The following is a 115,343-nucleotide window of genomic DNA, read 5'->3' as shown; positions in this document are numbered from 1 at the left end:
TTGATACTACACATTTTAAAACAAAATTTGCCTGCGAGCTTAAAGGCATTAACGCACAGGATTTTTTTGAAAGAAATGAAGCCAGAAAATACGACCCTTTTACGCAATATGCGTTAATAGCGGTTGAAGAAGCGGTTAAGAATGCAAATATAAATTTTGAAACGCTTAACAGAAACCGGATTGGTGTAATCTGGGGAAGTGGCAATGGTGGTATCCAGACGTTTCAGGAGCAGGTATCTGAATTTGCCAGAGGCAATGGCACACCACGTTTCAATCCATATTTTATTCCAAAAATGATAGTGGATATCGCCTCTGGGGTAATATCTATAAAATACGGTTTGCGGGGGCCTAATTTCACGACAGTTTCTGCCTGTGCCAGTTCTAATACGGCCATTATTGATGCTTTCAATTATATCCGTTGGGGAAAGGCGGATATGATTATTACAGGAGGTTCTGAGGCGCCGATCAATGAGACTTCCATTGGTGGATTCAATGCTTCAAAAGCTTTATCAACTTTTAACGAAGATCCTGCCAAAGCCTCCCGTCCGTTTGATGTAAACCGTGATGGTTTCGTGATGGGTGAAGGAGCAGGAGCACTGGTTTTAGAAAGTTATGAACATGCAATAAGACGGGGCGCACCAATTTTGGGAGAAGTTGTTGGTGGAGGAATGGCTGCTGATGCTTATCATCTTACGGGTACACATCCGGAAGGGGAGGGCGCCTATCTAGGAATTCTGGAAGCACTTTCGGAAGCGAATTTGCAGCCACAGGAAATCGATTATCTTAACGTTCATGCGACCTCGACGCCGATGGGTGATGCCAGTGAATTGAAATCTGTTGAGCGGGTTTTTGGTTTTAATTCCGGCATGAACATTAGTGCAACGAAGTCTATGACGGGTCATTTGCTTGGAGGTGCGGGTGCTGTTGAAGCTATTGCCTGTATCATGGCGACCATCCATGATGTTGTTCCTCCTACAATTAATACGGTGGAAATTGAACCTGAGCTTCAAGGGAAATTTAACCTGACTTTGGGTGTTGCGCAAAAAAGAACCGTTAATTATGCAATGAGCAATACTTTTGGTTTTGGTGGTCATATTGCTACAAGTGTATTTAAGAAATTTGTAGAATAAATTATCCAGGAATTGGATTATGAAATACGGAAATGGATGTCTGATTGAGGAAATTCTTCTCATCCAGCATCCATTTTTTGTTTTAAAATGATCCTGGTGACGTTGAAATAATAGGGTCAAGATCACTTATTTTTCTGTACGACTTTGTTGTTTTGGTTAGTATCATGTCTCACTATTTAATAACGCGAAAACATAGGAATTTCTATTTGGCATAATTTTTTCTGATTTGATTAAAACAATATTTTTTACACTTTCTAATAAAAATCCACATGAAAAAATTATCGTTAACACTGATGATGCTTTGCGCTGTGACTACATTTACTTTTGCTCAGTCGTTCAGTTTCGGTCCGAAAGTCGGGGTAAATGTCAGCAATTATACAGGAGGAAATATTGAATCTGATGCTCTTTTAGGTTTCCATTTGGGTGGAATCTTACAATTTGGAATAGGACAGCATTTTGCGATACAGCCGGAGGTGCTTTTTTCAACACAAGGAGCCAAACTAAATAATGGTAATCTCGATGGAGTAAAATACAAGACCAATTATGTAGGTGTTCCGGTGATGTTCAAATTAAAGACAACAGGAGGATTTTATATTGAAGCTGGTCCGCAGTTCTCATTCCGCACAAGCGAAGATATTCCTAGTCAGACGTTTGACCACTTTGCCAAAAATCTTGATCTTGCAGCAGCAGCTGGTTTGGGTTATCAGTCTCCAATAGGGCTTGGTATTGGTGCACGTTATATCGCTGGTCTTTCTAAGGTTGGTGATTTTTCGGGAAATAACATTGATCCGAATTTTAAAAGCAGCGTGATACAAGTAAGTTTGTTCTGGGCTATCCCGGTTGTGAAGTAATAGTCATTATGTAGTATATAATATTAAGTGGGCATTTTGTCCACTTTTTTTGTTTTTATTCTACAAACTATCGTATTTCCGCGCTGAAAAAAATAGCCGGAAAAATAAAAAGCCTTGATAGTATCAAGGCCCTTTTGCTCATTTTAACCCTCCTCTACACTTGTAAAATAAGTGTTGTAAAAGTAAAACAGGAAATTTGAAAAACAAAGAAATTGTAGAATTAATATTACTATTTTGTAAAATTAATTGTATTTCTTGGTCAAATTATTGGTAAAATATACGGTTGCTAGGCTCCATTAAAAATATAAATTAGCCCTCTATTAACGGCATTGAATGTTTCGTTAAATAAGTTGTCAGTAAATTTTTTTGAAATATGGATTAAAACTTGAATTTTGGTACGGTATTTTCTTTATCGATAATAGTATAAATAAATTCGACGTTAAGAGAACTGTTATAAGGGTTAGAATTACACTATAAAACCTTATATCATGATATTTAATCCTAAGTACATTAAAGACGACTGGGTGAAAAGGAAAGGCAGTAGCCAGTTAATGCAAATTGACGAATATCAAACAGAAATTACAGACGGACTTACTACCAGTTGGGGAATAAAAACCGCACAAAGGAGGTATAACGGCAAGGTATGGTGTACCTGGGTCAATCAAAATAACGCTCTTGTGACCGAACCGTTTTTGGAATCGGATCTGGAACCGGTAAGATGGCCGGAGCCAGCAGCCAGGACCAAATAAAATACCAGAAATTTAATATAATTATATCAGTAAATACTTTAATAAAAGTCGTTTATTGATATAGTTGTATCAAATTTAATAACTGGTCCTATGCGTATATATTTGAGCGTTGCTTTTTGCATGATTTTGCTAGCTAATGTCGTAATGGCACAAGGAGCGAAAACATTGGCTATTGGTTCTGCCGCACCTGATTTTCACCTGAAAGGTGTGGACGACAAAGTTTACTCTTTAAAAAGTTTTGCTGATTCTCCGGTATTGGCTATCGTATTCTCATGCAATCATTGTCCAACTGCACAGGCCTATGAGGACAGGATCAAGACTTTAACCTCTGAATTTAAGGCTAAAAAGGTCGCCATGGTTGTCATCTCTTCAAATGATCCAAAAGCTATAAGGCTGGATGAACTTGGTTACACGGATATGGGTGACACCTTTGATGAAATGAAATTAAGGGCAAAAGACAAGGATTACAATTTTCCTTATCTATATGACGGAGACGACCAGTCAACCGCTATGGCTTATGGGCCTGTTGCTACACCACATATTTTTGTATTTGATAAAGACCGTAAACTTCGCTATAACGGTAGAATTGATGACGTTGAAAAGCCAACGGGAACACCAAAAAATAAGGATGCTTTCAACGCCATTCAGGAATTGGTAAACAATAAACCGGTTAGTGTGCCAACAACCAAGACTTTTGGATGTTCAATGAAGTGGATCACAAAAGAGCATGGTGTGCAGGATGAAGAAGCAGCCTGGGCAAAAGAGCCGGTAAGTATTGAAACGATTGATGAATCGGGATTGAAAGAACTTATTTCAAATAAAACGGACAAACTCAGGCTGATTAATGTGTGGGCTACCTGGTGTGGCCCGTGTGTAACAGAGTTTCCTGATTTTATGCAGATGCATCATATGTACAGAAACCGCGATTTTGAATTTGTTTCAGTAAGTGCAGATAATCCTGATAAAAAGGAAAAAGCCCTGAAATTTTTGCAAGGCAAACATGCTTCTAATAAAAACTACATATTTAATGTTGAAGATAAATACAAATTAATCGAGGCGATTGATCCCAACTGGCAAGGTGCTTTACCCTATACTATTCTGGTTGAACCGGGTGGGAAAATTGTTTACGCAAAACAAGGTCCGATTGACGCTAAAAAAATGAAGAAGGCTATTGTAGAAAATAAATATATAGGCCGTTTTTACTGAAATAATCTAATTTTAATTGATTAAAACGCCGCAGGGAATGCGGCATTTTAGTCGATTAAAATATTGGCCATCATCACGAATGACTACTTAAAATTACACTATCGGATGTCGGTTTTTAGTTGTAGCAATTTGAAGGTTTACAGAGATTTTGAAACTGAAAGATTGCTTGATACCTCAGCTTTCGGTGGGTCAGTTGGGTAAAAATTTGATTCAAGTCTCAGTATGATAGGCGAAAGTTTAAAAACCGATTGCCTGATGCATCAGTTTTGGTAAAAACTATTACTTCAAAAAAATAATTAAAGAATGGTATGATAGGTTAAAGTTACATTCGTATACGAAATTGTTCAAATTGGATGGGGAGCATTTGAAAAATCGTATTAAGGATTTTCATTAAAAGATATTATTTTAAAAGTAGCGCGGCGAATCCAGTTCAAGGGGGAAAGGCTGGGAAAAGGTTTATATTTTCAAGAGTCGAGTGTGGCCCATTTTTACAATACATTTTTCTAGGTATTGTCAGGTATTTTATTGTTAAATAAGTTGGGTAAAGAAAAATATTGAGCAATGTCGTTTTTAGATAAGACATCCCTAAAACTTCGCCTTATGTACAGAAGAACATTTATTAAAAATACCGGATTGATCACTGCACTGGGAATTGTAGGCCCCGAGGCATTTGCCACACCAAAAGCTAAAAACAAATTGCCAAAATGGAAGGGATTTAATTTACTTGATTTTTTCTCTCCGGATCCTAAACCAGACCGCCGTCTTACGGTAGAAGAGCATTTCAAATGGATGCACGACTGGGGTTTTGATTTTGTAAGATTGCCGATGGCTTATCCTTCTTATATTAAATTTGACCGAAGCAAAAATATCACACCTGCTGAGGTTTATAACATTGATGAGCAAGCCGTTGAAAAAATAGAAAAACTGGTTTTTCTGGCTCATAAGTATAATTTGCATGTCAGCCTCAACCTCCACAGGGCACCCGGATATTGTGTCAATGCTGGTTTTCATGAGCCATATAATTTATGGACGGATCAGGAAGCTCTTGACGCTTTTTGTTTTCACTGGAATATGTGGGCCAAACGGTTTAAGACTACTTCTTCAAAGAGAATAAGTTTTGATTTGTTGAACGAGCCAAGTTTGCGAGAAGATATGAATGATCAGCTTTCCAAAAGAAGTTCTGTGCCCGGTGCTATTTACAGGAAGGTTGCGGTTGCGGCTTCGGAAGCTATTAGAAAGGAAAATCCGAAACATTTGATCATTGCAGACGGAAATGATGTTGGATCAAGCGTGATTCCTGAAATCGTGGATCTGGATATTGGGCAGAGTTGTCGCGGATATCATCCGGGAATTATTTCTCACTACAAAGCTCCCTGGGCAAATAAGGATCCGGAACATTTACCTGACCCAAAATGGCCGGGGCAAGTTGGGAATCAATATCTGAGCCGTGAGATGCTTGAAAAATACTACAAACCTTGGATTGCTCTGGTGAATCAGGGCGTAGGGGTGCACTGCGGCGAATGTGGAAGCTGGAATAAAACACCACATGATGTTTTCCTTGCCTGGTTTGGGGATGTGCTCGATATTTTATCGTCAAACGGAATTGGCTTTTCACTTTGGGAATTTATTGGTGATTTCGGTGTTTTAGATTCCAAACGGACGGATGTTGCTTATGAAGATTTTCATGGGCATAAGCTGGATAGGCAATTGTTGAATCTCATGTTGAAATATTAATAAAGGTGTTGGCTGTCTTTTTATAAGCACCTCCTGCGGAGTCTTCAGGTATTACTTTCAACCATTATTTTACCAATATTTTTTTTATAATTCCAACGCACTCTTCCAATTCTTCGGTTGTGGAGGAAGCAAAACCTAATCGGGTTGCATTTCGAATTTCGGTTGCAGAATTGTTTTCTGAGCCGTCTGAAAAATACAAATCATTTTGTAAAGCTTTCGATGTCAATTCTTTCAGTTTAATTTTTTTATCAAATATTGTCCAAATGGCCATTCCGCCGACCGGCTTTTGGAAATGAAGGTGTTCATGCAACTCACTTTTTAAAAGATCACAAAAATAATCTCTCCGTTTATGGTAAGTTCTTAACGATTTCCGGAGATGGCGTTGAATCACACCATTTTGTAAAAGCTCTGCCATCGCATTTTCCAACATGGTGTCACCCTGGCGGTCAATGATTCTGCGGAGCTGAGCGAGATAGCTAATTACATTTTCAGACCCCACCAGATAACCAACCCGAAATGCGGGTGAAATCGCTTTGGTAAAAGAGCCACAGTACAAAACCATTCCCGACCTGTCTGCACCAGCCAATGGGAGTAAAGGTTTACTTAAATAATGAAAGTCGTAGTCATAGTCGTCTTCAAATATTATAAATCCATACTTTTCCGAAAGATGAAGCAATTGTATCCGGCGATCGGCGCGAAGTGCTACCGTTGTGGGGTAGTGGTGATGAGACGTTACGTAAACCATCCTTATCGTTTGTTTCAGGCAGATTTTTTCCAACGCCTCTATACTGATACCAAATTCATCAACAGAAATTTTTAGGATATTAGCACCAGCCTGCAAAAAATTACTGGTTGCAGTGGCCCAGCTTAATTCCCCTAAAACAACAGAATCTCCCTTTTTGAGTAGTCCTGTGCTTGCCAGATAGAGTCCCATGACTGTTCCTCGTATAATTAGAACATTTTCAGGGGAAGTTTGCAGTCCTCTGGTTTCATTTAAGTACTCTGACAATTCCTTTCGTAACCAAAAGGATCCGGCGGTATCACCATAGCCAAGTCTGGCATAAGAATTTCCCGTCAGCAATTGAGTGCGGTATGCCCGTGAAAGTTCTTCCAAAGGAGCAAGTCTTGGATCAGGAAAACCATCGTCCAAATGAAATTTCATGTTATTTTTTATTAACATTCTGTTCAAATGAGGTTTTATATCGAATGTAAAGCCCGACTTTTTACTTGAATCGTTGTATTTTAAAGGTGACGCTAATGAAAATTGCGGTTTTAATTCTGGAAAAGAGGCTGCGATAAAAGTACCCGTTCCAACACGGCTTTCCAGCCAACCCTGGGCCAGCAATTCTTCATAAGCGCGAACAACTGTTTTGCGATGAACATGGATAGAGCCAGCCAATTGTCTGCTGCCGGGCAATTTATAGCCTGTCTTTAAAAGACCTTTTCGGATTAAATCCATCAGTTGATTAGCAATCTGTATGTATACAGGTTGTTTCGAATTTTTGTCAGGGATAATTAATGATGAAAATGGCTGCATGAGTGGACTACTGATTTTATCCAAATTGGATGATTAAAGTAATCCAATGATCCGATAAATTTGTAAAAAAACAAAATATGTCAGTCCCAAAATCAAAGATTATTCCGAGTCGGTCAGCAAAACGTGCGTATTTTGATCCAGAATCAATTTACCCGATTCTCGATGAAGCACTTTTTTGTTCCATTAGTTATGCTGTTGATAATCAGCCGTTTTCAATTCCAACTTCTTTTGTACGGTATGAAAACAAGATTTACATTCATGGATCCGTAGGAAGTCATTTTATCAGGGAAATTGAAAAAGGAATTCCGGTTTGCATAACGGTGATGCTTGTAGACGAACTTGTGGTAGCAAAATCGGCATTTAGTCATTCTGTAAATTACAGATCGGTAGTCATTTTTGCACAAGCAGAAGTAATAGAAGATATGGATATGAAAATAGCATCCTTTGAATGGCTTACAAATAAGATTGTTCCGGGAAGTTGGGGATATCTGCGACCTGTAAAAGTGAATGAAGTAAAGAAAACGACGGCACTGGCTTTTACCTTGGATGAGGCATCTGCCAAGATGAGAACAGGTATGCCAATCGATGAGGAGGAGGACCGCCATCTGCCGATTTGGTCTGGTCTTATTCCCTTAAAAACAAGTCGTTTAGAGCCAGTAGGCGATAGTTCGAGTGAAAACATACCAATACCTGAGCATTTGCTCTAACCAGGATAGCCCAGCCGCAAGCACTATTCGTCTACGTTCATCAGGATCTTACGAGGATCGTGGTGGACGTTTTATTTTGACTGAATACAAATGTTATAATTCTCAGGTTCAAATAGCAAAATTTTAAGTTTTTGTTCTTTCTTTGCTATCTTGTAGAATTGATACGACCCACCATGGACAAATTAGAAAGAGCTTTCATCCTTTTTGACAGTTATAACAAACAATCACCAGAGCATATTATATGGAAGGGAGAAGAGTTTCCCTCCGAATATTTTTATGCATTAAAGTTATACGATTGGGTAAATAAACTTGAACCCGATGCTCCGGAAGCGTTATTACTTGCGTCGAGAAGTCAGCATATCGGGCGGTGGGAAATAGCCAGAAAATCTTATCCTGATGGCCGTCTCGGTTATCTCAAATGGAGAAGTGATCTTGCGAAATTTCATGCAGAGAAGTCGGCGCAACTGATGCTGGAAGCTGGATATGATGATATAGTCATCAATAGGGTAAAGCAAATTATTCTTAAACAAAAAATAAAATCGGATAACGACGTCCAAACAATTGAAAATGCGCTTTGCCTAGTCTTTCTTGAATTTCAGTTTGATGAATTGATTCAAAAGCTTAGTGAAGAAAAAATGATTGACATTTTACAGAAAACCTGGGCCAAAATGAGTGTTCAAGGACAGGAAGCAGCCTTGGCTATGCACCATAGTGAAGAGGGAAATATGCTGTTAAAAAAAGCCTTGAACGCAGGTTAAAACTCCTAAAAACGCAGACGTACTGAGGTTTTATCTAAAAAAATGAAAGCAATTTTTGGCAAGGAATCTTTGGAAATGATTATTTCTGGTATTGATGCCGGAATATGGGATTGGAATTTAGTCAGCGGCCGGCATATATGGTCCGACAGATTTTATACAATTTTAGGATATAAACCGGGAGATTTTGAACCGGGCTATCAAACATTTTTTGACATACTGTGCCATCCTGAAGATCGGGTAATTGTTGAGGCTGGTATTGACAAACTGCTTAAAAATAAGGTTACTTGTAAAGTAGAGATTCGTTTAAAGAACAAATCAAGCGAGTACAGATATTTTCGTTGCTCAGGAACTGCCAGATATGACAATGGGCAAGTTATTAATATAGCAGGTTCAATCCATGACATACAGCAAAGCCGTTGTCTGGAAGAAATGCTCTCCAAAAGTGAGGTGAAAGACCAGAAATTAGCTGATGAAAAGCTTCGGGTTATTTTTCAATATTCCACAGATGCACATTTGCTTTTTGATGAAAACGGAATTATAGATTGTAACGAGGCAGCAATTAAGATGCTGCGCTGCAAGGATAGATCTGATTTAATGTCATATCATCCAGCTGTCTTTTCCCCGGAATTTCAGCCCGACGGCAGGCGGTCAGAAGAGAAATCCAGGGAAATGGACAAGATTGCCTACGAAACCGGATATAATCAGTTTGAATGGATCCACAGTAGAATCGGCGGTGAAGAGTTTCCGGTGGAAGTAACACTTAATCCTGTAATTGTAGCCGATAAACGTGTTTTACTGGTTGTGTGGCATGACATCACAGAAAGAAAACTTGCACAAGATCTAATCCAGAGAAATGAAGCCATGTTGGCGGAATCCCAGGCACTTACACATAGCGGGAGTTGGGAGGTTGATTTATTGACCGGGAAGAATTATTGGTCTGCCGAAACATTCCGGATTTTTGGAATGTCACCTACTAATTCAGCACCGGGGACGATAGAATTTGCAAGGAAATTATACCCGGACGACCGAGATCTTTACAGGACTCAAATTCAAAAAGTCAACAGGGAAAAAATATCGTCAAGTTTTGATTTAAGAATTGTACTGCCTGGCGGACAAGTGAAATATATTCATGTAATAGGAAAAGCCGGAACAGACAAATCAGGAAAAGTTGTAAAACTTTACGGAGCGATTCTTGATATCGACGGGCATAAAAAAGCGGAAAGTGAACTTTTACAGGCAAAAGAAGAGGCGGAACTGGCCGCAGTAGCGAAATCTCAGTTTTTGTCCACAATGAGCCATGAAATCCGGACGCCGATGAATGCGGTCATCGGATTTACGCATTTACTGTTGCAACAGAATCCGCGTCCTGAGCAAATGGAATACCTGAATATTCTGAAATTTTCTGCTGAAAATCTCTTGGTATTAATTAACGATATCCTTGATTTTAGTAAAATAGAGGCCGGAAAGATTGAGTTCGAAGAAGTAGACTTTAACATCCATAATCTGCTAGAGAACATCCGGCTGGGCATGGTTCATAAAGCGAAAGAAAAGGGTATTCAGCTCAAATTGATGATTGATAGTGATTTAAATCGGGCAGTGATTGGAGATCCCGTACGAATGGGGCAAATTTTGACCAATCTTATCAGTAATGCTGTCAAATTTACGAATGATGGAAAAGTTGTAATTTCCGCAACTCAGGCCTTACAGGAAAAGAATCATATCGTTGTTGATTTTGAGATTTCCGATACCGGTATAGGCATAGCGGCTGATGAGATTGATAATATTTTTGAAAGTTTCACACAGGCAAGTTCAGATACGACCAGGAAATTTGGAGGATCCGGATTAGGGTTGACGATCACCAAAAGACTTTTGGAATTACAGGGAAGTAAGATTGAAGTAAAAAGTACAATCGGGAAAGGCTCGGTTTTCTATTTTAGTATGCGCTTCAAAATTAGTTGGAAACAATTAGTTGATCAGGTAAAAGCCAACACACCTAAAATACAAAGTTTAAAAGGTACCAAAGTACTGATCGCGGAGGATAATCAGATCAACGTAATTCTTGCGAAACAGTTTTTCAAACAATGGGATGTGGCTTGTGATGTCGCCGAGAATGGTCTCCTGGCCTACGAACTAGTACAAACAAATGATTATGATCTCGTTTTGATGGATCTCCAGATGCCGGAAATGGATGGATACGAAACTACTGCCAAAATCAGAAGTCTTAGTGGCGCAAAATTTGCAGATTTGCCTATCATTGCACTTACCGCTTCGGCAATGCTTGATATTAAGGATAAGGCATTTGAAGTAGGTATGAATGATTATCTAAGCAAGCCATTCAATCCAAATGAGTTGTATTCGAAAATTGATTTTTACAAAAAATCAAGGAACTGATTTATGGTAAAATTAATTCTGTGATATTTTGTCGAAATACTTGTATTTAAATTACAAATATTATTTCCTCATATTAATTTTCAAACAGTCACATTTATGAAAATAACCAAATAAAGCAAATAAATCAGTAGATTTATTTAACGAACCATGTTATACGTTTATTTTAAAAATGTGCTTTGCATAACTCTAAATGCTATATAAGGGATATTTATAAAATATTATCTGTCGGTTTTTGGTGATTGTAGCTATTGTTCGTATTTTTACTGAGTAAGTTTTCGACAATATTATAATATATTTGGTTACAAATTAGTTACGAAATAGGTTTGTATACGCCTGAACCCAACCCTCTGTACTTTTAACACTTTCATATTTTGACAGCAGCGTTGTGTCAAAATGATTTTTTAAAACTAAACTGGTGATAGCTCAACATTTAAGTTTTCAATGATACTCAGGGCTATACACGCATTACTTAGATTTGACAGTCCCGTATATTCGATTTTACTCAACATATGAACCCACGAAAAACTCTACTGGTAATGGACGATGAACCTAGTATTTGTAAAATACTGGAACATTTTCTTAAAAAAGAATTTAATGTATTTGTTAAGAGTGACGGAGCGGAGGGAATGCTTTGGCTTGAAGAAGGCAACGAAGTTGATCTGATCATTGCAGATCTGCAAATGCCGAACCTCAATGGCAAGGAATTTTTAAAAATCGCCAGAGCCAGTAATCTTTATTCGGACATTCCTGTGATTATTTTATCAGGGTCTGATGAAAGCAGTGAACGCATCCAGTGCCTGAACCTTGGAGCTGATGACTTTATGGTTAAGCCTTTTAACCCGGTCGAAGTTCAGGCCAAGGTCAATGCAATATTGAGACGTAGCAAAAGATATTCCTCATAGTATAAATATTATTTAGCATGATGGAGTGGACAAGCCAGTCTGAGGGAACTTCGATTGATTCGAATGTGCCACCTTCTTCCCAGTTTCGTATTGCCTATTTGAGCAAAGATTTTGAACAATATCTATGGTTTTCAGCCAACTACGGTAATTACTTGCAAATTGAATATTTCGAAGACAAAGATGATCTTCTAAAAGCATTGCAGGAATATTTTCCGGCAGACGCTATCCTGGCACACGTTAAAAGTGGAGCCTGGGAACTTCTTGACCAGGTACGGAGCACTCCGGGCTTTGGTAATATTCCTTTTGTTGTTTTGGTTGAAAATCTCAATCCGGCTGTGATTCGTAATGCCAAAGCAAAAAAAGCGGATGACATATTTGCCACCGATTTTAGTGAAGGAGATCTGCTCACGAGGCTTCGGTATTTCACCAAAAGACAATGGTATGTTGCAAGCAAAGCTTCAAAAAAAATACAATTAGAAGAGAATCATACACCATTTTGGAAAAGAGCTATTGATGTTATTTCAACCGGTGGTGCGGTAATTTTATTATCTCCAATATTTATCCTTGTTGCTATTCTTATCCGGCTTGATTCAAAAGGCCCCGTTTTTTACAAATCCAAAAGGGTAGGGAGTGGATATAAGATTTTTGACCTGTACAAATTCAGAACCATGCGTACAGATGCTGACCAGCTGATCAGAAAAATGGCAGCATTAAACATGTACAATGCTAAACCTGCGGAACAGGATGTGAAAACTGAGAATTCCAATCTTTGCGAAGAATGCAACAGCGGAGGTTTTTGTAATCGTCGTTTATTTTTGGATGGCAAAGAAATATGTGAAAAAGTTTACCAAAGCCAAAAGGAACAAAAAGCGGCATTTATGAAATTTCAAAATGATCCGCGAATTACAAGAATTGGTAATTTTCTAAGAAACACCAGCCTTGACGAACTCCCTCAGCTGATCAATATACTCAAAGGCGATATGTCGCTGGTTGGCAATCGCCCTTTGCCTTTGTACGAAGCCGAAAAGCTGACAACCGACCATGCCATTTTACGTTTCGCAGGACCAGCCGGACTTACAGGCCTCTGGCAGGTAACAAAACGTGGAAAGGGGAAGTCGGACATGTCAGAAGAGGAAAGGACAGAGCTGGATATTACTTACGCAAAAAACTTTTCTTTCAAAATGGATCTTAAAATTATCCTTATGACTTTCCCGGCTCTGTTTCAGTCAGAAAACGTTTGATTTATCGCTAATCAGTTAGTTACCAGCATCATCATTGTACAAATTATGTCAGATGGTTTTAATCCATTTATTTTGCGTCTCATCAAATCTTTTGATCACGCGGGAAGGATTTCCAACGGAGACAGAATAGGGAGGTATATTTTTGGTGACCACGGCACCAGCTGCCACCACAGAATGTTTTCCAATCGTTACGCCAGCTGTAATTACCGTATTGGCACCTATCCAGCAATCATCCTCAATGACTATTGGAGCCACACTTACGCCTTGTTGATGGATAGGTTTTGTAACATCCTGGTAATTATGATTCAGTCCGCTCGCTACAATGTTCTGAGCCAAAATAACATTATTACCAATAGTGACCGGACCAATAATGACGTTTCCCATGCCAATCAGAGAATTATTCCCTATATGAACTTCTCCAACGCCATTATTAATGGTGCAAAAATCTTCAATCGCAGAGTTTTCTCCGATTGAAAAAGAATTGAATGGCACAACATCCATTCTGACACGGCGCCGGATTATAACACCTTTTCCTTTTTTATGATAAAGCGGATTAAGTAATAATCTTACCCAAAGACGTGGACGGGCCTGATTGGTTGGAATTAAAAGCCAGTGAATAAATTTTTTAAGCTTGGGATTACTTTTGATTTGGTCGGAAACAGACATAATGGAAGGTTTATTTGGGAACGTTGAGTTATAAATCATCTGACTAAAAGTAAAAGTAGTTTTTAATAATATATTTTTTTCAAAAATTAATGCAGATGAAATACGCAGTGTTTTTTGTTTTTTTCTTTTTAGTTGTACAAAAGTCGCAGGCGCAGGAATCTCTGAGCAAGGATATTTCTTATGAATACCTTGACAAACTTATCGCAATTTGCAAATCGAATTATCCTAAAAATAAAATATTTGATACCCGGATTTCCATGGCAGAATCCGGTGTGAAAAAGGCAAGAATGTCATATTTTGACATTTTTTCTGCCGGCTATCTATATAGTCCCAACAGTAGCAAAGGAACGGCAGGTGCTGCCAGCTTTTTAGGTGGATATCAATTAGGTTTTTTTGCAAACGTGGGTTCACTTTTACAAAAGCCAAGTGTAATAAAACAGGCAAAAGGAGAGTTGGCTACTGCTGAATTTGAAAAATTGGCAAATGACCTGACTATTGAGGCTGAGGTAAAGAAAAGATATTTTACTTATATACAGAAGATTGCAATATTGAGATTGAGGAATTCGGCATTGCTTGATGTGGAAAGTATGCTAACCAGTGTTAAACATCGATTTGAAAAGGGTGAAGAGACGCTGGAAAAGTATAATGAAGCTCTGCTTGTGTTATCCAATCAATCTCTAAATATCATTATTGCAGAAGGGGAGGTTTTAATTGCAAAAAGCAGCCTTGAAGAATTACTGGGACAAAAACTTGAAAAGATACAATGAATGAATTTTTGCTATTTATAAGACTACTGCAAAGAAATAAAGTGACACTGATTCTTGTCCCTTTAATTACGGTAATCGTTTGTTATTTTCTTGTTCAGGAGCTTCCCGATTCATATAAATCTCATGCAAGAATTGCAACGGGATTGGTAGATAAAACAGATCAGGTAATCACAGAATCAAAAGACGAGCAGGATTCTGAAATCGCCCGCAAATTTGAAAGTCTGATGCAGATGATGCGGCTCAAAAAGATTGTTGACCAGGTTTCCTATCGGTTGATTCTGAACGATCTGAAAAGTGTTAAGGATTCTACATGGCGAAGCCCGGTTAAGCAATTGAAAGAGATGAGCAAAGTTGATAAAGCCAGAGCCATTGCTTTAATTACGAGAAAATATAAGAAGCGGGAAGAGCTTTTTCTATCCAATCCCTATGAAAACAGTATTAATAAGCTGATTGAAGATATGGGGTATGGTTCTGACGCGTTAAAGGAAAAGCTTACTATTTTCAGAACAGGTACCGGTGATTATATCAATCTTGAATACGAAGCTGAAAATGCCAATTTAGCTGCTTTTGTTTTAAATACGCTTTGTCAGGAATTTATCGCTTCCAATTCGTCAAGAATTGTCGAAAACAGTAAAAGAACCATTGATTTCTTACAAAATTTTTTACAGCAAAAGCAGGTAGCGCTCAATGAGCGGATGAATACGCTGAGAAATTTTAAGATTCAGAATCGGGTACTGAATTTGCAGGAAATGGCAAAAAGTATTTATGGTCAGATGGCCGATTTTGAAACACGGCGAGAAGTTGCGGAAAAAGATATAATCGCTTATCAGGCTGCAATTAATAACATTGACAGCAAGTTCAATCCTGCCGACAGGAAATACTATGAAAGTACTTTAATATCTGTTAACAAGGATATAGTCAATAGTAAAATTGCCCTGAAAGAGTTGAATACAAGCTATATTTTGAGCAATTATGATGGTAAAATCAAGAAAAGTGTAGATTCTTTACAAAATAAACTTACAGAACAAATTGCTGACGCATCGGATAAATATATTTACAACCCGATGTCGGCCAAACAAGACCTGGTGACTCAAAAACTGGGAATGGAAATTTCGCTGGATCTCGCAAAAAACAGCGTGAATTCAATACAGGGAGAATTGAACAGGCTGAATAGAAAATTCGACGGACTTGTACCGAATGAGGCGAAAATCCAGGAATTTGAAACCGGAATCGACATTGCCAGTAAGGAATATATTGAAGCGTTACAACGATATAACGACGCCAGTCTTCAATTCAGTTTTCCGGTTTATCTCAATTTAATTGAAAAATCAATGCCCGGCGAAGTTCTTGCGTCAAAAAAAATGGTGCTTGTGGTTTTATCGGGTGTTATAAGTCTTACGTTTTGCGTTTTTGTCTTTTTCATACTGTTTTATCTGGACAAATCAATTCGTTATCCGATTCAACTGGCCAATGCGGTTGACAAGCCGGTTCTGGGATATCTCAATAAGCTTGAAAGTATTTCTAATCTGAGTCTTTCAAGTATGAATTCTTCTAACGAAAAATCATTAATTCTTTATAAAAATCTTATCCGGTCCATCCGGTATGAACTCGACGAAGAATTGAATGATCCAAAATCTATTGCTATATCAAGTTTAACAAGCAATGTCGGGAAGACATCCCTGATATTGACCTTAGCCTGGGCTTTTTCCAAGATTAATAAAACGGTATTAATCATTGACGGAAGTTTTGGACATCCGGCCATTTCTAAATTAAATCCGGACTCGGACCTTTTAGAAAATTTCTTTAACGGAGATACTACGATTAAAGCCTCTTCTGGCCAAATCAGTATTTTAGGAAATTCCGGCGGAGATAATTCTTTGCTCGAAATTGCTGATGAAAAGCAAATAGTAAGAAAGTTTGAATTATTGAAAACACAGTTTGATATCATCCTTATAGAAACAGATTCACTTTCGTACATGAATAAAGCAAAGGAGTGGATCTCTTTTGCGGATCGCGTGGTGACAGTTTTTGCAGCAGGACATTCTATCTCACATGAAGATTTATCTAAAATACAATACTTGAATAGCCTTGATGATAAATTCTCAGGCTGGATTTTGACAAATACGGAGAGTATGCCGGAACAGGCAGGTAAAATTAGAAAAGAGATAGAAGTATGATAGTTCTTGAATATTTCTGGTATCTGATCCAGATCGTAATCGGGTATAACCTTGTCTTTCCGGTTGTTTTATTGTTGATTTATAAACTCAAAGGAAGGAAAACACGGGGATCAAAAGTACAAGCAGAAAAATTGCCAGACTATGGAATCATTGTAACAGCTTATGAACAAACACAGCAGTTATCAGCGGTGGTTGCTTCTTTGTTAAAAGTTAACTATTCCAATTATCACATTTATGTTGTTGCCGATAAATGTGATATATCAAATCTTGATTTCAAGTCAGAAAAAGTAAGCCTGCTTCGTCCGCCAACGGTTCTTGGAAGCAATACCCGTTCCCATTTTTACGCCATTAATAATTTCGAAAGAGCCCATTCTCATTTAACGATTATTGACAGCGATAATCTTACAGATCCTGAATATCTGAATGAGTTAAATGTTTATTTTGCTCAGGGATTTGAGGCTGTTCAAGGTATCCGGGAAGCTAAAAATCTGGATAGTACCTATGCCTGTCTTGATGCAGGGCGAGATATTTATTACCATTTTTACGACGGTAAAATTTTGTTTGGAGCCGGATCTTCGGCAACCCTGGCAGGTTCCGGAATGGCTTTTACAACTTCGTTATACAGAAAATGTCTTGAGCATCTGGATGTTACAGGTGCCGGATTTGATAAGGTACTTCAGGAAGGCATTATCAGTCGTGGTTATCGAATCGCTTTTAGTGAAAATGCTATTGTTTATGACGAAAAAACCAGCGGTACGGATCAGCTTGTAAACCAGCGGGCGAGATGGATAAATACCTGGTTTAAATATTTTGCACTGGGTTTTAAAATATTTTTCAAAGGAATTGTCTCTATGAATTGGAATCAATTCTTATTCGGTCTGGTGTTGCTGCGGCCGCCGCTATTCATTTTCCTCTTATTGTCTCTTTTGTTTTTATTTGTCAATCTGTTCATATCTTTTACTGTTGCAACAATCTGGTTTGCGGGGCTCTGTGTCTTCGTGTCAGGTTTTTACATTGCTTTGAAAAGCTCGGATACGGATCCAAGAATTTATCAGTCACTGATAAATATTCCCAAATTTATTTCCTTCCAGCTGGTTGCACTTTTTAAATCACGCAGAGCTAATCAGATTTCTGTTGCTACTAAGCACGGACAGTCAGGTCAGGAATAATTTATATTGATTATGAAAACATATCCGGTAAAGAAAGAAAAAGCGGAAGAAATTACTTTTAAACATTTGTCACCATTAGAAAAGACGACCAGAAAAGTTGCTTTGGGAATTGCCTTCGTCAGTGTATTTTTCTTTTTCTTTAAAATATTATTTTTATAGGTGGATATTCATTCGACATCTTCAGAGTATCAGGTATCGGGAAGCAAGAAATCTTTGAAAGCAAAGATTCGGGAGATTTTTTGGGATGAAAAACTCACGAATCTTTTTGGAATGTTTTTTCTGCTGACTTTGTCTCTGGGTATTGGAGTTGCTACCACCTTCTATGGTGTCAAAGCCGGATTGGGAATTATTGTCTTTTTGCTTGGAGTTACTGCACTATACTGTATTGTAGTTTATCCAAAATTCGGCATCATATTTTTACTTATCCTCGCGGTTTTCGTTTTCTCTCTCATCCGTCTTGGATTGGATGTTCCCTGGGGTACAGCGGTAGATGTTGTTGAATTTTTACTAATGCTCGGTTTTTTCATATCTCAGAAAAAAAATAAAGACTGGGGAGTTGTGAAAGGACCGATTAGTACCATGATTTTGATCTGGGTATTTTTCAATTTTATCGAAGTTGCAAATCCAACAGCAGAATCCAGATTGGCCTGGGTCTATACGATCCGCGCCGTTGCTATTGTCATGCTGATGTATTTCGTATTTGTTTATCAGATAAATACAATTAGTTTTATCCGCCTTATTCTGAAATTATGGCTGTTGTTGGCTTTGATAGGTGCCTTGTATGGCTTCAAGCAGGAATTTATCGGATTTTCCGCAGCAGAAGATGAATATCTCCACTCGGATCCGATGATAAGCGAGTTGCTTTTTATAGCAGGTCACTGGCGTAAATTTTCTATCTTTTCCGACCCTGTTTCCTTCTCATATCACATGGTTGTAAGCAGTATGTTATGTATAGGATTGATGACGGGCCCTTTTAAAACCTGGAAGAAAGTAATATTGGGAATTCTGGTGATCCTGTTCATATCAGCAATGCTTTTTTCCGGAACCAGAGGTGCATATGTCTTAGTACCTGCCAGTTTAGGGTTTTTGTTTATATTGAAGTTCAGCAGGAAAATGCTTTTCATAGGCTCTGCGGCGTTGCTGATCATGGTATTTTTAATTTTCATACCCACCGGAAATCAGACTTTGGTGAGATTTCAATCTGCTTTTAAGCCTTCGGACGATGCTTCCTTCAACGTCAGGAAAAACAACCAGAAAAGAATTCAACCCTATATTTTGTCTCATCCTATTGGGGGAGGACTTGGTGCGGTTGGAACTTGGGGAGTGCGTTTCGCACCCAATTCTTATCTGGCGAAATTTCCACCGGATAGCGGTTATGTCAGGGTTGCGGTGGAGTTAGGCTGGGTTGGTCTGTTTATTTTTTGTTGTCTGATGTTTACGATTATGAGAGTGGGTATCAATAATTATTATTCCATTCAAAATCCGGAATTAAAAGTCTATTGTCTCTGCCTTCTTTTAATGATTTTTGCCTATAATATCGGGAATTATCCACAGGAAGCCCTGGTTCAGTTTCCAGCTAATATATACTTTTCAGTATGCATGGCTCTGATAAACGTGGTTGGAATATTAGATAGAAAAGAAATTGCCAAAAAGAAAAAGCAACTACATTTATTAAATGTATGACGTCTTGTTGCTCATTAAGAGGATTTAGAATACTATTTTGAAAATGTCAATCCGGAATTTCTTTTCCATTACAGTATTTCGAATTAGTTTATCGGAATTTGTAATATTTCTTCTAAATTTCAATTCTAAATTTGGTTATTATCAGTAGCTTTAAAGTATGGATATAGTTATTACCGGTCAACAAGCGTGGGATGTAGAAATTGGAAGTAATTGCAAGAACATTGCTCTGGAATTTAGTAAGAATAACAGAGTTTTGTATGTCAATTCTCCTCTGGACAGCATTAGCTTATGGCGCCGTAAAAACGATCCAAAAGTCACAAAACGTCGTGATGTAATTAACAAAAAGCAGAATGGTCTGGAGAAAATCCAGGAGAATCTGTGGGTCTTTTATCCCGACAAATTGATTGAGTCAATAAACTGGATTCCGTCAGACTTTATTTTTGATATACTCAACAAATGGAATAACAGGACATTTGCCAAAAGTATTCAAACAGCATTAAGCCAACTTGATTTTCAAGACTTTATTCATTTTAATGACAATGATATCTTTCGGAGTTTTTATCTGAAAGATTTTTTAATGCCCAAACTTTCTATTTATTATTCACGCGACTATATGCTAGCGGTGGATTACTGGAAAAGACATGGGAAAATCTTTGAGCCCATATTAATTTCTAAAAGTGACGTATGTGTTGCAAATTCTACCTATCTGGCAGATTATTGCAAAAAATATAATGCTCAATCATATTACGTAGGCCAGGGATGCGACCTTGATATTTTTCTGGAAGGTATAAATTCGAGGGTTCCCAAAGATATGGTTTCTGTTAAAGGGCCAAGAATTGGTTATGTTGGTGCCTTACAAAGTCTGAGACTGGATCTGGATTTATTACATCACATCGCTGTTACGAGACCTGATTGGACAATTGTACTGGTCGGCCCGGAGGACAAGGAATTTCTGAAAAGTGATTTACACAAGTTGTCTAATGTGATTTTTACCGGATCAAGAAATCTTGAAGAATTACCGGCTTATATCAATTCATTTGATGTTTGTATAAATCCTCAGCTTTTAAATGAGGTTACAATCGGGAACTATCCCCGAAAAATCGATGAATATCTTGCAGTAGGAAAACCAACCGTAGCGACAAAAACGGATGCAATGAATGTTTTTTCGGAACATGTCTATCTTGGAAAAACCAAAGAAGAATATATCGCACTCATTGAGCTTGCTTTGAAAGAAAACTCAGATAAAAAGACACAAGAGCGACGTGATTTTGCAAGTTCCCATACATGGGAAAATAGCGTAAATGAAATAAATAAGGCTATTTACACGTTTTTATAGTCGTAAACTCGCTCAGATTATTTCAAAAAATCAATATTGAATTTTAAGTGACGGTATAAATGTCTCATTTGAGAAATTACAAAATTATCGCTTTCACGCCATATATTCCTTTTCATTGTACTAGGTTCAGCCTCTGAGTTTTTTTGGATAAACAGGCCTGTGAAATCTTTATAAAACAAGGCCTTCCCTTTATTTTTAAGAAAAGACATCATCATGCCATATTCCGTAACATCACCTTTTTGTCCTTCAATATAACGACCGAATTTTTCAAAAAAATTGGTTCTTCTCAAATGTGGATGATCACTATATACATAGAATTTTTTGTAACCAGGCTTCCATAATTTGAAGTCCATTTCATAAAAACCATCCTCTGGATTTTTTAAATAGGGATATTCAAAATATGCATAAAACCGTATAACATCCAGTTCTTTTTTCTTAGTAATCAGCTTCACACATTTTTCAAAACGCTCAGGAAAGATTGCGGTAGGAGTGAAGTCTTCCTGAACGTATAAAGTTAGAGGTGTTGTAACTATATCCTGGCCCTTATTAATGTTATTACCGAGGCCTTTGTTTCTGGTGGTTGTAACGAGACGAAAATTATAATTCTGCTGTAACGATTTTAAGACATCAAGATGCTCTTCCTTACTTCCGTCGTCAGAAACAACTATTTCTTCAAAATTACAATTCAGATCTCTAAATGATTTTAAAAGTTGCTCTAATGATTGGCTTCTGTTATAATGCGTAACAAGTAGTGTGACCTGCTTAAAAAAATATTTATTTTTCATAGTGTATCAAAGCCATTCTATTTCGCTAATGCCAGATCTAAAGTGTTTTTTAACCATCGGAAACGCAGATAAAAAATTCTTGAAATAACTACCAATGGATTTTTACTTAATTTCCAATCTGGCCTTTCGAAAGTGCTAGGTTCATCTGGTGAATTTTTTTGATAAAATAATGTTGTAAACTCGTTATAAAACAGGCCTTTACCTTTTTTTTTCAAGAAACTAATTGCCATTTTATACTCCGTAACGTTTACATCTAATCCCTCAGGATATCTACCAAATTTATCTAAAAAATTGCTGCGCCGTAAATGTGGATGATCGCTGTAATAATAAAATTTAATATGATTCATGTCCCATTTTGAAAATATCATTTCTGAAAAACCTTTTTTGAAAGGTTTTAAATTTGGATAAATAAAGTACGCATAAAATCTTATTATATCCAGATTTGAATCATTATGCATAAAGGTGAGAGCATTTTCAAAATGAATTGGAAAAATATCTGACGGTTGAAAATCCTCTTGAACATACAAGGTATAGAGTGACCGTACCATGTCCTGCCCTTTATTAATATTATTACCAAGTCCTTTATTAATTGGCGTAGTTACTAAGTTAAACTTAAAACGATCTTTCATAGCAACAACTTTATTTAAATGTTCTGGGCGACTGCCATCATCTGAAACTACAATTTCGTAAAATTTGCAGTTTAGACTTTCAAAGGTTGACAACAAGCGTTCCAGCGATCCGCTTCTGTTGTAGTGCGTTATAAGCAAAGTAGTATCTGGAAAAATATAATCCATGGGTTAATTTAGTTATTTGGATAGGTAGTTACGTATTGCCTTTAATTGCCTTTTTACCCGATTTATAAAGGCATTTGTAATACTGCCATCATCCAGCAGGCGCCTTGGTGATGTATATACAGTAGCTTTGGAACTTGTCACCATTTTCAAATTTCCTGCTTTTTTAAGATTTAATGCCATGCGGCCGTCCTCTGCTTCATTTTCATAGTCACTGCCCACAATGTTGGCGTAAATTCTCGATCCGCTCACTTTAAAACCTCCTGTTGTCCGGCCAACTTCGGTAATAAAACCCATATTAAATCCATAAACATTAAGATACTCTCTATTTTTTTTACGGATTTCAATCATAACCCGTGCCATTTTTTCATATACCCAAAGACCAAAGCGCCCATTTTCCTGCGGAGGAATAAATGCATAATTGCCATAAACTCCGGTAATACCTTCATTTTTGACCATGGGTTCTACCATGCAATCAATCCAGTCAGGGGGATAAAAAGTGTCGGAATCAGCACATAGATGATATTTGCCTTTGGCAAGGTCCAAACCCATCTGTCTGGCGAAAGGAGTTCCCTGCTCGCGCTGCATATAATTAATAACTCCCAGATTGTCAAGTACATTTTGAGTGCCGTCCGTAGAATTATTGTTTATTACAACAAGCTCAACCTTGTATTTTGTCGAACTGGCCGAAATAGAAGAGAGCGTTCTGTATATATTATTTTCTTCATTCCAGGCGGGTATCACAACAGATACATCCGGAGTTTCTTCTTTGAAAAAGCTGATTGAATTTTTTAGTGCAGAGATTTCCTGACTGGTTAAATCCTGAAATTTCTTATTCTTAAAAAGATGGGGCGCAATCCATTTAGGTAAACCAAATAAACTCATATCGGGAAAAATAATGCTGACGTTGAGAAAATAATATAAGTTTTTACTGAGTGGTAAATCTTTTAGACATATGTTGACTAATTAATAGCGTAAAATAACTTCTTTTGTAGCAGTTATTCTAAATCACATTGCAAAATAGTTAATCTTATCGTGTAATTTATTTTTGGTTAACATTTATAGTAAAAAAACGTTTTTTGACGTACCTTTCCCTCACTTATTACATAAGTCTTACTCAGCGTTAAATGGCATTTGAACTTTTACAAAAACTTAAAAATAAACATTTTCTTTCTTTGGCCGGTAATGGAGTAATGTCAGTATTGGGCATGCTGAACATGATTATTCTTTACAGAGCTTTGCCGGTAGCGAGTATAGGAATGTGGGTGTTTTTTCTTTCAATTCTTCTGTTGGTCGATACGTTTCGATCAGGATTTTTGACCACAGCTTTTATCAAATTTTATGCCGGATCTTCCGAAAACAGAAAATTGGAAATCACAGGATCAGCATGGTTTGTCGGAGGAGCTATTACTTTGATATTGGTTATTCTTAACGTACCTGCCTATTTTCTTCTGCCTTATTTGAAAAATCCTTCGCTTGCGCTTTTTGTTGAATGGTTCGGCATTATCTATGTGGCTTCGTTACCCTCTTTTCTGGCTTCATGTGTTGTACAGGCCGAACAGCGCTTTGATCAGTTGCTTTGTATCCGTTTTTTGAGTCAGGGAATTTTTATAGTATTGGTGATCATTATGGCCTTCACCCAAACCGCAAATCTTCAAAATATAATTTACGCATATCTTGCCGGGGCAGCTTTAACAAGTTTATTTACCATCCTGATAGGTTGGTCGAAAATTTCTTGGTTTCGGAAGAGAACAAAGGCAGGAATCAGGGAAATTTATGACTTTGGAAAGTTTAGCGTTGGTACTACATTAAGTTCAAATCTTTTTGGTACTTCCAATACCATGATTATAAATTTTATGCTTGGGCCGGCCGCATTGGCAATATTTAATTTGGGTCAACGGTTGATGGAAATTGTTGAAATACCCTTACGCAGTTTTGCCGCAACCGGGATGCCCGAACTTTCTGCCGCATACAATGCCGGTGATAAAAAGACGGTAATTGATATTATGAAAAAATACACAGGCTTGATAACCATTGTACTTATTCCGGCATGCATAGCAGTGGTTATTCTTGCTGATGTTGCCATTTTGATAATCGGCGGAAGCAAATATGTAAATACCGAAGCCGCAAATATAATGAGGTTATTCATGACATTCGCCCTTTTATATCCCCTGGACAGATTTTTTGGATTAACACTTGACGTAATTCACCAGCCTAAAATTAATTTCATTAAGGTTCTCTTTATGCTCGCGGGAAGTGTTTCGGCTTCTTTTTTAGGTATTTTTCTAACTGGAAATATTTATGGAGTTGCTACCGCCGGTGTGGTACCTACGCTCATTGGAGTACTCGTTGGTTATTGGGGACTAAACCGATTTTATCCTTTTAAAATCAGAGATGTATTGGTGACGGGATACGTTGAAGCTATACAAATGGTTAAATTCTACTGGATGAAATTTGTACAATAGTCGGAATGTGCTGAGTAAAATCAAGTTGCCGGGACAATTTATTGTTTATGATCTAATGGCATTTATTTATTTTATATATTACAAATTAATTCTACAATTTATTAAGAATAATAGCTCTTTTTAGGAAGGCGATTCGGAACGTTGTTATATTGATGTTGTGTCGATGATAGAAAAATTACTAAATAAGTTTTTAAGCCTTGTTGTATTGGTTAGGCACGGGCAATTTACAATTGATGTCAGATATTATTACCGCCATACGTATTATTGCAAACTGGTGCAGTTGAAATATCTTTTCAAAGATTATATAGCTAAAATTAAATACAAAGATTTGTCATTTCATGGGGAATTCGCTCCTGAATTGCAGTTTGTACTGCCTTTTGCCTATTGGCATTATAAAAACGGAACGTTAAAAAGTACATCTTCATCGAAATATACAAAGGAGTTGTATTTCTTTTCTCCAGATCATAAGGAAGTTTTTGAGACCAGATCAAATGAAGGAAATTATAACTTCGAAATGCCGAGGATCTTGTACAGCCAGGATTATGATATGAAAAAATGGCTTCCCGTACCATTAAAAGAAATATACAAAAACGATGTTTATGTATACTATAAACCAATTCTCATTATAGCAAATCGATATAATATGGAGTGGGATGGGCCGCCAGTCAGTTTTTACAGTGTCGAGGTGCTGGCGTATATGATTGAAAAATTAAAGGATAGCTATACTATAATATACAACCGTCCAAAACCACAAAATATCACAATGGATAATAGTGATATTTATGATATGGACGAATACGCATGGCTTGAAAAAGAGCATCCAGACGTTATTCTAATGGAAAATCTTTTTAAGGAAAATAAAGCTGGAGCAAATAACTTTAATCATATGCAATTGATGGTTTATGCCAATGCCAGTATGTTTATTTCCATTCACGGAGGTACCGCCACATTGGCCAGCTATTTTGGTGGCACCAATCTCATTTTATCGAAAAAAGGTCCTGAACACCATTTTGACTGTTTCCATAAATTATATCCCCAATTTTCCGGAGCCAGGATATTACATGCAAAGTCGGATGAGGAAGTGATAAAATATATTAATGAAGATATGGTTAAGGTTTTTCAGGAATAATGGAAGATAAAAAAAAGGATCATTACTGGATAAAATCCGGCTTCATCAATATCATTCAAAATTTTTCCGGAGTATTTTTTGGCTTTGCCAGTTTTTACGTGCTGGTTAGAGTACTATCAAAAAATGATTTTGGTGTGTGGACTCTTTTTATGTCCACCTTTACGATTCTTGAGGCGATAAGAAGCGGACTGATTCAGAATGCTCTGATCAAATTTATTTCGTCGTCTGATAAGGAACATCATAAGGATATTACCACTGCATCCTTTGCAATAAGTGGTGTGGTTTCATTAATTTCAGTTGCAGCAATATTTATTTTTGCGCCCTTTTTGAGCAAATTGTGGAACTCGCCTCAGCTTACTTCTTTACTCTATTTTTATACTGTAATCTATTTATTCTCCGGTGCACAGGCTCAGTTTAACGCCGTTGAGCAAGCCAATCTTCGTTATAACGGGATTTTTATAGCTGGTTTAATCAAACAGGCATCTTTCTTTTGCTTTATTCTAATTTGCTACATTTTTTCGTTTGAGGTAAAATTAATATATCTGGTCTGGGTTCAAATGTTTAGTGCACTTGTAGCCATGCTTATAGCTTTCAGCTTCGTACGTCACAACTTAGCTCTGTCTATTCAACTAAGCAGAAGCTGGGTTAATAAATTATTTGGCTATGGTAAATATGCTTTTGGAACCTTGATCAGCTCATTGTTATCCAATACCATTGACCAGATGATGCTTGGTGCGATGTTGTCCCCGGCCGCGTCGGGCGCATTTAATATCGCAGTACGTATAACGAACCTAATCGATATTCCGGGAAATGCGATTGCGACTATTGTTTTCCCTCAAAGTGCTAAAAGGATGGAGGTGGATGGGACTTCTGCGGTGAAATATTTATATGAAAAATCTGTCGGAACCACCTTGGCTCTGGTCTTGCCCGTAGTAATTTTTCTATACTTATTCTCGGGTATTGTTATAACTACCATTGCCGGGGAAAAATACAATGACTCCATTCCTCTTTTGCAGGTTACGCTACTTTATTGCTTACTAATACCGTATGGCCGTCAGTTCGGTAATATTCTTGATTCTATTGGAAAAACGCGTTTAACTTTTCTGGTAGTTCTCGGAACAGCGTCCCTAAATTTGATTTTGAATTACTTTTTCATAGGCAGACTAGGTGTAATGGGCGCAGCCTATGCTACTTTATGCTCTAATCTTATTGGCTTTACAGTCGCTCAGATTATTTTGAAAAGGGAGATAAATGTCAATCTGCTGAACACATTTGTATATGCCTATAAATTCTATCCTGAGTTTTTAAACAAGTATATCAAGCCCTACTGGGAGAAAAAATCACTTAGAAATTAATCTGTAAATATTATTCATATGGTAGGAGTGAATTTTACTGGAAGGCTTGGTAATCAGTTGTTTCAATATTATTTTCTGCAATATCTTAAAACAAAGAATAGGAAGAACATTTACTTTTTTCCTAATCCACATCATGCTTATCTGGTAAAATATTTTGATTTTGGTCCTTATGAAAACTTTACTCAGAGTTCAAAATTGTATTCGGTCTTTACCCGCTCTATCCCTAAAATCTTCAAGTTTAAGCAAGTTTACGTCCAAAATTTTTTTGGCCCAAAGGAATTTAATCCTGAAAACCTGACCATGTATAACGGATTTTTCCAATCCGATTTTTACATAAAACATCTCCCTGATAATACAAAGCCAAAGCTGAGAAAGAAATATCAAGAAGAATTTATTTCGAAATTCGGAGATATATTTAAACAGAATAAAACCATTGTTGTTCACATCAGGCGAACCGATTACCTTACCTATGGAAAGAGGGATATTTCACTTCCAATTGAATACTTTCAAAAACACCTGAACTCAATAGAAAATCTGGACTCTTACAAGGTTTTTTTTGTTAGTGATGATATGGATTTTGTAAAGCTTGCATTCCCGGCAAAAGAAAACTTTATATTTTCACAAAATTCAGAAATATTGGACTTTCAGTTGATTATGAATGCGGATGTTTCAATTATCTCAAATAGTACTTTTGCGTGGTGGGCTGCTTATTTATGTAAAAAAAATAACAGGGTTATAGCACCCAAGAACTGGTTCGGATTCAGGCTTGGGCGTGAACACCCCAAAGGAATAATGACAGAGAAATTTGAATGGGTGGATGTTCTCGATCACTAAAAATAATACTATAACAGTATTTGAGCATTAGAAAACTTACTATTACTGATTTAGAAAAGATTAATATAAATTGCACGATAAATTATCGTTGGATACAAGCTATATTTAGGTGCTATTCTTTGATTATTGAATGCATTGTTATCGTGAACCTCAGGCAAGACTGCTTAAATTCGTTGGAGATTTTATAAATGAAACTTAAAGGACATCAGATTATTATATTTGGCTTGCCGCGGTTTGACTCACTTATTGAATCTACGAACTATACGACTGCCAAATTACTTGCAAGAGAAAACGAGGTTTATTATGTTGAGAATCCGTTTACTATAAAAGATTATTTTCTTCTTAGAAAGTCTAATGAATACAAAATCAGAAAAGATCACATTTCATTATGGGATACTTCTCTGGTTGAGACTGATGTCCCGAATTTAAAAGTTATTATTCCCCCAATACTTTTTTCTATTAATTTTTTACCGGAAGGCGCGTTATTTCGTATAGCCCTAAAGCTTAATGAAAAGCTTATAAGGATGAAGTTGAAAGCAATAATTGCAAGATACAACATCAAGGATTTTATATTCATTAACTCTTTTAATTTTCATTATCCCGATATTGCTGAAAAGCTGAATCCAATGCTAACTATATACCATTGCCTTGATCCAATGGTTCTTACGTTTAACAGAAAGCACGGTGTAGTTTCAGAAGATAGGCTGGTTAAGACGAGCGATTTAGTCATATGCAGCAGCAGACAATTGTATGTTGAAAAGAAAAGGGATAATCCAAATTCTTATTTTATTGCCAATGCAGCAAACTTGGAGCATAGCAGCAAAGCGCTTGACCCGGATCTTTCGGTTATGCCATCTATTGCCAAATTAAAAAAGCCTGTTATTGGATATTTCGGAGCAATCGAACGGCGGATAGACTATGATTTGCTTGAAAAAGTCATAAAAAAAAATACTGATAAAAGTTTTGTATTTGTTGGTCCGGAGGATAAGCAATTCATTCCAAAATGGTACTATGAGGCTGAAAATGTATATTTTATAGGCTCGGTTGCATATGAACATATGCCTTCTGTAATCAAAGGTTTTGATGTTGCGATTATTCCTTTCAAAAAGGATGATGTAAGTAATAGTATTTTTCCCCTAAAACTTTTTGAATATCTTGGAGCAGGGAAACCTGTTGTGGCTATTGATTTTAATCCGGATTTGATTGAATTTACAAAGGGAAGTGTTGCTTTTTGCTCTGATGCAAAAAGTTTTTCCCAAGCTATTGAAGCCGCAATAAATAATGACAATTCATCCCTGATAGCTGAGCGAGTGAAAATTGCCGCTGAAAATACCTGGGAGAGCAGGATTGATGAGATGGCAGACATTATTTCGAATCAGTTTGATATTAAAGAAAAAAGCAACCTTGGTAATCATTAAAGATTCTTGTTCAGGTTTCCTTTATAATCAAATCGAATACTAAATATATTTTTCCCACTTTTTTTTTCGTACATATAAGTGAAATGCTCCGAGGATTTTGCAATGATCATTAACCCAAAGTGGTCACTGGTGTTGACAAGCAAAAGGGGCATTTCTTCGTCTTCAACTTCTTCGAGAATGAAAATGGCACTATTCTCTGAGGCGGTGAAAACGCGAAGAGAATCCATTCCATTTCTGTAAACTTCAAAATGTTGATTTACAAGGTTTTCAAGTAATGGCCAGGTTAGTTTACTCTCACCTGCATCTACTATTAATTCAAGTGAATTTCCGAAATCTTCCTTTTCAATAGTGAGATCGCTCTCTGAAAATTTAAGATTAAGCCGACTTTTTGCAGAGCCGGAGTGTTTAGCTCCGTTGATGAGTAATTCGGTAATCGCCCATTGTATTTTTGAATGAATAGCCACAGGTACACCCAAGAATTCATTTTGCTCTTTAATATATTCTACACATTTTCTCACAACCGAAGCTAACCCTTCTGCCTTATTATGAAATATGTATGACTTCTTGTGACTGTATTTTTTCATTACAAATGGAATGTTTCCATGGCCTTATCATAACTGGTGAAAATTTTGAAAACTTTATCCATCCTTATCAGAGTAAGCAAATTTCTGACATCTGGCTTTAATGCTACCAGGTAAATATCTGTTTTTCTGGGCATTGCATATTTTAATGCCACTACCAGACTTCCGAGAAATGAGCTATCTATATAGTTCACATTCTCAAAACTTACCATAATGAGCTTAGCGCCCTCGGCAATGAGCGTTATCATTTCTTCTTTGAACAAGTCGGCGTTAGCAAGACTTGCTTCTTCGGGCAAAATGGTTGCCTGTACAATATTTTCGATTTGGTTAACTTGAAGTATCATGAGGGTTATTGTTTTTCTATGAAAATGATGCTGGCGTCGTCCATTTGATTGGTGTCGTCAATTCTTTCTAAAACGTTAGATTTTATTAATTCAAAACTATTTGGATCACCTAAAAACGGACTTATTTTCTCAACAAAAAATGGATAATCGCTTTTCTTAGAGCCGTTGGAGGGAATATCGATCATCCCATCTGTGAATATCACCAGCTGTTCGCCGGTTTTCATGTTGATAATTTGTTTATCATACATGCCGTCTTCAAGCAGGCCGAGTAGCAAACCGGAAGAAAGCAGCGTTTTGGGGATTAGATCGGCAGGTTTGAAATAAATTAAGGGAAGATCACCGGCACCTGTATAATGAACTTCACCGGTTTCGCTGTCGAGCAATATGAGCGACAGGCTGGATAGGATATTCTGAAGGCTTTCGTCCAGATAAACAAGTTTGTTGATTTTGGTAACAATCGAATCCAGTTTAAAATCATTATCCAAAACACAAAACCGTATGGCAGCTCGTATATAGCTTAAAAAGCCAAAAGTAAAAAACCAGGCTTTCCATTTTTTACCCATGATATCTCCCAAAAATGCAAAGCAATAACGCTGGTCAACCTGAACAAAATCTATAAAATCGCCTCCCGGGTATCCACGATAACCTTTATGCCAAAAATAAACTTTGAAGCCGCTGGTTATAGGACTCGCAGTTGGAATGGACTTTACATTGAGTGTTTCTGCGGCAATGCGTAATTCCCTGATGGATCTGATATGCTCGTTTTCAAGCGATTTTATGATGTTATTTAACTTGGAAATGATGACCGGCAAATGGGTTTCTTTGTTGATATAATCCAATGCATTCATATTCAGGCCCTCCAGTATCAGAGAATTGTCGGTGAACGAAGTCAGGAACACAAAGGGAATATCACGAATGTTTGGATTGAGTAAAACTGCCTGACGAAAGTCAAAACCATTTATTTCAGGCATATCGTAATCCGATAATATCAGATCAGGTGTTTCGGTTTGCAATAAATGCAAGGCTGCCGATGCTGAATCACATAACATGCAGGTATAACCCGCTTTTTTTAAGGACGCCTCCATTACCTTTCTGAAAAGGAGGTTATCTTCTACCAGAAGTATTTTTTTTACAGATTTTGGAGGTTCGGGCATGGTTATCATTTTTTGTTAAAATTTAGAATGAACACAAGTACCCCACCAAAAATAATGAGCAAAGAAACCAGATCCATAACGGTCACCCCATCATTTGCATTAAAATAAAATACAGTAAAAATTTCAAAACTTGGCGGAGCAGGCATAATGATCATGGCGAATCCAACCACAATAAGCAAAATGGCCAGGATGAACATCACTCCCTTTTGTAAGGTATTTTTGCGCAGATATGTTTTGCTTACCTCGCTGTCAAATGTGTTTTCGGATAGTAGTTTTTCCAATCCTTCCAGCAGTTCTTCTCTGGACAAATTGTTATCCTGATCCAGTTCTTTAAATGGGGCCAACTCCTTAGGAGTCAGCATCGATTTCTGAAAAGCATCAGCAATTCTTTTTTGATATAGTTTAGAACTTTGGCTGTTAATATTAGAAACTTCAATAGCGCCTATGAGTTCCTGAATCTTTTTTTCAAGCAATTGATTTTCCCGATCTACCTGTTGAGGTTCGGTTGCATTTATTTCAGAAATTCTATTCGAATCAGGTAGCCGGGGAATTTTCACTTTATCTTTGATAAATTATATTTTAACTTTTTGCCAGGGATTTGAGAATGAATTTGAAATGAAAATTTTCTCCAATTTTTATAATTTGTTTAAAGCTATATTTTTATTGTTAATTTTGAAATAATTCTACAAAATCATTAAAATAAATTCTCTTTTTTACTGTAAAATTACTCTTCCTATTTGTGATGAAAAAAGTTTCAGTTATTACAGTAAATTTTAATCAACCCAAAATTACAGAAGATCTGCTCAGGTCGTTAAAGGATATAAATACATATCAGAATCTTGAAATCATTGTAGTTGACAATGGGAGTAAGGAGAATCCCGTGCCGGAATGGAGAGTTAAATATCCTGATATTATTTTTATTCGCTCTGATGCCAATACTGGTTTCGCTGGCGGTAATAACATAGGTATAAAACAAGCGACTGGTGATTACTGTTTTCTGATAAACAACGATACGGAAGTTACTGAATCTCTAATAGCTTTGCTTGTTAAAACAATGGATGAAAATCCTGTAATCGGCATTGTTTCTCCCAAAATACATTATTTTGATCAGCCGGGTATGCTGCAATATGCAGGTTATACGCCAATGAATTATTACACCGCCAGAAATGCCTGTGTCGGTCAGTTTGAAGCAGATCATGGCCAATATGATTCCCTTTCCGGGCCAACCGGCTATGCGCACGGTGCAGCCATGATGATCAGAAAGGAAGCAATAGAGAAAGCAGGATTAATGGCGGAAAACTATTTTCTGTATTTTGAAGAACTTGACTGGTGTGAGCGGATCCGGAAAGCAGGCTACGAAATCCATGTCGACCTTAGGGCTCTTATTTTTCATAAAGAATCAGTCTCCGTCGGAAAAAGATCTGCGTTAAAAGAATTTTTTATGACACGCAACAGAATTCTATTTATTCGTAAAAATACTTCGACAGCAACTTTTGTTATATTTTGGTGCTACTTCATGGCAACTGTGTTTCCAAGAAATATCATTCATTATCTCATCAATAAAGAATTTAATTTTATTCCAGTATTTATCAGTGCTATCACCTGGCATTTCTCAAACAACACAGACAGCAAAAATCTAGGCTTTACCCTCAAACCTTAATCTATGGAAGTTCTTTTCTGGATCAGTTTATTTATTGTTTTTTACACTTTCCTGGGTTATGGAATTGTGCTTTATATTTTGGTACGAATCCGGAGAATAATCAAAGGAAAGCGAATTTATCCGAGTCTCGACCAGGATTTCCCCACTTTAACGCTGGTTGTAGCGGCCTACAATGAGGAATCATTGATTGAAGAAAAAATAAGAAATACAATAGATCTTAAATATCCACAGGGTAAATTAAATCTACTTTTTGTTACAGATGGCTCAACAGACCGCACGCCTGATTTAATTACTCGTCATCCTGAAATCAAATTGATGCATTCTGCTGCCAGAAGCGGAAAAATCATGGCCATCCACAGGGCGATGCATGAGGTAAATACCGATGTAGTTGTTTACACCGATGCCAATACTTTTCTGAATAAAGATGCATTGTTGCTCATCGCACGTCATTATGCTGATCCGACCGTGGGGGCCGTTTCGGGAGAAAAAAGGGTTATGCAGGACGATGTTTCCGATGCAACAGCAGGGGAGGGATTCTATTGGAAATATGAGTCTATGCTCAAAAAATGGGATTCCGAGTTGTATTCAGTTGTTGGTGCAGCGGGTGAATTGTTCAGCGTCCGACGATCTCTTTATAAGGAAGTTGAACCAGATACAATTCTGGATGATTTCATGATTTCCATGCTTATCGCCCAACAGGGATATAGAATTATTTATGAGCCCGATGCCTATGCGTCTGAGCTTTCGTCTGATAATATTACGGAAGAATTAAAAAGAAAAGTCCGTATTGCAGCAGGTGGTATTCAATCGATTTTACGTCTCAAAAAACTGATGACGCCTTTTGAAAATCCGCTGCTTTGGTTTCAATATGTTAGTCATCGTGTTTTGCGCTGGACGGTGACACCTTTTCTGATGATTCTTGTATTTATTTTGAATTTTGTGATTTGCCTGAGATCTGTGAATTTCGTTTATATTATTATTCTCTTTGGCCAGGTATTGTTTTATGGTGCATCTCTTGCCGGATGGCTGCTTGAAAGGCGTAAGATTAAGGTTAAGGCTTTGTTTATTCCGTACTATTTCTGTGTAATGAATTATGCGGTTATCGCCGGGATCGACAGGTATTTTAGAGGCAGCCAAAGCGCGGCGTGGGAGAAATCGAAAAGAAAGACTGCCTGACGTTTCCTGCAAGTTGTACTAACAAAAAAGACCGCATAATCTCATTTCTGGAATTATACGGTCTTTTTATATCGAATTATATTTTAAAGTTTCCCCAACCGCTCAGCTTCCTGTTCCAAAATTGGTGTTATCGAATATACATCCTTGCTGATTCTGTGATAATGCGCAATTAGATCCTGAATTTCTGTTTCGGCATGAATGGCTTTTTCAAGTTCATCAACTTTTGGTCTTATGCTGGTAAGACCTGCCATCGTAAAAGAAGGTTTAATTCCGTGAACGATACTTGCAGCCTCCGTCAGATTTTCGTTTTCCAAAACTGTTTGCAAACCCTGCCAGCGGGGCAAAGAGTCAGACAAGAATGCCTCGAAAATGATTTGAACAATTGACGCGTCATCACCATATACCTGATTAAGATAGTTAACGTCGAGTGCAGGATTAAGTTGCAGTGCCATTCAGAGATTGTTATGGGTTAAAATAAGAGTTAATTAATACTTCAATGGGTGAACCATTGCTGGTCTTTCCCGTAATTTTAAAGTCATTACCAAATACAAATTTATATGGAGTTCTTTTATTAATTTGTAGTATAGGTTAATTTATCTATTATTTCTTAAAAATTAGCCCTGATTGGCATGTCAGTTGCAAAAATTATTTAAACATTACTATTTAACGGATCCTGTATCAGCCTTCATCTCTTGCTTTTTCATTTCATCTTCTTGTTTGGCTTTATTCTTGTCCTGTTTTTTGAAATATCTTCGGAATAGAAAATTTGAGCGTAAAGCGACCATATTTTCATCCAGTTTTGATGTGCTCGTTTCCAGATTCAGGATTGTGCTCTTGAGATTGGTTGCGGTAACTTCATCATGAAGCAATACACCGATAGGGCTCTTGGAATTAGAATTAATATCAGCACTGGCAGTTTTCAGATTATTCACCATTTCATTAGCAGAACTAACGGTTTTATCAAGGCGTGCCATTGTACCACGTACACTATGCATAATTAAAGTGTCAGTTGCAAGATCATTCGCAAGTCCGCCTTTCTGATTCAATTTGGCTGTATAAGTAGAAAGTGAGGCGGTAAGTGCTTGTGCGTTCGAAGACGCTTTGTTTAAACCTGTTAAGGTTGATTCTACATCACGATACAACTTTTCATCATTCAGTAACATACCCACAGTTCCTCTTCCTTCCAGAATATTTTTACTGATTTTTTTAAATGCATCTGTGATTGACAAAAGGTTTTTGTTGTTTTCTGAAAGTACACTTAGCATTTCATCCGTGCTTTCTACCTTAGCAACTGCCAGCTGGTCACCATCCTCTATGGAAGGTACCTTTTGTGTTCCTCCATAAATAACGATGATTTTATTACCAATCAAACCGTCCGTACCCACTTTGGCCAGGGCATTTTTTCTGACAAATTCCTGTGATTTTTCTTCAATGTTCATCATCACTTCCACCTGAGAATTAGGAAGGAAACGAAGTGATTTTACAGTCCCTATTTTCACACCCGAATACCAGATGTTGTTACCCGCTTTGAGACCGTTTACATCTTCAAAAATTGTTTTGACTGTTATATTGGATGAAAAAACTTTTTTCATACTTCCTATCGTGAGTATCCCAACGAGTAAAATAACTAATCCTAATACCACGAAAAGACCTACTACGATGGAGCGTTTTCTAGTGCTTGTTTCCATTATTGAATAAAATTATAATCGTAAAAACTTTTAACTCTTTCTTCTTTCGAAGCAAATACCTCTTCAAATGTACCTGTTTGTTGAAATTGTCCATCGAGCAACATTGCCACCCGATCTCCGGTCTGTCTTGCGCAGGTCAAATCGTGTGTAATAATGATGGATGTTGTTTTATATTTTTCCTTAACCTCATTGATGAGTTCATTGATTTCAATACATGTTATCGGATCCAGACCTGCCGTGGGTTCATCGTACAGCATAATTTCAGGCTGCAAAATTAGCGTCCTTGCGATTCCAATCCGTTTTCTTTGTCCTCCCGAAAGTTGTGAAGGAACCTGGTTAATCGTTTGTGACAATCCAACAGAATCAAGAACAGATTCTACCTGTTCCTTAACTTCGGCTTTGGTTAAGCCAGCTACATTTCTTACAAGTGGAAATTCCAGATTCTCACGGACAGTCATACTATCATACAAAGCGCTGTTCTGGAATGAAAAACCTATTTTCCGGCGAAGGTCGTTAAGTTCTTTTTCAGTCAGTTGGGATACTTCTTTACCCAATACATTGACACTGCCCTTATCCTGTTGTAATAAACCAACTATAATCTTGATCAAAACAGATTTTCCTGTACCGGACCTCCCAAGTACAACAACGTTTTCTCCACTGTAAACTTCAAGATTTACTCCATTTAAAACCTTAAGTTCGCCAAAGGCCTTATACACTTCCTTTATTGAAATTATTGGATCTCCTTTTTCTTTATCGTTTTGCATATACCTAAGCCCTGAAATAATTAGATACTTGTACAATGATAACTTCTTCAATAAAAATCAGGAACATGGACAAAACCACTGAGGTATTGGCAGCTTTTCCAACACCTTCCGTTCCTTTTGTTGCATTATAACCCTGATAGCTACCCACAATTCCGATTGTAAAACCATAAGCAACCGCCTTGGCTACTGACGTTCCAAGATCAAGAAATGTGATTTGCTCAAATGCCTTTTCAATAAACAATCTGAAACTTGTACCCTCATTAAGATATACGTTTAGAAACGCCCCCATTAAACCAACAAGCGTACAATAGAACATTAAAAGTGGAATTGTGATCGTAGAAGCTAAAACACGGGTTACTACCAAAAATTTGAAAGGGTTGATCGCGGAAACTTCCATTGCGTCGATTTGTTCTGTAACGCGCATAGAACCAAGTTCAGCGCCTATGCTCGAACCCACTTTTCCAGCGCTGATCAATGCAGTAACCAATGCCGCAAGCGCACGAACGATCGCGATGGAAACCAATGACGGGAGCCAGGAAGTAGCACCAAATTCAGCAAGTGATGGCCTGGACTGTTTAGTAAATACCATTCCGGTAATGAAGCCGGTCATGCCTATCAGTAACAAAGACTTGTAACCGATAGCGTAACATTGTTTGACAAGTTCCTGGAATTCCATACGGCCGCGGAAAGCCTCTTTGAAAAATCGGATAAAAAATTTATAGCCATTGAATACGGATAGAAGGGCATGGTCTATATTTTTCGTGAAAACATGATCTTTTTGTTTCGTGCTCATTAAAAATTATTACAAAGTTTAAATGATCTATTTTTATAAATGTTTCGACTTTTCTGCGGTTTCACTTCTTACTTCATTAATAAACATCTTTTCCCCGATTTATTCTTTGTCGAATTGTCATAGCAAAAAGCATTCCATGGAGAGGAGATAAGCGGAGATTTTGTGAAAATAAGGGAATAAAAAGAATTTGTTGTCAATAAAACGTATATTCTTAACAACAAGCAAAAAGATTAAATGTTCCAAAGAACTTCATTCCGGAATGTTAAATTTTTTCAAGAAAAGAAAAGTGAAATAATATGCCTGTAGATTTTTCTGGAGTTCGGCAAAAGACTTTTACAAGAACTTAATAGATCATTCTTGAAAATACAAACGTAAAAAGTAACTTGGATTGAAAAACTTATATAGGACGCAATCGAAGATTGCGTCCTATATAAAACTTAATCTATTTTAAAAGCTGTGCTTTTACACCTTCATTCGTCATGATTACAGGGTTGATCATACCTGTGTCGTCAAACGTCATTTGATCTATACAGGTAACACGATGATTCCCATCTGTTTCTGTGAGCGGGCGACGATGATAAACGATATACCATTGATCTTTTCCAGGAACCTGAATTACCGAATGGTGTCCGGCTCCTGTACCTATTTTCGGGTCTTGCTGTAATATTTTACCAACTCTTTTGAAAGGTCCGAACGGAGAATCTGCTACGGCGTAAGCTACTGAATAGTTTGGTCCTGTCCAGCCACCTTCTGACCACATGAAATAATATTTTCCATTACGAATAAACATAAACGGACCTTCAACATAACTGTCCGGTGTGATTTCTTTAAAAATCTTTCCGTCTTCAAAAGGGATAAATCCTGTAAAATCTTTTTTCAGTTTTGCCACATTGCAGTGTTTCCAGCCGCCATAATAAAGATAATACTGTCCGTCTTTATCCTTAAATACAAATTGATCGATTGGCTGGGCGCCATTGTGGAATTTATCAATCAGTGGTTTCCCCAAATAATCTTTGAAAGGTCCTTCCGGTTTATCAGAAACGGCTACGCCAATACCTCCGGCTTCTTTATCGTTTTGGATATCGTTCGCCCCAAAAAACATATAATATTTTTTATCTTTTTCTATAATGGATGGAGCCCATAGTGCTTTTTTTGCCCATTTGACATTTAAAGTGTCCAAAACTTTTGAGTGTTTTGTCCAGTTTATAAGATCTTTGGACGAAAATGCATCCATAAAGACCTGGTCTTTATAAGGAGCCGAAAAGGTTGGATATATCCAGTATTGACTACCCTGTGGTTTTGAATTGAAAATAATTCCCTCAGGATCAGCATACCAACCTGGAAAAACTGGGTTTCCGGAAGTTGTCTTTGTATTTTGTGCGTAGGCACTCGCGGTTGATACTAGTATAGAAAATAGAAGAAGCTTTTTTTTCATAAACACGTTTTTATTTGCAAGTTAAGCGGAGAAGGAGGGAAATCAAATTCCTGGCTTGTCAATATGAATTTCCAGCGCCACCGCCACCAAAATCGCCGCCACCAAAATGTAATTGATCTCCTGCGGGCGCTTGCCCAAACTGATGCGCGATAAGCATTGCTTCCAGATTAGCGGTGCTTTGGCTTTCATCCTTTTGATCAGAAATACCAAATCGGGGAGTTTTAAGATATTTAATGCACAATACTGAAAGAATTATCACTACGGATCCGGCTATTACCAATATCAAGTCCATGGGTATGATGTCAAAATAATATCGGTAAGTAAAGACAGAAAATGCAGTTGTTAATAATCCTGTGATAAATAGAATCCGATCCTTGTTTTGTAGTCCGAAATAGATATAAATGACAGGAATAGCCATAGTCAATATATAAAATAATCCAGAGAATGGAATTTGCGGAGCAATGGGCGTTAGTAAATCGGAAAGTAACGCATTTCCTTCTCTGACAACATAGTAATTACCTCCCAGATAAAAAATTACCAGTGCTACTATTTTTATAACAATTTGACAATTAGTGTAATAAACTCCATAATTGATTCGGTTGAGTGAATATATTATTGCAGAAATCAACATCAGGCAAAAGGGCAAAAACGGCTTCAATTGCGGAGTAGCGACAATAACATTGGCAAACATCACGTACAATGCGCCGACACTAATAAATGCAATAAGGATATCAGCATATCGAGCCAGAAGAAAACTGTTTACGATCAGTATAATCAAACAATACTGCCAGATTTTCAAATGATCAAAGGATAAGAATAAAGGAATCAGCGCCGCAACGGCTGCCATGTACAGCAGTGCATTATCAATACCTGAATGATAAAGTTTTCGGTCTTTAATCATGTATTCCAAAGTAAAGAAGTAAGAGATGGAACACACAATGCTGAGTACAGTGAAAATTTTGTCAGTACTATTTTCAAGAAAGAACAAAGAAATAAAACCCGAAAAAAAACATCCGGCCAAAAGTGTAAAGAGGAAAAGTCCGGTTTTTACAAATATTCCAGGCTTGTAAAATGACTCGGGAAATTCCAGTATAATTTTTTCAAATTGTTTCGGGGTTATCAAATTCCTTTTAAACCATGACTGACTGATATTTTGAATATGGAGATTGTTGATCCAGGTTTCGTTATATGGCTTTTTCATTTTTTTAATCTGAGGATTTTTTTAACATTCAATAGGAAGAATAATACGCCGAGGCTGGTGAAGAGAAAGTAGAAAATACTTAAACCGGCTAAGATAGAATCGGGCAGGAACACAAATGCTGCGTAAGTTATAGCGATATATCCATAAATTACACCCATAAGTAAAAATAGAAGAGATTGGTTTTTTCTGGCATTTTGGATTAAATATGCACATAATGCCGCCGTTATAACGAAGTAAAGTATTTTTGGATCATTTCTGAATAGTCCCGCTAAACCTGAAATTGCAGCCAGATTTCCCCCTAAAAGGATGTATGTAAATCCGAAGTGGCTTTTCATTTCCTTCTTTTCCGAAAGCCAGCTAAATGCTACTAACGCGATACCGAGAATAATACCTGTAATTATTATTCCTGGTGCGGTGAAATCATTTTTCTCCAAAACGGACAGGGGAGAAATAGTCAAACCCAGCCAGGAAGCAAGTCCCGTTATGGCCATGGAAAGTACAGGGCGGTTATCAAATCTGTATGCACAGAAAAAGAAAAGTACGGTTGGAATGAATATTGCAATACCATATCGGGTACCAAAAAATTGGTATTGATATTGTAAATAGCCTTCCAGTATCAGAAATAAAGTACAGGCAAGAATGAGTACATATTGCGAAAATTGATCAGAATTTGTTACAATTCCACGACTGAAAGGTTGTCTGTTTTTGAAAAGATAATAGGAGCAAGCCAGGATTGATCCCGCAATCAATACAATAATTGCCTGATGCCCAATGGTATCGATATTTTTATAAATCAGAATTCCTAGTCCGGTCGTAAGAAGCGTTATACCAACATAGAGGATTGCGCGAAGTTCTCGGTGGATGGAAAATGATTTGGTACGTTCATATTCGGTGATCAGTGTGGCCTGTTGTTCCGGTATAATTCCATTATTAATGAAACTTTCCAGAATTGATTTTGTAGTCATTGATGTCACAAATGAGAGAAATTTGTATAAATAATTTTTAAAGATAATTGATTCTTGGAATCTGTATATTGCCAGTTAATAAGTAGTAAAATATGAAGTTATTTAAATGCAGTAGTTGCGGCCATGCCGTTTATTTTGAAAATATTTATTGCCAGCATTGCCACTCCTCCCTGGGTTTCGAAACGCGAGAGCTAAAACTTTATGCGTTGAAACCAGAAAACAATAAATCCTTTAAACTTATCAATCAAAACGGAAACCAGAGTTCATATAAATATTGCCAGAATCACAATCATAACGTTTGCAACTGGCTGGTACCAACGGGCAGTTATTCTCCTTTTTGTGTAGCTTGTGAATTAAACAGGACAATTCCTTATTTAGGGCAAAAGGACGATTATGATAAATGGTACCGGGTTGAAACAGCAAAACGCCGACTTATACATTCCTTACTGAGATTTGGGCTTGAAGTTAAAAGTAAAAATGCTTTTGGGCCGGGAGGAATCATGTTTGATTTTTTATCTGACAGAAATTCCACCAATGGTAACAGAATTCTTACGGGCCATGATAATGGATTGATAACCATCAATATAGCCGAAGCTGATGATATTTATCGGGAGATGTCCAGAAATCAGATGAATGAGGTTTATAGAACTTTGCTGGGGCATTTCCGGCATGAGATCGGCCATTATTATTGGGATATTTTAATTGGCAGAACAGATAAATTGTTCCTTTTCAGAAATCTGTTTGGCGATGAAAGAGCTGATTATGGCTATGCACTACAATTGTATTATTCCAATAATTCCTCCAAGATCTGGAAGAAACAGTTTATTAGTAAATATGCCAGCGCGCATCCCTGGGAGGACTGGGCGGAAACCTGGGCCCATTATATGCACATTGTTGATACACTGGAAACAGCGGATTCTTTTGGATTGAATGTCAAACCACGTGTTGTCAGGCCGGAAGATGATATGAATACTTCCTTCGTCGATCCATACACCGTTACTAATTTCGATGAAATTATTGACATGTGGCTACCGTTAACCTTTGCTATGAACAGTCTGAACCGTAGTATGGGTTTGCGGGATTTATATCCGTTTGTGATAAGCCGTACCATTAAAGAAAAGTTACGATTTATTCATGAAATTGTAAGAGAGGCAGGTGTAAGAAAACAATTCAACTAGAATTTTTTCTATCAAAATCTCAACACAAAATCTTCTTTAACCTGTTCTTTTCGGAAAAATACCAATCCGATCCAGAATAGGTCAACGGTAAGTGTTACCTGTGGATGCGCCTTAATATATTCCCAGGCCTGGGTCATTTCCTCTGACCAATAAATATCATCAAAAATAAAAACAGAATCGTTTTTGGCATAAGGCAAACAATCCTCAAAATATCTGACGGTTGGCTCGTATCGATGATTGGCGTCGAAATAGGCGTAATCAAGGCCGTCAGTAAATTTTTTCAGATTTTCGGGTAATGTTTTATCAATGTTGCCAAGGATTATTTCTATATTTTTTGCATTTGATTTTTTGAAGTTGCGAAGAGCTATTTTTGCGGTTTCCGGACAACCTTCAAAAGATATAATCTGTGAATCTGGTTTTGCTTTCGCCATGTAAAGCGTAGTGAGCCCAAGCGATGTACCTAACTCCAACAAGCTTTCAGGCTGAAAATGCCGAATCAAACGATGAAAAAGTTTTCCGAACTTTTCCGGTTTTTCTGCATTTTTTGCAATCGTTTTTATTTTGCGCAGATTGGATTTATTGATACGGGATCCAGCGCCCAAATCCAGAATTTCAATTTCCTCATTGGAAGCCAGCAGCTCTTTTCTCAATACCTGTAAGGCAGAATAATCGTCATGTTTCTCGTCCTTATCTTTTATAACCTGGGTATATAAATCGAAAAGAAAAGGAGAGTGAATGGAATGTTCATTTCCTGAACGCAAGAGATACTTAAAATAAGCAGTAATCAATTGAAGAAATTTTAATAAAATAGAAACAGTAAAAGATACTGGATTAATTAAGATTTGTCAGTTTAAGCGGTACGGAACCACCAGAGCGAAAGCAGGAATAATGACCCGAAATTGGCGTCCGTCCAAAACTCGTTCCATCAAATAAGTACCGGCCATTTTGCCGAGATCCGTACGCAAATTGCATCCTGAAACATAGTCATGAATATCGCCAGGCTCTAAAACGGGCTGTAAGCCCACAATTCCTTCGCCTTCGACTTCACGTACGGTTCCGTTTGCGTCGTAGATAAGCCAATGTCTGCGCAACAACTTTACGGTATGTTCACTGTGGTTTTCAATAAGAATCTTGTAGGTAAACACATAGTGATCCTGCCTTGGATTGGAGTAATCAGGCTGATATTCTGTCAATACTGTGACTTTTACGCCATCTGTCACTTTCGAAACCATACGGATTGAGGATAGTGTTGAAGATCTTGATCAACAAAAATGTTGGTATGTCTTTTGTTAAACTTCAATATAAACGAAAATAGTCATCATTTACTGATAAAAGCAAATCAAAAATCAATTAATTTGGATTTAAATTAATAATAAAAGTATGGATGTTAAAATAGAAGAGTCGTGGAAAAAGCGACTGGCGGCAGAATTCGAAAAACCATATTTTTCAGTGGTCACTGATTTTGTCAAAAGTGAGTATGCGACTAAACAAATATTTCCCCCGGCCAAACAAATTTTCAATGCTTTTAACTATTGCAGTTTTGACGATTGTAAAGTGGTGATTTTGGGACAGGATCCTTATCATGGTTTGGGGCAGGCGAACGGACTATGTTTTTCTGTAAATGATGGTGTAAGGATGCCGCCGTCACTGCTCAATATTTTTAAAGAAATAAAAGGTGATCTTGGAAAACCAATTCCAGCAACAGGAAATCTTGAACGATGGGCTTCACAAGGCGTTTTATTGCTTAATTCAACTTTAACCGTTGAAGCTGGTAAAGCAGGTTCGCATCAAGGGAGAGGTTGGGAGCAATTTACAGATGCAGTTATTAAATGCGTGTCTGATGAAAAGGAAAATGTGGTTTTTTTGCTCTGGGGTAAATATGCACAGGATAAGGGGAAGGTTATTGATGAAAGCAAACATTACGTTTTGAAAGCAAAACATCCTTCTCCAATGGCGGCAAATTATGGTGGCTGGTTTGAAACGAAACATTTCAGTAAGGCAAATACCTATCTTGAAAAGCAAGGCCTAGAACTCATAAACTGGTAGTGATACAAGAAAAAAAGAGTCGGGAAGCCCGACTCTTTTTAATAATTTTCACTCCTATTACTATTAAATAATTACTTTTCGATATCGGAATTCATTTCCAATACTTTATCCCAGTGGGACTCATTACTTTTAACGAAGTCATTGCGATATGCATTAGAAGCATATTGTTTCGCAGCTTCATCTGTACGGAAAGTCAAATAATGAATTACATCGTATTCACTTTTGTTTCCATCAGTTTTTTGAACTTTTCCAGCTGAATAAGCAACTACGTCTTTCACATTGTTTTTCAAAACTGCGAAATCACGCATTTCTTTTTCCATTTCTTCACTTGTTGTACCCGCTTTAAATTTGATACAAACGATGCGCTGTGTTTCCGCTGGTTTGTGAGGAACATATGCTCCATAAATGATAAGCATAAAAACGCTTAGCATAAAAACCGGTACTAAATATCCTATTGTTTTATTTTTAGTTCTCATCTTTTGGGGGACTTAATAACAGTCATATCTTATTGTTAAACAAATGTAAAACAATTATTTTAAATTGTATTATTTCTGTAAATAATGTCATTAATATTGTTTTTAAGGTGTTTTTTGAAATATTTATAAGGTTAAGTCCTGAATTGCAGTATTTTATTTGGAGGTGTTTTTGAGGTAATATTTAATCAAATGAGATTATGAGTATTCAAAAACTGCTGATTTGATAAAAAAACTGATAAAACTGAAAAAATGAGTTTATTATAAATATAGACAGGTTACTTTTTTTGATTAATTCAGTATAAACGGTTTTAAAAGGCTGTTATTTATTTCCCAAATTATCTATGGAAATCTATCCTGAATTCTTTGAAATATTTTTGAAAAAAAACCACTTTTTTTTCAAAAAAGAGCTGATTTTCTTTCTGTTGACTTTTTTTTTAGGACAAGAAAAGGGATTTTCTTCAACCTGGGGATTTTGGGCGCACAAGCGGATCAACAGATTAGCCGTGCATCGCCTGCCCGTTGAGATGCAATATTTCTACAAAAAGCATATTGATTACCTGACTGAGAATGCAGTAAATCCGGATCGTCGCAGGTATGCTGTTGTTGGCGAAGCAGAAAGGCATTTTATTGATCTTGATGTTTATGGTGACAGTGCGCTCCAAAAACTTCCACATTACTGGCCGGCAGCAATAAAAAAAATAGGAGAGGATAGTTTGAGAAAACATGGCATTGTTCCGTGGTATGTCCAAACGGCTGCATTTCAACTTACGGAAGCGTTCAAAGATAAGGATGCAAGACGGATTCTAAGAATCTCTGCGGATCTGGGTCACTACGTGGCAGATTCCAATGTTCCTTTGCACACAACGAGAAATTACAATGGACAACTTACCAAACAGGAAGGAATTCATGGATTTTGGGAATCCAGATTACCCGAGCTTTATGCGAAGGATTATGACTTGTGGATTGGTGAAGCGAAATATATTGAAAACCTGGCGGATCAGATTTGGTTTTCGGTGAATCGGGCACATATGGCCAGTGATTCTGTTTTTCTATTTGAGAAGGAGTTGACGGAATCTTTTGAAGCAGACAAGAAATTCAGTTATGAACTGAGAAATAATTTGCTGGTAAGAACTTATTCAGAAGAATTTTCAAAACAATATCATTTAAAATTGAAAGGCCAGGTGGAAAGGCAGATGAAGAATTCTATCGAAATGGTTAGTGATTTATGGTTTACGTGCTGGATTAATGCAGGTCAGCCGGATTTAAAAGTAATCGCAAATTTCTCTTTTGATAATAACGATAAAAAAACAGAAGCCGCCGAAAAGCAAAGCTGGTGGCGGCGACTTCTGAATATCAGATCGGAAAGTGATCAGTAAAGGATTATGCTTTGAAAACGAGTTTTTTCATGTACTCAGCATCATTGCTGATACTTGTCAAAACTGGTCCTGGATATTCTTCCTGTTCAACAATGAATTGTGTCACACCAGTATCAGAAGCCACTTGCAAAAGACTGGCAAAATCAATTTCTCCTTTTCCCAAATCCGTTGAATGATTTTCAGGCTTGCTTACCAGGTCCTTGATATGGCAAAGGTCGTAACGGCCTGCGTATTTTTTCAAGTGTGCGGCTGCATCCGCTTTTGCAGCAACAATCCACATCAAATCCAGTTCATAGTGAACAAGAGATTTGTCGGTTCCATCCAAAAGAATTTCCTGAGGGATTTTTCCATCCAGGTCTTTGAATGAGTAGTCATGGTTATGATATCCAAATTTGATACCTACCTTATTACAAATCTCTCCGCGTTTATTGAATTCATCCGCACGTTTTTTCCATTCGTCCAGCGATTTTTGCGGACCAATATAAGGTTGTAAAATATAAGACAAACCGGCTTCTTTTGCCTCATTAGCAATTTTTTCAAGATCTTTGGTCGTATCGGCGTGTGTACTCACCGTAACAATACCCAATTCGTCCATGTAGGATTTGTATTCTTTTGGCGTCATTCCCCACAAGAAACCTTTATCACCAGCATAACTTTCAATTTTTTTGTATCCAAAACCTGCAATTTGTTTCAGAATTCCTTTTGGATCAGCACCGATCACATCGCGGACACTATATAGTTGTAGTCCAAAATCGGGAATTGATGGCGTGCCTGCGCCCATGGATGCAACACCAGTAGAGTCAGTGCTTTCGGAAGATTTTTCTTTTGATCCACCACAAGATGCTAATGTCAAAACCAATGAGCCAGCCGCTGCGGCTCCTGCTGATTTCAAAAATAACCGACGGTTAAAAGTCATAAATGCTGTTTTTAGTATGAAAAGGTAATATTATTCAATTTTTTAACTCGGAAATACGTCCTTTTATTTCACTTTTTGAAAAGTAGTCCGGAAATATTTAACACTTTCTGCTACCTCGGGGCCATTATTCTCCCAATGATATTCGTATTCTGCTGAAATTGGTCCTTTAAATTTCTGATGTTTTAGTTCATGAATAACAGCATCAACCTTGCTATCACCTTTTCCCCAAACCACGTCATGATATTTTCCGTCTGGCGTATCCTTGACGACATCTTTAAAATGTAATCCAAGAACGTGACCGTTTAATTGTTTCAGACACGCAACCGGATCAAGACCAGAGCGAACCCAGTGACCGATATCCGAGCAAGAGCCGATAAATTTACTCTTTGCAGCATATTTCAAAACAGAATCGGGAGACCAATAATGTGAAGGTTTGGGATGATTGTGAAGGGCTACATTAATTTTATACTTATCCGCAAGTGGCGCGATATAGGCGAATTGTTCAGGTTTTGGCTCAGTATCAATATTCAGGATTCCCATATCTTTTGCAAATTCAAAAAGTGTTTTCCACTCTTCTTCATTCGTTGCATTGACAACACCAAAGGCAGTCATCGTAATGCCATATTTTTTCAAAAGCGCTTTTACTTCCCGGCGTTTTGCTGCGTCCATTTTAAAATCCATAGTACCTTCTACACCACCACCGAGTTTTTGGCCAGGAAATGCTTCAACGTATTTTAAACCGCAGCTGTCAATTTTTTTCAACGCTTCGGCAAACGTAAAAAGGCGGAATGTGTAGGATTGTGAGCCAAGTTTCCATCCGGATTTATCTTCTGGCCCATTTTGTGCCAAAGATGATAATCCGTATGCTGAGAGCAAAAAGAAAAGTAAGGAAGATTTTAAGAATTGCATATGATTTGTATTGGTTCAGAAATAAACACACTTAAAAAAGATAATGTGCAATACGAACTACTCGATAATACAATTAATGATCTGAGAAACTTTTGGAAACATAGGTTTTAACTTTTAATTTTTTTATCAAATTCGGCTTCCAGAAATTTCATGGTGACTAACAATTGTCCCACATGGCGCATCGTATGTTCTGCCGCATGGAATATTAATCCCAAATGTGTTGAAGGAATTTGCGCCCGGCCAACCATCCTGACTTCCAAAAGTGTGGATGAATCTGTTTGTTCAATTTGAGAAATTGAAATAGCAAACTGACGGTTCAGAATTTCTAATAAATCGTTAAAGTTACAATCCGGAAAAGGGGAATTACCTTCTTGTTTTAAATAGTTCAGTTGTTCGATGGAAAGAGATTCTTGGCGGGCATAGGTTAGAAGCCTGTCCAATACGCCTGCCAGATGCTGCATGTGAAAACCTACGGAAGCTAATCCGGCAGGTTTGGTCCATAACATTTCCGAAGGAAAGTTATGGCGTAATCTGTTAACTTCTTCCTTTGCCTGCAAAAGCGCATGGGCAGCAGGCTGCAAAAGGGGAGGTATGTTGGGAAGTGGTCCACGAAGCCAGACTTCCAATTTTTCATTATTTTCCATACCGAAAAGTAACAAAAAAAGGGACTCTTTTACAAGTCCCTTTCTATTCATATATGGTGTCAGAAATCAGAATGATTATTTTGCAATATCAATCTGTACTGCTTTTCCTTTAATAGTGTTACCATCCATGGCACGTAGTACTGTGCGCGCATCACGATCTGGAACATCAACAAAAGTGAATTTATCATAGATATCAATCGCACCGATTGTTTTACCAGGAATGTTTGCTTCACCAGCAATCGCTCCAACGATATCACGAGGCATGATATGATCTTTACGTCCAAGGCTTAGGAACAAACGAGTCATACCTGCTTCCGGTGCCGCTGTACGTTTTGCCTCGCCATCACGTTCACGTGGAGCACGTGATTCGCTGCTGCTGCTGCGTTCTCTTGGAAAACGATCACCGCCACTGCTAGGTCCACGACGATCTCCTTCACGGCTACCGCCATCACGAGAACCTCTGTCAAAACGTCCGCCAGTTGATCCGCCAGATGAACGACGTTCGAAACGATCGCTTCCACCTTCACGACGACCTTCTCCGCCACGTCTTTCTTCCCATGCCAAATTAGTATCTGCGTATTCGTTTTTCTGAACACCCATAATTTGTTTGGCAAGCGCTGCTACAATTTGTTCCGTTGTAAACCCGCTGTGACGTAACATTTCCAACACATCCTGGTAAAGATCTGTATCGCCTTCCTGAATAGAAGCAGAAATACTTTCTACGAAACGAGCTTTACGAACACCAACGATATCTTCATAAGAAGGTATAACGCCTTTTTCGATTTTTACTTTTGTATAGTTTTCAATGGTCTTTAAACGGAATTTTTCGTCACGTGCAACCAGTGAGAATGCTTTTCCGGACATACCGGCACGGCCTGTACGGCCAATACGGTGTACGTAATATTCTTCGTCCAAAGGAATGTCGTAGTTAATTACGCCATCAAGTCCGCTCACGTCAATACCACGTGCAGCAACGTCAGTCGCAACAAGGATGGTTGTAACACCCGCCTTGAATTTGCTCATTACATTGCTACGCTGTTGCTGGCGCAAGTCACCATGGATACCTTCTGATGCGTAACCACGAAGCTGTAATTCTTCAACGATTTCGTCCACTTTGCGTTTTGTATTACAAAATACAAGCAGTGATTTCAAATGGTACATATCAATCAAACGAGTCATTACTTCAACTTTCGCCTGAGGTTTTACTTCAAAACAAACCTGTTCGATGTTAACATTAGTAAGCTCATTACGAACTACTTTAATCAACACAGGATCGTTAAGGAATCTTTTTGTGATCGACATAATCGGCTTCGACATTGTTGCCGAGAAAAGGATTGTCTGGCGATCTTCCGGCATGTCAGCCAAAATGCTTTCAATGTCTTCACGGAAACCCATGTCCAACATTTCATCCGCTTCATCAAGAACCATCATGCGCACTTCGTCAAATTTCAATGTACGACGCTGCATGTGATCCATCACACGACCAGGAGTTCCTACAACAATATGAACCCCTTTTTTCAATGAACGTATCTGGCGATCAATAGAATCGCCACCGTAAATAGCTTCAATTTTAATTCCACGCTGAAATTTAGCAAGTCTTCCGATTTCCTCAGAAACCTGCACAGCTAATTCTCTTGTAGGGCAAAGTATAAGTGCCTGAACAGCATTGCTAGATGTGTCAATACGTTCAAGTACAGGTATTCCAAATGCAGCAGTTTTTCCGGTTCCCGTTTGAGCCTGGCCAATTACGTCAGATCCTTGCATAACAGCAGGGATACCTTGCGCTTGTATTGGAGAGGGTTTTGTGAACCCCATTTCAGTTAAGGCTTTAAGGATGTTTTCTGAGAGTCCTAAATCAGCGAAGGTCTCAAAATCTTCAATTGTCTCAATTGTTTCAGTAGTCATCTATCTTGTTATTATTAAAATTCTTTAAAAATTATTTTATAAGAATTAGAAGTCAGTAGGTTGCCATCAATATCAATCGGATATCCTTCATGACGAATATCAAATACAATATTGAAAACCTGCACAATTTGAAATCATGTCTGATTGTTAAGGTAAACCGCGAAAAACCGGTTTGATACAACAACGCTGATGACTTTCAGTAATTTAAATTTAAGGGATTGCGCTAAGCCCACCACAAGACATCCGTGGGGCTCTGCATGACGAAACGGGTAAAAACCAACCAGGCGTTTTAAAGGTTGGTGGCGCTAAAAATAATCGCCGAACCGTGTATGAAGCAGAGAAGCGAACGGATGTTCGTTCTAATTTTTTTACAAAAGTACAAATAATATTTAAACAATCAATAGTTAGGTGAAAAATAATTGTAATATTTTCAGAAATAAAATTTGGCAGGTTTCTGAAAGTAAATGAAATAGTATCCCTGGTAGTCTCAGAATGCTTTCTGCCTCAATTTTCGAATAGTTACTTTTTTGTATTTAGCCCGTATCAAGAGGAAAATCACCAGGGTTGGTGACAGGAAATTTCACAACTATATACATTCTATCATGAAAAAAGTAGTTTTAAGTATGATGTTCACACTTGCAGGCATTGCTGCGCAAGCTCAAAGTAATTCAATTCTAGTTTATGGAGGCCTGGGAATTAATAGTTCGAAATCTTCTGCGGATATTAAAACAAACAGTTTTTCTTTCACGCCAGCCGTAGGATATCAATGGAACGATCATTGGACGGGGGGAGTGAATCTTAAAACGACATCTTCTAAAACGGGTTCACCTGAAATCAAAACGACATCTTTCGGTGCGGGACCGTTTATTCGTTATGCCTATCCATTATCGGATATCTTCGCCGTTTATGGGCAACTAAATACTAATTTTTTATCTGGTAAAACTGCGGGGGTTAAAATGAACGGTTTTGAATCGACCATATTCCCAGCGATCGGCGTAAACCTTAAAAATGGTTTTGCATTGAACTTCAATTTCGGTAGTCTTGGATTTGCTACCAATAAAGTAAAAGGACAAAATAAAAGCAGCAGTTTTGGTCTTAATTTTGGCAGCGGTGCAGGATTTGGAATCTCGAAAAATTTCGGATTGTAAATTTGATATAAAAAAGGAAGCCGGATCGAGAATTTCGATCCGGCTTCCTGACTCAAATGTTATATTAAAGTACTTCGCTTACTTCGGTATAAGGAAGGTTCCAGGCATCAGAAACACCTTTAAACACGATTTTTCCGTTAACAACGTTAAGGCCTTTTTTCAATTCTTCATTGCTTGCACAGGCTTCTTTCCATCCTTTATTTGCCAATAACAAAGCGTAAGGAAGGGTAGCATTTGTAAGCGCAAGTGTGGAAGTATAAGGAACTGCACCTGGCATATTCGCTACGCAATAATGAACAACGCCATCCACTTCATAAATAGGATCTTCATGCGTAGTGGCATGAGATGTTTCAAAACATCCACCCTGATCAATTGCCACGTCAACCATCACAGTACCAGGTTTCATCAATTTCAACATATCACGTGTAATTAATGAAGGAGCTTTCGCGCCAGGAATAAGCACACCGCCAATAATAAGGATAGAGCTTTTTACAAGATCACGGATGTTGTATTCATTTGACATCACAGTATCAACATTCGCAGGCATAATATCTTCAAGGTAACGAAGACGGGCAAGGCTGATATCTACGATGGTAACGTTGGCACCTAAACCAGCCGCCATTTTCGCAGCCTGAGTTCCAACAATTCCACCACCTAAAACCAAAACGTTTGCAGGTTTAACACCCGCAACACCGCCAAGCAAAATTCCGAATCCACCCATTGGTTTTTCCAGATATTTTGCGCCTTCCTGTACTGCCATACGTCCGGCCACTTCGCTCATTGGGATAAGCAGCGGTAAACTTCTGTCTGTCCGTTCTACTGTTTCGTAAGCCAGACAAACAGCCTTGCGTTCGATCATTGCATTGGTAAGTGGCTCTGACGATGCAAAGTGAAAATAAGTAAATAACAGCTGATCTTCTTTGATCAAAGCATATTCACTTTCAATCGGCTCTTTTACTTTAATGATCATTTCAGCAATAGCGTATACTTCTTCGATAGTCGAAAGTATCGTTGCGCCTGCTTCGGCATATTGTTCGTCCGAAAATCCACTTCCTTTGCCCGCTTCCGTCTGCACATAAATGGTGTGTCCATGTTTGCGGAATTCGGTAATCCCGGCAGGTGTCACAGCCACACGGTTTTCATTATTTTTAATTTCTTTCGGAACGCCAATGATCATAGTAATAGGAGTTTGATTTGAAAACCAGTTGTTTTGTAATTTCTTTTTGTAAAAATACCATATAAGGGAAAAAGATTCTTTTCCTAAGATTAAATACAGAAAAAAAAACTGTTTAAGGGTTTTGCGATAGAAATAAATCCTTTCATTTGTAATGTAATATTCACTTTCAATAAAAAATTACTTTTCATGCAACTTGACCTTACCGATAAACGGATACTGGAACTGCTTCAGGAAAATTCTCAGTTCACGATGAAGGAAATTGCCAGCCGGATTAATTTGTCGGTAACGCCAGTACATGACCGTATCAGAAAGCTTGAACGTGAAGGGTTTATAGATAAATATGTCTGTTTGTTAAATCGAAGAAAGATTGGGAAATCTTTACTTGTATATTGTAATATTACCCTTGACAAGCAAAAAAGGGAAAGTTTCGAAGATTTTAATCAGGCCATTGTCAATATGCCGGAAGTTTTGGAATGTTCGGTAGTCTCTGGTAACTTCGATTATATGCTTAAAGTGGTAGTGGAAGATGGCGAAGCATACAACCAATTTTATCAGCATAAACTTTCTGCGCTGAAAAGTGTTTTACACATTAGCAGCTATTTTGTTATTTCAGAAATAAAGTACTCTACCGGTATTTCAGTTCGTTAGAAATTACAAGATGGTATGTCGGAAATATTCTTACAGTTATTAAGCCGTCAATTTTTTAATTTCGACGGCCAAAAATCAACAAAATGAATAAAAATTTTAAAGATGGTTTGAACCTGATGTCGAAGGTAACGCCAAGACGTGCCTGGAATGCCATTCAGATATTAAGCAGTTATTTTTACTCAAAAACCACAGGGCAGCCCGTTCACTGGGGAATGCCCATTGCGATTTCTTTCGAACCTACCACTTCCTGCAATTTACGGTGTCCGGAATGTCCGAGTGGCCTACGATCATTCACCCGACCAACGGGTATGATGGAAGAAAAACTTTACAAGAAAACCATCGACGAATTAGCAGATACTTTACTATACCTCATATTTTATTTTCAGGGAGAGCCTTACCTCCATCCGAAGTTTTTTGAGCTTGTCAACTATGCGCATGAAAAGGGGATTTACACCGCGACTTCCACCAATGCACATTATCTCAATGATGAAAAAGCCCGTAAAACCGTAGAGTCAGGTTTGGATCGTTTGATCATTTCCATTGACGGAACCACCCAGGAAACTTACGAGCAATATAGAATTGGTGGCAATCTGGAAAAAGTTTTGGAAGGTACCCGTAATATCATCAAGTGGAAAAAAGAACTTAAATCAAGTACGCCGCATGTGATCTTCCAGTTTCTGGTGGTTAAGCCTAATGAGCATCAGATCGAAGATGTCAAAAGGCTTGCCGAAGAAATGGGTGTTGATGAGGTTGGATTAAAAACGGCCCAGATATATGATTATGAAGAGGGTTCGGATCTGATCCCAACCATTGATAAATACTCGCGTTACAAAAAGAACGAAAGTGGTCGTTTTTCGATCAAAAACAAGTTTGTTGACCATTGCTGGAAAATGTGGCATTCCTGTGTGATCACCTGGGATGGCGGCGTAGTACCTTGTTGTTTTGATAAGGATGCTGAATACCAATTGGGCGATATGAAGAAGACCAGTTTCCGTCAATTGTGGCGTGGCAAGAAATATAACGACTTTCGGGCGTCCTTGATCCGGTCTCGTTCCGAGATCGAAATGTGCAAAAATTGCACAGAGGGAACGGAGGTTTGGGCGTGAAACATTCGCTTTTTGTGCCTTAATTTCAAATTTTAACAAATATTAATATAAGTTAATTGTTTGATATTGAGCATTTAAATACTTTTTATTTAAACTCCGTGGAACATTTTTTGGTGGTTTGCTCTGAATAATTGAAATTTGGCATTGGTAATTCAAAAATTCATGGGCAAAGTAATTGCAATTGCAAACCAAAAAGGCGGAGTAGGTAAGACTACCACCGCAATTAATCTTGCTGCAAGTTTGGCAGCATTAGAGTTTCGTACACTTATTATTGATGCAGATCCTCAGGCAAATTCCACATCCGGGCTTGGATTTAATCCACAGGAAATGGAAAACAGTATCTATGAGTGCATGGTTGAGGATGTGAGGACGGGTGAGGTGATTCTGGAAACAGATTTCCCAAACCTTAATCTGTTGCCTTCTCACATTGACCTTGTAGGAGCGGAGATTGAAATGATCAACCTTAAAAACCGTGAGCATCGGATGAAAGATGCGATTGCGGAAGTTAAGGATGATTATGATTTCATTATTATTGACTGTTCACCTTCCTTGGGTTTAATAACGATCAATAGTTTAACAGCGGCAGATTCTGTGATTGTACCCGTTCAGTGCGAATATTTCGCTTTGGAAGGTTTAGGTAAACTTCTTAATACAATCACGATCATCCAGTCCCGGTTAAATACAAATCTTGCAATTGAAGGTATTTTATTAACCATGTATGACCTGCGTTTACGTTTGTCAAATCAGGTTGTTAATGAAGTCACCAGTCACTTCGAATCTCTGGTTTTTAATACCATTATCCCCCGCAATATACGTTTAAGTGAATCGCCAAGTTACGGGATACCTGTTCTGGCACAGGATGCAGACAGCAAAGGTGCTATTAGTTATCTGAATCTGGCAAGAGAAATTCTTACCAAAAACGGATTGCTTTCAACAGATACACATCAGGGAGTAAATTGATTCATTGTATTTTAGGGGAGATCATAGCGCAGAATGGAAACAACCAATAAAAATAAAAAAATGACGGGTCTTGGTCGCGGTCTGGGAGCTTTGCTTCAGGATTCGGACAAGGGAAGTAACTCGCGTCCCAGTACGCGGCCTTCTTCCGTTGATGCGGTCGGCTCGATGAATGAAATTGATCTGGATCAGATTGAGGCCAATCCTTATCAGCCACGGACAAAATTTGACCAGGAAGCACTTCAGGAACTTGCAGATTCTATCCGTGTTCAGGGTATTATCCAGCCTATTACCGTTAGACAACTGGGGCAGGATCAGTATCAGCTGATTTCTGGAGAAAGACGTCTTCAGGCATCCCGTTCTCTTGGAATGGTGCGTATTCCAGCTTACGTGCGTACAGCCAATGATCAGCAAATGCTGGAAATGGCCCTTATTGAAAACATCCAGCGGGAAAATCTTAACTCAATAGAAATTGCCCTGAGTTATCAGCGCCTGATTCTGGAATGTAATCTGAAACAGGAAGAACTTGGCGTACGTGTTGGTAAAAACAGGACTACCGTTAATAATTATATCCGTCTGCTGAAATTACCGCCGGTCATCCAGGCTGCCTTGCGTGATAATCGCATCAGCATGGGACACGCCAGGGCGATTATTACCATCAACAGTGACCAGATCCAGTTAAAGATTTTTAATAAAATTATTGAAGAAGGATGGTCTGTTCGGAAAGTGGAAGAAGAAGTGCGGAAGCTTGGGATGATGAGCAGTATTTCTTTTGAAACCAAGAAACCTGTCACATTGAATCAGGAAATAAAATCGTTGCAATTCCAGTTGTCTTCCTTTTTTGGTGCGAAGGTTTCTGTGAAAAGCAGTGATGATCACAAAGGGGAAATCAAAATTCCGTTTGGATCACAGGACGAGTTGAAAAAGATTTTAGAAACATTGAAATTCGACGGTAAAGCTTGAAAAAGTGGTTTTGGATTGGGATGTTTATTCTTATCGCAGGTAAGATAAGTGCCCAGAAGACAGGAAAGGATGAGGAGAAACAAAGGAAAAAACCTGAAAAAACGGTTGTTTTTGACAGCACCGCTTTTATACAGGGAGATTCTGTAAAACCACAGATAGCCGTAGGAAAAAAGAAATTTATTCCAAATCCTGGAAGGGCAACCAAACTTGCAGCATTAATTCCCGGGTCCGGTCAAATTTACAATCGTGATTACTGGAAAGTTCCTTTGGTATACGCGGCTTTTGCAGGAGGCACCTGGACGGCAATCTACTGGAATGTGCGTTATCATGATTTTTTAAAGGGGTATAAAACTTTTTACGATTTATCAGACCCTACAAGTAAAACATATGGAACGATTAAAAAGGGTTTGACGGCTGACTCGCGGTTGCCGATATTTTATCGGGGTGGTGTTTTGAATGGAAAACAGGTTGATTCTTTGATGTTAACCATAGACCAGGTAAAGCGGGAAAAAAATACATACCGGCGGTATAAAGAAACGGCAATTGTATTTACAGTCGCATTGTATGCGCTTTCAATTATTGAAGCGAACGTGGCGGCGCATTTAAAAACATTTGATTTGTCGGAGGATATCAGTATGAAAGTAGCTCCGAAAATTCAGCAGCCTAATATGACGCTTCCAACGCCAGGTGTTAGTTTGGTTTTTAACCTGCACAGGCGGAAACCATAAGAGTTAAGTTTAAATATAGATTGAAATTTAAGTTTTTAGAATGAAGATATTGTTGCTGGGTTACGGCAAAATGGGGAAAACAATCGAAAAGATTGCCCTGGAAAGAGGACATAGCATTGTTGGAAAAATAGATCTCAGCAATCGCGGTGAAATGGATGAGCTTGGAAAAGCGGATGTTGACGTTGCCATCGAATTCAGTGCTCCTGAATCTGCTTATGAAAATATTACTTACTGTCTGAAAAAAGGTTGGCCCATTGTTTGCGGAACCACTGGCTGGCTTGAACATCGCTCAGAAATTGAGGCATTGTGTCAATCAGAAAAAGGTGCATTTTTCTATGCTTCCAATTATAGTATAGGTGTCAATCTGTTTCTCCGTCTCAACCGTCATTTGGCACATTTAATGAATGGACACGGTTACAAGGCTTCGATGACGGAAATCCATCATATACACAAACTCGATGCGCCAAGCGGAACTGCTATAACACTTGCCGAGGGACTTATTGCCGAGGACAGTAGTATAAAAGGATGGACTCTCGCACCTGAAAATGAAGGAGGTTTGATTCAGATCAAAGCGGAAAGAGAAGGTGAAGTACCAGGCACACACATCATCCGTTACGAATCGGAAGTTGATAAAATTGAAATTGCACATACAGCACATAGTAGAGCAGGTTTTGCGCTGGGTGCTGTAATTTCTGCTGAATGGCTTCCTGGTAAACAAGGGGTTTTTGGAATGGACGACCTTTTGAAAATTTAGACTGATTTTACTGTAACTCTCAATTAAAATAAAATATGGCTTTTAATCAGGGGAATAACCCTAGTTCTTCAAAGAAAAAATCTGCTGTTCGTGAATGGTTTGACTCTGTTCTTTTTGCGGTAATTGCAGCGACATTGATACGCTGGTTGTTTTTTGAAGCCTTCACAATCCCAACTCCATCCATGGAGAATAGTCTTTTGGTTGGTGATTTTTTGTTTGTTAGTAAACTTCATTACGGTACTCGTACGCCTAAAACACCAATCCAGGTTCCGTTGACACACCAGACAATCTGGGGAACCAATATTCCTTCTTATACCGACGCAGTTCAGTTGCCGTCTTTTCGTCTTCCGGGTTTTAGTGATGTAAAACGCGGTGATGTGGTTGTATTTAATTACCCGCCGGAATTGCAGCACCCGGTTGATTTAAAGACAAATTATATCAAAAGATGTATGGGGCTTCCTGGTGATAAGCTGGAAGTTCGGGATCTCCAGGTATTTGCCAATGGAAAAGCTGTTGAAAATCCGGTAAGGATGGAAAATGAATATTTTGTTGCTACTTCTACAAGTGTGAATGAAGCAAAAGTATTTAAGGATAACGGTATTTCGGAATTCAATTCGTACGTAGAAACGTACAATGATACAATAGCGACAAATGACCAGCCTGGATATCTGATTTTTACAACCGTTGAGATAGCGGCAAAATTAAAGCAATACGATTTTGTAAAGGGGGTAACGGTGGTTAAGGCTTCGAAAGAAATCAGCGAGCCGATGTTATATCCTAATTCTCCTTTGTTCAAATGGAACCGTGATAATTACGGACCAATCACTATTCCTGCAAAAGGAATGACCGTGCAACTAACGCCGGAAAATGTGGCTTTGTACAGTACTGTTATCAAAAGCTACGAAGGAAATGATAAAGTAGAGATCGATAATAATACCATTAAAGTGGATGGTAAAGTAATAACAAGCTATACTTTTGGCCAGGATTATTATTTCATGATGGGCGATAACCGTCACAATTCTGCGGATTCACGTTATTGGGGTTTTGTTCCAAAAGATCACATTGTTGGAAAAGCGGTATTTGTCTGGATGTCAATTGATCCGGCTCCTACAAGCTTCTTTGGTAAGATTCGTTGGAGCAGATTGTTCCGCATTATTAATTAAGTATAGAAATTTTTATTTTAAGAGGAAAAGAGTAGGCACTGAGCCAATTCTTTTCCTCTTTTTTTTGGAGAGAAAATTTGTAATTAAATATATAGTAAAATTATATATAGTTGTTTGTTTATTATTAATTTATGATGCAATATTGTATTGTAAATTATTGTTAGTCATGATAACGCCCGTTCAAAAAGAAGTAGTAAACGTCCCACAAATTTCAAAGAAAAAATCAGCTATTCGTGAATGGTTCGATTCTGTTTTATTTGCAGTAATAGCCGCTACACTTATTCGTTGGTTCTTTTTCGAAGCCTTTGTTATTCCATCTTCTTCGATGGAGCACACGCTATTGGTTGGTGATTATCTTTTTGTGAGCAAATTGCATTACGGCACCCGCACCCCGGCAACACCTCTGCAAATACCTTTGACGCATCAGAAAATATGGAATACCGAAATTCCGTCTTTTCTTGACTGGATCGCATTGCCTCAATTTCGGTTACCTGGTTTTTCAGAGGTTAAAAGGGGAGATGTTGTTGTCTTTAATCTGCCAGTTGAACATCCTGATCTATATAAAAATTACGAAGCCGTTTTACCAAATTTAAAACCTTATCCTGTTGATTTAAGGACCAACTATATCAAAAGATGCGTAGCCGAAGCGGGTGACCGGCTTGAGATTAAAAGTGGCCAGGTTTATGTAAACGGTGTAAAAAGTACAGATCCGTCTGACATGCAGAATGAGTATTTTATAGCTGTAAAAACGGCTATAAATGAAACTAATATTTTCAAGAAGAATGGGATTACTGAATTTTCACCCTACACAGAAACCTATGACGACACATTGACGGCTAACGATGAAACTGGGTATATTGTAAAAGCAACAGCGGAAATGGCTTTGAAATTGAAAGGATATGACTTTGTAAAACATGTTGATAAGCTGGTTTTAGGAAAAGGAATGCGGGAATCACATCTGTATCCAAATTCTGATTTATTGAATTGGAATAAAGATAATTACGGCCCTGTATTAATTCCCAAAAAAGGAATGACCGTAAAACTAACGACCGGAAATGCTGCTCTTTATGGTGAGGTAATTCGAAATTATGAAGGCAATGAAAATTTGATTTTAAAAGAGGGTAAAATATTCCAGAATAGGAAAGAGCTCAACAGCTATACTTTCAAACAGGATTATTATTTTATGATGGGTGATAATCGCCATAATTCAGCAGATTCAAGATATTGGGGATTTGTTCCCAAAGATCATATTGTTGGAAAAGCGGTATTTGTATGGATGTCTATTGATCCTGATCCAGCGGGTTTTATTAGTAAAATCCGCTGGGATCGGTTATTCAGTATCATTAAATAAATAAAGGCTTCCTTTCGGAAAGCCTTTATTTATTGTCACCTACTATTTTTCAGGTTTAATCTTCCTGAGAATAAATCAAGGCAGTGTATGGGGGAATTTGTAGTGAAGCAAACTGATGCAGACCATCAAATTCTCCTTGCATGGTTTCAATATCAAAAACACCCAAATGTGAAAAATCAGGATCGTAATCTCCTTTGTCGCTGTTGAAGCGAAGTTTCCATGATCCTTCTCTCGGAAAGCCTACTTTGTAATCGTCGAAAGTTTCTGTTGAAAGATTAAGAACAACAACTACGCTATCTTTTGGTCCACCGTTTTTATAACGATGCATAACAATTACTTTCTTTTCATTATCTGCACGGATAATCTGAACATCCTGTCCCTGCAGACCTTCTGTAACTCCGAACCAGTTTCTGCGTAAATGAATCAGATCCCGATGAAGATTGGCAAAACCTTGAAATTTTTCAAGTCTTGACCAGTCGATTGGATCGCTGTCTGAAAACCACTTATCTTCCAAAAGTGGTTGTCCCTGAAAAATCATTGGAATTCCGGGCGAAGTCATAACCAATGCAACGCCCAACGCAGCACGCTTTTTGGAATACCAGTTATTCACATCTCCGTTAGCAATTTCTTCCGCAACACGCGCCTGCCCATTGGAAACTTCATCATGAGATTCTGTGTAAATAATCCGTTGGAATGAATCAGTGTTATACTTGCTAGTGATTGAACTGACGACCGATGGGATATCTCTGTCCTGGTCATTAGCAGTAATTATGGCTTCGCGAACCGAGTGTACAAATTCAGCATCCCACTGAGAACCATATCCCATCCCTCCATTTTCGACAGTATTCGTCACAAAGTCAAGCGAATGCATATCTTCAGCAATCGTGATCTTATTGGGAAATTGTTCGTTAATATCTTTATTAATCCATTGCATTAAGGAAATCCCTTCCTGGATATCATTTCCCGGGTTACCATCCGCCTTCACATTTCTAATGTAGACGACCATATCCATCCTAAGTCCGTCGATACGATAATCTCTAAGCCACATTAAAGCGTTGTCGTGAATATATTGCCGGACTTCACCTCTGCCAAAATCAGGTCTTGTACCACCCCAAGGCGTTTCTGATTTCCAATCGTTATAGAAATAAATACCTCCGGTACCATTTTCAGACCAGCCATCAAATTGCCACAGATCAAGATCTGACGGCCCAAAGTGATTATAGACGACATCGAGAATAACGGCAATTCCATGTTCGTGTGCAGCTTTCACAAAAGCTTTCAGGCCTTCTGGTCCGCCGTAATCGGATTCAATGGCAAAAGGATTGGAAGGGTTATATCCCCAGGAACGATCACCTGGAAATTCAGAACTTGGCATAAGCTCAATGGCATTAATACCAAGGCCCTGAAGGTAATCCAGCTTTTCTATGGCCGTATAAAAATTACCAACTTGATTTTTCTCTTTAACGTTAAATGTACCAATATGAAGTTCATAAATAACAACTTCATTCCAGCTTGGCATCTGATAGTTAGAATCTTGCCAGTCGAAAGACGCATGATCATATACTACACCGTTTCCTGCCGAATTTGTAACTTTTAAAGCGTAAGGATCATTGCGCATCAAAATTCCGTTAGCAGTTTTGATAGCGAATTTATATTCGTCTCCTTCCTTTGAATTTTCTACTAACAAGCTCCAATTTCCGTTTGCTTCGGATTGCATCGGACTAGCCTGATCGTTCCAGTCGTTAAATGTTCCAACGACCGAAACACTTTGGGCATTTGGCGCCCAAACTCTATAATGTACTCCTTCCGGGTGACAAGTTGCACCCATACCTTCAAAATTTTGTAAAGTAGCGGTGTCTTCAGTATTTATATTTTCCATATAGGAGTTGAGGTTTTAATTTGTACTTTTTCCAAGAAGAGCAAATTTTGTGCCACGACTATACGAAGCGAAGATATTGGTCGAAAAAAAGAACAATGTCAAGCATTATTTTTTTAATTTGCGTACTCATAACACACTATAAACATTATGTCAGAAAACCCCGAAAGTGAAAAGCTTTGCACGCTTGCTCTGGTCAATACCCCAGGAATTGGTTCAGTTACTATCCGTCAACTCATAAGCTATTGCGGCAGCTCTGAAAAAGTTTTTAGCTCCGATTACAAAAAACTCATTAAAATTCCCGGAGTAGGTGATAAAGTGGCACGTTCTATTCTCAGAAAAGAGGGTCTGGCCGAAGCTGAAAAGGAATGGCAAAATTGTTTAAAAAGTGGCGCAAAACTTCATTTTTTCTCAGACACTACATATCCAAACCGTCTCAAATCACTTTATGACGCACCCGTGGTCCTGTATTCCAAAGGTAATTTTGACTACAACAGTTATAGAACTGTCGGTATTGTAGGAACGAGGCAGGTGACGGAATATGGAAAAAGTGTTACAGAAAATATTATCAAAGATCTCACTCCGTATAATCCGCTTGTCATCAGCGGTCTTGCTTATGGCGTGGATATTACTGCGCACAGAGCTTGCCTTAAAAATGACCTGTCAACAATTGGTGTGATGGCAAGTGGATTGAATGTTATTTATCCGGCCGTTCATCAAAAAACGGCCTCTGAAATGTTGGAAAAAGGTGGATTAGTTACTGAAAATGCTTTGGCTACAAAACCTGATTTCATGCGATTTCCTGCCAGAAACCGTATTATTGCTGGATTAAGTGATGTTACGATTGTTGTAGAATCTGCAAAAAAAGGTGGGAGCCTGATTACAGTAGATTTTGCTCAGAATTATCATCGGGAAGTTTTTGCAGTACCTGGGAATATTTCAAATCCTCAGTCAGAAGGGTGTAATCAACTTGTTCGGGATAATAAAGCCTGTATTTTTATCTCCGTTCAGGATATGGCGGACTCAATTGGATGGAATTTGCAGAACAAACCTACAAGTTTGGATGTTACAGGTAAAGACGACAAGAACGATTCAACTTTTATTTTTGATGGATTCACTCAGGATGAAGGCCAGGTTTTGTCTCTTTTAAAACGACAGGGGAATATGCAAGTGGATGAATTGTCCTGGCAAAGTGGTTTACATTTAAATAAATTGGCCACCTTACTGCTCAATCTGGAATTTCAGGGAATGGTGAGGTCGTTGCCTGGTAAAAAATATGGTTTAATTTAAATGATGATCAAAAGCACAATACAGTTAATTAAACAAGGTGAGGGGTTGACGATAGAGTTTAAAAGAACTATTGATAATCCATATAAAATTGCAAAAACGTTGGCTTCTTTCGCCAATACTTCTGGTGGGGTTTTGTTGATTGGTGTTGCCGATAACAGGGAAGTGATGGGGATAACTTCTGAACTTGGCGAGCTTGAAAAACTAGAAAAAGCGTGTACGGAATTAGTAGACAAAGCTTTATCAATCCGGTTTAAATCTGAGAAACTTGATAACCGGGTTTTACTTCGGGTTGAAATCGATGAAAGCCAGGAAAGGCCGCATTATGCAATTAATGAGAAAGGACAGCGAATGATTTACATTCGTGTCAAAGATAAGAGTGTCCCGACGTTAAGATTATTTATAGAAGGTCAAAGTGATTTTGATACGAAAACGCTCCTGCAATCCCGGCATGTCCGGTCTCTTATTCAATATTTGAAAGAATACGATTCTGTTACTGCAAAAGTATTTTCCCGGATCATCAATATTTCAGAAAAAAGAGCTGAACGCTTGTTAAATGACCTGTCGGATAAGCAAGTTTTACTAAAATTACAAAAGGGAAAACCTGAAATGTTTAGTCTTAAATGGGTTGAATAATTGTACTGGAAAAAGAAAAACCGGCTGAGATCATTATGATCTAAGCCGGTTTTTCTTACAAATCTATTTTATTCGATACCTACAAGTTCCAATTCAAAGATCAGATCCTGACCAGCCAATGGATGGTTGGCATCAAGAATTACAAATTCCTCAGTAACTTCTTTCACGATAACAGGAATTACCTGTCCGTTTCCGTCCTGATGCATATTCAAAGTTATTCCAACTTCCAAAGGAACGTCGGCCGGTATTTGGCTGCGCTCAAAGTTGACGATCATTTCTTCATTGATCGGCCCGTAAGCCTCTTCATTTGGAATATGAACCGTTTTTTTATCTCCAACTGCCATGCCGGTAACACCGTCATCAAAGCCTTTGATCACCTGGCCGCTTCCCAGTTGAAAAGACAATGGCTCACGTCCTGCTGAAGAATCAAACAGTTGGCCATCTGGAAGAGTGCCTGTGTAGTGTACCTGTACAGTATCACCTGCTTGTGCTTGTTTCATTTTATTAGAATCTATTGGTAAAAAAATAAGTTTAAGATAATGGTCATCAAATTATGAGCCGACATCAATATGCTCTCGCGAATAGAACTCTTCTTTTGGATGGTTTGCCCGAATAAATGCAAACGCCTTGTTCTTCCACAGAATCCAAAGGAACACAACGTATCGTTGCTTTAGTTTCCTCTTTAATTTTTTCTTCCGTTTCGGAAGTGCCGTCCCAATGTGCCAGAATGAAACCACCTTTCGTATCCAGAACGCGGATAAATTCTTCAAAAGTATCAACTTTCATCGTGTTTTCTTCCCTGAAAGTTAATGCTTTGTTATAGATTGAAACCTGAATATCATCTAATAACGTGCCAATAAATTGAGCGATTCCATCTAGCGAAACCGTCTCTTTAGTTTTGGTATCACGTCTTGCCACTTCGACTGTATTATTTTCCAGGTCACGCGCACCCATGGCCAAACGTACAGGGACACCTTTAAGCTCATATTCTGCAAATTTGTAACCTGGCTTATATGCGTCATTATTGTCAAACTTAACACTGATTCCCATTTTACGAAGCTCTTTAGTGATCGCCGCAGCTTTCTCGGATATCAAGGTCAATTGTTCTTCGTTTTTATAAATAGGAATAATAACAACCTGGATCGGAGCAAGTTTTGGTGGTAATACTAAACCCGCATCGTCCGAATGTGCCATGATAAGCGCACCCATCAAACGTGTACTTACTCCCCAGGAAGTTCCCCAGACATATTCCAGTTTTCCTTCTTTGTCCTGAAACTTAACATCAAAGGCTGTTGCAAAATTCTGACCGAGAAAATGTGAAGTTCCTGCCTGCAAAGCTTTTCCATCCTGCATTAATGCTTCTATGCAGTAGGTATCAACAGCACCAGCAAATCTTTCATTTGCTGTTTTTACTCCTTTTACTACGGGTAAAGCCATCCATTCCTCTGCAAACTGAGCGTAAATTTCCAGCATTTGTTTTGTTTCTGCCACTGCTTCTGCCGAGGTTGAATGCGCTGTGTGGCCTTCCTGCCACAGAAACTCCGTCGTTCTCAAAAATAATCGGGTACGCATTTCCCATCGTACCACATTTGCCCATTGATTGATCAGCAAAGGAAGGTCGCGGTATGACTGGATCCAGTTCTTGTAAGTACTCCAGATAACCGTTTCAGACGTCGGACGAACGATAAGTTCTTCTTCCAGTTTGGCATCCGGATCCACAATTACACCATTGCCATTGGGGTCAGCTTTTAATCTATAATGCGTTACTACCGCACACTCTTTTGCGAAACCCTCAACATGTGAAGCTTCCTTGCTAAGATATGATTTTGGGATAAATAAGGGGAAATAAGCATTCTGATGGCCTGTTTCTTTAAACATATCATCCAATGCACGCTGCATTTTCTCCCAGATAGAATAGCCGTAAGGTTTAATCACCATACAGCCTCTGACAGCAGAAGTTTCCGCCAAATCGGCTCTTTTTACAAGTTCATTGTACCATTCGGAGTAATTTTCACTGCGGGTTGGTAAGGCTTTACTCATTCTACAAAAATATTATGTAATGGAAAGGAGTATGACGGTTTGTCACTTCGCTTTTTAATCAAGTTGCAAAGATAGTTTTTTATGTTAACTTTGGAATTAATGTCATAGTAATGATGTTTTATTCACAGTCTGGTACGAAATTTTATGTATATTAGAGACAACATTATAAACAACTAGAGCCATGAGGAGTATGAATAATTTAAGATATTTTTCTCTGATTTTGCTGTTAGGTGCTGCTGGATGTAGCAGTAATCAATACGCTTCGAAATCAGGTGGAGGATATGATGACCTTTACGGAGGAAATCCAAATACGGGAGTTGTTTCAAAAAACAGTCGTTCTGCGCAGACTGTGACGCGTTCAAGTAACCCTGATTATGTTGATACACAAGCTGACGATGTTGCAGGGAACGGCGAATATTATGATGATTCTTATATTTCAGCCAGAAGTGCGCAACGCAATATTTCTGGTGATGTAGGTTACAACGCCGGTTTTACTGATGGTTATAATCAGGCAACTCGTTTTTCTAACCCTTACAATACTGGATATGGTATGAACAATGGTTTCGGATCATATTATCCAGGTAGTTACATGGGAGGAATGGGAATGGGCGGACTTGGTTTAAGCATTGGATTTGGAAGTATGTTTGGTATGAATCCATTTTCAGGTTTTGGAATGGGATATTCTTCCTACGGTTTCTCACCTTACGGTTATGGTAGTGGTATGTATGGTTATAACCCTTATGGATACAGCCCTTACGGATATGATCCATTCTACGGAAGCATGTATGGTGGCTATGGCGGATATGGCTATGGCAGTGGATTTGGAGGATATGGTGGTTATTATAGTCCATGGGCATACAACAGCCCTGTAATTGTGGTAAATAATGTAAATGACAGAAGAGGGTTTGCGCGTACTTATGGTGCACGTGAATCAGGTGGAAGCCCAAGAAGCAGCGAACGTTATAATTCAAGCTTTGTAAATTCACCTCGTTCTGTTGATAATTCGTCAGGTCGTAATTTAAGATCATCGGGAAATTCTTCGTCAGGAGATTCTTATTACTCTTCACCAAGAGCTAACAGCCGTGGTAATTCAGCTGGTAGCAGAACAGGGGTTGATGGTTCAACAGGGAATACCAATGCAAGAAGTACTGGCGGATATTCCAGATCAGGAAATACGGCAAGTGATGGAAACACTTACTATTCCCGTCCAAGAACTTCTTCTGGAAGTAATTACTCTTCGGACAACAGTAATTTGAATTCGTACACGCCTCGTTCTTCTTCGTCAGGAACAAGAAGCTCTGATTCTTACAATTTGCAAAGAAGTCAGTCAAATTATTCTGCTCCTGCACGTAGCACCCAGTCTTATCAGGCTCCCACAAGAAGTTATGATAATTATAGTGCTCCATCAAGAAGCAATAGTAACAATTACAGTGCCCCTGCAAGGACGTACAGCGCGCCAAGTTACAGTGCTCCAAGTGGAGGTGGCGGCGGCGGCGGCGGTTCAAGAGGCGGTGGAGGTGGCGGTTCAAGAGGTCCACGCTGATAATCAGGAATGATTTTTATAGATTAAATTATAAATCGACCCTGCAAAATGTCATAATTTTGCGGGGTCTTCGTTTAGTAACCAGTATGTTCAATTATTAAAAACTTTACACCAGCCATGACAAAATCAGTTAAATGGATTGGACTTTTTTGCAGTTTAACGCTATCCATTCCAACATTTGCCCAATACGCCTCTGACGCTTTTCGCTATTCTGAAATTAATCAAACAGGAACTGCCCGTTTTCAGGGACTTGGTGGCAATCATACAGCATTGGGGGGAGATGCAAGTTCAATTAGTGGAAATCCGGCAGGCTTAGGATTTTATACGAGATCTGAATTTAGTATTAGCCCATCGCTTGCAAATTATAATACAAAATCAGAGTATATTGGAAATGTTATAAAAGATGGGAAAACAAAGTTTTTCCCTTTTTCGAATGCTTCTGCGGTATTTACTAACAAACCGGGGTACCAAAGGAGGTGGAAAAGCACTTCAATAGGTATATCATACTCCCGTCAACAATCCTTTCAAAATCGATTTAATTATGCCGGACTAAATAATAGGAGTGCTTACACCGATAAAGTTTTAGACGACGTAAATCAATCTCCTGTTCCTAGCACAACAGATTTAGATAAAGATTATGATCCTAACACAAACTTGGCTTATTCGCAAGCAGCTGCTTATTACCAGTTGTTCCTAATAAACCCTAATCCATTATCATCCGGTCCTGCTTATGTCAGATATGATGCATCGAGCCCAACACAGCAAGCCGGAGCATTTGATTCAAGAGGGGCTCAAACGCAATGGAATTTTGCATACGCTGGTAATTACAACGACAAGCTTTATATTGGAGGAACAGTTGGATACAATATAATTAAATATGATTATACACAATCAATGTCTGAAACTTATACTAGTGGGACCCATTTTAGAGGCATTGATCAAAATGAAGATTTGACGGTTTCGGGAAATGGTATTAACGCAACATTTGGAATTATTTATAAGGTAACGCCCATTGTTCAATTTGGAGGTTCATTAACTTCGCCAACATTTACGAAAATCAGAGAATCATTTAATCAGAGTACATACGCTGATTATATTGTGGGATCTATTCGTGATGATAAGGGTGTTGACATTGGACCAAATACATTAGAAATTCCCCAAGCTCCTAATGATTTTGAATATTCTATGACAAGTCCATTACGTGGTTCATTAGGAGCAACGGTTTTTATTAATCAAAAAGGATTTATTACAGGCTCCATAGAATATGTAGGTTATGGAGGTATGAGGGTAAGGACAAAGTTTTATTCAGCAGATGGTAATCGTTCATTTAAGGAGAGTTATAAACAAGAAATTCAGGACAGCTATAAAGCCGGTATTAATGCACGCCTGGGCGGGGAGTATAGGTCCGGTATATTCAGGGGAAGATTAGGATTTGCCTATTTATCCGACCCTTATAAAATTCAATCTGACGGAATAAACAGAGCCAAATTATTATATTCGGCAGGTTTAGGTGTACGCAATAGCAGGTTCTTTGCAGATATTTCCGGAACCTACAATGCGTTTAAATCAGTTTATACACCTTATGTGCTAAGTAATTCGCAAGATTATGCTTCTGCTAAAATCAATAATCACACCACAAACCTAGTTTTGACTGTGGGTACATTTTTTTGATATAAATCAACAATAACAAAAGAGCCGAAAATCATTAAGATTTTCGGCTCTTTTGTTATAATAAAGGTTGAACAATTGCTGCTAATTTTGAAGCATCGGTATCGCCGCTCAATGTGAAATCTGCCCGGGAGTAATAGGGGAGACGCTGCTGGTATTTTTTTTCAAGTTCAATTTCCAGAGACGTGGCACCGGATAATAACGGACGATCATCTTTTCCGTGATTCTGAATACGCTTGGCTAGTTCAACGTGATGAACATCCAGAAAAATGCTTATTCCGGACTTTTTAATAAAATCCATATTGTCAAAAAAACATGGCGCACCTCCACCCGTGGCAATGACTACCTTTCTATTTTCAATGGTATTTTTTAATATCCGGCTTTCAACTTCACGAAAATAATCTTCGCCTTTTTGCGTAAATATTTCGTGGATGGTCATTTCCTGATCTTTTTCTATCAGCTTATCCATATCGACAAAACGATAGTCGAGCAGGCGCGCCAATTTTTTTCCCAAAGTAGACTTTCCCGAAGACGGAAGTCCGATTAGAAATATATTTTTCATGTATAACTTGTGGAAAGATAGCTGTAAAATTTCAAGACAGCTTTTGAAACTGGTTAGATAAAAAGAAAAAAACATAAGGAAATTTTCGACCTATTTTGCCAGATCTTCCAAAACTTCTTCTTCTGTTGGCGTATCATTATAGTGCCATTTCCCTTTTACAATTCCATCTTTCAAAAGCCATAATGCTGGATTCGAACGGGAAATTGTTTTCAGCACTGTCGCATCAACATAATAAAAAGGCAATACAAGTTGATGTGCTGACAAGAATTGTGTGATTTCAGCACTGCTAGCGGAAGTTAGGACAATTGGTTCAACACCTTTTTTCTTGACACTATTGACCAGTTTCTGGATGTCAGGAAATGCAGCTGTATTGATATCAGTCAGGTTTTTAATGATTAAAAAAAGCTTTTTTCCTTTAAAAGTCTGCTCTGTAAAATCCCCTGCATCATTCCATACCCGATAATCCGTAATTTTCGGTTTGGCATCCTCGTTTAAAACGATCATATCTTTAAAGACAAGTGTTGTGTCTGTCGGATACTGTTCAAATTCCTGATCTTTTCCGCCTTTTGTAAAAATGTATTTATACCGCAATGGTTCCGAAGGCTTCATTTGTGCCGGAATGCTGGCTCCAACGCGGTAAGCAAGCAAATCAAATATCGGTAAATGTCTGATCGAATAAACAGCAATGCCCAAAGATGCCATCGTAGAAAGTGCCACGATGAAACCGGTTGGCTGAGATTTGAATATTTTTCTTTTATACAGAATGATCAGAATTAATACCAGGAGGAAAATGTCCTTTCCGAATGAAGTCCAGGGAGTCAGTTTGATAGCTGCACCAAAACATCCGCAATCTGTTACTTTGTTAAAATAAGCTGAATAAAATGTCAGGAACGTGAAGAAAATAATGATAAGTAAGAGAAGCCAGGAAATTGTTTTCGGCTTATAACTGACTAATAGGGCAATCCCCAACACGACTTCCGCCGCGCAAAGAAACACAGAAAAATAAAGTGCAAACGGGATCAACGCCTCAAAGAAATGTTGAAATTGAGAAAAATCGGTTGCAAAAACTTCAAAATATTCTTCAAGCTTATATTGCGTCCCAACCGGGTCATTCAATTTAATCAGACCTGAAAAAATAAACAGTAACCCTACTATAATCTTGGAAATATGGGCAAGAATTTTCATTTTAAAGAACTTGTTAGGCAGCCGTAATTTTTAATTTTGACTAATTTGTTTGCAGCGCGTTTGACTTGATAAGACAAAATACAGCGTAATTGATCATATCCTGATAGCCGGATTTTACACCTTCCGAAACAAGCGTAAATCCTTCATTATCTTCTATTTGCTTGATACGAAGCAGTTTCATCAAAATAATATCGGTCATAGAGCTCACACGCATATCTCTCCATGCCTCTCCGTAATCGTGGTTTTTATTGAACAACAATTCTTTTACAGCTTCTACCTGATCGTTATATAATGCCGTAAGTACGTCCGCACCGATTTCACTTTTATTATTATTCAGCTCAATTTGAATAAGGGCCATTACGCAATAATTAATGATTCCGATGAACTCTCCGGAAATGTCATCATTTACTTTTTGGATACCTTTTTCCTGAATGGTACGGATTCTTTGTGCTTTAATAAATATTTGGTCTGTTATAGAAGGAATGCGCAGGATGCGCCATGAAGTTCCGTAATCTTTGTTTTTTTTTGTAAAAAGATCTTGGCAATACTGAATGATTTCCTGATATTCCGCTTCGGTCGATTTCACGCGTACTTGATGAGTTTGGCTTAAAAAATTGTCAAAATGTGTATAATGGCTGAAAATAGTCCTTCAAAGAATACTTTTGTATACCACGATTTCTGTTTTAAAATTATAAACTTTTGTGGTAGTCCAGAATTAAGAAATCACGTATAAGAATAACAAATATCAGCTGCTATGGCGCAAGTTAGTAAAAAAACGATCAAAATTAAGGGACGTTTGCTGGATCTATCCCTGCCGCGTGTCATGGGTATTTTAAATATTACGCCTGATTCTTTTTATTCAGACAGCCGAATGACTTCCATGGATGAGGTTATGGAACGGGCAGAAATCATGCAAAACGATGGCGCTACCTTCATAGACATTGGAGGATATTCTACACGGCCCGGAGCAAAAGAAATAAGTATAAGTGAGGAAGCAGACAGGGTTTTACCCGTTATTGAAGCACTCAATAAGTATTTTCCTGATCTTATAATTTCTATTGATACCTTTCGTTCAGAAGTGGCAAGGCAGTCTATAGGTAGTGGTGCACATGTTATTAATGATGTCGCCGGGGGGATTCTGGATGATGCTATGTTTGATACCGTGGCTGAATTGGGTGTGCCATATATATTGATGCACATGAGAGGAACTCCGCAAACCATGAGTAAGCTCACTGAGTATAATTTCCTGATTCCGGAGATTATGGCAGAATTAGCAGCAAAACTGATTAATTTACGTCATAAGGGCATTTCGGATGTTATTATAGATCCTGGATTTGGTTTTGCCAAGACTACCGCCCAAAATTTTGAGCTGATGAAAAATCTTTCGGAATTTCATCAACTTGGCTGCCCGGTTTTAGTAGGAATTTCCAGGAAAGGGATGATATACAATACGTTGAATATACCGGCGAAGGAAGCTTTGGGGGGAACAACGGTTTTGAATACAATTTCTCTTCAGCAGGGAGCGGCGATTATACGTGTTCATGATGTAAAACCTGCGGTTGAAGCAGTAAAACTATGGATGGCAACTAGTGGCGTGAACGAAAAAATAGTAATTTAGTCGCGAAATAATATTGAGTTTCTTATGCGTGTTGGTTTTTTAAATGTTAACTGGACTGATATTCTGGATGTTTTTCTGGTATCGATACTTCTTTATCAGATTTATTTTCTGGTACGAGGAAGTATAGCGAGCCGGGTATTTTTAGGTTATTTATTTGTATATGTGTTTTACCTGGTCGTTAAAGGCTTGGGTTTGGGTTTGCTCACGGCCATTTTACAGTATTTCATGGGAGTTGGAGCAGTGGCACTTATTGTAATTTTCCAACAGGAAATTCGCCGTTTTTTATTGATTATAGGGAAGTCGACGATTTACACGAATAACGAATTTTTAAAAAAGATTCTGGGAAGTACAGTGCTTGACCTGAAAAACAAAAACCTTAGAGAAATTGTTGACGCAAGCAAAACCATTGCTTCTAATTTTAATGGAGCGCTGATCGTATTAAACAAGAGGGATGATCTTGGGAAATTCATTGAAACCGGTGAATTATTGGATGCACGTGTATCAAAACCATTAATTGTTTCACTTTTTAATCAGTATAGTGAATTACATGATGGTGCCGTAGTTATCGTAGATGGACGGCTAAAAGCAGCACGCTGTGTATTGCCAGTTGCTGACGGCGTGGATGTACCATCGTCGCTGGGATTTCGTCACCGGGCTGCCATGGGCATGAGTGAAGCTACTGATGCTGTGGTGATTGTGATTTCAGAACAAACCGGTAAGATATCACTAGCCGTGGAAGGAGAGTTATTAGGAAATATTCCTTTGGCTGAGCTGGAAAACCGTTTGTCAGAGTATTTGTCATCCGATGTGCAACGGTTGGTTCAATAGAAATAACGTATATGTTAAATATATTTACTACTTAAGTTGCGTTTTTAATATCATATACCTATTTTTGCAGACCGATTCCAAGAATTGAAAAATATCATTATTATAAAATGGCAAATCATAAATCAGCATTAAAAAGAATTCGTGCCAACGAAACAAAGCGTTTGCGTAACCGTTATCAGCACAAAACCACTCGTTCTTACGTTAAGAAATTGAGAGAAACAACTGACAAAACTGTTGCAGTAGATGTTTTCAAAACTGTTTCTTCTATGTTAGATCGTTTGGCTAAGAAAAACATCATCCATAAGAAAAAAGCGTCTAACCAAAAATCAAAATTAGCTAAATTGGTTAATTCATTGGCGGTAGCAGCGTAAGCAGCTTTTACTATGATTTTTGCCCTGATAGTATTACTATCAGGGCTTTCTGTTATATGGCTGTTTGTATTGTAAATTTTAGAATTATTTGAATTAATCTTTCATGTGTTTACGCTTAGAAATCATTCAGTGAAAATGAGTTGTCAAACAAGAGTAAATTCTTGTATATTAAAAGTTTTATGTCCTATATTGCGATCTTATAAAATATGTTTTAGCCTGTTTTGAGGGGCTGGGAGGTTTATTTTATAATAAGATGTATTATATTTTATTAAAACTCAATTATCTAAACTTATCTTTTTCTATGAAAAAAGTCGTATTATTTGCCGGTTTTGCAGCTTTGGGAGTGCTTCCTGCCGCTGCTCAATCGCCTGTTAACTTTAACGCCCGTGGCCTTGTGGTTGTTTCTGATGCGGATATGTCTGCCTCGGCGCTTGTTGATGGAAAGCTATTAAGAGACAACACAGCAAAAGATGTTTTGACATCCATTAAGTTTCCAGTGGAAAGAGGCAGTAAATCTGTCGGGACGGCGCTTGTTTCAAACTCGCTGTTGGGATCGGCCAAAACATTAGCAGTTCCTGCAACTGGCGGATTGGCTTATGTTTTGGAAAGCCGCTTACGACCAGAAGATGGTGTGGCGGAGTACAAGGATGTGGTAGCAGAGCTACCAGCAGGTGAAAAATTGTATGTGGTAGACATTGCTAATATAGCAGCTCCAAAAGCAAAATTTGGTTATGCGGTTGGCAGGTTTCCAACATCGATCGATATTAATAAGAATGAATTGATCATTTCCACTTTGCAGTCTGGTAAAGAACTGGTATTTATTGAGTCAGCACCGGATGGAAAACCTGCTAGATTCCTAAACTTACCTTTCGGCCAGGATTCTGCAAATAGAATTATTGATATTTCTTGGCATCCATCAGGTGACTTTATTGCTTTTACGCTAACTTCACATGAAGTCGGTTTATATAAAGTTCTTAGAGAAGCAGGTAAATTGAAAAATGTAGAGTTGGTTGGAAAGTCAATAAAAGTGGGAGTAGAGCCTACCACAGGTAAATTCTCACCTGATGGAAAACATTACTTTGTGCTTGATGCAAAGGCAGCTGCGGGTAAAGGAACCGCAGAAGGAGAAATGTTTGTCGTTGACTTTTCGATGGATGGATCGACAGAACATAAGATTGCAGGGAATGTTGGCGTTGGTGTAAATACCTCTTCTTTCGCAATTAGCCCGGATGGAAGCAGTATCGTTGCAGTTAATTCCGGAAAGAGCGGATTACCATGGAGTGAGGCAGGATCGGCACATGGAAGTTCTTTAACACTTTTGAAAATTGCCAATGGTGTCCCTTCGAAGGTTGCAGATTATCCATTTGAAGGAATTTTTCCTACAAACGCCGCATTTGACAAAGATGGCTCAAACCTTGCTGTTTCCGTGTACGAATATCAAGAGTACGGTAATGGAACAGGAGGTATTGAATTTTGGACGATGACAAAAGGTGATTCACTCTCGCTTAAAAAACAGGCCGGAAAAGTGAGTATTGGGAAAGGAGCTCACACGATGCGTGTGATCCAATAATGAATTGATTTAAAACTTTAACTAAAAGGGGCCGGTTTGTAAATCGGCCTCTTTTGCTTTTAGAAGTAGATTAAACCAGAAGTAACTTGGGAATCTCTTCATAGAGGCTTAAAAATCCCTCTAATTTTTGTATTTTTGCACTTTCATTCATAAAAAATCAGTTTTAAGATGATTACGGTTCAGAACGTATCCTTGCGGTACGGCAAAAGGGTGTTGTTTGATGAAGTAAATATAAAGTTTGTACCTGGAAACTGTTATGGTATTATTGGCGCAAACGGAGCAGGTAAATCAACATTTTTGAAAATTCTTTCAGGCGAAATCGAAGCTCAAACGGGTTTGATTAGCATGAATCCCGGAGAACGGATGACTTTCCTGAAACAGGATCAGTTTGAGTTTGACGCATATACAGCCATGGATACTGTGATTTTGGGACATGAACGTCTTTATAAAATCATGAAAGAGCGTGAAGCGATTTATGAAAAAGAAGATTTCACAGATGCTGACGGTGAAAAAGCGGCAGACCTTGAAGCTGAATTTGCTGATTTGAATGGTTGGGAGGCAGAAACCGAGGCTGCACAATTATTGAGTGGTTTGGGAATTGGGGAAGATGCCCACAATACGCTCATGGGAGATTTGAATGTGAATTTAAAAGTTCGTGTTCTTTTGGCGCAAGCACTTTTTGGAAATCCGGACGTTCTTTTATTAGATGAGCCAACCAACAACCTTGACGTTGAAATGGTGTTGTGGCTTGAAAATTTCCTGGCTGATTTCAAAAATACGGTGATTGTTGTATCTCACGACAGGCACTTTCTGGATGAAGTTTGTACGCATATTGTCGATATCGATTTTAGTAAAGTGCAAATGTTCTCGGGTAACTATTCTTTCTGGTATGAATCGAGCCAGTTGGCTATGAAACAGCGCCAGGATCAGAATAAAAAATCTGACGATAAGCGGAAAGAACTTGAAGAGTTTATTAGACGTTTCAGTGCCAATGCATCGAAATCAAAGCAGGCAACTTCGCGTCAGAAGCTACTTGAAAAAATTACAATTGAAGATATAAAACCTTCGTCACGTAAATATCCTTATATCGCATTCAAATCGGAACGCGAAGTTGGTGATCAAATTTTGACAGTAGACGGATTGTCTAAAACCACTGAGGATGGACTGAAATTATTCAGTAACATGAATTTCAGTGTTAATAAGGGAGATAAAATTGCTTTTGTAAGTCGTAACACATTATCAATCAGTGCATTTTTTGATATTTTAAACGGCGAACAAAAAGCAGATAAAGGAACTTTCAATTGGGGAGTTACGATTACCAAGTCATACTTTACCAAAGATCCAACGTCGTTTTTTGATGTAGATTTGAATCTGGTTGATTGGTTACGTCAGTATTCAGAAGAAAAAGATGAGAGTTTTATCCGCGGATTTTTGGGCCGTATGCTTTTCTCCGGAGAAGAATCCCTTAAAAAGGCGAAGGTACTTTCAGGAGGTGAAAAGGTTCGTTGTATGTTGTCACGCACCATGCTTTCGGGTTCAAATGCATTGATCATGGATGACCCGACCAACCACTTGGATCTTGAATCGATCACAGCACTAAATAATGGATTGATTGATTTCTCTGGCTGTTTGTTGTTCTATTCTCATGATCACCAGTTTGTTCATACCATAGCAAACCGGATTATAGAAATCGGACCCAAAGGTATTCTTGATAAGCTAATGCCTTATGATGATTTCTTAAAAGACGAAACTGTAAAAGCACAACGCAACGCGCTATATTAGTAACAGAATTTAATAAAATGAAAGAGGTCATCGGCGTTTGCTGATGACCTCTTTCTGTTACTCCTATAAATTCCACTTTCTAGGCAAATCCATATTGTTTTAATACGTCTTCCGGCGGACCGGCCCAAATATTTGGCGTATTTCCTACGTACCCAATATCATCCACACCAATTCTGGTCGTATAAAAACCTGAGGCCGTTAAATTACGCATAAGATTAAAAAAAGCAACACCCTGACTGAAAACTGGCTTAGCTTTTTCAGGATATGCTATATCGTCAACGATCTGAATCTGTTGGGCCTTCGTACAAAGCGTAAATATTTTTTTGAAACGCTTGTTAGATTCAAGGTCGAGCCAGGATAATCCACCCCTCATTGGTGTTTGATGCTGAGGCATATCTTTTACGATAAATTCAATAAATGCCGGCACGCCAGCATCAGAAGCACTGCCCGATTTTGCATCGGCTGGGATAATGATATCGGCCAAAACTTTTATAGTAGCCAGTTCCGGTACTGTGAAAAATTTCTCTTTCATCAATTGTGCATCACGGATGGCTTCCTCTTTCTGACGACCTCCCGGTATTTTAAGCGGAACTTCCGGCGGTAATGCGGCTTCCACTTCTCTTGCTTCTGCCAGTGACTCCTGCGGATTGAGAGCCGCGAAACCAAGGGAGCTCAGCGTTAATGCTTTTAATGATTCTCTGCGTTTCATTTTTATATAATTTGAATCAGCCTGAGCCGACAGTTATTATAAATTCTTTTGTTTGATCTGCTCAATAATGTGATCAGAGGCTCTCCATGAAAGTGCAAGGATAGTCCAGGTTGGATTTTTATCCGCTTGCGAAACAAACGAGCCACCATCTACTACATATACATTTTTCGCATCATGAGCCTGCGAAAATTTGTTTAAAGCAGAGGTTTTTTTATCATCACCCATACGAACCGTTCCCACTTCGTGAATGATACGGCCGGGAGCTGCAATACCGTAATTGGTATCCGCGCCAGGTTTTGTTCCCATCGCAACGCCACCCAAAGCATGTATCATTTCTTCAAATGTATCATGCATGTGTTTTGCCTGCTTGATTTCATAATCCGTCCAGTTGTAGTTGAAACGAAGAACCGGGATACCATATTTATCAACAACATTTGGATCGATTTCACAATAATTATTAATATTTGGAACCGCTTCACCACGGCCGGCCATACCAACATAAGCACCATAGAAACGACGATAATCTTCTTTAAGTGAAGCCCCGTAACCTCCTGCGGGTTTGGTTGTTCCGTTCGCAGTCGGGTATTTTCCGTTCATTCCTTCAATACCAGAACCGAAACCGTAACTAGGCATTCCCATTCCACCACCGTATTCAATATGGTAACCTCTTGGGAAATCCAGTTTTTTGTTGTCGAGCCACCAGGGTGTATAAACGTGCATTCCGCCCACTCCATCTTCGTTGTAACGTTTACGATCCATTAAATGAGGAAGGAATGCACTTCTTGAAGCTCCTGTTGAATCGTGAAGATATTTCCCTACGACACCGCTTGAATTCGCTAAGCCGCCTTCATGATTGTCTGATTTTGAGTTTAAAAGTAAACGCGCAGATTCCCCTGCACTTGCAGCTAAAACAACAACTTTTCCTTTTATAGTATGTTCCGTCAGTTTATTACGATCTACATAAGAAACGCCTGTTGCCAAGCCCGTTTTAGGGTCTGTAAGGATTTCTCTTGCCATCGCATTGTTGATCAGCGTTACATTTCCTGTTTTCATCGCTGGAATTACCAGAACGGATGAAGCTGAGAAATCCGCATATGCCTGACATGAACGACCGCACTGGCTGCAATAAAAACATACTCCACGCTGGTCGTTGATCGGTTTTGTAAGGATCGAAAGACGGGATGGAATTACCGGAATATTAGCAGCTTTTCCTGCTTTTTTAAGGAAAAGTTCATGAAGACGCGGAGCAGGAGGAGGAAGGAAAATTCCATCCGGCTCGTTGTGAATATTTTCAATCGTGCCAAAAACACCGATTAATTTATCAACCTGATCGTAATATGGTTTTACATCATCATAACCGATTGGCCAGTCATCTCCAAGTCCGTCAATGCTGTGACGTTTAAAATCATTTGGTCCGAAACGAAGTGAAATGCGCCCCCAGTGATTGGTACGTCCACCCAGCATACGGGAACGAAACCAGTCAAATTTTGTACCGTTTTTATGTGTGTAAGGCTCTCCATCCAGTTCCCATCCTCCCCATGCAGCATCAAAATCGCCAAACGGGCGAGTGGTGCTTGCGCCACGGCGGGGAGACTCCCACGGCCATTTTAATTGCGTAATATATTTAGGATCAGCCGGATCAAAATATCCGCCTGCTTCCAGAAGAGCTACTTTCGCACCAGCCTTTGCTAGCTGATAAGCGGCCATTCCACCTCCCGCTCCTGAGCCGATTATGACGACATCAAAAACAGCAGGTTGTTCTTTAATTTGGAACATAATAAAGGTATGATTTAGAAAATACTATTTATTCAATAAATATAAACATGGAAAAGATAACCGTCTCCGTTAAAAGTCATTTTGAAGTTAATTTAAAACGAATCTAAATGATATGGCGGAAAGCTTTAATACTTCGGTTCTTTATCAGCAAAAACGTTTTTGCAAATCCAGATAAATTATACATAACCAAAAATAATAATACTCGAATTTAATCAATTTGGACCTCTTAAACGTGTAATAAAAACGATTTTGATACCTTTGTATTCTAAAAAATAAGAATAATATTTTGGCTATCATTGGAAAAGACATTCGTCTTGCAAAAGAATTTTTACAAAAGGGGCAGCTGGTCGGGATTCCTACCGAAACCGTTTACGGTCTGGCAGGAAATGCATTGGATGAAAAGGTAGTTCTATCAATTTTTGAGACGAAAAACCGTCCTTCATTTGATCCTTTAATTGTTCATACTGATTCTGTTGAAAAACTATCCGATCTCGTTTCAGAAATCCCTGACGCAGCTTACAAGTTATCACAAACATTCTGGCCAGGTCCTTTAACATTATTATTGCCCAAAAAAACTTCAATTCCGGATTTGGTTACTTCCGGACTTGATACCGTCGCAGTAAGAATTCCAAACCACCCGCTAACACTTGAATTGCTTCGCGCGCTGGATTTTCCACTGGCAGCGCCTAGTGCAAATCCATTTGGATATATAAGTCCTACAAATGCACAACATGTTGATCAGCAGTTAGGTGAAAAAATTCCTTACATTCTTGATGGTGGTGAATGCGGAATTGGTATTGAATCAACGATTATTGGTTTTATTGATGGCGTTCCTACTATTTATAGATTAGGTGGATTAGCCATTGAGGACATTGAAAGCGTAGTTGGAGAGGTTGCATTAATGGCGCACTCATCCTCAAATCCGCAAGCGCCGGGTATGTTGAAAAGTCACTATGCGCCTAAAAAACCGTTTTTTTTAACAAATAGAAACAATTTCCCAGTCTACGAAGATGATTTTGGGTATCTTCTTTTTGATAAATTTATAGAAGGTATTGATAAAAAAAATCAAAAAATTTTAAGTCCAACTGGAAATTTGAAAGAAGCCGCACATAACTTATTCGCTTATTTAAGAGCATTAGATGCGCTATCATTGAGCCAGATCTGGGCAGAGCCGGTTCAGGATATTGATTTAGGAAAGGCAATAAATGATCGTTTAAAAAGAGCAGCTGCTGTTGATTAATCCGGATTTTTCTTATTTGAAAAAATAAGAATGAAAGTTCATTAGAAAAACTTCGTCAGTAGCACGAGTTATTGCAGTGTATAACCAGCGAATAAATTCATTGTTGATCTGCTCTTCGGGTAAATATCCCTGATCGATAAAAACAGCACTCCACTGGCCACCCTGTGCCTTATGACAGGTAAGCGCATAGGAAAATTTTACCTGCAACGCATTTAAGTAAGGATCTTTTCGCAAAGCTTCGGATCTTTCCTTTTTTGAGGTGATATAAAAATAATCCGCCAAAACGCTGTCGTATAACTTTCTATTATCCTCAGAAGATAAGGAAGGAGAGGCTGAATGCAGCGTATCCAACATTATTTTGGCATCAAATTCAGGCTGTTTTTCATAATCTGTCAATCTCAAAATAACGTCTGCAAAGCGGAAGCCATGGATTTCCTGCGTTTTTTTAATCTTTAATAATTCTACAAAATCTCCGTTGGCAATAAAACCTGCCGGTGAATCTTCATCCAAAACAGAATAATTATTTCTTACAACCATGAGCCGGTCGCCAGCATCCAGTTCTTCCTCTGAAAAGTTAATGGACCGGCGGATATATTCATTATATTGAACAGCCGATTTGTTAGAACGCGTCAGAATAATAGTGTTTTCCTGTCCATATTTATCAAAAGCATAACGCAAACCTTCTTCGAGTCTTTCTCCTGTCATCCGGAAAGTATCGCGGTAGGATTTAGTAATAATATTGACCGTTGGTTTTTCTTCACGCAACTGATCGCGTAGTTCTGTTGCATTAAATAATATTCCTGATTGTTCATCCTGGCGCATTACCTCCGTCAGTTCTTCTTCAAAAACAGACATATAGAATGTTCTTTCAAGGTAAAGTTTATCCAGCGCTGGGCTCAAATCCTTACCAACCGGCGGAAGTTGAGCCACATCACCGATCAGCATCAGTTTATTTCCGGGATTTTCAAACACAAATTCAATCAGATCTGCAAGCAAACTTCTGTTACCAAATTCCGCATCATCACTGATCATGGATGCCTCATCGATAATGAAAAGTGTATTGTCGTGATAATTTTTTTGCCTTTGGAAAGTCAGGTTTCCTGAAAAAGCATCGGAGGTTTGCTTATATATTTTCTTATGAATTGTCAGCGCGATTTTCTCCGAATAATTGGACATTACTTTGGCCGCACGACCCGTTGGAGCTAGCAAAACAGATTTATATCCGTAATTTTTCAGTACTTTAATCAACGTACTTATAATCGTCGTTTTTCCCGTTCCGGCATATCCTTTAAGCAGAAAACAATCTCGGTAACGTTCCAGACCACTTTCCTCAATTAAAAAATCATCCGTTTTTGCAAAAAAGCGCAGCTGGCCTTTGGTTGGCCTGAAAGGAAATTTTTTAACTAAACTTTGTGACGGTAATATTTGGCCTGATTCCATGGATACGAAACTACTGGATGAAACTCAATTATCAAAGTCGACATTCAGTAACAAAAATAAACCTTGATTTTATTGCACTTTTTCATAGTATTTCATATATTAGTTTTCGAGTTTATCCATAAACTATAATCGGAACGTCTATGCAAGTATACCAAGTGCTCGCCAACAAGTCTATTGACGCTATTTTCTCTATCACAAAAGAGACAACTGTATTCCACGCCTTAGAGCTGATGGCCGAAAAAAACATCGGTGCTGTACTGGTTCTTGAGGAAGGGGTGCTTATAGGAATATTTTCTGAACGTGACTATGCCCGCAAAGTGATTCTGTTAGGGCGAGCGTCGCGTGATACCCTTGTTGAGGAAGTTATGACCAGCCGCGTGATAACGGTTGAAACAGACCAGAAAATTGAGGATTGTATGCAAATTATGTCTGACAAACATATCCGCCATCTTCCCGTAAACAGAAAAGGAGAACTTGTTGGTATCATCTCTATTAATGATATCGTCTCTGCTATCATTCGCGAACAAAAAGCCCATATCAAATCTCTGGAAGGATATATTTCCGGTACACCTTACGGCTGAAATATTCAGCTAATCAAATAATTTTTTTATAAATCTCTGTTAGTCAGTTATCAGTACTAGCAGAGATTTGTTGTGTCAAATAAAAGGAATAACTTGTCATTTTTGACAGGTTGGGTATCTTTGTTCTATTCCTAAAATAGCAGCATTGGACGCAGAGAAAAACGAATTAATAACATTATACGGAAGCCGGGTTAGAATTCGTGTATGCGGAATCTGTATAAGTGACGGTCAGATTTTGATGATCAGACACCGGTTTGTTGGAAATGAAAATATCTTTTGGAGTCCGCCTGGTGGTGGTATACAATTTGGAGAAAGTGCTCAGGAAACGTTGAGAAGAGAATTCCTGGAAGAAACCGGGTTAGTGGTTGAAGCGGGAGAGATGCTTTTTGTAAATGAATTTATTGAGCCCCCTTTACATGCCGTTGAGCTTTTTTTTCAAATTAAAACTTTTTCAGGATCTGTTAGGACTGGTCAGGATCCGGAATTTTCGGAGGCAAATCAAATTATTCAGGAAGTACGATTTATGTCAATGCAAGAAATTAAGAAGCTTCCTGTCAATCATGTTCACAGTTTATTCAGAAATTTTGACACAATTGATAGCGTTATGGCTTTGAGGGGTTATATTGGAAAATAAGATTAAGCCTTACATTTTATAAATTACAAAATACTTTAACATCATATTGTGGCACAAATTGAGAACCAGACAATTGAAGTAATTCCTACCCTTTTGGTGGGGGATAATTCATTTGATGCAGATGCAATACCGTTTTGTACGTTATGCATTGAGGTGGATGACAGGCGTATACGTTTTTGTATCGTCAGGGATGAGAAAATGGAATGCATCTGGATCGAAGATTATAATTTTGACGTTGTTTTGAGTCAGGAAGAAGTTTTTGACCGATTGAAAAAGATCTTTACCGGACATTTGCTCTGGTCTTCAAATCACTGGAAAAATGTAAGAATTGCAATTAACTCTCACGCATTCAGTTTAATACCTAGTTTGATATTCGAAAAAGATTCTGCTCCTAGTTATTTAGAATTTGCCCTTGGCCATCCTGTAAATGAGGATGAAAGAGTTCTTTATCATGAATTGCCTCTGGTACATGCCAATAATGTTTTCAGTATTCCCAAGGTTTGGTACAATTGGATGGTAACTCATTTTGAGTCGTCTGATTTATCTTTTTATCACCTTACGAGTCCTTTAATTATTGGCGCACTGGTAAGCCATGCAGAACATCAGGAAATAAAAGTTGTGTCCGTATTTCTTGAAAAAGGATATTTTACGCTTGTGGTAACAGAAAGTGAGCAGTTGATTTTGTGTAATCGTTTCAAATTTTCACAGCCTCAGGAACTGGCTTATATAATTTTGTTCGCCTTAAATGAGTTAAATTTTTCTCCGGAAGAAATGAAAGTGTTGTGTTATGGTGAAGTAAGTCCATTGTCTGAAAACTATGTCGAACTTGGGCGTTTCTTCCCAAATATTCAAATAGGAACCGGCCCGACCACGCTTCGATACAGCACCCATTGCGGAGATATTCCGGGGCATCGATATTTTGGACTGTTCAATACCTATCTGGTATCTTCCTGAAAAATGAAAGTAATTCTAAGTTAGAAAATAATTAAGATTGCTTGATATAATGTTTCATCCTGCTTATTTCAGTATTATCGCATCTGAATTAAAGGATACCTTTCTTTTTTATTTGAATGTATGAAGCGAATAGCGCTATTTCCCGGATCTTTTGATCCTTTTACGAAAGGTCATGAAGATATCATATTACGTGGCCTGAGGCTTTTCGATGAAGTGGTTGTGGGTATTGGAAATAATTCCAGTAAACAGCGCTATTTTCCTCTTGATGTGATGAAAGAGCTGATTGAAAAGACTTTTGAAAAAGAAAAAAATGTCAGTGTAATCACTTATAACGATCTGACAGCACGGGTTGCCAGGGAAATAGGGGCGAAGTTTTTGTTAAGAGGGCTGAGAAATACGACTGATTTTGAATATGAAAATGGTATAGCGCAAGTGAACCGTTTTGTTTATGAAGAAATTGAAACCGTATTTTTAATTACGTCTCCGAATCTTGCTCCGATCAGTTCAAGCATTATCAGAGACCTGCACAGATATGGACAAGGCGTGGATGATTTTCTTCCGTATTCTTTATCGGAACTTAACAGACTGAGAGAGAAAAATAGTTAGATATCTAATATTAATGGTAAGAGCCCGATGACGTAAATTAGAACTTATTTCATCGGGCTCTCTTTTTGAAAATTTTCTATTGGGCTTTTTCTAAATCCTTAATTTCTTTGGCGATTTTGGCTTTTGCCGGATCGTACTTTACGAAAATATTGATCCAAATCAACCGGGCCAGCCTGAACATAACTGGTATCAGGATGACATAAGAAATTAAAAGTCCGGCAAGTACATAATTCATATCATAATCCAGAATCACTACAAAACTCACAAAAACAGTGACCATTAGCGCAGTGGAAAGTGCATAACTTACGTACATTGAACCGATATAAAATCCTGGTTCTCTCGTAAAGGATTCTTTACAATACGCACATTCGTCATTGAGCTTGTCGAATTTCTTTAAATTGTAAGGATTATTAGTTTTAAAGAAAGCACCCGTCTGACATCTTGGACAGGTGTTGGTGAAAATGCTGTATAATTTGGTTCCCTTAAACATGGAATTTCGGACGAGTGAATAATGAAAACTGAGGTATAAAAATCTATACCTCAGCTTCAATTATTGTTCCCTAAGATTTTGAATTTTCTTTAAACTGTCAACAACATAACGAATCGAACTGAATGAATTGATCAGAATTGACTTCGCTTCTGTTGGTGAATACCATTCCAGTTTTTCAATTTGCTCTTCCGCCTGAGGCTGCATATTGGAGTCGTCAAGACAATCAAAAAGATACCATTTTGTCCTTTTCAATATCCGGTTGTTGTTCATTGTGTAGGTGTGCCATGTGGTACAAATTTTATCGCGTACCAATGCTTTCACACCCGTTTCTTCTTCAATTTCCCGAACTGCTGCTTTTTTAGAGTTCTCTCCCTTATCTAATTTCCCTTTTGGTAAATCCCATTTTTTACGTCTGAACATGAAAAGCCATTTGTCTCCTTTCACAACAACTCCACCTGCGGCTTTGATGACTTTGTACATACTTTTAACCTTATCTTCCACTTCTGCCTTCTCGCGTGTAGCCAGCGTGACAGATAACATTTCTTTTGGAAGTTCTTTTTCAAGTAAGCTAATTGCCTGAATAGCAGACGTTGAAGTGACATTCAGGAAAAGTACATGTCCGGTAAACATAGTCTTTTGCAGCTTCTCCAATCTAAGATCAACGATGTGGTCAAAGGCTGATGTTTCGGCTGTTGTTAATTCATTTGTCCGTACTATTCGGAAGGGACGGTCGTCGAAAAAAATAATCATTTGATGTAGGTACGGATGTCGATCAGCAAAATTAAGTAAAGAGTTTAGTTTAGACAGTGATTATTATTGATAAATTTGCAGTAATAATAAATAATAATTTCTTGGAACTCCTTATAATTTTACTTTTAGTGCTTCTCAATGGTATTTTTTCCATGTCTGAGATAGCACTGGTATCCTCCAGAAAATCCCGACTTGAGGCGGCAGCCCGCAATGGAGATTCGAGTGCCAAGGCGGCTCTGAACTTAGCCAATTCTCCCACGAGATTTCTTTCGACCGTTCAGATAGGTATTACCTTGATCGGGCTTTTGACAGGTATGTATAGTGGCGACAACATCACATCGGATTTTGAAAAAGTAATTGCGACCATTCCTGTTCTTTTGCCATATAGCCACACTTTGGCCGTCGGTACAGTTCTTGTCTTTATCACATATCTTTCTCTTGTTCTTGGTGAGCTGGTTCCGAAAAGAATCGGTATGGCCAATCCTGAGGCGATTTCAAAATTCATGGCCAGGCCCATGAATATCATTTCGGTAGCAACCGCACCTTTTATTTCCCTACTCGGTTTTTCCAGCGATTTGATCATTCGTTTGCTTAATATCAAACAAAGTGAAAATTCTGTAACGGAAGAAGAAATCAAGAGTTTGATCCAGGAAGGAACTACGGGTGGCGTTTTTGAAGAAATTGAACAGGAAATTGTTCATAATGTTTTTCAATTAGGGGATAGAAAAATAACCTCGCTGATGACAAACCGCCAGGAAATTGTCTGGCTTGATATTGAAGATACAGTTGAAGAAAACAAAGCCAAAGTCCTTGAATCCAGGCATTCCGTATATCCGGTTTGTAGGGATACCGTGGATGACGTTGTAGGATTGATCTATATTAAAGATTTACTGGCAACGGACCTGGAAGTTCAACTGGCCGATCTGACAGATATTTTGAAAGATCCGGTTTACCTTCCTGAAAGTAACAGAGCATATCAGGCACTTGAAAAATTCAAAGAGCAGAAAGTCTATTTCGGGATTATTGTGGATGAATACGGCGGTTTATTAGGCGTCGTCACCATGCACGATATTATGGACGCTTTGGTAGGAAATATTTCCGAGGAAGACGAAGAAGATTCTGAAATTATCCAAAGAGAAGATGGAAGTTATCTTATCGATGCACAGTTGCCCTTTGATAATTTTATTCAGTATTTTGATCTCAGCATGCAGGAATCTGAGCGTAAAGAATTTGTCGGATTTAATACATTAGGAGGATTTGTGCTTCATGTACTGGAAAATATTCCGAAAACGGGTGAGACATTTAAATGGAAACACTTTGATTTTGAAGTGATTGACATGGATAAAAGCAGAATAGATAAATTATTGGTTACTAATAATAAGAAAGACGATTCAAAAGACTAAAATGGCAGAAGAAACCCAAATATCCCGTAGAGTTGCAGAATTACTTTTAGAAGCACAAGCCATCAAGTTGAGCCCTGACAAGCCGTTTCAGTGGAGTTCAGGTTGGTTATCACCCATTTATTGTGACAACCGCGTAGCTCTATCTTATCCGGATACCAGAACATTTATCAAAAAAGCATTGGCGGACCTTATCAGATCAGAATACCCGGATGTGGACGCGATCGTTGGTGTGGCAACGGGCGGAATAGCGCAGGGTGCATTGGTAGCCGATATTCTGGAACTTCCTTTCGCTTATGTTCGCCCCGAACCTAAGAAACACGGCATGGCCAATCAGATTGAAGGTCGTCTGGAAAAAGGACAGTCGGTGGTAATTGTTGAGGATTTGATTTCAACAGGCGGAAGTTCTTTAAAAGTAGTCGATGTTTTGCGTAATGCGGGAATTGAAGTAGCCGGGATGGTGGCAATTTTTACGTATGATTTTCAGCTTGCTGCTAACAATTTTGAGGAGAAAGATGTCAGTCTGAGTGTACTAAGTAATTATAATGCTTTGATAGCGTCCGCTCTTGAACATGAATATATTACCATGGAACAGGTAGAAAGCCTGAGCCAGTGGCGCGTACAACCTGATATTTGGGGAAAGTAATAAATGAAATTCAGAAGGCCTGAAAGACTTGATTGAGTCTTTCAGGTTTTTTGTTGTTTTGCCTAAATGACGCTTACAAATGGCTAAAAATTTCAGTGAAATTTTAAAAGTTTAACATTGAATGTTTTCAATACATTGTTATATTTCGAGTAACAAAATTAAATCAGCCCTCCATCCTCATAATCCTGTTGCATAATTTGAATCCTTTTTAGTCTGTTAAATGATTGACGTTTCTTACCCCTATTTTGATACGAATTTAAGCTGGCTTTCTAATAATTTCAGACTTCTTCTGGAGGCGAACGATGATACCGTTCCTGTTCGTGAAAGATTGAAATTCATGGGGCAATATTCGTATCAGATAGATGAGTTTTTCAGGGTACGAATCCCTAATCTTCTTGCGATGGGGGAAGTAAGCAAGGATATCAGAACAAAACTTAATGTATATCCTGAGTCGCTTTTAGAGCATGTTTACGAAACCGTAGACAACCAATTACGAGAATTTAATGAAATTCTGGTTTCGCGGATTTTACCTTCACTGAATGATCAGGGCGTTCATCTTTATTACAAGGAGACTTTTGCTCCCGAACATTTATCTTTTGTTAAAAAGTTCTTCATCGACAAATTGTTCCGCTACCTGCAACCTGTTTTTCTGGACGGGCGACGTAATTCAAAAATCTCCTTTTTCGAATCAAAAGAGCTTTATCTGATCGTACATCTGGTTTTTAAAGAAGATCAGGATGAGGATTGGTATGCCGTTGTAAATATCCCAAGGGAACCCTTTGGGCGCTTTATTGAAATGCCTGAGTTTGAAGGCAAAAAGTATGTTGCGTTTCTGGAAGATATTATCCGGGAGAATCTGCCTGTGCTATTTCCTGGATATGAAATTATCGATTCCTACACGTTAAGAGCCGAAAAAGAAACAGAACTAACCATTGAAGATGAATATCCGATGGTAATGGCCCAGCGGATTATTAAGCAACTGGAAAAAAGAAATTTTGTACAGCCTCTCCAGTTTTTTTACGAGTGGGGTATGCCTTTATATATCAGGGAATATTTGTCAAACCGGGCAGGAATGCTCATGAACGAGTTTCATGAGCGCGGTGAATATTTGTATATGCAGGATTTGCTGACTTTTCCGGCATTCTCTAAAAAACTGGATTATCCATATCAGAGGCCAATTCTTAACAGTGAGTTTGAAGAAACAGAGTCTGTTTTTGAGTCAATTCAGCGTGCTGACCAGTTGCTGCATTTGCCTTACCATTCCTATAATCCGATTGTACGGTTTTTCAATGAAGCGGCAATTGACCCTTATGTCAAGGAAATACATGTTTCTCTTTATAAAATAAGTGCAAATTCTTTTATCCTGAATTCACTTATCAGTGCTTCAAGAAATGGCAAAAAAGTGGTTACCTATGTTGAACTGAACGCCAAACTGGACATTCAGGAAAATATGCAGTGGTCAAAAAAAATGAGAGATGCTGGTGTTAAAATTATTTTCAGCATTCCAGGATTGAAAGTACACGCAAAAATGGCATTGATAAAACGACGTGTTCAGAAAGGGTGGGAGCGTTACGCGTTTTTAGGAACAGGAGGATTTTATCGTTTGACAAGCCGGGAATTTGTTGATCATGCGCTGCTTACCAGCCATCGTGAACTTACCAATGAACTCGAATTATTATTCGGATATCTTTATACACAAGATGAGCCAAAAAAATATAAATACTTGCCTTTCAATTTTTTACAGGTAACCCAGTTTACAATTCAGAAAAAACTGGTTGAGCTGATCGATCGGGAAATCAAAAATTCCAACGCCGGTTTAAAATCCTTTATTACCATTAAATTAAGCCAGATTCAGGACCATACATTGATCGATAAATTATACCAGGCGAGTAAATCCGGTGTCATTATTCACATTATTATCAGCGAAAGTTGCGGTGTAATTCCGGGTTTGCCATCAATAAGTGATAATATTACGGTCAGTCGTCATGTGGATCGCTATATGGAAAATACACGTATTTTTCATTTTGGTAATCGTGGAAATGATGAGATTTATCTTTCTTCCTGCGACTGGACTTACCGAAATCTTCACAGACGTATCGATGTGTGTTTTCCAATTCTGGATGAAGCCCTGAAGGGCCAGATGAGGCAGGTTTTAAAGAACTATGTAAACGACAACCAGAAAGCTGTGAGACTGGATTTGTACCAGAACAATCTCCGCATTCCTTATGATGCCAGTACGCCAAAAGTACGTGCGCAGGAAGCCAACTATCGTCTGGCTGAACGCCTTGAAAGAAATATTACGATTCGAAAATCTGAATAATTATTTTAAATTCATAAAAAAAATACCCTCCAACGTATAATCTTATATAGCCGTTTCTGAATTCATCAGGCTATTATTCTTTAAAAAGTACTTTCAAGTTATCGTTGCTTTTCACCTTATCAGGGTAAAATCCGCTTGAGATGTAAAAACTATATGACTATATTTGAAAGGATGTCACTGTCTCTCAATCAATAAACTGAAACACTTAATATGGGAATAGTAGAGCGAAGAGAACGACTGAGAAATCAGGTTCGGTCCGATATCGTTAAAACAGCCAAAGAAATTGCCCGCGAGGATGGGTGGACCGCCGTTTCGATTCGAAAAATCGCTGAGGTTATTGAATATAGCCCGCCTATCTTATATGAATACTTCGAAAGCAAGGATAAGTTACTGGAAGCAATTCGTGTGGAAGGATTTGATTTTCTCCAGGCAGAATTCATAAAAATAAAAAGTCATTTCAGAAATCCTGAAAAACAGCTTTCGGAAGTGGCCAGGTGTATCTGGGTTTTTTCAGTTGAAAATCCTGAGATTTTCCAGGTCATGTTTAATCTGGAAGGAGCTTATTGTGATTCCAAAAGAGTTTATTCCCATGCCATGAACATCCGGGATAATCCGGTTTGGGAAATGATTGCCGTTTTACGCCCTAAATCGGGAGAAATGGTAACAAAAACCTACTACGAATGGTGGTGCCTTACTTATGGATTTATTTCGATCACTATGACAACCCAGCCACGGTACGCTTTCGCCCAGGCGGAACCGATTTACATGGAGGGTGTCAGAAGGTTTATAAAGAGTATTATGTAGCACTGGTCTGGCGTACTTCTATTTTGCTTTGGTGATATACCTGAGAATATGGAGGTACGCTGCGCACCAGCCAGGCATTTCCGCCAATAATTGAATCGTGTCCAATGACAGTATCTCCACCTAATATTGTAGCATTGGCATAGACCACAACATTATCTTCAATCGTCGGATGTCTTTTCTTAGAAGCAAGCGACTTTGAAACGTGTGTAGCTCCAAGGGTAACACCCTGATAAAGCTTAACATGGTTGCCAATAATCGTCGTTTCTCCTATCACTATCCCAGTTCCGTGATCAATAAAAAAGGAATGGCCAATTTCTGCATTGGGATGAATATCAATACCAGTCTGGCTGTGGGCAAATTCCGTGAGCATTCTTGGTAATAGCGGGATTCCCTCCTGAGCAAAACTATGGGCAATGCGATACGTTGCAATGGCTGTGAAACCTGGATAAAGCGCAATTACTTCCTCAATACTAACAGAGGCAGGATCGTTTTCTGTAATCGATTTCGCATCTTTCAAAAGCATTTCATAGATTTCCGGGACATGGTCAAAAACCGAATCCAAAATTTTTTCCCTGCTTCTTTCCAACTGTGGCGTTAAAGGAGAAAGCATGCAGTCCAGACGATGTCTGAGTTCTAAAAATGCTCCCTGCAAGTCTTTGGCCTTATCATTTTGCTGGCAATCCTGACTAATAGGAAAGAGAAAATTGATTAATTTCTGAATAAAAAGACCCGCATCGTGCCTTGACGGTAGTTTGTATTGAAAAGTAGTATTTTGCTCATTTAATTTTTGAAAAAATAATTCCTGCTGGTGGTTGTTCATTATTCCTTATTTTTTTGTTAATGCTTTTATGTCAAACGGCACTGTTTTTGTATTGATATAGGGGAAACACAAAAAGTTGCCGAAAGATTATATTTTAGTTAATTCTTTTAAAATTCTTGGGGTACATGTGTTTTTTATCTACATTCTATCGTATATAGAATTGGAGTTGTGAAGTTATAAATTCTTGGAGTAATCAGGAAACTTATGTTACGTGTTAAAAAATTTCAGTCCCCTTTATTAATAATATTGTTGGCGTTTGCCTTATCATCTTGCTTTTCCAGATACCTTATTTCCGAAAAACAGGTTCGCCGGCATTATGCTAAAAAGGATATTCGTCCTGAGATCAGGATTATTAAAAATGATACGCTGTCACTTTGTATAGCCAGCGTTGGCAATGATACCCTTCCGATGTTACTTCTTATCCATGGGGCGCCGGGATCGTTGTGGGGATATATGAATCTGATGGATGATCAGGATCTGCAAAATCATTTTCATATTGTGTCGGTTGACAGGGTCGGATATGGAAAATCTCGCCTCAAAATGAAAAAGAAACGCAAATATGTAACTTCAATAGAAACACAGGCAAAAGCACTTTTACCGGTTTTCGCTCTAAATCATTCAGATCAGAAAGTTACCGTTTTAGGAAGATCATACGGAGCTCCGATTGCGGCAAAAATGGTTTCACTTGTTCCTGAACAGGTTAAAGAGTTAATTATGGTTTCTCCGGTTATTGATCCGGAAAAGGAAAAGTTCTATTGGTTTTCTAAATGGGGGAGAAATTCATTGGTTCAGCTTTTTTTGCCGGGAGCTTTTAACACCGCGACCGCTGAGAAATATTCTCATGCGGATGAATTAAAAAAGCTGTTACCTGTTTGGCAAAATCTTAATATTCCTACAACCGTGATTCAAGGTGGAAATGACTGGATTGCGGATCCTTCAAATCTTGATTTTGCCAAAAAACACATTAAAAGCAAAAAATCTCAGTATATTCTATTGAACAATGCAGGTCATATGATCACCTTCACGCATTTGGAAATGATAAAAGAGATGCTGCTTCGCAGTCAGTTATTCAAGGAAAAAATTACAGCTGTTGACATGAAAAACGAATAGAATAGGCGGTATTTGGAAAGTATTTGTTACTCTTGGAATAATTTTCACTACATTTCTGTCTCTCCCCGATATTAAGTGGCTGTCGTTCTATGGAAAAAGTATCAGATGCATTTAAGCCAGGCTTCATCTTTGTAACAGAAAATAAAAAGATTATTTCAAGAGGTTTAATCGCTGTCGTCTGCATATTAATGGCAGTCTGGTTTATTAGACATGAGGAGGCAGAGGTAAGAAAAGTGTATGGTTTAATGCAAACCGCATCACCAGTTTATATTTTACTGGGGCTTTTAGTTACCACTGGTTATATTTTTCTGCAAGGAATTATGTACCAGTTTTCTTTTAAAGCACTTGGGAAAAAAATAGATTTGATTACACTTACCGAATTATTTCTAAGAAGAAATTTTATCAGTGTCTTTTTGCCAGCCGGAGGAATTTCTTCGCTGGCTTTTTTTACATCCAAAACGGAAAGAAAAGGAGTAACAAAAACTGAGGTACATCTGGCTTCTTCCATTTATGCCGTTTGCGGTATTGTCTCTGTTTTTGTAATAGCTATTCCGGCGATAATCTGGTTATTGTTTCAAAATTCTATCTCAAATAGTGAATTGTACGCGTTTGGCGGATTATTCATCCTCATCTTGCTTCTGTATTTTGCCATTAGATCTTTCATTGATCGTGGCAGGTTTTACAATTTTCTCCTAAAATATCAGCCGGATCTTGAAATTGTGATGGAACAAATGTCTGACGGGCGTTTTTCCATTGTTGCTATTGTAAATTGTTTGCTGTTTTCCGTTCTCATTGATTTGGCCGGAATTCTTCATTTGTACATCGCATTTTTTGCTTTAAACGTGACTGCTCCGTTTGAGGCCGCGTTCATGGGCTATCTGGTAGCAACAATTTTTTTGATTCTGTCACCTTTTTTAAGAGGAATCGGAGCCATTGAACTTTCGCTCAGCGTGCTTTTGGTTCAGTACGGTATGGATAGTGTGGCGGCGATTTCGGTCACTATGATCTATCGTTTTTTTGAATTCTGGGCGCCTTTTATTGTAGGAATGCTTACTTTTTTGTTCAAAAAGAATAATCTGATATTGAGAATACTGCCCGCATTTCTGATATTGATTTTGGGAATTATAGATATTGTATCCGTTCTAACTCCCTCAATCGCGTCACGGGTTCAGGAATTGCAAGGATTTATTCCGCTTGGTTTTATCGTTGTTTCCAATTATTTCGTGCTGCTTACAGGCGTTGTTTTAATTTTCATGTCAGTTTTCCTGTTAAAAGGTTATAGGACTGCTTATTACCTTTCATTAGGATTATCTATACTTTCACTCGTTGGTCATCTTACCAAAGGAATTGATTACGAAGAATCGTTAACGGCCGCTTTTGTGCTTTTGGTTTTACTATTTACAAGACAGCAATATTTTAGAAAAGGAAATAAGAGATTTCAGTTATTTGGAATTCGGACCGTTCTGGTATCAATCGGATCCGTACTGGTTTATGGAATTATTGGCTTTTATTTTTTGGATAAAATTCACTTCAATATCGATTTTTCCTTTCCTGCTTCTATTAAAAATACATTATTATATTTCGCTATGATCGGAAATGATCTGGATCCGAAAACGATTTTCGGGCAGGATTTTCTGTATTCGCTCAATTTTCTCGGTGGCCTTTGTATCGCTTTTTTGGTATATACAGGAATTCGTCCCTTGATTTTTAAACCGGAAATGGAAGAGGAGAGTTGGACAAAAGCGAAAGAGCTGGTAGAAAGATTTGGCGATTCGTCGCTTGATTATTTCAAAACTTACCACGACAAACTTTTATATTTTGGTAAACAAACAGAAGGTTTTATTGCTTACAGGGTCGGGATTGGTTTTGCAGTTGTTTTGGAAAAACCGGTTTGTGCGAATGAAAATGATATGCGCTTGCTGATAAAAGAATTCGATGTGTTTTGCCGGGAAAATGATCTTGAATGTACCTATTACCGCTGCGACCAGGATGTGTTGCCGATATTTCATTCATTAAATAAAAACTCACTTATTATTGGTCAGGAAGCTGTTGTGAATCTGAAAACATTTTCATTGGATGGAGGTGACAAAAAATCACTTCGAAACGCAGTTAAGAATATTGCCAATAAAGGTTTTTCGGTCAAAATTTACGCAGCTCCGGTGAAGGATGGCGTTTTGCAGCGATTAAAAGCGGTAAGCGATGAGTGGATTGAAACAACCGGTTATACCGAAATGGTTTTCTCGCAGGGAATTTTTGATAAGGATGAACTTAAACAGCAGACCATTATAACGCTGGAAAATGAAGATGAAAAAATCATAGGTTTCGCAAACGTCATACCAGATTATGTGCGAGGCGAAGGTACGTATGACCTCATCCGCAAAACAAAAGATGCACCAGGAACAACGCTGGATGCGATGATGATCGAAATCATAAAATATTTTCAATCGCAAAATTTCGATTACCTGAATATTGGAATGGTACCGCTTTCGGGAGCCGAGGAAAATAAAGATATTACGGAAAGAGCTATCAAATTTGCCTATCAGAATGTGAAGCAATTTGGCTATTATAAATCGCTGCGTGAGTACAAAAGCAAATTCTCACCGGAATGGAAAAGTAAATATTTGATTTACGATGATGCCTATGCTTTAATTCGAATTCCATCCGCTTTGAACAAGGTTGTTAAAATGAAATAGAATTTATGAGATTTAGATTGGCTTTTCTTTTATTAGTTCTTTCGATTTCAGTGAAAGCACATAACGCGGATTCCTTGCAATATGGCGTTTTTGGTAAAGTGAAAATATATCAGCCTGGTGTGATGCCCAAACAACTCGTTCTTTTTATCAGCGGCGATGGAGGCTGGAATCAGGGGGTTATCGACATGGCTGAAAATTTCGTTTCGATGGATGCCATGGTGGTGGGAATCGATATCAGGACTTATTTTAAAAACTTGAAAAAGACAAAAGCTACCTGTTATTACCCAGCGGCTGATTTTGAAAATTTGAGCAAATTCATTCAAAAACAATATCATTACAAAAACTACCTCAGTCCTCTTCTGGCGGGGTATTCTTCTGGTGCGACTCTGGTTTATGGAATTCTGGCACAGGCTCCGGCCAACACATTTTGCGGAGCTATCGCATTAGGGTTTTGTCCGGATATTCAAATCGATAAACAACTTTGTATGGGATCTGGATTGAAATCGCATTCTTTGGGTAAAGAAAAGGGATTTTATCTGGAATCAGCGACTAATTTGCAGGAACCTTTTATTGCCTTACAAGGAATGCAGGATCAGGTTTGTGATTTTAAGACCACTGCCAGCTTTCTGAAACAGATTCCAAATGCTAAAACAATTGCGCTTCAAAAAGTGGGTCATGGGTATTCTGTACAAAAAAACTGGGTACCGCAATTAAAAGACTCTTTCAATGAAATTATTTCAAAAAAAATTGCCGAAGTGAAAAATAATTACGAAGAAATTAGTGAGAGTCAATTGAAAGATTTACCGATCCATGCCATTTCTTCGTCGTCAAATCCGGAAAAACCAATGGTTCTCTTAATCACGGGAGATGGTGGCTATACCAGTTTTGACCAGGCTTTTTGTAAGGAAATCGCTGATAACGGAATGCCGGTTATAGCCTTGGATGCATTAAAATATTTTTGGAATGAAAAAACACCAGCATCTACGACGGCAGATGTTGAAAAACTGATATCTTTTTATAAAAGCAAATGGCAGCGTGATGAGGTTATTTTGATAGGATATTCTTTTGGTGCGGATGCATTTCCTTTCATCTACAATAATATGAATATAACAATGCGTGAAAGCGTGAAGTTACTGGCCATGTTATCGCCCGCTACCGAAGCAGATTTTGAAATACATATTACCGATATGCTAAGCCTGCCTCGTGGGAAACGGCAATATGACGTATCAAAGGAGGTAAACAAGATTAAAAATTTGAAAATTATGTGTCTATATGGATCCGAAGAAGATCCGGAAATTAAGACAGAAATTACGAATAAGGAAGTAAGTTTTGTTACCGTTCCCGGAGGACATCATTATAATAATGCGTATAAAGAGCTTGTTGATATTATTATACAAAAATATGAAAAATAGTAATTTTCATTGAAATTGTATTTTTTAGATTTCTATTATACATGGTTAAGTACAGAATAATTTGTAATATTTCTGAATTGACAGCAAAAATTATTGCGCTCTGAATTTTCAAGAATTTATTTTGCAAATTCACTTTTACCAAAAAAGAAAACGACCAGTCAATGACCAGCCGTTTGTCTGAATTAATTAACCTAAGAAAAAAATCTGACACCGAAAATGACTTTTCGGGTCAGATTTTAATACCTAACGAAACAACGATACTTCTTCCATCAGAAGTCCAGATACCCGCTCCCGGATACATTGTTGGGCGTTTCGTGTAATAGCTTTTATTAAGGATATTATTTACTCCAAATTTCAAATTATATCTTTTTGCAATTTTTAGCGTTCCGTTAAAATCCCAAAGACCGTAAGATGGTACTTTGCCTTTTGCCGCATTGGCCGAAGGTTCAACCGTATTAAGCGCATCCGAATACAAAGAACTTACATAACTGTATTGCAAGGTTGCAAAAAACGTGTTGTGAGCAAATTGTAAACCATTTCTGGAAATCCAGGTTGGTACACCTTCCAGTTTATTTCCTGTTGTATTCAGGTTTTCGTTATTCAAAATTGAGCTTCCTTTAATATAGTATGCGTCAAAATAGGACGTGGATGTGAAAACTGAGAATTCTGTTTTACCTCCGTTTCGGCCTTGAACAGAAAAAGGTTTATACTCTGTGTAAAGCTCAATACCTTTTGTCTTGCTGTTTCCGGTATTTGTCCGGAGAATATAATCCTTTCCGGCCGCGTCCTTCATAGCCAGCGTTCCCATTCTGTTTTCATATAAAATTTGAAAAATACTTACGTCGTAAGAAAAAGTATTGCCGATTTTCCCATTGATCCCGACTTCAAGATTGTAACCTTTCGAGTCTTTCAAATTTTTATCAACCTGCTCTAAAATAGAGCCTGGGATTATATCTTTCAGCACAGTTGGACGGTAAGCCTGTGAAAAGCCAGCATAAATCCGACTATCAGCATCCAGTTTATACTGAGAACTGATCCCAAAAAGAGGGAAATGGTGCTTGATTTTATTGGGAAGTGCTTCGGGCTGGTAATACGTGATCACGCCCGTCATATTGGTCGTTCCGTTTTCAACCCGGAAACCTGGCGTTACCGATAATTTTGGTGTGATATAAAGTAAGTTTTCTATAAAGAAAGCAACGTTCTTCGTTTTCAAATGAATATCTCTTCCCCAAACCGGATTGGAAAGGGATAAGTCAAAATCGCTGCCCGTTGTACCTTTTCCTAACTGGCGGCGACGAAGATTGTTTTTCATAACCTGAACGCCACCAGAAACGAAATTGTTCAGGCGGCCAATCCGATATTGATGAACGAGGCGCAGCTCAGATGTGAAACTTTTAAAGTTATCAATATCAACCTGACGTGGTTTATATTGATTTGTTGCCTGGTCAATAGCGTCAGGAACATTGGCAAAAGCATCTATTAAAACACTGTTTCTACTACCGTAAACGCCTGAATTCGTCCAGCGAAGTTTTGTAGACGGACTGATTTTCCAATCCAGGACAATGGACGGGACGTAAATATCCGGATTGAAATAATTTCTGGAACGCGTCGACTGACGCGGATCTTGTGCAAACATGGCATCTGTTAACGGTCCGGGAATTTGATAAACGTATGAAGAACGTCCCAACTCAGCCTTAACTTTTAAATTTTTGGTAAATTCATAAGATAGACTTGCAAACTGGGATTGTGCGTCAGACTTTGAATTCTTCCGATAGCCATCAGAATGTCTTTTTTGATAATAAGCAGAATAAGTAAGTTTTCCTACCTTTCCGCTAACGGAGTTATACGAACTGAAAAGTCCATAAGAGCCAGCAGAATTGATAGTCTCAAAAGTAAATGCTTTGGTAGTATCCGGTTGTTTTGAAACATAATTAATCATCCCGCCAAATTGTGCACCATATTGTAACGATGCTGTTCCATGAACAAGTTCTATTTTTTCAATGGATTCCATCGCAGGGCTGTAATGACTGGCGGGATAGCCATACATATCGGAATTTGTGATTACCCCATTTTGACGAATATTATATTCCCAGGAACGGTGCGGATCAAGTCCACGGGTTGAAATGTTGATCTGGTTTCCGCTGCCATCCATATCGTAGACAAACACACCTGGGATTTTAGCGAAAATCTGACGTCCTGTTTTCTCGGCGATATTTGCATTAATGCCGCCAAGTTGAAGTACTTCATTTTTCGTTCCGGCAATCAGGTAAGTATCGTGTACGTCGGGTAATCTTTCAACCTGAATGCTATTTTTCTTTTCCTCAATAACTACTTCGTCAAGACTGTTTATATCTTCTCTCAACGTAACCGTAATATAGTCTGACTTACTGCCGGAACTTTTAGTTTTTATTTTTTGAGAAAAATATCCGATCGAAGTGATGTGAAGAATGTGTTCCTTTGATTCGGTATTCTCAATTTTGAAAAAACCTTCTTTATCTGTAACGGTACCTTTTTTAGAATCTACAATTCTAACACTTACCCCTTCGATACCAATTCCGTTGCTGCCGATAATTCTACCGTTAACATCGGTTTTTTGTGCGTAAGAGATCAGGTTAATGAAAAGAAATAGGGTCAGAACTGCATATTTAAAAGACAGCAGTGATTTTATAATTGTAGAATTTCTTAGCTGCATAAATTTATAAAAAAATTCATTTTGGATAATTTGAACAGGATTATTTGGCTCTGTTGTGTTACACAGAGTTCATCATCAAAAGTTGTTTTCAAATAATGAATCAATGCACGAATTTTAATCGCACAATGTCATTATTGAAAGCCTTTGAGCCTTCTTAAATGGAAGATTGAGTAAAAATAATCAGCTGAGCAAATCAGGCGGGGGAGATGGAATACTGGATTCCGGAATCACAGGAGAATGGGCCATATACTGAAAAGTTGCAGGCGCAGACCACTCAAAAATGTAAAATGTATGTTTACAGCCAATGGCCATATACTCTTTCAGAAAATTTTTCAGAATTGATCCTGTCGCTCCTTTGTGCGCATCAGAATTTGTTTTGGCGTGGTCCTCAAAAGTGGAAACCATACTCCAAAATCTTTCTCTTGAAGTTTGACTAAATTCGCATCGAACATACAGAGTATCGTTTACGATCTGTTTTGATACAATTTTATAATACTCATTACCTGTCAGAAGTTCTTCATTGGAAGGTAAAGTACTTTCCCAATTGCTGAGATAAGGCAGGGTTAAAGGAAATTTAAGTAGAAGGTCACATCTTGATAAGGAAGATTTGATTGCGTCATTATCATCTTTTTCGAGCAAATTATAAACGGAAAAACCCATCATATTGAAGATGAGAAGTCCGAATAATAATATGGATAAAGGCTTTTTCAAATAATCGTCTGGCAATAAATTTCCCTAATTTGGTAAATATACCTTGAAACCAACGAAATTCAATTTGTGACTTGCCTAATTAGTAAAATTTGAGAGTCAATCTTTTAACGTGCAATTTTCCTTGTGACAAATTTACCAAGTTGATCCGTTACGCGGACAATGTATAATCCTTTTGCCAATTGACGCAAATCAAGCTGCTGACTCCACTGGATCAGATTTTCTGTTGTGTTGATCTGTTTTACAATCTGACCGTTCATATTGATAAGTTCTACACGAAGCGTTGTGGCTGTTGCACTTTTCACGCTAACCGTCAGGAAATCTTCTGTTGGGACTGGAAATGCTTCAACAACCATAGTCAGATTATCGGAGTCGGGTAATGAAGTTATAAGGCCAGAATCGTTTACAGGGACATACGGAGGGATTTCTACAACAGGACCGGGCTTATCAATTACCGTGATCAGACCTTCGCGGTATGTTTCGGATATTTTGATACCATCTCTCCACTCGTCGATCACAACAGCATAAATATATTTTCCCAAAAGATCAGGAGCGTTCCAGACAAGTTTTTTACTGGTTTGATCAACATAAAACATCCCTTTTTTATTTACGTCGTTCGGGTAAATATAAGTATCGTTCAAACTACGCACGCCACAGGTTCCCGGAGATGTTTTGCTAAGTTTTTGTAAATGCGCCGTAGTACTATCAGAATCCGTAACCGTAGGTTTCAAATCAATCTTGAAAATTTGTTTGGAGCCGGCTGTAAAAATCGGAAGAGGTAACACTGGAGTTGAGTTGGAAACCTGCGTATCAATCACCGTCCACAAAAACATCTCGGATTGATCTGAATTTGAGAAATTAAGAAGATTTGAGGTCCGATTATTTAAGTTTGTGGAAATCTGAAAAATACCAGAAGACGGATAAGTATAGGTAACATCGTAAGTACCAACGGCAACTCCGCTTTGATCACCCGATAATACATCGAAACTTGACCTCTTGACCTCAGCCGTTTTGCCATCACCAAAACATATCATGACACTATTTTGTGCAGCCGAAGCTCCTGAACTTTGAGGCGAAACATCAAAATAAATCTGTGCAGTAATTTTATATGTCTGGCCCGATAGATTGACAGCTCTGATCTCACCTCCAAGAAGGTGTGAGGCATAACTGGCTGAACTACAAAGGCAAAGTAAAAGTACTATTCGGTAAAAAGCGGACATTCGGAATCAGGTTTGCGTTGCAAAGTATTTTACAGCTTTTAAACGAATAAAAGGCATTAATTCGTATTATTTTGCATCTGGAAATACCAAGTATTTGCAAGGTAAAACTTTGAAACAATAAATTAAAATCCAGATCAAAATCTTTCAAAATTTATGCTCTGACGGAACCTGAGTTCTTATACCTTCATGATCACAGTAGAGCTGTTGTTTTTTTATCTTTCTTTAGCGTATATCTCATTTAAACCTCATGTTTTAATGCAAAAATTATTTGCCAGTCTGGTAGTATCCGCTGCGATGTCCTTCCAAATTGCAACCGCACAGCAATTCGGAAGCTGGAAGATGGTGGAAGGGAAAATTTCAACACCCTGGGCCCAAAATGTAAATGCTGCCAATCCTCACCCGGAATATCCACGTCCTCAACTTATACGTGAAAAATGGGTAAATCTTAATGGAATATGGAGCTATTCTATTGTTCCAAAAGTATCTTCGGAGACGAGACCGGCAACTTTTCAGGGAAATATTCTGGTTCCGTTTGCAGTTGAATCTGCATTATCCGGAGTTGGTAAAACAGTAGGAAAGGACAGCGTTCTATGGTATAACCGCAAAGTCAATTTTGCCTTAAAATCAAAAAATGAAAATGTGATATTGCATTTCGGTGCGGTGGATTGGGAATGTGATGTTTTTGTTAATGGTCAGAAAGCGGTTGCTCATAAGGGTGGTTACGATCCGTTTTCAATTGATATAACTTCATTTCTTGTAAAAGGAAATAGCCAGGATATTTCTGTAAGAGTTTGGGATCCAAGTTCTGACGGACCGCAGCCACGTGGAAAACAGATCAAAAATCCAAATAGCATCTGGTATACGCCGGTTACCGGAATCTGGCAAACGGTTTGGCTGGAAACTGTGCCGTTAACTTATATAGCCTCAACGCGAAATACTCCCGATATCGACAAAGGAAGCGTCGTGATTAAATCGACAGTTAAAAATGCACAGCCAGGAGATATAATCAAAATCACTGCCTTTGACGGTACCAATTCTGTTGCTGAAAAAGAATTTTCACCGGAAGAAGATGGTATTTTGAGTATCAAAAGTCCCAAACTATGGTCGCCGGAAAATCCTTTTTTGTACGATTTGAAAGTATCATTGGTGAGAAAAGGCAAAGTGGTGGATGAAATAAAAAGCTATTTTGCGATGCGCAAAATTTCAATGAAACCGGATCAGAATGGTATTCAAAGAATGTTGCTGAACAATAAATTTGTATTTCAATACGGACCTCTGGACCAAGGCTGGTGGCCCGACGGCCTTTACACTGCGCCAACAGATGAAGCGCTAAAATTTGATATTGTTAAAACAAAAGAAATGGGTTTTAACATGATAAGAAAACATGTAAAGGTTGAGCCCGCAACCTGGTACAATCATTGCGATAAATTGGGAATGCTCGTTTGGCAGGATATGCCCAGTGGTGATCTTGGAAATCACTGGGAACCCAACCCAGGGATTACGGGAAATGAAACTGAGCAAAATCGTACTCCGGAATCTGAAAGTATTTACAGAACCGAGTGGAAAGCCATTATGGACGCAACCTACAATTTCCCTTCTATTGTTGTTTATGTTCCGTTTAACGAAGCCTGGGGACAATTTAAAACGGCTGAAATTACAGAATGGACGATGAAATATGATCCGAGCCGTCTTGTAAATAGTGCAAGTGGTGGTAATTTTGTTCCGGTAGGTGATATTATGGATTTGCATCATTACCCTGCTCCCGTCATGCCGCGCCCGGATTTATTTGGTGCAAAACAAGTGATCGTTCTGGGTGAATTTGGTGGATTAGGGCTCCCGGTTCCAGAGCATACCTGGCAGCAAAAAAACAATTGGGGATATCAAAGCTTTAAAAATAGGGAAGAACTATACGCAAAATATGAATCCTTTATCAACAGCTTTGAGCCTTTGATTAAAAGAGGCTTGTCGGCGGCAGTATACACGCAGACAACAGATGTAGAAATTGAAACCAATGGTTTGATGACCTACGATAGAAAGGTTATCAAAATGCCGGAAGCAAAACTTATGGAAATCCATAAAAAATTATATAACGTTGCCTGGGGAAACTCAAATCCTTAATGAAGATAGATATGTGATCGTAAAAAAAGCCACTCTAAATAATCAGAGCGGCTTTTTTTATATAGTTATTTTTTTTAATTATCTGATTTATAGACGGTTGGTTATCATTTAATTTATGGACGGGTGATTAAGGAATTTTTTTTTCTCCTTTATTGTAACAGATCTTCTTTTTAAATAATAAGCAATAACCATGTAAGCGATAAACATGACGATATAAATGTAAAAAGAAGCCGTATTAGAAATATCACCATGGAAAGTGAAAAATAACGCGGTATTCACAATGGTAATCATCCAAAGTGTAAAAGACGCCCAAAAATGATTGAGGCCGGAATCAATAAGAATGTGGTGCATGTGATTTCTATCCGCGATGAATGGAGATCCACCTTTTACGATTCTTACGATGAATACACGAAGTGTATCGAATATTGGAACGATCAATAATACCATGACAATAATGGGCGCGTTGAAATAGGCACTGCTGTCGTTTTTGTAGCCAACATTCAACGATAAAAACTCAACTGCAAAAATGGATAAGAGATATCCAATGATGAGCGAGCCCGTATCACCCATGAAAATTTTACTCGTTTTGGAGAAATTAAATCTCAAAAATCCTAACAGAGAGCCGGACATAGCAAAAGCCAGACAGCCGAAAGAAAAGTGATTATTTAGAATAAACCAAATACCGAAACCTATACCGGCTATCAGACTGATACCACCAGCGAGGCCATCAATTCCATCAATTAGGTTGATTGCATTAATAATGGCGATAAATACGAAAACGGTGAGCGGAATGCTTACGTAATAGGGAATATGATGAATTCCGAAAATACCGTAAAAGTTATCTATTTTAAAATTTCCCATCGCTACCAGAATCAGCGATGCACAGATCTGGACCAGCAGTTTCTTGGTTGAATCTAACGCCAGAATGTCATCTTTAAGGCCCAGGAAAAACAAAATGATTACACCCGTCATAGAAAGGCTGATCAGGTTCGAATCAACAATGTTGTCAGAATGCGGCCAAAGGAAATAGGATATTAACGTCGAGGCGAATATTGCAATCCCTCCCAAAGTCGGTGTTTCTGTTTCATGAGAACTTCTGAAACCAGGCTTTGCAGTTAGATGAAGAAGATTCGAAAGATTTATGATAATTGGAATCGAAATAATGGACAAGAAACAGGCTATTAGAAAGGAGAGGATGCATTGATACACATCGTGATGTATCATATTGTTGAAGATTCCTTCACTTAATATATAGGTTGGTAATTGTAGTTCCATGATGATAGTGGTTGAATGATCGGATTGTATATCAAATATTTCAATCAGATTATTTTCAAATTTGACAAATTATTAGGAGAATTTATAATCTAACTCCCTGAAAGTCAAAATAGTTATTTAAAGGTTGATGCTTTTATTATAGTGTGTTTTGTAATTTAAATTCTTCTGGAATCACAAAAACTGGACGACTTTTCTGATCGGCTTAAACCATAAAGTAAAAAACCTTGGTTTTATATCGTTCACAAGCCAGGCTTTTCTATCGTTACTATTAGCCTTAATTCGATTTTTTAAAGTATTGTTACTTACACCACCGGTTCTCATTTTTACTAAAACCTTAGGAAGATAAGTCAATTTTATTCCATTTTTGAATATAAAGCGCAGCATTATTTCATAATCTGCTGCACTTCCCATGTCAAGGCGAAAATTACCATACTGGTTATAACATTTCTTTTTAACAAAAAATGTAGGATGCGGTGGCATCCATCCCATCAAAAAGGAATTGGGCTTATACGCACCCGAGACCCAATTTCTCTTGATTACTGCTTCGTTACGGCCATCAACATAATTCAGATCACCATAACATCCGTCCGCATTAGTTTCATTCATAGCCTTTGCAACTTGTGAAATTATGGTTGAATCCGCATAAAAATCATCCGAATTCAATATCCCAATAACATCACCTGTTGCCATCATCACTCCTTTATTCATTGCATCATAAATTCCCTTATCCGGTTCACTTATGAATTTATCAATTTTCGAACCATAAGACTTTATAATTTCCTTGGTACTATCCGTCGAATTTCCGTCAATAATAATGTATTCGATGGAATCAAAATTTTGGCTCAACACAGATTCGATGCAATGCCTGATGGTCGCAGCTCCGTTATATACAACCGTAATAATGCTAATTTTCAATTTGTCAGATTTCTCGTTTTAACAAATAAACAGGGATTTCCCTGGTAAATACCATACGCATCCAAGTCTTTGGTAGCGACCGAATTAACGGTTAAAACAGCATGTGAATGTACTGTAACCCCAGGACAAACAGTCGCTTTTGCGCCAATCCATGCTCCGTTCTCTATTCTTATCGGACCTAAAATAAGATCAAACGTACTCTTTGTATAATTGTGATTTCCGGTCAGTATCATAGCACCTTGAGATATACAGCAATTGTTGCATAAAGTAACATTTGTCAGATTGTCAATCCACACATTTTCTCCAATCCACACATAATCCTCTATTACCAGAAACCAGGGATATTTAATATTCACCTTCGGTTTGATCGTTACGCTGGCACCAATTTTCGCTCCAAATGCTTTTAAAACCGCTGCTTTGATAAACATTGGAATCGGTAAGTAGGTATTGATAAATATCCTCCCAATAACATGCCAGGCTAGTTGCTTTAAAATGCTGCCAGGTTTATACCAGCTGTTATTATATTTTGACAGACTGGTTTGGGCTCTGGAGGTCTTTTCCATATTCTGTCCTAAAATGTGATACAATATTTTCTTTTTCCTTTCCAGCCCTTTGATACACTTCGTATATCTTGGCATCCACTAAAAAACGGTACCAGAAACCTTGTAAAAAATGCCAGATCAATCCTTTTTTACCATCCAGAAATCCTCCCTTGAAGATAAATCTGAAAGTAAAGTACAAAAACGGTCGTGTAAAAAGCGGCAGATTGGCATACTTGATTTTAAGAAAACGGGTCCGTTGTTCCTGACTTCCCCAGAAATCCGGCGTTACAGTTTCCTTATTTCCAAAGTTATATTTAATATTCAATAAATCTATGACTTCTCGTATTGCATAATTATTATGTTTCTGTGTCCACCAGGTCAGGTTATTAAGATTATGATCAACGATATCGTTTTGAAGCTGAGCGGTTATACCACTACTTAACTTGATATGTTCGTCCATCCATAATTCCTCGCAAACACCCAATCCACGACGCCAGATCCTCAGAAGCCAGATTGGATAATAACCGCCATGATTGATCCACTGGTCCATAAAAAAAACGCGTCTTTTTACATAAAGACCGGAAATATTTTCAGGAGTAGTTGAAAGTGATGTTTTTAATTCTTCCGCAAGCTCGGGTGTGATATATTCATCTGCATCCATCCGCATCAGCCATTGTGTCTGGAAAGGATTGTTCTGAATTCCGAAATTGAATTGAAACGCGTAGGAGACCCATGGATTCTGAACTACGGTAGCACCCAATTCTTCTGCAATTGCTACCGTATTATCCGTTGAAAATGAATCTATAATGAAGATTTTATCTGTAATTAACAGAAGGCTTTTGATACAACGCCCTATGTGTTTTGATTCATTATTCGTTAAAATGATGACGGATAAATCAACCATAAAGTGCCCGGGAATTGTTAAATTGTACAGCTAGTGTATGTTAATAAGATAGTCAAAGATAACTACATTTTTTTAATTTTCTTGTACTCTTCTAATAATTGGTTTGCTACTACTTTTATATCAAAATTATCTGTCACCATCTTAAAGGCATGTTTTCTTATTTCATCTGCATAATTTTTATCTTGCAATATTTTAAGAAGTCCGCCCGCAACACCTTCACTGGTAAGGGGTGTTAGATAGGCGGCGTTGTATTTTTTAATATAATCTCCGAAACCTACTCGGTCCGAAACGAGTGCAGGAACTTTGGAAGTCATCGCTTCCAGAACTGCAATTGAAAACCCTTCGGAATAGGAGGGAAGTACGAAGAGATCTGCATCGGATAATGCTTCTTTTTTAACTGTATCGGTTAACATCCCGACTAGTTTTATTTTATCAGACAGGTTATTTTTTTTGATAAAGTCTTCTGTTTCTGATAAATATCCATCATCAGGACCGGCAAGAATAAGAACGGCATCTGGTAATTTCTCATGCACTTGCTGGAAAGCGGGTAACAGCAAATCCAGGCCTTTTTTTATGTTAAGCCGCCCCATAAACAAGATCATTTGTGCAGAAGCAGCTATGTCATGTTTTTTACGGAATGTACCTTTTTCTGGTAAATGGATATATTCGGAAACTTTCATTCCGTTGGGTACAATCACCATATTGGCTGGCCGGTAACCCAGATACCGGATCACATCCTCTTCTTCATCCATATTATTGATCTGGATCAAATCGGCTTTACCCAACAATCTTTTTTGATACAATAAAGTCACAATATCTTTTTTCCATTTGCTATGAGCAACGGCCCATTTATCAAGCAAACCGTGGATAGTAATTACCAAAGCCGCTTTATGCGGGATTAAAAACGGTGCCAAACTCCCGAAATGCCATATTCCATGCATATGGATGATATCGTATTCGTTAATATGCAATTTCAGATAATCATACATTTCAATCGAAAATTCCCGGTAGAAATTACTGATCGGCGTTGTTCTTTTGCACTCAATTAATCGTGCACCTTCAGGAACAGGATACATTTTTTCTCCGGGTGTCATCGGACTTAAAATATCAACCTGATGGCCTTGTGCAAGTACTTCATTCGTATGATCATAAATAATCCTTGCAGGTCCGCCGATTGCCCACGTGTAGGCGCATATATTCAGAATTCGCATATTTTCAATAAATTAATGGTACTATTTAAACAAAAACCTAACGAAGATTTTTGTAACAGCTTACCATTGCTTTGGCTACGGTTTTTGATGAAAATGGGTGTATTAATTTTAGAGATTCCTTTCCCATGGAATCAATTTTTTCAGGATTTTTCAGGAAAAATTCGATGGCGGTTTCTAGTTCAGATTGACTTTCAGGATTAAATAAAAATCCGTTTATTCCATTTCTGACCAAATCTTCGGCGCAGCCGCATTTTTCAGAAACAATTACAGGCATGCCGCAAACCATCGCTTCATTTACTACCAACCCCCACGGTTCTGATTTGCTTGGCAAAATCAATATATCGCTTTTTGCCAGCCAGGCTGGAACTTTGTACCATGGATGCCCTCCGGCAAATTCAATGGTCTCATTTTTTAGCTCAGCTCCTGATAGCTCTTTTAGCTTTTCTTTTGCAGGTCCGTCGCCTACGAAAAGCAATGTCCAGTCAAACGAACTATTACTTTTTTCTTTCACGGAAATGAAGGCTTTGATCAGTAATTCAAGGTTTTTCTCTTCTGCCAGCCTTCCAACATAAACGAAACTGCGTTGCCTTGTTGATGGATTTATTTCAAAAGTTTGATGTCTGGCCAGATCAAAATTCTTTCTGATAACGTCTTCATCTATAACGGCGGCATTGGTTACGGCAATTTGATGTTGGTTGACGCCCAAAGTCAAAAGATAATCAGCTGATGATTTTCCAAAACAAAAAAAAGCATCCGCCTGATTTACGATCAAGCTTTTGATTTTTTCTTTTAAAGGCGAACGGCTATGATCCATGGACGAAGATTCGGACGACAATACAATTTTGACTCCCTTCATCCGGGCGTAAATCATCAGCATAACCTGTGCGTAATCAAACCATCCCGTTACATTTAAAACAGTCGGTTTGAATTCATCAAAAGCCTTAAACAATGCTTTTACTCTTTCTCCGAATTTTACTTTGTCGAGGCTGGTTTGAAATAGAACTTTGTAAGGATATTCATATTTCACAGCTTCATCGTCCTGCATTACGCTGCGACTTGCTTCATACAGCGCAATGTGAACAACCAGAAATTCGCTTTTCGGACTTGTAGCCGAAATATTCTGAAAAATCTCACTGAAAAGTTTCGACTTATAATGCGCCCATAACTGATTGTGAATCATTAATACCCGCATTATTTATCTTTTTTAAGGTAACCCAAAATGATAGGATAAAGATTATTGGTCAGAAAAACCTGTCCTTTATTATCGAAATGAACAACATCCATTTTTCGGTACATTTTCACCGACGGATGATAATCGAATTCGCTAATTAAACGCACGTTTTTTTCTTTGGCGAAATTGATAATTTCATCACCCTGGTCATTAAAGTGACCCATTGCCACTTCCGAGATTTCGGGATGAAGGTATATGAAAAATGGAATTTTATTCTCCTCTGCTATTATGCGTAGTTGTTCATAACCTGGATTAAAACCAACTCCTGCTTTCCGTATTCCGTCGTCAACCGGTTTTTTTGTTACGAGAGAATCTGATTTTGGTTTCTGCGCAACAGGATCGAGTTCTTTTTGAGTTGAAAAGAAAGGAATTTTTTCTGCATAATAATCAACATAGTAAGGATACAGATATTTATAGCGATCCCAAAGTTCAAGCAAAGCGAAGTGATATTGTTTGTCCGGCATGTTTGGATCAATACCCACCTGACTTTCATGAGCCATGATGTCGTGGGCATCGTGGCTGCTCGTCACAAGGCAAATGAGTTTGGCGTGAAATAAACCGAACTTTTTCAAATAGGCAGCAATATTATCCGGTCCCCACGAACCGGCGGAAATATTAAGAACGCGTACGCGGGTTTTTAATGCAATCGTTAACCTCTTTTCAAGAAATCCGGAAGCCAAACTATCCTGATCGGTCATACTGCCGCCATTAATTACAGAATCACCCACCAGAAGCACCACCGTAGTGTCGGTTGGTGATATGGCATCGTTCCGCATCGAAAATTCGTTGGTGCGGACAACATTTCCAAAACGCTTTACATCTTGGTTTGGAGCATAGATATATTCAAAATCAGGATCGGAAACATATAGAGGTGCATTGCAAAAACCATATTTGAAACGGAGCACTGCTTCTGCAACTCCCGCAACGATTATTAAAAAAATAATAAACCTGAAAATAAATTTTAGCATAAAGTAATTCTAATTTTGCGATGTTCGCAGGTGCAAATTTAGAATTACTTTTGCATTTTTGATTTTTTATTAAATTACATAGCATGATTTCTTCCAAAAACCGTAAAATTGTTACGTACACACTACTGACTTTAATTATAATATCCGTTTTTATTTCCGGTGTTATTATTTCTCCATTTCACGGTTATTACACAACGGATGAAAATTTTGTAGCAGATTCCGGCGTCTGGATGTGGTATGGCAACACACCTCGTGGATTAGACTGGCCGGCTTCTCCCAGTATGTTGTTTTACTTTGTGGTATTTGGAGCTGCTTGTTTCAAATCCATTGTTGCCAATACTGGTGGCATCCACGGTTTGGTTTCTATTTTTGAATCCTTCGATCTTGAAGCCTATAAATATCTCTGGGATCGTGAACCGTATATTTTATTAGGAAGAGCTGTTCAGATATTCGTGGTTGGATATGTTATGTACATCACGATCCGACTGATACATAAGAGAAATCATTATTTGCTTACAGATTCGCTGCGACTTTTTTTGCCTGTCGTGCTCGTGGCATCAACTATTTTACTCGGTAATCTACCGGTTTTGAGGCCCGAAGCAATTTCTGGAAGCCTGTTCATTTTACTTATGGCCAGATTAATTTTTGCCGATTCGATTACTATAAAAGAGGTAGTGATTTGTTCGGTTATTTTTGGCCTTATCCTTGCACAGAGGCTTATATTTGCTTTTTTTATTCCTTTCTACGTAGTTGCAATTTTCTTGCTGATACCACAGGATAAGATTAAAAATGTGTTGTTTGCGATACTCATGATCCTGATATCATTCATTGTATTTTGTCCCTTTATTATATCAGATACCTTGGTTGTAATGAAATCCTTTGTCGGCGGTATCATTGCCAAAATGAATGACAAACCGATGGGTACATTTTTCAATATGGAATATTTGAAAATATATTTTGCTGAGCCTGTCAATTACATTATTTTATTATTGAGTGTACTGGGTATTTACAATCTGTTGAGAACAAAAAAAGTAATATACTTTGTGCTGATCGGAAATCTATTTATTTTCTTGTTTCTCGTTTTACGTTCATCAAAAATTTATGATACGCATGTTTTACCCGCAGGCGTAGTTACGCTTTTTCTTATTGGTTTTGGACTAAGTTATATTGTGGAATTGGGAAAAGCGACTGGATTCAAAGTTGCCATTGGGTTGGTGGTTATCATGTCTCTTTTTCATTTTAATGAAGCCTATGCGCAACATAAAAGAGTACATGCAACTATCAACATGCATACTGCCTCGAAGTGGATTTTGACTTTACCGTCTGATACAAAAATGCTTCTTAATCCTGAACTGGAATTTTATATACCAAAAACCCAGGACTGTCTTCTTCGTGAAAAAGCGCAGAATCTGGATACGCTTAAAATGATCAAAAAGCTGAATTTCCTTTTGGGAAATAAAGGTGCGGCTGAATTGAATGAAAAAGATCTTCCCATAATTGCTAATGCTTTTGCCTTTGAAGATGAAAAACAATACGACGCGCAATACCGTATTTTGTTGAAATATATTTCTACTGAAAAACGGAAAATGTATGATTATGACATCTATTTTGATTCCATAGAACTCGCAAGCCATAGTGTGCAGACGCAGGAAGCTATCGCTGAATTCAAAGCTGGAAAATACCAATATATGGTTACAGATTTACAGATGGAGGGAGTGAAGCCAATCAAAGTATTCAATAAGGACGAAGGTGCCTATTATTACGTATATCATTCTAAGACGAAGTGAAATTGTAATAAAAAATCAACGTAAAATATTAATGGCCATCCTGAAAAGGTTGGCCATTTTCGTTTTTAGGGCATTCACAACGGCTTGTTCACATTTAATTAATAGTAAGGTAACATTAACATTGCAGTTTTGCAGCCTGTTAACAAGACGTCATCCTAACCATTTTTATTCCCGAATTAACCCTCCCAAACCCAAAATCAGTCACGTCTTGATTTTATTTTAATTATCCTTATTTATTTCAAACGTTTGCAGAAAATTTCAAACGTTTGCATTAAGTGTATGCTATTTTATATTTTTTATATCAATAATACAATTTGTAGTTTTGGAAAACTTACTCATCGGCATTGTTTCTGCATCTCTTTAAAACAGTATCCCAATTTATCTTTAATCAAATAATCCACCTTATGAGACAAACTCTATTAGTCAGCAAAATGGGCTTGTGTTGTTGCGTTTTGTCGTTTTCCACGTTGATGACTTTGAGCGCCGGTGCAAATGCCGGTCCGGTTGCTAACGGAAAAAATCTGCACATTACCCGCGCCGCTATGGCAGTTAAAGACATCCCGCTGAAAGGCAAGGTTGTTACAACAAAAAACGAAGGTCTTCCGGGTGTAACGGTACTGGTTACCGATGCCGGTGGGAGCAAGCAAGGAGCTACAACGAATGAAAATGGAGAATTCTCGTTCACAGCCCTTGAAGCAGGGAAAAAATACAATCTGGAATTCAGTTATATCGGTTTTGAAAAACAGACATTAAGTGATTTTGTGTTGTCTGAAACGAACAGTACGGTTAATGTAACACTGAAAGAATCAGCAGCAGATCTTAATGAAGTTGTTGTGGTAGGTTATGGAAGTACAGTGAAGAAAGATATCACAGGATCCGTAAAATCATTAAAAAGCGGAGAATTTAATACCGGGATTATCAATTCGCCAGAGCAGCTTTTCCAGGGAAAAGTAGCTGGTGTAAATGTAACTTCCGCAACGGGTGAACCGGGCGGAACCGTGAGTATTACTGTTCGTGGACCGGGTGGAGTTCGTACAGGTAGTACACCTCTTTTTGTAGTAGACGGTCTTGCACTGGACAACAGCAGCACGGGTGGAGCAACCAATCCATTAAGCTTTTTGAATCCTCAGGATATCGAATCAATTGATGTTTTAAAGGATGCGTCAGCTACGGCAATTTATGGTGCGAGAGGTGCTAATGGTGTAATTCTTATTACCACCAAAAAAGGGAAATCAGGCGTTGCAACGGTAAACTATTCAGGAAGTTTCGGTATTTCCACAATGGCCAGACCGTTGGACGTTTTTTCTGCGGATCAGTTTCGCACGGAGGTGACCAAATTGAACGGTACATTAATCGACGGAAAAGCCGATACAGATTGGCAGAAAGAAATTTCCCGCACTGCGTATACCCAAAATCATAATGTTTCTTTGGGTG

At 38.2% G+C, this 115,343-nt stretch carries 105 protein-coding genes (2 of these 105 only partly in view); 59 read left to right on the top strand and 46 right to left on the bottom strand.

Annotated features, from left to right (window positions below; all coding sequences use genetic code 11):
- From fabF to FZF08_RS05780, 5 genes are all read left to right on the top strand, one after another.
- Positions 1 to 1,130: the 3' portion of a beta-ketoacyl-ACP synthase II gene (gene fabF, locus FZF08_RS05800; RefSeq protein ID WP_159467687.1), read on the top strand. Its footprint begins 133 nt before the window's first position; the window shows 1,130 of its 1,263 coding nt (coding positions 134-1,263); its start codon lies off the left edge, out of view; the stop codon is at positions 1,128 to 1,130.
- A gap of 269 nt (positions 1,131 to 1,399) precedes the next feature.
- Positions 1,400 to 1,981, top strand: coding sequence for a porin family protein (locus tag FZF08_RS05795; RefSeq protein WP_159467686.1), 582 nt, complete (start codon positions 1,400 to 1,402; stop codon positions 1,979 to 1,981).
- A gap of 488 nt (positions 1,982 to 2,469) precedes the next feature.
- Positions 2,470 to 2,730 (top strand): hypothetical protein, encoded by a 261-nt coding sequence (locus FZF08_RS05790; protein WP_229216431.1) that lies wholly within the window; start codon positions 2,470 to 2,472, stop codon positions 2,728 to 2,730.
- A 90-nt stretch (positions 2,731 to 2,820) separates the two neighbouring features.
- The gene (locus tag FZF08_RS05785) at positions 2,821 to 3,936 is read left to right on the top strand and encodes a redoxin family protein (RefSeq protein ID WP_159467685.1); all 1,116 of its coding nucleotides are present in this window, start codon (positions 2,821 to 2,823) and stop codon (positions 3,934 to 3,936) included.
- Positions 3,937 to 4,536: 600 nt separating this feature from the next.
- Positions 4,537 to 5,670, top strand: coding sequence for a glycoside hydrolase family 5 protein (locus tag FZF08_RS05780; protein WP_159467684.1), 1,134 nt, complete (start codon positions 4,537 to 4,539; stop codon positions 5,668 to 5,670).
- Between the two features lie 64 nt (positions 5,671 to 5,734).
- On the opposite strand, the gene FZF08_RS05775 is transcribed toward FZF08_RS05780, so the two are convergent.
- Complete coding sequence (locus FZF08_RS05775; protein ID WP_159467683.1) at positions 5,735 to 7,207, bottom strand: PLP-dependent aminotransferase family protein; 1,473 nt, start codon at positions 7,205 to 7,207, stop codon at positions 5,735 to 5,737.
- Between the two features lie 77 nt (positions 7,208 to 7,284).
- Here FZF08_RS05775 and FZF08_RS05770 point away from each other — a divergent pair, with 77 nt between their 5' ends.
- The 5 genes from FZF08_RS05770 (at position 7,285) to FZF08_RS05750 (ending at position 13,206) form a co-directional block, all read left to right on the top strand.
- Positions 7,285 to 7,914 (top strand): pyridoxamine 5'-phosphate oxidase family protein, encoded by a 630-nt coding sequence (locus FZF08_RS05770; protein WP_159467682.1) that lies wholly within the window; start codon positions 7,285 to 7,287, stop codon positions 7,912 to 7,914.
- A 173-nt stretch (positions 7,915 to 8,087) separates the two neighbouring features.
- Complete coding sequence (locus FZF08_RS05765) at positions 8,088 to 8,672, top strand: DUF4202 domain-containing protein (protein ID WP_159467681.1); 585 nt, start codon at positions 8,088 to 8,090, stop codon at positions 8,670 to 8,672.
- A 42-nt stretch (positions 8,673 to 8,714) separates the two neighbouring features.
- Complete coding sequence (locus FZF08_RS05760) at positions 8,715 to 11,063, top strand: hybrid sensor histidine kinase/response regulator (RefSeq protein ID WP_159467680.1); 2,349 nt, start codon at positions 8,715 to 8,717, stop codon at positions 11,061 to 11,063.
- A gap of 509 nt (positions 11,064 to 11,572) precedes the next feature.
- On the top strand, positions 11,573 to 11,965 hold the full coding sequence (locus FZF08_RS05755) for a response regulator transcription factor (RefSeq protein WP_159467679.1): 393 nt from the start codon (positions 11,573 to 11,575) through the stop codon (positions 11,963 to 11,965).
- A gap of 17 nt (positions 11,966 to 11,982) precedes the next feature.
- Positions 11,983 to 13,206, top strand: a complete 1,224-nt coding sequence (locus tag FZF08_RS05750; protein WP_229216430.1) for a sugar transferase — start codon at positions 11,983 to 11,985, stop codon at positions 13,204 to 13,206.
- A 48-nt stretch (positions 13,207 to 13,254) separates the two neighbouring features.
- On the opposite strand, the gene FZF08_RS05745 is transcribed toward FZF08_RS05750, so the two are convergent.
- The gene (locus tag FZF08_RS05745; RefSeq protein ID WP_159467678.1) at positions 13,255 to 13,872 is read right to left on the bottom strand and encodes a DapH/DapD/GlmU-related protein; all 618 of its coding nucleotides are present in this window, start codon (positions 13,870 to 13,872) and stop codon (positions 13,255 to 13,257) included.
- Between the two features lie 95 nt (positions 13,873 to 13,967).
- Here FZF08_RS05745 and FZF08_RS05740 point away from each other — a divergent pair, with 95 nt between their 5' ends.
- From FZF08_RS05740 to FZF08_RS05720, 6 genes are all read left to right on the top strand, one after another.
- A complete protein-coding gene (locus FZF08_RS05740; protein WP_229216429.1) occupies positions 13,968 to 14,639 on the top strand; it encodes a TolC family protein in 672 nt (223 codons plus the stop codon).
- Entirely contained in the window at positions 14,636 to 16,816 is a 2,181-nt protein-coding gene (locus tag FZF08_RS05735; protein WP_159467676.1) for a lipopolysaccharide biosynthesis protein, read from the top strand. The genes FZF08_RS05740 and FZF08_RS05735 overlap by 4 nt, the downstream gene beginning before the upstream one ends.
- The gene (locus tag FZF08_RS05730; protein WP_159467675.1) at positions 16,813 to 17,985 is read left to right on the top strand and encodes a glycosyltransferase; all 1,173 of its coding nucleotides are present in this window, start codon (positions 16,813 to 16,815) and stop codon (positions 17,983 to 17,985) included. The genes FZF08_RS05735 and FZF08_RS05730 overlap by 4 nt, the downstream gene beginning before the upstream one ends.
- A 12-nt stretch (positions 17,986 to 17,997) precedes the next feature.
- Entirely contained in the window at positions 17,998 to 18,144 is a 147-nt protein-coding gene (locus FZF08_RS31520; RefSeq protein ID WP_200837034.1) for a hypothetical protein, read from the top strand.
- Positions 18,145 to 19,668 carry an O-antigen ligase gene (locus FZF08_RS05725; protein ID WP_229216428.1) on the top strand — a complete coding sequence of 508 codons (1,524 nt, stop codon included), beginning with the start codon at positions 18,145 to 18,147 and terminating at the stop codon, positions 19,666 to 19,668.
- A gap of 157 nt (positions 19,669 to 19,825) precedes the next feature.
- Positions 19,826 to 21,004, top strand: coding sequence for a glycosyltransferase (locus FZF08_RS05720; RefSeq protein WP_159467674.1), 1,179 nt, complete (start codon positions 19,826 to 19,828; stop codon positions 21,002 to 21,004).
- Between the two features lie 17 nt (positions 21,005 to 21,021).
- Here the strand turns inward: FZF08_RS05720 and FZF08_RS05715 are convergent, their stop codons facing one another.
- From FZF08_RS05715 to FZF08_RS05705, 3 genes are read right to left on the bottom strand one after another with little or no spacing between them, the layout of a single operon-like run.
- Positions 21,022 to 21,789: a glycosyltransferase family 2 protein gene (locus FZF08_RS05715; protein WP_159467673.1), complete on the bottom strand. Its 768-nt coding sequence runs from the start codon at positions 21,787 to 21,789 to the stop codon at positions 21,022 to 21,024.
- A gap of 17 nt (positions 21,790 to 21,806) precedes the next feature.
- Entirely contained in the window at positions 21,807 to 22,583 is a 777-nt protein-coding gene (locus FZF08_RS05710; RefSeq protein WP_159467672.1) for a glycosyltransferase family A protein, read from the bottom strand.
- A 12-nt stretch (positions 22,584 to 22,595) separates the two neighbouring features.
- Entirely contained in the window at positions 22,596 to 23,465 is an 870-nt protein-coding gene (locus tag FZF08_RS05705) for a glycosyltransferase family 2 protein (RefSeq protein WP_159467671.1), read from the bottom strand.
- 242 nt (positions 23,466 to 23,707) lie between these two features.
- On the opposite strand from FZF08_RS05705, the gene FZF08_RS05700 reads away from it, so the two are divergent.
- The 5 genes from FZF08_RS05700 to FZF08_RS05680 all read left to right on the top strand — a co-directional run bounded on the left by FZF08_RS05700 (position 23,708) and on the right by FZF08_RS05680 (position 29,781).
- A complete protein-coding gene (locus FZF08_RS05700) occupies positions 23,708 to 25,045 on the top strand; it encodes an oligosaccharide flippase family protein (protein WP_159467670.1) in 1,338 nt (445 codons plus the stop codon).
- 163 nt (positions 25,046 to 25,208) lie between these two features.
- On the top strand, positions 25,209 to 26,174 hold the full coding sequence (locus tag FZF08_RS05695) for a hypothetical protein (RefSeq protein WP_159467669.1): 966 nt from the start codon (positions 25,209 to 25,211) through the stop codon (positions 26,172 to 26,174).
- Positions 26,174 to 27,529: a flippase gene (locus FZF08_RS05690; RefSeq protein ID WP_159467668.1), complete on the top strand. Its 1,356-nt coding sequence runs from the start codon at positions 26,174 to 26,176 to the stop codon at positions 27,527 to 27,529. Before FZF08_RS05695 ends, FZF08_RS05690 begins: the two co-directional genes overlap by 1 nt.
- A gap of 18 nt (positions 27,530 to 27,547) precedes the next feature.
- Positions 27,548 to 28,363, top strand: coding sequence for an alpha-1,2-fucosyltransferase (locus FZF08_RS05685; protein WP_159467667.1), 816 nt, complete (start codon positions 27,548 to 27,550; stop codon positions 28,361 to 28,363).
- A gap of 188 nt (positions 28,364 to 28,551) precedes the next feature.
- The gene (locus FZF08_RS05680) at positions 28,552 to 29,781 is read left to right on the top strand and encodes a glycosyltransferase (protein ID WP_159467666.1); all 1,230 of its coding nucleotides are present in this window, start codon (positions 28,552 to 28,554) and stop codon (positions 29,779 to 29,781) included.
- Here the strand turns inward: FZF08_RS05680 and FZF08_RS05675 are convergent.
- From FZF08_RS05675 to FZF08_RS05660, 4 genes are read right to left on the bottom strand one after another with little or no spacing between them, the layout of a single operon-like run.
- Positions 29,778 to 30,365, bottom strand: a complete 588-nt coding sequence (locus FZF08_RS05675) for an anti-sigma regulatory factor (RefSeq protein WP_159467665.1) — start codon at positions 30,363 to 30,365, stop codon at positions 29,778 to 29,780. The two genes, FZF08_RS05680 and FZF08_RS05675, sit on opposite strands and share 4 nt — an antisense overlap.
- The gene (locus FZF08_RS05670; protein ID WP_159467664.1) at positions 30,365 to 30,706 is read right to left on the bottom strand and encodes an STAS domain-containing protein; all 342 of its coding nucleotides are present in this window, start codon (positions 30,704 to 30,706) and stop codon (positions 30,365 to 30,367) included. Before FZF08_RS05670 ends, FZF08_RS05675 begins: the two co-directional genes overlap by 1 nt.
- Positions 30,707 to 30,711: 5 nt before the next feature.
- Entirely contained in the window at positions 30,712 to 31,860 is a 1,149-nt protein-coding gene (locus FZF08_RS05665) for a response regulator (protein WP_229216427.1), read from the bottom strand.
- Between the two features lie 5 nt (positions 31,861 to 31,865).
- Positions 31,866 to 32,417 (bottom strand): hypothetical protein, encoded by a 552-nt coding sequence (locus FZF08_RS05660; protein ID WP_229216426.1) that lies wholly within the window; start codon positions 32,415 to 32,417, stop codon positions 31,866 to 31,868.
- 185 nt (positions 32,418 to 32,602) lie between these two features.
- Here FZF08_RS05660 and FZF08_RS05655 point away from each other — a divergent pair, with 185 nt between their 5' ends.
- Positions 32,603 to 33,520, top strand: coding sequence for a glycosyltransferase family 2 protein (locus FZF08_RS05655; RefSeq protein WP_159467662.1), 918 nt, complete (start codon positions 32,603 to 32,605; stop codon positions 33,518 to 33,520).
- A gap of 3 nt (positions 33,521 to 33,523) precedes the next feature.
- Positions 33,524 to 34,696, top strand: coding sequence for a glycosyltransferase family 2 protein (locus FZF08_RS05650; protein WP_159467661.1), 1,173 nt, complete (start codon positions 33,524 to 33,526; stop codon positions 34,694 to 34,696).
- Between the two features lie 83 nt (positions 34,697 to 34,779).
- Here the strand turns inward: FZF08_RS05650 and FZF08_RS05645 are convergent, their stop codons facing one another.
- The 7 genes from FZF08_RS05645 to FZF08_RS05615 form a co-directional block, all read right to left on the bottom strand.
- Positions 34,780 to 35,148 carry an Hpt domain-containing protein gene (locus FZF08_RS05645; protein WP_159467660.1) on the bottom strand — a complete coding sequence of 123 codons (369 nt, stop codon included), beginning with the start codon at positions 35,146 to 35,148 and terminating at the stop codon, positions 34,780 to 34,782.
- Between the two features lie 207 nt (positions 35,149 to 35,355).
- Complete coding sequence (locus FZF08_RS05640) at positions 35,356 to 36,384, bottom strand: MlaD family protein (RefSeq protein ID WP_159467659.1); 1,029 nt, start codon at positions 36,382 to 36,384, stop codon at positions 35,356 to 35,358.
- Positions 36,384 to 37,148, bottom strand: coding sequence for an ABC transporter ATP-binding protein (locus FZF08_RS05635; protein WP_159467658.1), 765 nt, complete (start codon positions 37,146 to 37,148; stop codon positions 36,384 to 36,386). Before FZF08_RS05635 ends, FZF08_RS05640 begins: the two co-directional genes overlap by 1 nt.
- A gap of 4 nt (positions 37,149 to 37,152) precedes the next feature.
- Entirely contained in the window at positions 37,153 to 37,941 is a 789-nt protein-coding gene (locus FZF08_RS05630) for an ABC transporter permease (RefSeq protein WP_159467657.1), read from the bottom strand.
- Positions 37,942 to 38,383: 442 nt separating this feature from the next.
- Positions 38,384 to 39,376, bottom strand: a complete 993-nt coding sequence (locus FZF08_RS05625; protein WP_159467656.1) for a glycoside hydrolase family 43 protein — start codon at positions 39,374 to 39,376, stop codon at positions 38,384 to 38,386.
- Positions 39,377 to 39,434: 58 nt separating this feature from the next.
- Positions 39,435 to 40,577, bottom strand: a complete 1,143-nt coding sequence (locus tag FZF08_RS05620; RefSeq protein ID WP_159467655.1) for a hypothetical protein — start codon at positions 40,575 to 40,577, stop codon at positions 39,435 to 39,437.
- The gene (locus FZF08_RS05615) at positions 40,574 to 41,542 is read right to left on the bottom strand and encodes a DUF2157 domain-containing protein (RefSeq protein WP_159467654.1); all 969 of its coding nucleotides are present in this window, start codon (positions 41,540 to 41,542) and stop codon (positions 40,574 to 40,576) included. The genes FZF08_RS05620 and FZF08_RS05615 overlap by 4 nt, the downstream gene beginning before the upstream one ends.
- Before the next feature lie 92 nt (positions 41,543 to 41,634).
- On the opposite strand from FZF08_RS05615, the gene FZF08_RS05610 reads away from it, so the two are divergent.
- The gene (locus FZF08_RS05610) at positions 41,635 to 42,720 is read left to right on the top strand and encodes a putative zinc-binding metallopeptidase (RefSeq protein WP_159467653.1); all 1,086 of its coding nucleotides are present in this window, start codon (positions 41,635 to 41,637) and stop codon (positions 42,718 to 42,720) included.
- A gap of 11 nt (positions 42,721 to 42,731) precedes the next feature.
- On the opposite strand, the gene FZF08_RS05605 is transcribed toward FZF08_RS05610, so the two are convergent.
- Complete coding sequence (locus FZF08_RS05605; protein WP_159467652.1) at positions 42,732 to 43,508, bottom strand: O-methyltransferase; 777 nt, start codon at positions 43,506 to 43,508, stop codon at positions 42,732 to 42,734.
- A gap of 57 nt (positions 43,509 to 43,565) precedes the next feature.
- Positions 43,566 to 43,952, bottom strand: a complete 387-nt coding sequence (apaG, locus tag FZF08_RS05600; RefSeq protein ID WP_137341966.1) for a Co2+/Mg2+ efflux protein ApaG — start codon at positions 43,950 to 43,952, stop codon at positions 43,566 to 43,568.
- A gap of 148 nt (positions 43,953 to 44,100) precedes the next feature.
- On the opposite strand from apaG, the gene ung reads away from it, so the two are divergent.
- Positions 44,101 to 44,766, top strand: coding sequence for a uracil-DNA glycosylase (gene ung, locus FZF08_RS05595; protein WP_159467651.1), 666 nt, complete (start codon positions 44,101 to 44,103; stop codon positions 44,764 to 44,766).
- A gap of 71 nt (positions 44,767 to 44,837) precedes the next feature.
- On the opposite strand, the gene FZF08_RS05590 is transcribed toward ung, so the two are convergent.
- Complete coding sequence (locus FZF08_RS05590; RefSeq protein WP_229216425.1) at positions 44,838 to 45,242, bottom strand: Dabb family protein; 405 nt, start codon at positions 45,240 to 45,242, stop codon at positions 44,838 to 44,840.
- Positions 45,243 to 45,583: 341 nt separating this feature from the next.
- Between FZF08_RS05590 and FZF08_RS05585 the strand changes: the two genes are divergently transcribed.
- Positions 45,584 to 46,618 (top strand): zinc dependent phospholipase C family protein, encoded by a 1,035-nt coding sequence (locus tag FZF08_RS05585; RefSeq protein ID WP_159467650.1) that lies wholly within the window; start codon positions 45,584 to 45,586, stop codon positions 46,616 to 46,618.
- 4 nt (positions 46,619 to 46,622) lie between these two features.
- Here the strand turns inward: FZF08_RS05585 and FZF08_RS05580 are convergent, their stop codons facing one another.
- From FZF08_RS05580 to FZF08_RS05565, 4 genes are all read right to left on the bottom strand, one after another.
- The gene (locus tag FZF08_RS05580) at positions 46,623 to 47,534 is read right to left on the bottom strand and encodes a sugar phosphate isomerase/epimerase (RefSeq protein ID WP_159467649.1); all 912 of its coding nucleotides are present in this window, start codon (positions 47,532 to 47,534) and stop codon (positions 46,623 to 46,625) included.
- 63 nt (positions 47,535 to 47,597) lie between these two features.
- Positions 47,598 to 48,443, bottom strand: coding sequence for a sugar phosphate isomerase/epimerase (locus FZF08_RS05575; protein WP_159467648.1), 846 nt, complete (start codon positions 48,441 to 48,443; stop codon positions 47,598 to 47,600).
- A 107-nt stretch (positions 48,444 to 48,550) separates the two neighbouring features.
- The gene (locus FZF08_RS05570) at positions 48,551 to 49,087 is read right to left on the bottom strand and encodes a DinB family protein (RefSeq protein ID WP_159467877.1); all 537 of its coding nucleotides are present in this window, start codon (positions 49,085 to 49,087) and stop codon (positions 48,551 to 48,553) included.
- Between the two features lie 75 nt (positions 49,088 to 49,162).
- On the bottom strand, positions 49,163 to 50,992 hold the full coding sequence (locus tag FZF08_RS05565) for a DEAD/DEAH box helicase (protein ID WP_159467647.1): 1,830 nt from the start codon (positions 50,990 to 50,992) through the stop codon (positions 49,163 to 49,165).
- Between the two features lie 602 nt (positions 50,993 to 51,594).
- Here FZF08_RS05565 and FZF08_RS05560 point away from each other — a divergent pair.
- Positions 51,595 to 52,140: an outer membrane beta-barrel protein gene (locus tag FZF08_RS05560; protein ID WP_159467646.1), complete on the top strand. Its 546-nt coding sequence runs from the start codon at positions 51,595 to 51,597 to the stop codon at positions 52,138 to 52,140.
- Positions 52,141 to 52,204: 64 nt separating this feature from the next.
- On the opposite strand, the gene ald is transcribed toward FZF08_RS05560, so the two are convergent.
- Positions 52,205 to 53,317 carry an alanine dehydrogenase gene (ald, locus tag FZF08_RS05555; protein ID WP_159467645.1) on the bottom strand — a complete coding sequence of 371 codons (1,113 nt, stop codon included), beginning with the start codon at positions 53,315 to 53,317 and terminating at the stop codon, positions 52,205 to 52,207.
- Positions 53,318 to 53,503: 186 nt separating this feature from the next.
- On the opposite strand from ald, the gene FZF08_RS05550 reads away from it, so the two are divergent.
- The 8 genes from FZF08_RS05550 to lepB (FZF08_RS05515) all read left to right on the top strand — a co-directional run bounded on the left by FZF08_RS05550 (position 53,504) and on the right by lepB (FZF08_RS05515) (position 60,987).
- Positions 53,504 to 53,965 carry an Lrp/AsnC family transcriptional regulator gene (locus FZF08_RS05550; protein WP_159467644.1) on the top strand — a complete coding sequence of 154 codons (462 nt, stop codon included), beginning with the start codon at positions 53,504 to 53,506 and terminating at the stop codon, positions 53,963 to 53,965.
- Between the two features lie 83 nt (positions 53,966 to 54,048).
- A complete protein-coding gene (locus FZF08_RS05545; RefSeq protein ID WP_159467643.1) occupies positions 54,049 to 55,071 on the top strand; it encodes an SPASM domain-containing protein in 1,023 nt (340 codons plus the stop codon).
- 162 nt (positions 55,072 to 55,233) lie between these two features.
- Positions 55,234 to 56,031, top strand: coding sequence for a ParA family protein (locus FZF08_RS05540; RefSeq protein WP_137341955.1), 798 nt, complete (start codon positions 55,234 to 55,236; stop codon positions 56,029 to 56,031).
- 33 nt (positions 56,032 to 56,064) lie between these two features.
- A complete protein-coding gene (locus FZF08_RS05535; RefSeq protein ID WP_159467642.1) occupies positions 56,065 to 56,991 on the top strand; it encodes a ParB/RepB/Spo0J family partition protein in 927 nt (308 codons plus the stop codon).
- A complete protein-coding gene (locus tag FZF08_RS05530) occupies positions 56,988 to 57,719 on the top strand; it encodes a DUF5683 domain-containing protein (RefSeq protein WP_159467641.1) in 732 nt (243 codons plus the stop codon). The genes FZF08_RS05535 and FZF08_RS05530 overlap by 4 nt, the downstream gene beginning before the upstream one ends.
- 40 nt (positions 57,720 to 57,759) lie before the next feature.
- Positions 57,760 to 58,473 carry a 4-hydroxy-tetrahydrodipicolinate reductase gene (gene dapB, locus FZF08_RS05525; RefSeq protein WP_159467640.1) on the top strand — a complete coding sequence of 238 codons (714 nt, stop codon included), beginning with the start codon at positions 57,760 to 57,762 and terminating at the stop codon, positions 58,471 to 58,473.
- A 35-nt stretch (positions 58,474 to 58,508) separates the two neighbouring features.
- Complete coding sequence (lepB, locus tag FZF08_RS05520; RefSeq protein WP_159467639.1) at positions 58,509 to 59,636, top strand: signal peptidase I; 1,128 nt, start codon at positions 58,509 to 58,511, stop codon at positions 59,634 to 59,636.
- A gap of 166 nt (positions 59,637 to 59,802) precedes the next feature.
- Positions 59,803 to 60,987 (top strand): signal peptidase I, encoded by a 1,185-nt coding sequence (gene lepB / locus FZF08_RS05515; RefSeq protein WP_159467638.1) that lies wholly within the window; start codon positions 59,803 to 59,805, stop codon positions 60,985 to 60,987.
- 55 nt (positions 60,988 to 61,042) lie between these two features.
- On the opposite strand, the gene FZF08_RS05510 is transcribed toward lepB (FZF08_RS05515), so the two are convergent.
- Complete coding sequence (locus FZF08_RS05510) at positions 61,043 to 62,866, bottom strand: alpha-amylase family glycosyl hydrolase (RefSeq protein ID WP_159467637.1); 1,824 nt, start codon at positions 62,864 to 62,866, stop codon at positions 61,043 to 61,045.
- 147 nt (positions 62,867 to 63,013) lie between these two features.
- Here FZF08_RS05510 and dprA point away from each other — a divergent pair, with 147 nt between their 5' ends.
- Positions 63,014 to 64,153, top strand: a complete 1,140-nt coding sequence (gene dprA / locus FZF08_RS05505) for a DNA-processing protein DprA (protein WP_159467636.1) — start codon at positions 63,014 to 63,016, stop codon at positions 64,151 to 64,153.
- Entirely contained in the window at positions 64,154 to 64,786 is a 633-nt protein-coding gene (locus tag FZF08_RS05500) for a helix-turn-helix domain-containing protein (protein ID WP_229216424.1), read from the top strand. It abuts the gene before it with no gap.
- Between the two features lie 68 nt (positions 64,787 to 64,854).
- On the opposite strand, the gene FZF08_RS05495 is transcribed toward FZF08_RS05500, so the two are convergent.
- The gene (locus tag FZF08_RS05495; RefSeq protein WP_159467635.1) at positions 64,855 to 65,286 is read right to left on the bottom strand and encodes a peptidylprolyl isomerase; all 432 of its coding nucleotides are present in this window, start codon (positions 65,284 to 65,286) and stop codon (positions 64,855 to 64,857) included.
- Between the two features lie 64 nt (positions 65,287 to 65,350).
- The gene (gene proS / locus FZF08_RS05490; protein WP_159467634.1) at positions 65,351 to 66,826 is read right to left on the bottom strand and encodes a proline--tRNA ligase; all 1,476 of its coding nucleotides are present in this window, start codon (positions 66,824 to 66,826) and stop codon (positions 65,351 to 65,353) included.
- Between the two features lie 190 nt (positions 66,827 to 67,016).
- Between proS and FZF08_RS05485 the strand changes: the two genes are divergently transcribed.
- The gene (locus tag FZF08_RS05485) at positions 67,017 to 68,369 is read left to right on the top strand and encodes a hypothetical protein (protein ID WP_159467633.1); all 1,353 of its coding nucleotides are present in this window, start codon (positions 67,017 to 67,019) and stop codon (positions 68,367 to 68,369) included.
- A gap of 117 nt (positions 68,370 to 68,486) precedes the next feature.
- A complete protein-coding gene (locus FZF08_RS05480; protein ID WP_159467632.1) occupies positions 68,487 to 70,040 on the top strand; it encodes a hypothetical protein in 1,554 nt (517 codons plus the stop codon).
- A 55-nt stretch (positions 70,041 to 70,095) separates the two neighbouring features.
- Here FZF08_RS05480 and FZF08_RS05475 read toward each other — a convergent pair whose 3' ends face one another.
- The 3 genes from FZF08_RS05475 to FZF08_RS05465 form a co-directional block, all read right to left on the bottom strand.
- On the bottom strand, positions 70,096 to 70,599 hold the full coding sequence (locus tag FZF08_RS05475) for a shikimate kinase (protein ID WP_159467631.1): 504 nt from the start codon (positions 70,597 to 70,599) through the stop codon (positions 70,096 to 70,098).
- 90 nt (positions 70,600 to 70,689) lie between these two features.
- Entirely contained in the window at positions 70,690 to 71,784 is a 1,095-nt protein-coding gene (locus FZF08_RS05470; RefSeq protein ID WP_159467630.1) for a BT_3928 family protein, read from the bottom strand.
- 40 nt (positions 71,785 to 71,824) lie between these two features.
- Complete coding sequence (locus tag FZF08_RS05465) at positions 71,825 to 72,370, bottom strand: DUF1599 domain-containing protein (protein WP_159467629.1); 546 nt, start codon at positions 72,368 to 72,370, stop codon at positions 71,825 to 71,827.
- Between the two features lie 168 nt (positions 72,371 to 72,538).
- Between FZF08_RS05465 and folP the strand changes: the two genes are divergently transcribed.
- From folP to FZF08_RS05440, 5 genes are all read left to right on the top strand, one after another.
- A complete protein-coding gene (gene folP, locus FZF08_RS05460; RefSeq protein WP_159467628.1) occupies positions 72,539 to 73,402 on the top strand; it encodes a dihydropteroate synthase in 864 nt (287 codons plus the stop codon).
- A gap of 24 nt (positions 73,403 to 73,426) precedes the next feature.
- The gene (cdaA, locus tag FZF08_RS05455; protein ID WP_159467627.1) at positions 73,427 to 74,230 is read left to right on the top strand and encodes a diadenylate cyclase CdaA; all 804 of its coding nucleotides are present in this window, start codon (positions 73,427 to 73,429) and stop codon (positions 74,228 to 74,230) included.
- 107 nt (positions 74,231 to 74,337) lie between these two features.
- Complete coding sequence (gene rpsT, locus FZF08_RS05450; RefSeq protein WP_159467626.1) at positions 74,338 to 74,601, top strand: 30S ribosomal protein S20; 264 nt, start codon at positions 74,338 to 74,340, stop codon at positions 74,599 to 74,601.
- A gap of 301 nt (positions 74,602 to 74,902) precedes the next feature.
- Positions 74,903 to 76,171 carry a WD40 repeat domain-containing protein gene (locus FZF08_RS05445; RefSeq protein ID WP_159467625.1) on the top strand — a complete coding sequence of 423 codons (1,269 nt, stop codon included), beginning with the start codon at positions 74,903 to 74,905 and terminating at the stop codon, positions 76,169 to 76,171.
- A gap of 168 nt (positions 76,172 to 76,339) precedes the next feature.
- Positions 76,340 to 77,953 (top strand): ABC-F family ATP-binding cassette domain-containing protein, encoded by a 1,614-nt coding sequence (locus FZF08_RS05440; protein ID WP_159467624.1) that lies wholly within the window; start codon positions 76,340 to 76,342, stop codon positions 77,951 to 77,953.
- Positions 77,954 to 78,032: 79 nt separating this feature from the next.
- On the opposite strand, the gene FZF08_RS05435 is transcribed toward FZF08_RS05440, so the two are convergent.
- Complete coding sequence (locus FZF08_RS05435) at positions 78,033 to 78,662, bottom strand: gluconate 2-dehydrogenase subunit 3 family protein (RefSeq protein ID WP_159467623.1); 630 nt, start codon at positions 78,660 to 78,662, stop codon at positions 78,033 to 78,035.
- Between the two features lie 36 nt (positions 78,663 to 78,698).
- Positions 78,699 to 80,438 carry a GMC family oxidoreductase gene (locus FZF08_RS05430; RefSeq protein WP_159467622.1) on the bottom strand — a complete coding sequence of 580 codons (1,740 nt, stop codon included), beginning with the start codon at positions 80,436 to 80,438 and terminating at the stop codon, positions 78,699 to 78,701.
- A 286-nt stretch (positions 80,439 to 80,724) separates the two neighbouring features.
- On the opposite strand from FZF08_RS05430, the gene FZF08_RS05425 reads away from it, so the two are divergent.
- Positions 80,725 to 81,678 carry an L-threonylcarbamoyladenylate synthase gene (locus FZF08_RS05425; protein WP_159467621.1) on the top strand — a complete coding sequence of 318 codons (954 nt, stop codon included), beginning with the start codon at positions 80,725 to 80,727 and terminating at the stop codon, positions 81,676 to 81,678.
- A 12-nt stretch (positions 81,679 to 81,690) separates the two neighbouring features.
- Here the strand turns inward: FZF08_RS05425 and FZF08_RS05420 are convergent, their stop codons facing one another.
- Positions 81,691 to 83,118 (bottom strand): ATP-dependent RecD-like DNA helicase, encoded by a 1,428-nt coding sequence (locus FZF08_RS05420; RefSeq protein WP_159467620.1) that lies wholly within the window; start codon positions 83,116 to 83,118, stop codon positions 81,691 to 81,693.
- Positions 83,119 to 83,258: 140 nt separating this feature from the next.
- Here FZF08_RS05420 and FZF08_RS05415 point away from each other — a divergent pair, with 140 nt between their 5' ends.
- The 4 genes from FZF08_RS05415 to coaD all read left to right on the top strand — a co-directional run bounded on the left by FZF08_RS05415 (position 83,259) and on the right by coaD (position 85,893).
- Complete coding sequence (locus FZF08_RS05415) at positions 83,259 to 83,699, top strand: CBS domain-containing protein (RefSeq protein WP_159467619.1); 441 nt, start codon at positions 83,259 to 83,261, stop codon at positions 83,697 to 83,699.
- 145 nt (positions 83,700 to 83,844) lie between these two features.
- Entirely contained in the window at positions 83,845 to 84,333 is a 489-nt protein-coding gene (locus FZF08_RS05410; RefSeq protein WP_159467618.1) for an NUDIX hydrolase, read from the top strand.
- A 48-nt stretch (positions 84,334 to 84,381) separates the two neighbouring features.
- Complete coding sequence (locus FZF08_RS05405) at positions 84,382 to 85,287, top strand: DUF3822 family protein (RefSeq protein ID WP_159467617.1); 906 nt, start codon at positions 84,382 to 84,384, stop codon at positions 85,285 to 85,287.
- Between the two features lie 120 nt (positions 85,288 to 85,407).
- Positions 85,408 to 85,893: a pantetheine-phosphate adenylyltransferase gene (gene coaD, locus FZF08_RS05400; RefSeq protein WP_159467616.1), complete on the top strand. Its 486-nt coding sequence runs from the start codon at positions 85,408 to 85,410 to the stop codon at positions 85,891 to 85,893.
- 76 nt (positions 85,894 to 85,969) lie between these two features.
- Here the strand turns inward: coaD and FZF08_RS05395 are convergent, their stop codons facing one another.
- Both FZF08_RS05395 and FZF08_RS05390 read right to left on the bottom strand, forming a co-directional pair.
- The gene (locus FZF08_RS05395; protein WP_159467615.1) at positions 85,970 to 86,383 is read right to left on the bottom strand and encodes a DUF983 domain-containing protein; all 414 of its coding nucleotides are present in this window, start codon (positions 86,381 to 86,383) and stop codon (positions 85,970 to 85,972) included.
- A gap of 60 nt (positions 86,384 to 86,443) precedes the next feature.
- Entirely contained in the window at positions 86,444 to 87,133 is a 690-nt protein-coding gene (locus FZF08_RS05390; RefSeq protein WP_159467614.1) for an NUDIX hydrolase, read from the bottom strand.
- A 101-nt stretch (positions 87,134 to 87,234) separates the two neighbouring features.
- Between FZF08_RS05390 and FZF08_RS05385 the strand changes: the two genes are divergently transcribed.
- From FZF08_RS05385 to FZF08_RS05370, 4 genes are all read left to right on the top strand, one after another.
- A complete protein-coding gene (locus FZF08_RS05385) occupies positions 87,235 to 88,536 on the top strand; it encodes a hemolysin family protein (protein ID WP_159467613.1) in 1,302 nt (433 codons plus the stop codon).
- A 1-nt stretch (position 88,537) separates the two neighbouring features.
- On the top strand, positions 88,538 to 89,179 hold the full coding sequence (pyrE, locus tag FZF08_RS05380; protein WP_159467612.1) for an orotate phosphoribosyltransferase: 642 nt from the start codon (positions 88,538 to 88,540) through the stop codon (positions 89,177 to 89,179).
- A gap of 220 nt (positions 89,180 to 89,399) precedes the next feature.
- Positions 89,400 to 91,499 carry a polyphosphate kinase 1 gene (ppk1, locus tag FZF08_RS05375; protein ID WP_159467611.1) on the top strand — a complete coding sequence of 700 codons (2,100 nt, stop codon included), beginning with the start codon at positions 89,400 to 89,402 and terminating at the stop codon, positions 91,497 to 91,499.
- A 210-nt stretch (positions 91,500 to 91,709) separates the two neighbouring features.
- A complete protein-coding gene (locus FZF08_RS05370) occupies positions 91,710 to 92,303 on the top strand; it encodes a TetR/AcrR family transcriptional regulator (protein WP_159467610.1) in 594 nt (197 codons plus the stop codon).
- Here the strand turns inward: FZF08_RS05370 and epsC are convergent.
- Complete coding sequence (epsC, locus tag FZF08_RS05365) at positions 92,296 to 93,123, bottom strand: serine O-acetyltransferase EpsC (protein ID WP_159467609.1); 828 nt, start codon at positions 93,121 to 93,123, stop codon at positions 92,296 to 92,298. The genes FZF08_RS05370 and epsC overlap by 8 nt on opposite strands.
- A 249-nt stretch (positions 93,124 to 93,372) precedes the next feature.
- On the opposite strand from epsC, the gene FZF08_RS05360 reads away from it, so the two are divergent.
- From FZF08_RS05360 to FZF08_RS05350, 3 genes are all read left to right on the top strand, one after another.
- Complete coding sequence (locus FZF08_RS05360; RefSeq protein ID WP_229216422.1) at positions 93,373 to 94,233, top strand: alpha/beta fold hydrolase; 861 nt, start codon at positions 93,373 to 93,375, stop codon at positions 94,231 to 94,233.
- An 89-nt stretch (positions 94,234 to 94,322) separates the two neighbouring features.
- Positions 94,323 to 96,926 carry a phosphatidylglycerol lysyltransferase domain-containing protein gene (locus FZF08_RS05355; RefSeq protein ID WP_159467607.1) on the top strand — a complete coding sequence of 868 codons (2,604 nt, stop codon included), beginning with the start codon at positions 94,323 to 94,325 and terminating at the stop codon, positions 96,924 to 96,926.
- Positions 96,927 to 96,931: 5 nt separating this feature from the next.
- A complete protein-coding gene (locus tag FZF08_RS05350) occupies positions 96,932 to 98,338 on the top strand; it encodes an AcvB/VirJ family lysyl-phosphatidylglycerol hydrolase (RefSeq protein WP_159467606.1) in 1,407 nt (468 codons plus the stop codon).
- A 229-nt stretch (positions 98,339 to 98,567) separates the two neighbouring features.
- Here FZF08_RS05350 and FZF08_RS05345 read toward each other — a convergent pair whose 3' ends face one another.
- The 3 genes from FZF08_RS05345 to FZF08_RS05335 all read right to left on the bottom strand — a co-directional run bounded on the left by FZF08_RS05345 (position 98,568) and on the right by FZF08_RS05335 (position 102,958).
- On the bottom strand, positions 98,568 to 101,030 hold the full coding sequence (locus FZF08_RS05345) for a TonB-dependent receptor (RefSeq protein ID WP_159467605.1): 2,463 nt from the start codon (positions 101,028 to 101,030) through the stop codon (positions 98,568 to 98,570).
- A gap of 180 nt (positions 101,031 to 101,210) precedes the next feature.
- Complete coding sequence (locus FZF08_RS05340; RefSeq protein ID WP_159467604.1) at positions 101,211 to 101,741, bottom strand: hypothetical protein; 531 nt, start codon at positions 101,739 to 101,741, stop codon at positions 101,211 to 101,213.
- 104 nt (positions 101,742 to 101,845) lie between these two features.
- Positions 101,846 to 102,958: a T9SS type A sorting domain-containing protein gene (locus FZF08_RS05335; RefSeq protein WP_159467603.1), complete on the bottom strand. Its 1,113-nt coding sequence runs from the start codon at positions 102,956 to 102,958 to the stop codon at positions 101,846 to 101,848.
- A gap of 255 nt (positions 102,959 to 103,213) precedes the next feature.
- Between FZF08_RS05335 and FZF08_RS05330 the strand changes: the two genes are divergently transcribed.
- Positions 103,214 to 105,076, top strand: coding sequence for a glycoside hydrolase family 2 protein (locus tag FZF08_RS05330; RefSeq protein WP_159467602.1), 1,863 nt, complete (start codon positions 103,214 to 103,216; stop codon positions 105,074 to 105,076).
- 108 nt (positions 105,077 to 105,184) lie between these two features.
- Here the strand turns inward: FZF08_RS05330 and FZF08_RS05325 are convergent, their stop codons facing one another.
- The 7 genes from FZF08_RS05325 to FZF08_RS05295 all read right to left on the bottom strand — a co-directional run bounded on the left by FZF08_RS05325 (position 105,185) and on the right by FZF08_RS05295 (position 112,122).
- On the bottom strand, positions 105,185 to 106,351 hold the full coding sequence (locus FZF08_RS05325) for an MraY family glycosyltransferase (RefSeq protein ID WP_159467601.1): 1,167 nt from the start codon (positions 106,349 to 106,351) through the stop codon (positions 105,185 to 105,187).
- Positions 106,352 to 106,522: 171 nt separating this feature from the next.
- Positions 106,523 to 107,266, bottom strand: a complete 744-nt coding sequence (locus tag FZF08_RS05320) for a glycosyltransferase family 2 protein (RefSeq protein WP_159467600.1) — start codon at positions 107,264 to 107,266, stop codon at positions 106,523 to 106,525.
- On the bottom strand, positions 107,263 to 107,829 hold the full coding sequence (locus FZF08_RS05315) for a WcaF family extracellular polysaccharide biosynthesis acetyltransferase (RefSeq protein ID WP_159467599.1): 567 nt from the start codon (positions 107,827 to 107,829) through the stop codon (positions 107,263 to 107,265). Before FZF08_RS05315 ends, FZF08_RS05320 begins: the two co-directional genes overlap by 4 nt.
- On the bottom strand, positions 107,786 to 108,712 hold the full coding sequence (locus FZF08_RS05310; RefSeq protein WP_159467598.1) for a glycosyltransferase family 2 protein: 927 nt from the start codon (positions 108,710 to 108,712) through the stop codon (positions 107,786 to 107,788). Before FZF08_RS05310 ends, FZF08_RS05315 begins: the two co-directional genes overlap by 44 nt.
- Positions 108,713 to 108,774: 62 nt before the next feature.
- The gene (locus FZF08_RS05305; protein ID WP_159467597.1) at positions 108,775 to 109,923 is read right to left on the bottom strand and encodes a glycosyltransferase; all 1,149 of its coding nucleotides are present in this window, start codon (positions 109,921 to 109,923) and stop codon (positions 108,775 to 108,777) included.
- Positions 109,924 to 109,960: 37 nt separating this feature from the next.
- On the bottom strand, positions 109,961 to 111,103 hold the full coding sequence (locus FZF08_RS05300; RefSeq protein WP_229216421.1) for a glycosyltransferase family 4 protein: 1,143 nt from the start codon (positions 111,101 to 111,103) through the stop codon (positions 109,961 to 109,963).
- Between the two features lie 11 nt (positions 111,104 to 111,114).
- Positions 111,115 to 112,122, bottom strand: coding sequence for a hypothetical protein (locus tag FZF08_RS05295; RefSeq protein ID WP_159467595.1), 1,008 nt, complete (start codon positions 112,120 to 112,122; stop codon positions 111,115 to 111,117).
- 83 nt (positions 112,123 to 112,205) lie between these two features.
- On the opposite strand from FZF08_RS05295, the gene FZF08_RS05290 reads away from it, so the two are divergent.
- Entirely contained in the window at positions 112,206 to 113,909 is a 1,704-nt protein-coding gene (locus FZF08_RS05290; RefSeq protein ID WP_159467594.1) for a hypothetical protein, read from the top strand.
- A gap of 542 nt (positions 113,910 to 114,451) precedes the next feature.
- On the top strand, positions 114,452 to 115,343 hold the beginning of the coding sequence (locus FZF08_RS05285) for a SusC/RagA family TonB-linked outer membrane protein (RefSeq protein ID WP_229216442.1). Its footprint extends 2,036 nt past the window's final position; only the first 892 of its 2,928 coding nucleotides appear in the window; the start codon lies at positions 114,452 to 114,454; its stop codon lies off the right edge, out of view.

It is taken from the genome of Dyadobacter sp. 3J3, from assembly GCF_009801115.1.
GTDB lineage: Bacteria > Bacteroidota > Bacteroidia > Cytophagales > Spirosomataceae > Dyadobacter.
The sequence above is the reverse complement of the archived record's forward strand: the minus strand, read 5'-3'. Positions and strand labels throughout refer to the sequence as shown.

Coding starts and splice junctions, on each gene's coding strand:
- FZF08_RS05795 (WP_159467686.1), top strand. CDS start 1,400: ATGAAAAAATTATCGTTAACACTGATGATGCTTTGCGCTGTGACTACA.
- FZF08_RS05790 (WP_229216431.1), top strand. CDS start 2,470: ATGATATTTAATCCTAAGTACATTAAAGACGACTGGGTGAAAAGGAAA.
- FZF08_RS05785 (WP_159467685.1), top strand. CDS start 2,821: ATGCGTATATATTTGAGCGTTGCTTTTTGCATGATTTTGCTAGCTAAT.
- FZF08_RS05780 (WP_159467684.1), top strand. CDS start 4,537: ATGTACAGAAGAACATTTATTAAAAATACCGGATTGATCACTGCACTG.
- FZF08_RS05775 (WP_159467683.1), bottom strand. CDS start 7,207: ATGCAGCCATTTTCATCATTAATTATCCCTGACAAAAATTCGAAACAA.
- FZF08_RS05770 (WP_159467682.1), top strand. CDS start 7,285: ATGTCAGTCCCAAAATCAAAGATTATTCCGAGTCGGTCAGCAAAACGT.
- FZF08_RS05765 (WP_159467681.1), top strand. CDS start 8,088: ATGGACAAATTAGAAAGAGCTTTCATCCTTTTTGACAGTTATAACAAA.
- FZF08_RS05760 (WP_159467680.1), top strand. CDS start 8,715: ATGAAAGCAATTTTTGGCAAGGAATCTTTGGAAATGATTATTTCTGGT.
- FZF08_RS05755 (WP_159467679.1), top strand. CDS start 11,573: ATGAACCCACGAAAAACTCTACTGGTAATGGACGATGAACCTAGTATT.
- FZF08_RS05750 (WP_229216430.1), top strand. CDS start 11,983: ATGATGGAGTGGACAAGCCAGTCTGAGGGAACTTCGATTGATTCGAAT.
- FZF08_RS05745 (WP_159467678.1), bottom strand. CDS start 13,872: ATGTCTGTTTCCGACCAAATCAAAAGTAATCCCAAGCTTAAAAAATTT.
- FZF08_RS05740 (WP_229216429.1), top strand. CDS start 13,968: ATGAAATACGCAGTGTTTTTTGTTTTTTTCTTTTTAGTTGTACAAAAG.
- FZF08_RS05735 (WP_159467676.1), top strand. CDS start 14,636: ATGAATGAATTTTTGCTATTTATAAGACTACTGCAAAGAAATAAAGTG.
- FZF08_RS05730 (WP_159467675.1), top strand. CDS start 16,813: ATGATAGTTCTTGAATATTTCTGGTATCTGATCCAGATCGTAATCGGG.
- FZF08_RS31520 (WP_200837034.1), top strand. CDS start 17,998: ATGAAAACATATCCGGTAAAGAAAGAAAAAGCGGAAGAAATTACTTTT.
- FZF08_RS05720 (WP_159467674.1), top strand. CDS start 19,826: ATGGATATAGTTATTACCGGTCAACAAGCGTGGGATGTAGAAATTGGA.
- FZF08_RS05715 (WP_159467673.1), bottom strand. CDS start 21,789: ATGAAAAATAAATATTTTTTTAAGCAGGTCACACTACTTGTTACGCAT.
- FZF08_RS05710 (WP_159467672.1), bottom strand. CDS start 22,583: ATGGATTATATTTTTCCAGATACTACTTTGCTTATAACGCACTACAAC.
- FZF08_RS05705 (WP_159467671.1), bottom strand. CDS start 23,465: ATGAGTTTATTTGGTTTACCTAAATGGATTGCGCCCCATCTTTTTAAG.
- FZF08_RS05700 (WP_159467670.1), top strand. CDS start 23,708: ATGGCATTTGAACTTTTACAAAAACTTAAAAATAAACATTTTCTTTCT.
- FZF08_RS05695 (WP_159467669.1), top strand. CDS start 25,209: ATGATAGAAAAATTACTAAATAAGTTTTTAAGCCTTGTTGTATTGGTT.
- FZF08_RS05690 (WP_159467668.1), top strand. CDS start 26,174: ATGGAAGATAAAAAAAAGGATCATTACTGGATAAAATCCGGCTTCATC.
- FZF08_RS05685 (WP_159467667.1), top strand. CDS start 27,548: ATGGTAGGAGTGAATTTTACTGGAAGGCTTGGTAATCAGTTGTTTCAA.
- FZF08_RS05680 (WP_159467666.1), top strand. CDS start 28,552: ATGAAACTTAAAGGACATCAGATTATTATATTTGGCTTGCCGCGGTTT.
- FZF08_RS05675 (WP_159467665.1), bottom strand. CDS start 30,365: ATGAAAAAATACAGTCACAAGAAGTCATACATATTTCATAATAAGGCA.
- FZF08_RS05670 (WP_159467664.1), bottom strand. CDS start 30,706: ATGATACTTCAAGTTAACCAAATCGAAAATATTGTACAGGCAACCATT.
- FZF08_RS05665 (WP_229216427.1), bottom strand. CDS start 31,860: ATGCCCGAACCTCCAAAATCTGTAAAAAAAATACTTCTGGTAGAAGAT.
- FZF08_RS05655 (WP_159467662.1), top strand. CDS start 32,603: ATGAAAAAAGTTTCAGTTATTACAGTAAATTTTAATCAACCCAAAATT.
- FZF08_RS05650 (WP_159467661.1), top strand. CDS start 33,524: ATGGAAGTTCTTTTCTGGATCAGTTTATTTATTGTTTTTTACACTTTC.
- FZF08_RS05645 (WP_159467660.1), bottom strand. CDS start 35,148: ATGGCACTGCAACTTAATCCTGCACTCGACGTTAACTATCTTAATCAG.
- FZF08_RS05640 (WP_159467659.1), bottom strand. CDS start 36,384: ATGGAAACAAGCACTAGAAAACGCTCCATCGTAGTAGGTCTTTTCGTG.
- FZF08_RS05635 (WP_159467658.1), bottom strand. CDS start 37,148: ATGCAAAACGATAAAGAAAAAGGAGATCCAATAATTTCAATAAAGGAA.
- FZF08_RS05630 (WP_159467657.1), bottom strand. CDS start 37,941: ATGAGCACGAAACAAAAAGATCATGTTTTCACGAAAAATATAGACCAT.
- FZF08_RS05625 (WP_159467656.1), bottom strand. CDS start 39,376: ATGAAAAAAAAGCTTCTTCTATTTTCTATACTAGTATCAACCGCGAGT.
- FZF08_RS05620 (WP_159467655.1), bottom strand. CDS start 40,577: ATGAAAAAGCCATATAACGAAACCTGGATCAACAATCTCCATATTCAA.
- FZF08_RS05615 (WP_159467654.1), bottom strand. CDS start 41,542: ATGACTACAAAATCAATTCTGGAAAGTTTCATTAATAATGGAATTATA.
- FZF08_RS05610 (WP_159467653.1), top strand. CDS start 41,635: ATGAAGTTATTTAAATGCAGTAGTTGCGGCCATGCCGTTTATTTTGAA.
- apaG (WP_137341966.1), bottom strand. CDS start 43,952: ATGGTTTCGAAAGTGACAGATGGCGTAAAAGTCACAGTATTGACAGAA.
- ung (WP_159467651.1), top strand. CDS start 44,101: ATGGATGTTAAAATAGAAGAGTCGTGGAAAAAGCGACTGGCGGCAGAA.
- FZF08_RS05590 (WP_229216425.1), bottom strand. CDS start 45,242: ATGAGAACTAAAAATAAAACAATAGGATATTTAGTACCGGTTTTTATG.
- FZF08_RS05585 (WP_159467650.1), top strand. CDS start 45,584: ATGGAAATCTATCCTGAATTCTTTGAAATATTTTTGAAAAAAAACCAC.
- FZF08_RS05580 (WP_159467649.1), bottom strand. CDS start 47,534: ATGACTTTTAACCGTCGGTTATTTTTGAAATCAGCAGGAGCCGCAGCG.
- FZF08_RS05575 (WP_159467648.1), bottom strand. CDS start 48,443: ATGCAATTCTTAAAATCTTCCTTACTTTTCTTTTTGCTCTCAGCATAC.
- FZF08_RS05570 (WP_159467877.1), bottom strand. CDS start 49,087: ATGGAAAATAATGAAAAATTGGAAGTCTGGCTTCGTGGACCACTTCCC.
- FZF08_RS05565 (WP_159467647.1), bottom strand. CDS start 50,992: ATGACTACTGAAACAATTGAGACAATTGAAGATTTTGAGACCTTCGCT.
- FZF08_RS05560 (WP_159467646.1), top strand. CDS start 51,595: ATGAAAAAAGTAGTTTTAAGTATGATGTTCACACTTGCAGGCATTGCT.
- ald (WP_159467645.1), bottom strand. CDS start 53,317: ATGATCATTGGCGTTCCGAAAGAAATTAAAAATAATGAAAACCGTGTG.
- FZF08_RS05550 (WP_159467644.1), top strand. CDS start 53,504: ATGCAACTTGACCTTACCGATAAACGGATACTGGAACTGCTTCAGGAA.
- FZF08_RS05545 (WP_159467643.1), top strand. CDS start 54,049: ATGAATAAAAATTTTAAAGATGGTTTGAACCTGATGTCGAAGGTAACG.
- FZF08_RS05540 (WP_137341955.1), top strand. CDS start 55,234: ATGGGCAAAGTAATTGCAATTGCAAACCAAAAAGGCGGAGTAGGTAAG.
- FZF08_RS05535 (WP_159467642.1), top strand. CDS start 56,065: ATGGAAACAACCAATAAAAATAAAAAAATGACGGGTCTTGGTCGCGGT.
- dapB (WP_159467640.1), top strand. CDS start 57,760: ATGAAGATATTGTTGCTGGGTTACGGCAAAATGGGGAAAACAATCGAA.
- lepB (WP_159467639.1), top strand. CDS start 58,509: ATGGCTTTTAATCAGGGGAATAACCCTAGTTCTTCAAAGAAAAAATCT.
- lepB (WP_159467638.1), top strand. CDS start 59,803: ATGATAACGCCCGTTCAAAAAGAAGTAGTAAACGTCCCACAAATTTCA.
- FZF08_RS05510 (WP_159467637.1), bottom strand. CDS start 62,866: ATGGAAAATATAAATACTGAAGACACCGCTACTTTACAAAATTTTGAA.
- dprA (WP_159467636.1), top strand. CDS start 63,014: ATGTCAGAAAACCCCGAAAGTGAAAAGCTTTGCACGCTTGCTCTGGTC.
- FZF08_RS05500 (WP_229216424.1), top strand. CDS start 64,154: ATGATGATCAAAAGCACAATACAGTTAATTAAACAAGGTGAGGGGTTG.
- FZF08_RS05495 (WP_159467635.1), bottom strand. CDS start 65,286: ATGAAACAAGCACAAGCAGGTGATACTGTACAGGTACACTACACAGGC.
- proS (WP_159467634.1), bottom strand. CDS start 66,826: ATGAGTAAAGCCTTACCAACCCGCAGTGAAAATTACTCCGAATGGTAC.
- FZF08_RS05485 (WP_159467633.1), top strand. CDS start 67,017: ATGAATAATTTAAGATATTTTTCTCTGATTTTGCTGTTAGGTGCTGCT.
- FZF08_RS05480 (WP_159467632.1), top strand. CDS start 68,487: ATGACAAAATCAGTTAAATGGATTGGACTTTTTTGCAGTTTAACGCTA.
- FZF08_RS05475 (WP_159467631.1), bottom strand. CDS start 70,599: ATGAAAAATATATTTCTAATCGGACTTCCGTCTTCGGGAAAGTCTACT.
- FZF08_RS05470 (WP_159467630.1), bottom strand. CDS start 71,784: ATGAAAATTCTTGCCCATATTTCCAAGATTATAGTAGGGTTACTGTTT.
- folP (WP_159467628.1), top strand. CDS start 72,539: ATGGCGCAAGTTAGTAAAAAAACGATCAAAATTAAGGGACGTTTGCTG.
- cdaA (WP_159467627.1), top strand. CDS start 73,427: ATGCGTGTTGGTTTTTTAAATGTTAACTGGACTGATATTCTGGATGTT.
- rpsT (WP_159467626.1), top strand. CDS start 74,338: ATGGCAAATCATAAATCAGCATTAAAAAGAATTCGTGCCAACGAAACA.
- FZF08_RS05445 (WP_159467625.1), top strand. CDS start 74,903: ATGAAAAAAGTCGTATTATTTGCCGGTTTTGCAGCTTTGGGAGTGCTT.
- FZF08_RS05440 (WP_159467624.1), top strand. CDS start 76,340: ATGATTACGGTTCAGAACGTATCCTTGCGGTACGGCAAAAGGGTGTTG.
- FZF08_RS05435 (WP_159467623.1), bottom strand. CDS start 78,662: ATGAAACGCAGAGAATCATTAAAAGCATTAACGCTGAGCTCCCTTGGT.
- FZF08_RS05430 (WP_159467622.1), bottom strand. CDS start 80,438: ATGTTCCAAATTAAAGAACAACCTGCTGTTTTTGATGTCGTCATAATC.
- FZF08_RS05420 (WP_159467620.1), bottom strand. CDS start 83,118: ATGGAATCAGGCCAAATATTACCGTCACAAAGTTTAGTTAAAAAATTT.
- FZF08_RS05415 (WP_159467619.1), top strand. CDS start 83,259: ATGCAAGTATACCAAGTGCTCGCCAACAAGTCTATTGACGCTATTTTC.
- coaD (WP_159467616.1), top strand. CDS start 85,408: ATGAAGCGAATAGCGCTATTTCCCGGATCTTTTGATCCTTTTACGAAA.
- FZF08_RS05395 (WP_159467615.1), bottom strand. CDS start 86,383: ATGTTTAAGGGAACCAAATTATACAGCATTTTCACCAACACCTGTCCA.
- FZF08_RS05390 (WP_159467614.1), bottom strand. CDS start 87,133: ATGATTATTTTTTTCGACGACCGTCCCTTCCGAATAGTACGGACAAAT.
- pyrE (WP_159467612.1), top strand. CDS start 88,538: ATGGCAGAAGAAACCCAAATATCCCGTAGAGTTGCAGAATTACTTTTA.
- ppk1 (WP_159467611.1), top strand. CDS start 89,400: ATGATTGACGTTTCTTACCCCTATTTTGATACGAATTTAAGCTGGCTT.
- FZF08_RS05370 (WP_159467610.1), top strand. CDS start 91,710: ATGGGAATAGTAGAGCGAAGAGAACGACTGAGAAATCAGGTTCGGTCC.
- epsC (WP_159467609.1), bottom strand. CDS start 93,123: ATGAACAACCACCAGCAGGAATTATTTTTTCAAAAATTAAATGAGCAA.
- FZF08_RS05355 (WP_159467607.1), top strand. CDS start 94,323: ATGGAAAAAGTATCAGATGCATTTAAGCCAGGCTTCATCTTTGTAACA.
- FZF08_RS05350 (WP_159467606.1), top strand. CDS start 96,932: ATGAGATTTAGATTGGCTTTTCTTTTATTAGTTCTTTCGATTTCAGTG.
- FZF08_RS05345 (WP_159467605.1), bottom strand. CDS start 101,030: ATGCAGCTAAGAAATTCTACAATTATAAAATCACTGCTGTCTTTTAAA.
- FZF08_RS05335 (WP_159467603.1), bottom strand. CDS start 102,958: ATGTCCGCTTTTTACCGAATAGTACTTTTACTTTGCCTTTGTAGTTCA.
- FZF08_RS05330 (WP_159467602.1), top strand. CDS start 103,214: ATGCAAAAATTATTTGCCAGTCTGGTAGTATCCGCTGCGATGTCCTTC.
- FZF08_RS05325 (WP_159467601.1), bottom strand. CDS start 106,351: ATGGAACTACAATTACCAACCTATATATTAAGTGAAGGAATCTTCAAC.
- FZF08_RS05315 (WP_159467599.1), bottom strand. CDS start 107,829: ATGGAAAAGACCTCCAGAGCCCAAACCAGTCTGTCAAAATATAATAAC.
- FZF08_RS05310 (WP_159467598.1), bottom strand. CDS start 108,712: ATGGTTGATTTATCCGTCATCATTTTAACGAATAATGAATCAAAACAC.
- FZF08_RS05305 (WP_159467597.1), bottom strand. CDS start 109,923: ATGCGAATTCTGAATATATGCGCCTACACGTGGGCAATCGGCGGACCT.
- FZF08_RS05300 (WP_229216421.1), bottom strand. CDS start 111,103: ATGATTCACAATCAGTTATGGGCGCATTATAAGTCGAAACTTTTCAGT.
- FZF08_RS05295 (WP_159467595.1), bottom strand. CDS start 112,122: ATGCTAAAATTTATTTTCAGGTTTATTATTTTTTTAATAATCGTTGCG.
- FZF08_RS05290 (WP_159467594.1), top strand. CDS start 112,206: ATGATTTCTTCCAAAAACCGTAAAATTGTTACGTACACACTACTGACT.